99 protein-coding genes and 1 pseudogene (2 of these 100 running past the window's edge) are annotated in these 113,527 nt (G+C 63.7%); 47 read left to right on the forward strand and 53 right to left on the reverse strand.

All coding sequences use genetic code 11. The features are described from left to right. From AC522E_RS05135 to AC522E_RS05145, 3 genes and pseudogenes are all read right to left on the reverse strand, one after another. Positions 1 to 673, reverse strand: partial view of a DUF1254 domain-containing protein gene (locus AC522E_RS05135; protein ID WP_500750592.1) — the 5' end (the start) only. 767 nt of this gene lie to the left of the window's left edge; only the first 673 of its 1,440 coding nucleotides appear in the window; the start codon lies at positions 671 to 673; its stop codon lies off the left edge, out of view. Positions 674 to 810: 137 nt separating this feature from the next. Next, a pseudogene (locus AC522E_RS05140) lies at positions 811 to 990 on the reverse strand (DUF3604 domain-containing protein); the annotation flags it as partial. 262 nt (positions 991 to 1,252) lie between these two features. Continuing rightward, on the reverse strand, positions 1,253 to 3,088 hold the full coding sequence (locus tag AC522E_RS05145) for an adenylate cyclase (RefSeq protein WP_500749310.1): 1,836 nt from the start codon (positions 3,086 to 3,088) through the stop codon (positions 1,253 to 1,255). A 145-nt stretch (positions 3,089 to 3,233) separates the two neighbouring features. Between AC522E_RS05145 and AC522E_RS05150 the strand changes: the two genes are divergently transcribed. Next, entirely contained in the window at positions 3,234 to 3,476 is a 243-nt protein-coding gene (locus AC522E_RS05150; RefSeq protein ID WP_500749311.1) for a hypothetical protein, read from the forward strand. A gap of 361 nt (positions 3,477 to 3,837) precedes the next feature. On the opposite strand, the gene AC522E_RS05155 is transcribed toward AC522E_RS05150, so the two are convergent. Next, positions 3,838 to 3,993 carry a hypothetical protein gene (locus AC522E_RS05155; RefSeq protein WP_500749312.1) on the reverse strand — a complete coding sequence of 52 codons (156 nt, stop codon included), beginning with the start codon at positions 3,991 to 3,993 and terminating at the stop codon, positions 3,838 to 3,840. Positions 3,994 to 4,430: 437 nt separating this feature from the next. On the opposite strand from AC522E_RS05155, the gene AC522E_RS05160 reads away from it, so the two are divergent. From AC522E_RS05160 to AC522E_RS05185, 6 genes are all read left to right on the forward strand, one after another. After that, positions 4,431 to 4,610 carry a hypothetical protein gene (locus AC522E_RS05160; RefSeq protein ID WP_500749313.1) on the forward strand — a complete coding sequence of 60 codons (180 nt, stop codon included), beginning with the start codon at positions 4,431 to 4,433 and terminating at the stop codon, positions 4,608 to 4,610. Positions 4,611 to 5,756: 1,146 nt separating this feature from the next. After that, a complete protein-coding gene (proV, locus tag AC522E_RS05165) occupies positions 5,757 to 6,998 on the forward strand; it encodes a glycine betaine/L-proline ABC transporter ATP-binding protein ProV (protein ID WP_500749314.1) in 1,242 nt (413 codons plus the stop codon). 26 nt (positions 6,999 to 7,024) lie between these two features. Continuing rightward, positions 7,025 to 7,939, forward strand: a complete 915-nt coding sequence (locus AC522E_RS05170; protein ID WP_500749315.1) for an ABC transporter permease — start codon at positions 7,025 to 7,027, stop codon at positions 7,937 to 7,939. Between the two features lie 64 nt (positions 7,940 to 8,003). Next, positions 8,004 to 8,891, forward strand: coding sequence for a glycine betaine ABC transporter substrate-binding protein (locus tag AC522E_RS05175; protein WP_500749316.1), 888 nt, complete (start codon positions 8,004 to 8,006; stop codon positions 8,889 to 8,891). A gap of 542 nt (positions 8,892 to 9,433) precedes the next feature. Then, complete coding sequence (locus AC522E_RS05180; RefSeq protein ID WP_500749317.1) at positions 9,434 to 9,961, forward strand: BA14K family protein; 528 nt, start codon at positions 9,434 to 9,436, stop codon at positions 9,959 to 9,961. A gap of 804 nt (positions 9,962 to 10,765) precedes the next feature. After that, positions 10,766 to 12,724 carry a PAS domain-containing protein gene (locus AC522E_RS05185; RefSeq protein ID WP_500749318.1) on the forward strand — a complete coding sequence of 653 codons (1,959 nt, stop codon included), beginning with the start codon at positions 10,766 to 10,768 and terminating at the stop codon, positions 12,722 to 12,724. Between the two features lie 88 nt (positions 12,725 to 12,812). Here AC522E_RS05185 and AC522E_RS05190 read toward each other — a convergent pair whose 3' ends face one another. From AC522E_RS05190 to AC522E_RS05205, 4 genes are all read right to left on the reverse strand, one after another. Then, complete coding sequence (locus tag AC522E_RS05190) at positions 12,813 to 13,781, reverse strand: phasin family protein (protein ID WP_500749319.1); 969 nt, start codon at positions 13,779 to 13,781, stop codon at positions 12,813 to 12,815. A gap of 1,135 nt (positions 13,782 to 14,916) precedes the next feature. Next, positions 14,917 to 16,851, reverse strand: coding sequence for a DUF3604 domain-containing protein (locus tag AC522E_RS05195; protein ID WP_500749320.1), 1,935 nt, complete (start codon positions 16,849 to 16,851; stop codon positions 14,917 to 14,919). A gap of 64 nt (positions 16,852 to 16,915) precedes the next feature. Beyond that, the gene (locus AC522E_RS05200) at positions 16,916 to 17,899 is read right to left on the reverse strand and encodes a HupE/UreJ family protein (protein ID WP_500749321.1); all 984 of its coding nucleotides are present in this window, start codon (positions 17,897 to 17,899) and stop codon (positions 16,916 to 16,918) included. Continuing rightward, a complete protein-coding gene (locus tag AC522E_RS05205; protein WP_500749322.1) occupies positions 17,896 to 18,762 on the reverse strand; it encodes a peptidyl-prolyl cis-trans isomerase in 867 nt (288 codons plus the stop codon). The genes AC522E_RS05200 and AC522E_RS05205 overlap by 4 nt, the downstream gene beginning before the upstream one ends. Before the next feature lie 739 nt (positions 18,763 to 19,501). Between AC522E_RS05205 and AC522E_RS05210 the strand changes: the two genes are divergently transcribed. Then, complete coding sequence (locus tag AC522E_RS05210; RefSeq protein WP_500749323.1) at positions 19,502 to 19,876, forward strand: hypothetical protein; 375 nt, start codon at positions 19,502 to 19,504, stop codon at positions 19,874 to 19,876. Between the two features lie 61 nt (positions 19,877 to 19,937). On the opposite strand, the gene AC522E_RS05215 is transcribed toward AC522E_RS05210, so the two are convergent. Further along, positions 19,938 to 20,912 (reverse strand): sugar-binding transcriptional regulator, encoded by a 975-nt coding sequence (locus AC522E_RS05215; protein WP_500749324.1) that lies wholly within the window; start codon positions 20,910 to 20,912, stop codon positions 19,938 to 19,940. Between the two features lie 219 nt (positions 20,913 to 21,131). Between AC522E_RS05215 and AC522E_RS05220 the strand changes: the two genes are divergently transcribed. The 6 genes from AC522E_RS05220 to AC522E_RS05245 all read left to right on the forward strand — a co-directional run bounded on the left by AC522E_RS05220 (position 21,132) and on the right by AC522E_RS05245 (position 28,752). Further along, a complete protein-coding gene (locus AC522E_RS05220; RefSeq protein WP_500749325.1) occupies positions 21,132 to 22,118 on the forward strand; it encodes an ABC transporter substrate-binding protein in 987 nt (328 codons plus the stop codon). Positions 22,119 to 22,213: 95 nt separating this feature from the next. Beyond that, on the forward strand, positions 22,214 to 23,878 hold the full coding sequence (locus AC522E_RS05225) for an ABC transporter permease (RefSeq protein ID WP_500750593.1): 1,665 nt from the start codon (positions 22,214 to 22,216) through the stop codon (positions 23,876 to 23,878). Then, positions 23,866 to 24,948 carry an ABC transporter ATP-binding protein gene (locus AC522E_RS05230; protein ID WP_500749326.1) on the forward strand — a complete coding sequence of 361 codons (1,083 nt, stop codon included), beginning with the start codon at positions 23,866 to 23,868 and terminating at the stop codon, positions 24,946 to 24,948. Before AC522E_RS05225 ends, AC522E_RS05230 begins: the two co-directional genes overlap by 13 nt. After that, positions 24,945 to 26,114: an MBL fold metallo-hydrolase gene (locus AC522E_RS05235; protein WP_500749327.1), complete on the forward strand. Its 1,170-nt coding sequence runs from the start codon at positions 24,945 to 24,947 to the stop codon at positions 26,112 to 26,114. The genes AC522E_RS05230 and AC522E_RS05235 overlap by 4 nt, the downstream gene beginning before the upstream one ends. Beyond that, a complete protein-coding gene (surE, locus tag AC522E_RS05240; protein ID WP_500749328.1) occupies positions 26,111 to 26,911 on the forward strand; it encodes a 5'/3'-nucleotidase SurE in 801 nt (266 codons plus the stop codon). The genes AC522E_RS05235 and surE overlap by 4 nt, the downstream gene beginning before the upstream one ends. Positions 26,912 to 27,060: 149 nt before the next feature. Next, complete coding sequence (locus tag AC522E_RS05245; RefSeq protein ID WP_500749329.1) at positions 27,061 to 28,752, forward strand: Na/Pi cotransporter family protein; 1,692 nt, start codon at positions 27,061 to 27,063, stop codon at positions 28,750 to 28,752. 142 nt (positions 28,753 to 28,894) lie between these two features. Here AC522E_RS05245 and AC522E_RS05250 read toward each other — a convergent pair whose 3' ends face one another. From AC522E_RS05250 to AC522E_RS05265, 4 genes are all read right to left on the reverse strand, one after another. Continuing rightward, a complete protein-coding gene (locus AC522E_RS05250) occupies positions 28,895 to 30,268 on the reverse strand; it encodes an acetoin dehydrogenase dihydrolipoyllysine-residue acetyltransferase subunit (RefSeq protein ID WP_500749330.1) in 1,374 nt (457 codons plus the stop codon). A gap of 2 nt (positions 30,269 to 30,270) precedes the next feature. After that, on the reverse strand, positions 30,271 to 31,269 hold the full coding sequence (locus AC522E_RS05255) for an alpha-ketoacid dehydrogenase subunit beta (RefSeq protein ID WP_500749331.1): 999 nt from the start codon (positions 31,267 to 31,269) through the stop codon (positions 30,271 to 30,273). 7 nt (positions 31,270 to 31,276) lie between these two features. After that, positions 31,277 to 32,314 (reverse strand): thiamine pyrophosphate-dependent dehydrogenase E1 component subunit alpha, encoded by a 1,038-nt coding sequence (locus AC522E_RS05260; RefSeq protein ID WP_500749332.1) that lies wholly within the window; start codon positions 32,312 to 32,314, stop codon positions 31,277 to 31,279. Between the two features lie 65 nt (positions 32,315 to 32,379). Continuing rightward, complete coding sequence (locus AC522E_RS05265) at positions 32,380 to 33,699, reverse strand: NAD(P)H-dependent oxidoreductase (RefSeq protein ID WP_500749333.1); 1,320 nt, start codon at positions 33,697 to 33,699, stop codon at positions 32,380 to 32,382. A gap of 547 nt (positions 33,700 to 34,246) precedes the next feature. On the opposite strand from AC522E_RS05265, the gene AC522E_RS05270 reads away from it, so the two are divergent. From AC522E_RS05270 to ptsP, 5 genes are all read left to right on the forward strand, one after another. After that, the gene (locus AC522E_RS05270; RefSeq protein WP_500750594.1) at positions 34,247 to 34,672 is read left to right on the forward strand and encodes a transcriptional regulator GutM; all 426 of its coding nucleotides are present in this window, start codon (positions 34,247 to 34,249) and stop codon (positions 34,670 to 34,672) included. Between the two features lie 53 nt (positions 34,673 to 34,725). Then, positions 34,726 to 35,517, forward strand: a complete 792-nt coding sequence (srlA, locus tag AC522E_RS05275) for a PTS glucitol/sorbitol transporter subunit IIC (protein ID WP_500749334.1) — start codon at positions 34,726 to 34,728, stop codon at positions 35,515 to 35,517. A gap of 21 nt (positions 35,518 to 35,538) precedes the next feature. Next, a complete protein-coding gene (gene srlE / locus AC522E_RS05280) occupies positions 35,539 to 36,549 on the forward strand; it encodes a PTS glucitol/sorbitol transporter subunit IIB (protein ID WP_500750595.1) in 1,011 nt (336 codons plus the stop codon). A 15-nt stretch (positions 36,550 to 36,564) separates the two neighbouring features. Further along, on the forward strand, positions 36,565 to 36,951 hold the full coding sequence (locus AC522E_RS05285) for a PTS glucitol/sorbitol transporter subunit IIA (protein WP_500749335.1): 387 nt from the start codon (positions 36,565 to 36,567) through the stop codon (positions 36,949 to 36,951). Positions 36,952 to 37,022: 71 nt separating this feature from the next. Further along, a complete protein-coding gene (ptsP, locus tag AC522E_RS05290; RefSeq protein WP_500749336.1) occupies positions 37,023 to 38,996 on the forward strand; it encodes a phosphoenolpyruvate--protein phosphotransferase in 1,974 nt (657 codons plus the stop codon). A gap of 90 nt (positions 38,997 to 39,086) precedes the next feature. Here the strand turns inward: ptsP and AC522E_RS05295 are convergent, their stop codons facing one another. Both AC522E_RS05295 and AC522E_RS05300 read right to left on the reverse strand, forming a co-directional pair. Beyond that, positions 39,087 to 40,124 (reverse strand): sugar-binding transcriptional regulator, encoded by a 1,038-nt coding sequence (locus tag AC522E_RS05295; protein ID WP_500749337.1) that lies wholly within the window; start codon positions 40,122 to 40,124, stop codon positions 39,087 to 39,089. A gap of 299 nt (positions 40,125 to 40,423) precedes the next feature. Next, positions 40,424 to 40,858, reverse strand: coding sequence for a hypothetical protein (locus tag AC522E_RS05300; protein WP_500749338.1), 435 nt, complete (start codon positions 40,856 to 40,858; stop codon positions 40,424 to 40,426). A gap of 310 nt (positions 40,859 to 41,168) precedes the next feature. Between AC522E_RS05300 and AC522E_RS05305 the strand changes: the two genes are divergently transcribed. The 3 genes from AC522E_RS05305 to AC522E_RS05315 all read left to right on the forward strand — a co-directional run bounded on the left by AC522E_RS05305 (position 41,169) and on the right by AC522E_RS05315 (position 43,381). Then, the gene (locus tag AC522E_RS05305; protein WP_500749339.1) at positions 41,169 to 41,471 is read left to right on the forward strand and encodes an MliC family protein; all 303 of its coding nucleotides are present in this window, start codon (positions 41,169 to 41,171) and stop codon (positions 41,469 to 41,471) included. Positions 41,472 to 41,571: 100 nt separating this feature from the next. Continuing rightward, positions 41,572 to 41,835: a hypothetical protein gene (locus AC522E_RS05310; protein WP_500749340.1), complete on the forward strand. Its 264-nt coding sequence runs from the start codon at positions 41,572 to 41,574 to the stop codon at positions 41,833 to 41,835. A 4-nt stretch (positions 41,836 to 41,839) separates the two neighbouring features. Beyond that, positions 41,840 to 43,381: an alkaline phosphatase D family protein gene (locus AC522E_RS05315; protein ID WP_500749341.1), complete on the forward strand. Its 1,542-nt coding sequence runs from the start codon at positions 41,840 to 41,842 to the stop codon at positions 43,379 to 43,381. A gap of 13 nt (positions 43,382 to 43,394) precedes the next feature. On the opposite strand, the gene AC522E_RS05320 is transcribed toward AC522E_RS05315, so the two are convergent. The 9 genes from AC522E_RS05320 to ccoN form a co-directional block, all read right to left on the reverse strand. Continuing rightward, positions 43,395 to 44,507 (reverse strand): MFS transporter, encoded by a 1,113-nt coding sequence (locus AC522E_RS05320; protein WP_500749342.1) that lies wholly within the window; start codon positions 44,505 to 44,507, stop codon positions 43,395 to 43,397. After that, positions 44,504 to 44,653 (reverse strand): cbb3-type cytochrome oxidase assembly protein CcoS, encoded by a 150-nt coding sequence (gene ccoS / locus AC522E_RS05325; RefSeq protein WP_500749343.1) that lies wholly within the window; start codon positions 44,651 to 44,653, stop codon positions 44,504 to 44,506. The genes AC522E_RS05320 and ccoS overlap by 4 nt, the downstream gene beginning before the upstream one ends. Before the next feature lie 3 nt (positions 44,654 to 44,656). Next, positions 44,657 to 46,897, reverse strand: a complete 2,241-nt coding sequence (locus AC522E_RS05330; RefSeq protein WP_500749344.1) for a heavy metal translocating P-type ATPase — start codon at positions 46,895 to 46,897, stop codon at positions 44,657 to 44,659. Positions 46,898 to 46,908: 11 nt separating this feature from the next. Further along, complete coding sequence (locus AC522E_RS05335; RefSeq protein ID WP_500749345.1) at positions 46,909 to 47,400, reverse strand: FixH family protein; 492 nt, start codon at positions 47,398 to 47,400, stop codon at positions 46,909 to 46,911. A gap of 18 nt (positions 47,401 to 47,418) precedes the next feature. After that, a complete protein-coding gene (gene ccoG, locus AC522E_RS05340) occupies positions 47,419 to 48,888 on the reverse strand; it encodes a cytochrome c oxidase accessory protein CcoG (protein WP_500749346.1) in 1,470 nt (489 codons plus the stop codon). A 131-nt stretch (positions 48,889 to 49,019) separates the two neighbouring features. Beyond that, positions 49,020 to 49,904, reverse strand: a complete 885-nt coding sequence (ccoP, locus tag AC522E_RS05345) for a cytochrome-c oxidase, cbb3-type subunit III (RefSeq protein ID WP_500749347.1) — start codon at positions 49,902 to 49,904, stop codon at positions 49,020 to 49,022. Between the two features lie 3 nt (positions 49,905 to 49,907). Then, positions 49,908 to 50,063, reverse strand: a complete 156-nt coding sequence (locus AC522E_RS05350; protein ID WP_500749348.1) for a cbb3-type cytochrome c oxidase subunit 3 — start codon at positions 50,061 to 50,063, stop codon at positions 49,908 to 49,910. Positions 50,064 to 50,075: 12 nt separating this feature from the next. Continuing rightward, entirely contained in the window at positions 50,076 to 50,810 is a 735-nt protein-coding gene (gene ccoO / locus AC522E_RS05355; protein WP_500749349.1) for a cytochrome-c oxidase, cbb3-type subunit II, read from the reverse strand. Positions 50,811 to 50,821: 11 nt separating this feature from the next. Next, positions 50,822 to 52,456 carry a cytochrome-c oxidase, cbb3-type subunit I gene (gene ccoN / locus AC522E_RS05360; protein ID WP_500750596.1) on the reverse strand — a complete coding sequence of 545 codons (1,635 nt, stop codon included), beginning with the start codon at positions 52,454 to 52,456 and terminating at the stop codon, positions 50,822 to 50,824. A 424-nt stretch (positions 52,457 to 52,880) separates the two neighbouring features. On the opposite strand from ccoN, the gene AC522E_RS05365 reads away from it, so the two are divergent. Beyond that, positions 52,881 to 53,177, forward strand: coding sequence for a hypothetical protein (locus tag AC522E_RS05365; protein ID WP_500749350.1), 297 nt, complete (start codon positions 52,881 to 52,883; stop codon positions 53,175 to 53,177). A gap of 45 nt (positions 53,178 to 53,222) precedes the next feature. Here the strand turns inward: AC522E_RS05365 and AC522E_RS05370 are convergent, their stop codons facing one another. Further along, positions 53,223 to 53,684, reverse strand: a complete 462-nt coding sequence (locus AC522E_RS05370) for a hypothetical protein (protein ID WP_500749351.1) — start codon at positions 53,682 to 53,684, stop codon at positions 53,223 to 53,225. Positions 53,685 to 54,083: 399 nt separating this feature from the next. Here AC522E_RS05370 and AC522E_RS05375 point away from each other — a divergent pair, with 399 nt between their 5' ends. Then, positions 54,084 to 55,850 carry a mechanosensitive ion channel family protein gene (locus AC522E_RS05375; protein ID WP_500749352.1) on the forward strand — a complete coding sequence of 589 codons (1,767 nt, stop codon included), beginning with the start codon at positions 54,084 to 54,086 and terminating at the stop codon, positions 55,848 to 55,850. A 4-nt stretch (positions 55,851 to 55,854) separates the two neighbouring features. Here the strand turns inward: AC522E_RS05375 and greA are convergent, their stop codons facing one another. The 10 genes from greA to AC522E_RS05425 all read right to left on the reverse strand — a co-directional run bounded on the left by greA (position 55,855) and on the right by AC522E_RS05425 (position 65,259). Continuing rightward, on the reverse strand, positions 55,855 to 56,322 hold the full coding sequence (gene greA, locus AC522E_RS05380) for a transcription elongation factor GreA (RefSeq protein WP_500749353.1): 468 nt from the start codon (positions 56,320 to 56,322) through the stop codon (positions 55,855 to 55,857). Between the two features lie 144 nt (positions 56,323 to 56,466). Next, on the reverse strand, positions 56,467 to 57,543 hold the full coding sequence (locus AC522E_RS05385; RefSeq protein ID WP_500749354.1) for a branched-chain amino acid ABC transporter permease: 1,077 nt from the start codon (positions 57,541 to 57,543) through the stop codon (positions 56,467 to 56,469). 41 nt (positions 57,544 to 57,584) lie between these two features. Then, on the reverse strand, positions 57,585 to 58,607 hold the full coding sequence (locus AC522E_RS05390; RefSeq protein WP_500749355.1) for a branched-chain amino acid ABC transporter permease: 1,023 nt from the start codon (positions 58,605 to 58,607) through the stop codon (positions 57,585 to 57,587). Further along, positions 58,604 to 59,341, reverse strand: a complete 738-nt coding sequence (locus AC522E_RS05395; protein WP_500749356.1) for an ABC transporter ATP-binding protein — start codon at positions 59,339 to 59,341, stop codon at positions 58,604 to 58,606. Before AC522E_RS05395 ends, AC522E_RS05390 begins: the two co-directional genes overlap by 4 nt. Beyond that, positions 59,334 to 60,113 carry an ABC transporter ATP-binding protein gene (locus AC522E_RS05400; RefSeq protein ID WP_500749357.1) on the reverse strand — a complete coding sequence of 260 codons (780 nt, stop codon included), beginning with the start codon at positions 60,111 to 60,113 and terminating at the stop codon, positions 59,334 to 59,336. Before AC522E_RS05400 ends, AC522E_RS05395 begins: the two co-directional genes overlap by 8 nt. A 6-nt stretch (positions 60,114 to 60,119) precedes the next feature. Then, positions 60,120 to 61,310 carry a substrate-binding domain-containing protein gene (locus AC522E_RS05405; protein WP_500749358.1) on the reverse strand — a complete coding sequence of 397 codons (1,191 nt, stop codon included), beginning with the start codon at positions 61,308 to 61,310 and terminating at the stop codon, positions 60,120 to 60,122. A gap of 108 nt (positions 61,311 to 61,418) precedes the next feature. Next, positions 61,419 to 62,348 carry a DMT family transporter gene (locus AC522E_RS05410; RefSeq protein ID WP_500749359.1) on the reverse strand — a complete coding sequence of 310 codons (930 nt, stop codon included), beginning with the start codon at positions 62,346 to 62,348 and terminating at the stop codon, positions 61,419 to 61,421. Positions 62,349 to 62,576: 228 nt separating this feature from the next. Beyond that, complete coding sequence (locus AC522E_RS05415) at positions 62,577 to 63,497, reverse strand: SMP-30/gluconolactonase/LRE family protein (RefSeq protein WP_500749360.1); 921 nt, start codon at positions 63,495 to 63,497, stop codon at positions 62,577 to 62,579. A 32-nt stretch (positions 63,498 to 63,529) separates the two neighbouring features. Then, positions 63,530 to 64,366 (reverse strand): universal stress protein, encoded by an 837-nt coding sequence (locus tag AC522E_RS05420; protein ID WP_500749361.1) that lies wholly within the window; start codon positions 64,364 to 64,366, stop codon positions 63,530 to 63,532. Between the two features lie 68 nt (positions 64,367 to 64,434). Beyond that, positions 64,435 to 65,259, reverse strand: a complete 825-nt coding sequence (locus tag AC522E_RS05425) for a polyphosphate kinase 2 family protein (protein WP_500749362.1) — start codon at positions 65,257 to 65,259, stop codon at positions 64,435 to 64,437. A 146-nt stretch (positions 65,260 to 65,405) separates the two neighbouring features. On the opposite strand from AC522E_RS05425, the gene AC522E_RS05430 reads away from it, so the two are divergent. Both AC522E_RS05430 and AC522E_RS05435 read left to right on the forward strand, forming a co-directional pair. After that, a complete protein-coding gene (locus AC522E_RS05430) occupies positions 65,406 to 66,041 on the forward strand; it encodes a glutathione S-transferase family protein (protein ID WP_500749363.1) in 636 nt (211 codons plus the stop codon). 99 nt (positions 66,042 to 66,140) lie between these two features. Then, a complete protein-coding gene (locus AC522E_RS05435) occupies positions 66,141 to 66,476 on the forward strand; it encodes a GYD domain-containing protein (RefSeq protein ID WP_500749364.1) in 336 nt (111 codons plus the stop codon). A gap of 36 nt (positions 66,477 to 66,512) precedes the next feature. Here the strand turns inward: AC522E_RS05435 and ligD are convergent, their stop codons facing one another. The 7 genes from ligD to AC522E_RS05470 form a co-directional block, all read right to left on the reverse strand. Then, a complete protein-coding gene (ligD, locus tag AC522E_RS05440; protein ID WP_500749365.1) occupies positions 66,513 to 69,125 on the reverse strand; it encodes a DNA ligase D in 2,613 nt (870 codons plus the stop codon). A 41-nt stretch (positions 69,126 to 69,166) separates the two neighbouring features. Then, a complete protein-coding gene (locus tag AC522E_RS05445) occupies positions 69,167 to 70,813 on the reverse strand; it encodes an ABC transporter ATP-binding protein (protein WP_500749366.1) in 1,647 nt (548 codons plus the stop codon). Position 70,814: 1 nt separating this feature from the next. Next, entirely contained in the window at positions 70,815 to 71,951 is a 1,137-nt protein-coding gene (locus tag AC522E_RS05450; protein WP_500749367.1) for an ABC transporter permease, read from the reverse strand. A gap of 8 nt (positions 71,952 to 71,959) precedes the next feature. Next, positions 71,960 to 72,880, reverse strand: coding sequence for an ABC transporter permease subunit (locus AC522E_RS05455; RefSeq protein WP_500749368.1), 921 nt, complete (start codon positions 72,878 to 72,880; stop codon positions 71,960 to 71,962). 70 nt (positions 72,881 to 72,950) lie between these two features. Further along, a complete protein-coding gene (locus tag AC522E_RS05460; RefSeq protein ID WP_500749369.1) occupies positions 72,951 to 74,534 on the reverse strand; it encodes a peptide ABC transporter substrate-binding protein in 1,584 nt (527 codons plus the stop codon). 158 nt (positions 74,535 to 74,692) lie between these two features. Further along, positions 74,693 to 75,127, reverse strand: coding sequence for a GlcG/HbpS family heme-binding protein (locus AC522E_RS05465; RefSeq protein WP_500749370.1), 435 nt, complete (start codon positions 75,125 to 75,127; stop codon positions 74,693 to 74,695). Positions 75,128 to 75,220: 93 nt separating this feature from the next. Continuing rightward, a complete protein-coding gene (locus AC522E_RS05470) occupies positions 75,221 to 76,447 on the reverse strand; it encodes a urate hydroxylase PuuD (RefSeq protein ID WP_500749371.1) in 1,227 nt (408 codons plus the stop codon). Positions 76,448 to 76,664: 217 nt separating this feature from the next. Between AC522E_RS05470 and uraH the strand changes: the two genes are divergently transcribed. The 6 genes from uraH to AC522E_RS05500 all read left to right on the forward strand — a co-directional run bounded on the left by uraH (position 76,665) and on the right by AC522E_RS05500 (position 81,084). Next, complete coding sequence (gene uraH / locus AC522E_RS05475; RefSeq protein ID WP_500749372.1) at positions 76,665 to 77,018, forward strand: hydroxyisourate hydrolase; 354 nt, start codon at positions 76,665 to 76,667, stop codon at positions 77,016 to 77,018. A 2-nt stretch (positions 77,019 to 77,020) separates the two neighbouring features. Then, positions 77,021 to 78,463: an allantoinase PuuE gene (gene puuE, locus AC522E_RS05480; protein WP_500749373.1), complete on the forward strand. Its 1,443-nt coding sequence runs from the start codon at positions 77,021 to 77,023 to the stop codon at positions 78,461 to 78,463. Between the two features lie 78 nt (positions 78,464 to 78,541). Continuing rightward, positions 78,542 to 78,988, forward strand: coding sequence for a peptidoglycan-binding protein LysM (gene lysM / locus AC522E_RS05485; protein ID WP_500749374.1), 447 nt, complete (start codon positions 78,542 to 78,544; stop codon positions 78,986 to 78,988). Between the two features lie 69 nt (positions 78,989 to 79,057). Further along, the gene (locus AC522E_RS05490; RefSeq protein ID WP_500749375.1) at positions 79,058 to 79,375 is read left to right on the forward strand and encodes a rhodanese-like domain-containing protein; all 318 of its coding nucleotides are present in this window, start codon (positions 79,058 to 79,060) and stop codon (positions 79,373 to 79,375) included. 136 nt (positions 79,376 to 79,511) lie between these two features. Then, positions 79,512 to 79,946: a c-type cytochrome gene (locus AC522E_RS05495; RefSeq protein ID WP_500749376.1), complete on the forward strand. Its 435-nt coding sequence runs from the start codon at positions 79,512 to 79,514 to the stop codon at positions 79,944 to 79,946. Between the two features lie 190 nt (positions 79,947 to 80,136). Continuing rightward, the gene (locus AC522E_RS05500; protein ID WP_500749377.1) at positions 80,137 to 81,084 is read left to right on the forward strand and encodes a c-type cytochrome; all 948 of its coding nucleotides are present in this window, start codon (positions 80,137 to 80,139) and stop codon (positions 81,082 to 81,084) included. 37 nt (positions 81,085 to 81,121) lie between these two features. Here AC522E_RS05500 and AC522E_RS05505 read toward each other — a convergent pair whose 3' ends face one another. After that, positions 81,122 to 81,739, reverse strand: a complete 618-nt coding sequence (locus AC522E_RS05505; protein WP_500749378.1) for a helix-turn-helix domain-containing protein — start codon at positions 81,737 to 81,739, stop codon at positions 81,122 to 81,124. Positions 81,740 to 81,875: 136 nt separating this feature from the next. Then, entirely contained in the window at positions 81,876 to 82,808 is a 933-nt protein-coding gene (locus AC522E_RS05510) for a DMT family transporter (RefSeq protein ID WP_500749379.1), read from the reverse strand. A 211-nt stretch (positions 82,809 to 83,019) separates the two neighbouring features. Here AC522E_RS05510 and AC522E_RS05515 point away from each other — a divergent pair, with 211 nt between their 5' ends. Next, on the forward strand, positions 83,020 to 83,826 hold the full coding sequence (locus AC522E_RS05515) for a UDP-2,3-diacylglucosamine diphosphatase (protein WP_500749380.1): 807 nt from the start codon (positions 83,020 to 83,022) through the stop codon (positions 83,824 to 83,826). Next, positions 83,826 to 84,878: a glycosyltransferase family 4 protein gene (locus tag AC522E_RS05520; RefSeq protein WP_500750597.1), complete on the forward strand. Its 1,053-nt coding sequence runs from the start codon at positions 83,826 to 83,828 to the stop codon at positions 84,876 to 84,878. Before AC522E_RS05515 ends, AC522E_RS05520 begins: the two co-directional genes overlap by 1 nt. Here AC522E_RS05520 and AC522E_RS05525 read toward each other — a convergent pair. Beyond that, entirely contained in the window at positions 84,845 to 85,342 is a 498-nt protein-coding gene (locus tag AC522E_RS05525) for a hypothetical protein (RefSeq protein WP_500749381.1), read from the reverse strand. The two genes, AC522E_RS05520 and AC522E_RS05525, sit on opposite strands and share 34 nt — an antisense overlap. A gap of 159 nt (positions 85,343 to 85,501) precedes the next feature. Between AC522E_RS05525 and AC522E_RS05530 the strand changes: the two genes are divergently transcribed. After that, positions 85,502 to 86,680, forward strand: a complete 1,179-nt coding sequence (locus AC522E_RS05530; protein WP_500749382.1) for an MFS transporter — start codon at positions 85,502 to 85,504, stop codon at positions 86,678 to 86,680. Here AC522E_RS05530 and dgcA read toward each other — a convergent pair. Further along, positions 86,650 to 87,633, reverse strand: coding sequence for an N-acetyl-D-Glu racemase DgcA (gene dgcA, locus AC522E_RS05535; protein ID WP_500749383.1), 984 nt, complete (start codon positions 87,631 to 87,633; stop codon positions 86,650 to 86,652). The two genes, AC522E_RS05530 and dgcA, sit on opposite strands and share 31 nt — an antisense overlap. Positions 87,634 to 87,712: 79 nt before the next feature. Here dgcA and AC522E_RS05540 point away from each other — a divergent pair, with 79 nt between their 5' ends. Genes AC522E_RS05540 through AC522E_RS05555 form a run of 4 tightly spaced genes read left to right on the forward strand, consistent with a single transcriptional unit; the run spans position 87,713 to position 91,687 of the window. After that, positions 87,713 to 88,864, forward strand: a complete 1,152-nt coding sequence (locus tag AC522E_RS05540; RefSeq protein WP_500749384.1) for an ABC transporter permease — start codon at positions 87,713 to 87,715, stop codon at positions 88,862 to 88,864. Between the two features lie 3 nt (positions 88,865 to 88,867). Continuing rightward, entirely contained in the window at positions 88,868 to 89,668 is an 801-nt protein-coding gene (locus AC522E_RS05545) for an ABC transporter ATP-binding protein (RefSeq protein ID WP_500749385.1), read from the forward strand. Between the two features lie 8 nt (positions 89,669 to 89,676). Further along, positions 89,677 to 91,005: an MlaD family protein gene (locus AC522E_RS05550; protein ID WP_500749386.1), complete on the forward strand. Its 1,329-nt coding sequence runs from the start codon at positions 89,677 to 89,679 to the stop codon at positions 91,003 to 91,005. 13 nt (positions 91,006 to 91,018) lie between these two features. Next, on the forward strand, positions 91,019 to 91,687 hold the full coding sequence (locus tag AC522E_RS05555) for an ABC-type transport auxiliary lipoprotein family protein (protein ID WP_500749387.1): 669 nt from the start codon (positions 91,019 to 91,021) through the stop codon (positions 91,685 to 91,687). 49 nt (positions 91,688 to 91,736) lie between these two features. On the opposite strand, the gene AC522E_RS05560 is transcribed toward AC522E_RS05555, so the two are convergent. Together AC522E_RS05560 and AC522E_RS05565 are read right to left on the reverse strand one after the other, a co-directional pair. Next, positions 91,737 to 92,096 carry a nuclear transport factor 2 family protein gene (locus AC522E_RS05560; RefSeq protein ID WP_500749388.1) on the reverse strand — a complete coding sequence of 120 codons (360 nt, stop codon included), beginning with the start codon at positions 92,094 to 92,096 and terminating at the stop codon, positions 91,737 to 91,739. Between the two features lie 163 nt (positions 92,097 to 92,259). Beyond that, positions 92,260 to 96,867: an apolipoprotein A-IV repeat region-like domain-containing protein gene (locus tag AC522E_RS05565; protein ID WP_500749389.1), complete on the reverse strand. Its 4,608-nt coding sequence runs from the start codon at positions 96,865 to 96,867 to the stop codon at positions 92,260 to 92,262. Between the two features lie 318 nt (positions 96,868 to 97,185). On the opposite strand from AC522E_RS05565, the gene AC522E_RS05570 reads away from it, so the two are divergent. Both AC522E_RS05570 and AC522E_RS05575 read left to right on the forward strand, forming a co-directional pair. Next, positions 97,186 to 97,506, forward strand: coding sequence for a 2Fe-2S iron-sulfur cluster-binding protein (locus AC522E_RS05570; protein ID WP_500749390.1), 321 nt, complete (start codon positions 97,186 to 97,188; stop codon positions 97,504 to 97,506). Between the two features lie 134 nt (positions 97,507 to 97,640). Continuing rightward, complete coding sequence (locus AC522E_RS05575) at positions 97,641 to 98,066, forward strand: universal stress protein (protein ID WP_500749391.1); 426 nt, start codon at positions 97,641 to 97,643, stop codon at positions 98,064 to 98,066. Positions 98,067 to 98,162: 96 nt separating this feature from the next. On the opposite strand, the gene AC522E_RS05580 is transcribed toward AC522E_RS05575, so the two are convergent. The 4 genes from AC522E_RS05580 to AC522E_RS05595 all read right to left on the reverse strand — a co-directional run bounded on the left by AC522E_RS05580 (position 98,163) and on the right by AC522E_RS05595 (position 103,345). Next, complete coding sequence (locus AC522E_RS05580) at positions 98,163 to 98,732, reverse strand: hypothetical protein (protein WP_500749392.1); 570 nt, start codon at positions 98,730 to 98,732, stop codon at positions 98,163 to 98,165. 5 nt (positions 98,733 to 98,737) lie between these two features. Next, positions 98,738 to 99,913, reverse strand: coding sequence for a vWA domain-containing protein (locus AC522E_RS05585; protein ID WP_500749393.1), 1,176 nt, complete (start codon positions 99,911 to 99,913; stop codon positions 98,738 to 98,740). Positions 99,914 to 99,965: 52 nt separating this feature from the next. Next, positions 99,966 to 101,873, reverse strand: coding sequence for a cation:proton antiporter domain-containing protein (locus AC522E_RS05590; protein WP_500749394.1), 1,908 nt, complete (start codon positions 101,871 to 101,873; stop codon positions 99,966 to 99,968). 182 nt (positions 101,874 to 102,055) lie between these two features. Then, positions 102,056 to 103,345, reverse strand: a complete 1,290-nt coding sequence (locus tag AC522E_RS05595; protein ID WP_500749395.1) for a cystathionine gamma-synthase family protein — start codon at positions 103,343 to 103,345, stop codon at positions 102,056 to 102,058. Between the two features lie 136 nt (positions 103,346 to 103,481). Between AC522E_RS05595 and AC522E_RS05600 the strand changes: the two genes are divergently transcribed. From AC522E_RS05600 to AC522E_RS05625, 6 genes are all read left to right on the forward strand, one after another. Beyond that, positions 103,482 to 104,330, forward strand: coding sequence for an AAA family ATPase (locus AC522E_RS05600; RefSeq protein ID WP_500749396.1), 849 nt, complete (start codon positions 103,482 to 103,484; stop codon positions 104,328 to 104,330). A 6-nt stretch (positions 104,331 to 104,336) separates the two neighbouring features. Further along, on the forward strand, positions 104,337 to 104,861 hold the full coding sequence (locus AC522E_RS05605) for a SixA phosphatase family protein (RefSeq protein WP_500749397.1): 525 nt from the start codon (positions 104,337 to 104,339) through the stop codon (positions 104,859 to 104,861). 154 nt (positions 104,862 to 105,015) lie between these two features. Further along, positions 105,016 to 106,059 (forward strand): hypothetical protein, encoded by a 1,044-nt coding sequence (locus AC522E_RS05610; protein WP_500749398.1) that lies wholly within the window; start codon positions 105,016 to 105,018, stop codon positions 106,057 to 106,059. A 126-nt stretch (positions 106,060 to 106,185) separates the two neighbouring features. Next, positions 106,186 to 109,719, forward strand: coding sequence for a hypothetical protein (locus AC522E_RS05615; protein WP_500749399.1), 3,534 nt, complete (start codon positions 106,186 to 106,188; stop codon positions 109,717 to 109,719). A gap of 493 nt (positions 109,720 to 110,212) precedes the next feature. Beyond that, positions 110,213 to 111,661, forward strand: a complete 1,449-nt coding sequence (locus AC522E_RS05620) for a YcjX family GTP-binding protein (protein ID WP_500749400.1) — start codon at positions 110,213 to 110,215, stop codon at positions 111,659 to 111,661. After that, positions 111,658 to 112,644 (forward strand): YcjF family protein, encoded by a 987-nt coding sequence (locus tag AC522E_RS05625; RefSeq protein ID WP_500749401.1) that lies wholly within the window; start codon positions 111,658 to 111,660, stop codon positions 112,642 to 112,644. Before AC522E_RS05620 ends, AC522E_RS05625 begins: the two co-directional genes overlap by 4 nt. On the opposite strand, the gene AC522E_RS05630 is transcribed toward AC522E_RS05625, so the two are convergent. Next, positions 112,641 to 113,527, reverse strand: the 3' portion of a protein-coding gene (locus AC522E_RS05630) for an extracellular catalytic domain type 1 short-chain-length polyhydroxyalkanoate depolymerase (protein WP_500749402.1). 346 nt of this gene lie beyond the right edge of the window; only the last 887 of its 1,233 coding nucleotides appear in the window; its start codon lies beyond the right edge, outside the window; the stop codon is at positions 112,641 to 112,643. The two genes, AC522E_RS05625 and AC522E_RS05630, sit on opposite strands and share 4 nt — an antisense overlap.

Below are 113,527 nucleotides of genomic sequence, written 5' to 3' on the forward strand. Positions count from 1 at the left end.
CGACCTTGCCGGCAGGTGGCGTGTACGGCTTCCCGTAGGAGCTGAGCGGTACCAGCTTGACCTGATCCTGGAGCGCATGCACCTCGGCGTAATCCTCCGGCGTACCAGTGCAGTAGATGCGGCCGAGCAGCCAGACGATGTTGGTGGGGGACTTGTACTCCTTGACGCCCGCCGGCAGCGTGCCGCTCCAGCGGGGCCCGGTGATGGCATAGGTCTGGGCACCGGTGCCAGTGGTGCGCTTGCCGGGAACCTGGAATACCGTCGTCCAGCCGTCCAGCATCGGCATCAAGTAGTAGCGGTCCTTCATGTCCGGCAGGCTCAACACCCAGGGTTCCTGGCCGACGTCGAAGAACGCGGTCGTGTAAAGCGTATCCGCATTGGGCGCGGTCACGTCCCGGAACGTGGCATCCGGATAGTGCCGGAGCTTGATGACCTGGCCCATCGGCGCCCGGGTGCCCTCGGGGGCGGCCACATTGGTGATGATCCGGCGCGTCATCTCCATGGTGACCAGCGGGTAGCCGTAGATGTAGGCGTCGGTTGCCAGCCAGAAGTCCTCGAGCCCTTCGTCGATACCCAGCAGCTCGCCCAGATGGGCCTCGCTGACGGTGCTCATCGTGGTTCCGGCGAGCAGGCCCACGGCACCGATCGTCGCCTGGCGGCGGGTCAGATCCATTGTCATGACAAGTCTCCCTTGCGTTCCGGTTCCTGAATTCCGCGCAGCATCCGTCTTGCTCCACAGGGCAGACGACCATGGGTACTTACCGGCGCTGCGGCGCCACAGGCGGCCTGTGTCCCTATCGAAAGAGGCAAGTAGCCGAGCGGGTGCGGGATCGGCTCGCCGGTGGCGTAGGCGGAGGCCTCCGCCGGCCCGGTCACGGTGTTGCCGAAGATGTAGGCGTCGAAGGACCAGCTCGTGTGAACATGGGTCTCGCCGAAGATGGCCTTGCGTTCGGGATTGGCTTGGGCCTGGGCCAGCGCCGACGCCGTCATCAGGCCGAGGGTCGCGCGCCCGAGCTGCGCCTCACGAAGTCTCAGGTTGCGCGTCCGCATGTTCGTCCTCCATTGCCTTTCCGCGACTGGAGCCACCCCAGTGCCTGGACAGCCATGCCCCGCGCAGCATTCCTGTCCCGTCACGCTGGCATGCGGCGCAAGTTGCTTCGGGGGCGCTGTCGGTTGCAGACTGCCCGAACGCTAGCAACGGCGGAGGATTCACGCCTGTAGCATCCTGTAGTTTACGTGTTGGTCGTGGCGGTCAGCGCTTATGTGGGGCCGCCTGAAGAGCCCCTTCCGCAGCTGTCCGGGCCGGCACCGGGAAGCCGGCCTTGCGGGCGCCTTCGGCATAATGGGCCGCGTCCTCAGGCCGGTAGTTCCGCTTGGCCATCTCGTCATCCCAGTGCTCGAAGATGGTCGGGCGCATGCGCAGGAACGTGTCGCGCGCCTCGGCCGCCTCCGGCGCCTTGCCGAGCTGGGCGTAGATGACGGCGGCGACGAAATGGTAGAGCGGGAACTTCTCTAGCGCCGCCTGACGGATCAGGCCTTCGGCACGGGCATAGTCGTGCTGCATGTAGGCGTAGACCGCCAGAACCCCGCTGTAGTAGCCGGAATGGCCCGGGTTGCGGGTGAGCGCCTGCTCGATCAGCTCGGCGCCGCGGTGCCAGGCTCCCGCCTGGGCCAGACAGGTCCCGAACTCGCCGAGCAGCTCGGTGTCGTTCGGGTTCAGCGCCACCGCTCGCTCGCCGACCTCCAGCGCCTCGTCGGGCCGCCGGGAGAAGAACAACGCCATCATCAGGGCCTGGAGCGAGCGCACATTCTCCGGATCGAGGCGAATGGCGCGGCGGGCGGCCTCGAGCGAGCGCTCGATTGGGGTGCCGGGCCCCGCTCTCGGATTGAACCCGAACCGGTCCTCGTCGAGATATAGGACGGACAGCATCGCCCAGGCGGTCGCATAATCCGGATGGAGCGCCACGGCCCGCTCCAGGCAGGCGCGGTTCGCGGCATGGCTCTCCTCCGTCAGCGCGGCCCGGTAATCGTAGAACCGCAGCGTACACGCATAGGCCTCGAGGTCGTCGGGCGGGCGGATGCCGGTCCGGGTCTGGTCGGCCCGCTGGATGATACCGTAGGGCTGTGCCACGGCGGTCGCGACCCTGCGGGCGACGTCGTCCTGGATCGTGAAGAGATCACGGACATGCAAGTCCTCGTCGTAGGTCTGCGACCACAGGACGGCGCCGGTTTGTGCATCCAAGAGCCGGCCCGCGATGCGCAGGCGGCTCTCTGCGGCCCGGACGCTGCCCTCGAGCACGTAGCGGACGCCGAAGTCACGGCGGATGCGGGCAGTATCCGTTCCCGGCGGAATGCTGCGCGACGTCTCCCGGCCGAGGACGGTGATCTCCTTGAAGCGGGCGAACTGGCTCAGGATCTCCTCGGTCAGGCCGTCCGCGTAGGTCCTGGCCGACGAAGGCTCGCCCAGAGCTGCGAACGGCAGCACGAAGAGGGTCGGCCCGCCGGGCGGCAAAGGAGCCGAGGCCCGCGGTGTGCGGGAGGTGCCGTCGCCCCACGGGCCCCACAGGACAAGCCCGCCAAGGGTGGCAAGGAAGGCGATCAAGATGGCCGCTGCACCGAACCGAAGGGCCCAGCGCCGCTGGAGAGGTTCAGCGGCACTCCTGGCTGGTGGAGCGACGGGGGGCGCGCCATCATCCAGGACGTTCGGCGAGCGCCAGGTAAAGTGCGGGACATACCCGCCCTTGGGGATTGTGATAATAACCGGGTCCAACCGGCCGCCCGAGAGATAGTAGCGCTCCAGCACCCGGCGCAGCCGTCCGGCCTCGATGCGCACGACTGGGTCCCCCTGGGCATCGAAGTCGGCATCGCGCTCGAACACCTCGGTGCCGATGGCATAGGCCTTGATGCGGTCGGCGCGGCCGGCCAGCGTCTCCTCGACGACATAGCGCAGGAACCGGCGGGCTCGCGCCGACGCGTCGAGATCGGGACTGGCGAGAAGGATGTCGAGCTGGGCGCGCACGTCCTCTGCCGCAGGTGGCGACTGCGCCTGCGACGAGGCACCGACAGTGCCGTCGCCTCCACCGAGCATGAATCGGTCCGTTGTCCGCGGGCGTACGAGGCGCCTCATTCCGTAAGCTACAGTAACATACTCCCCGCGCGGGCGGTATGGGTCGATGCTGGGGACCATGGGGCGGCGGATCCGCGCCGCCCGAATCCGGCACCGGGGTTGCGCCATGCAGCACGCCGTCCAGGCCGCCATCGCCTACTTCCCGGACCGGGGACATGCTATCGACGAGTTGTCCCGGACGGATGACAGCTTTCGGTCGCTGTGCGAGGATTTCGCCACGGCGCAGGCAGCCCTCATCCAATGGGAACGGTCGTCCTCTCCTGTGAGGGGGGCGCGCTGCACCGAGTACCGAGAGCTGGTGCGGGACCTCGCGGCCGAGATCGAGGTCGAGCTGGACCGCAACAGGTAGGAGGCCCACGTCCCCGGCAAGGGCCATCGGTCGAAGCAGGGTTACGGGCACTGGACGGGACGGCTGGCGAGGTTAAAAAGTGCGGGCATTTGCCCACCTGAGGGTCATCGGTCGACACTTTTCCACCCGTGGTCAGGACGGTACGGGTAGGCGCAATGAGGCGGTGCGTATGGATGGTAACAGCCATGGGCACCAGCCGCTCCAGCGTAGAGCGCGCCCGGCATGCGGTTCGGCGGGCCACCCCGGCAAACGACATCTGCGTGAATGGCATGCCGATGATGTCGATGAACACCGAGGGAGGCCCGTCGGCATTGCCAAGATCGCCTTCCAGCACCGCCACGTCAAAGGTAAGTGGGCTGCCTTACATCTTCGGGTTCTTCAAGGTGACGACAGCATCCTTCACCGAGGATCCGGCCTTGTCGGACATCGACATGGTCGCGTTCGGCGGGTCCTTGGCGAAACTGTCGGAACCGACCGCCCACGCCGCGATGAGGTGGGCCGTCAGGGCGTGGCCCACACGCGGGACGGTCGGCGAAGACGATGGAATTCGCAGCGACGCCGGTGAGAACGAGCTTGCGGCCCTCGAGCCTCGCTCCTGCGAAGCTCATGACGATCAGCGCCGACTCGACCTCCGGCTTCACCTTGCCGATCTGCTTCTGACCCGGTTACCGGATTGCGTCTGGACGATGCCGCGCAGGGGTGTTCCGCCTGCACCTACAGTAAATTACTTCCATTCCACGCCCTCTTTCCCGATGATGTCCATTGCGGGACGGTGTCCCTGCGCCGTCCGAACCCGGCACATGCTGCGTCGAATGTCGGGGCCTGCCGCAGGAGCAAAGATCGGGACGGAAAGCGGTGGCGCTCATGGCTAACTTCGTCAGGCCCGCGCTTCCCGGCATCGATCGCTTGGCGCGCTGTCACCCGTTCCGCCGTGAATCCGCAAAGGAAAAGTCGATGCTCGTCAGACTGCCATTCTTCCTGATCCTGTCGGTCATTGTCGCTGGCTGTGTGTCTGGCACGTCAGCCCGCCAACCGCCCAACTACGTCGAGGCCGAGCTCACCGACAGCCCGATCCCGCGCGGATCAATGGTCGCGGTGCCGGATCTGCCCGGTGCTGTGGGCGGTCCTGAATAGACTGCACGTTCGTAAAGGCGGTTGGGCTTAGTGCCAATCGGCCTCAAGACGCCCATGCACTGATGTGCAGCGCCATAAAGGCTGGGACGGTCCGGCGGGCAAGCCAAGATCGGCAGGAGAGCGCGGGAGCCGCCGCCAAGCGCCATGGCATCAACCCGACCGCCATGCGCGAGGGCTATATGGGAGAGTGGTCTTCGGCCGGGGGCGCCACTACGCCTCACCCGAGTGCTTCCGGAAGGATGTGTCTTGCGCTCCGTGCGCACTCTTATGCGAATGGGATGAGAGCGGAGTTTCGGCGTGCGGCCCGTCCGAAAGTCCGGTGGCCGCTGGCGAGCAGCCGTGCCGGCGGCACTAAACGTAGGTCCGGATGTGGCACTTCCCGGAAGTGACGCTTTGGTCAGCTCACGAGGCGGTAAGCAAACTATCGTTTCGTTCGCAGTTCGTTACACTTTGACCCGATGCAGAGGTTCGGCTTCGCACCATGAGGCAGGGTTGCTGCTCTCTATGCAATTTGAACTGTGCTCGTTCGTCCTTGCTGGTGAACGAGAGGTGCGACCATCGGCGCAGTCTGTGGCGGCATTGGATAGGACCTTGCTGATCAGTCGATGACCACGGGCGAGAGCGTTGCACCAAAGATCGAAGGTGAATGTAAGCCCGCTCGTCATGATGGTGGATACGAACAGGTTTCACGCTCCCAGTGAGCATCATTTTACCTGATGTGAGAGGCCAGAGCTAAGGTACGGCGTTTTTCTCGATGTCCTTTGTGTAAGCTACTTGAGTTCAGCAATTGCGAGCAGGGGATACTGCTCTGGGACATTTTCCGGCGTCTGAGTTCACCCTCTCGCGGCATCCTCTAAGCTACTGTTCTCAAACCAAAAGACGATGGCTGCGGCAACGAAAGTCGGCGGGCCATAAACAAGGAATGCAGCCAATTCATGTCGGCGGGGTTGGCAATTCGGTTGGAACGGTTTAGACAATTGGCGTCAGCGGCAGTGATATTCGCTGCCGGCTTCGGCAGATCAAGGCAATTGCGTGCATTGTTGTGTGAATGGAAACTGCCTAATCTAATCGTTCACCTGTTCTCGTAATAATCATTACGTAATGGAGGGTGCCCCTAATCTTTAGACAGGGGAAAACGGGGGTTTGATGACTGATAATGACGCTACCGCGTGCAGGGGCGCTGCTGCGACCCTATCGGCCGACAAGATCGTCCTTCGCAACATATTCAAAGTCTTTGGTTCGGATGCTCCGCAAGCCATCGAAATGATTCATGCCGGACAGAGCAAGGAAGCTGTCCAATCCGAGACCCGCTGTACCATTGGCGTGAGCAACGCGAGCTTCAGCATCAAGGAAGGTGAAATCTTCGTTGTTATGGGGCTTTCCGGGTCCGGGAAATCGACGCTTCTGCGTCTGCTCAATCGGTTGATCGAACCCACTTTAGGTTCCATTCTGGTGGATGGCCACGATGTGACGACCATGAGCAAGCGCGATCTGATCGAGTTGCGCCGGCGGGACATGAGCATGGTCTTCCAGAGTTTTGCGCTTCTGCCCAATCGCACAGTTCTGGCCAATACCGCCTTCGGCCTAGAGATTGCGGGGGTTTCCGAGGAGGAGCGCAACCGAAAGGCACTCCGTGCCCTCGAAGCCGTTGGGCTTGAGCGCTATGCCGCAAGCCGCCCGGACGAACTCTCCGGCGGCATGAAGCAGCGTGTCGGTCTTGCTCGCGCGCTCGCCAACGAACCAACCATCCTCCTCATGGACGAAGCCTTCTCGGCTCTTGACCCACTGATCCGGACCGAGATGCAGGACGAGCTTCTCCGTCTTCAGGCCGAACGGAGCCGTACGATCGTGTTCGTCAGCCACGATCTCGACGAGGCCATGCGGATCGGTGATCGGATCGCCATCATGCAGGACGGCGTTGTGGTGCAAGTGGGCACGCCCGAAGAGATCGTCATGAATCCGGCAAATGACTACGTCCGCTCCTTCTTCCGCAACGTGGACGTTACCCACGTGTTCCGTGCGGGCGATATTGCCCGTCACAGCCAAATCACATTGATTGATCGCGTGGGGCTTAGCGTCAACGCTGCGCTCGAGCGTATGCGCGCCCATGATCGGGATGTCGCTATCGTCGTCGCTCGTGACAAGCGCTATCAGGGCATGGTTAGTGCCGAGTCCCTCAACGAGGCCGTTCGCACCGGCAGCCCGGATCCTTATCGGCGGGCGTTCCTGCCCGAGATGGTGCCCATCGAGGCCGATGCGTCGGTGGCGCAGGTCATGGGCCGGGTTGCCGAAAGCCGGTGGCCTGTGCCGGTCGTGGACGCCGGCGGCCGCTACGTTGGCACCATTTCCAAGTCGTCCCTTCTCATGACGCTCGACCGCGCAGCCTGAACATCGGTAGCGCGAAGGATATACCCATGGATTTCGATCTCAGCATCGGTGCTGCTGCCAGCGCCGCTGTCGAGTATACGCTCGACAATTTTTCTCCCACGCTCGACGCCGTCGCGGATGTCATCGGCTTCTTTGCCAACGGCATCAGGGATACCCTGTCCTGGCTTCCGCCGGGGGCCTTCATCGGGATAGTCGCACTCTTCGCCCTCTGGCGGATCGGTTGGAAATTCGCCATTCTCTGCGGAGCGGCGCTTCTTCTCATCGTCGGGATAGGCTTGTGGAAGGAGACTATCGAGACGCTTGCTCTCGTCATTGCGGCCACTGCGATCGCAATCACGATTGGTATCCCTCTCGGTATCCTCATGGCCCGCAGTCCTCTGACGGCGGCTGGAACGCGCCCGTTGCTCGATCTGATGCAGACGATGCCAGCCTTCGTCTACCTCATTCCGGCTGCAATGTTCTTCGGTCTCGGGGCAGTACCCGGCACCATCGCGACCGTGATCTTTTCCATGCCGCCGGTCGTGCGACTGACGGCGTTGGGTCTGACGCAGGTGAATCGCGAATTTGTCGAGGCCGGCCTCGCCTTCGGTTGCACCGACCGTCAGCTTTTGTTCAAGGTGCAGTTCCCGCTTGCCCTGCCATCCATCATGGCCGGTGTGAACCAGACCATCATGCTCGGGCTTTCGATGGTGGTGATCGCGTCCATGATCGGCGCGGGAGGTCTCGGCAACACGGTCCTGACAGGCATTCAGCGCCTCGATGTCGGCATTGGTTTCGAGGGTGGTCTTGCCGTCGTCATCCTCGCCATCATCCTTGATCGTCTGACGCAAAGCCTCTCGCGACCGGCAGCCCTAAAGATCCCGCTCCTTGCGCCCCGGCGTGCCGGAGTAAAGCAGGACGCTGCCGGAATGGAGACCGCGCCTGTCAAGGCAGGTGCGTGACAATGAGCGCCGGATCGGACTCCTGATCTGGCACTCGCCCCCCAGGAGCTGAAAGGAGAACCCTATGCTCAAGACCTTCGCCCGGATCGCCCTCGCGGCGGCCCTGACTACAGGCCTTGCGGGCACGCTACAGGCACAGGAGGAAAAGAAACCGGTCAAGATCGGCTGGACCGCCTGGGCTGATGCGGAGTTCGTCACCAAGCTCGCCAAGAAGCTCATTGAAGACAACTATTCTCAGACGGTTGAGCTTCTTCAGACTGATATCGCGCCGCAGTACCAGGGCGTGGCCAAGGGCGACATCGATGCCATGATGATGGCATGGCTGCCTGAGACCCACAAGGACTACTGGAAGCGCGTGGGCGACAAGGCCGTGACCCTTGGCGTCCTCTACACCGATGCCAGGCTCGGGTGGGTCGTTCCGAGCTATGTTCCGGAGGATCAAGTCGCATCCATCACCGACCTTACCAAGCCAGAGGTGAAGGAGAAGCTCGACGGTAAGGTGCAGGGCATCGATCCAGGCGCCGGGCTGACTCGCCTATCGAAGGAAGCAATCAAGACTTACGACCTGAGCGGGTACGATCTGACAACGGCCAGCGATGCTGCCATGGTGTCGGCCTTGGATCGTGCGATCCGCCGGAAGGAGTGGATCGTGGTGACGGGCTGGAGCCCGCACTGGATGTTTGGCAAATACGAATTGCGCTACCTCGACGATCCGAAGAAAGCGCTCGGTGGCGTCGAGCGGGTCTACGCTATCGCCCGTCAGGGCTTCCAGAGCGACTACCCGGAGATTGCCCAATTCCTGATGCGCATGCACCTTCCTCTCAACGAGCTCGAATCCGCAATGTCCGATGCGAACGAGACTTCGGTCGACAAAGCGGTTGAGAACTACATCAGCGAACACCCGGCCCGGGTGAAGTACTGGCTGACAGGTGAGATGACCTCCGCATCGTAACAGGCGAGGAACCGCCGCAACGTCTTCCGGAGTTGCGTACGTGACGACAAGCCGCCGGGGCCTCCCGGCGGCTTGCTGCTGGAACTAGTTCCCTACAATGCCCCGACGCAGCTTCGATACAATCGACCAGAATGCAGAGTCAGAGCCGCAACGAACCCTTGGCTTAGGCTGCTGACGGTCTCTCAACGGATGCCGGCATGTCTCACTAGGCTGAGAGGGAGACTCGACGCCCATCCTAACGTTCGACGTGGACAGTCGTCTCTTGGCGCGCCTGAGACGTACGGGCTTGGTCCGCTTTGGCGCGCAGGATGCGACATCTGTTGCGTCGTTGGAGGGTGAGCGATTGACCCGATGCGGACATTTCGACTTGCCGAAACACAGCCTGAGGGAAGGAGCCTCGGGCGCGGCGCTTGCAAGCGTCCAATGATCAGAAGGCTTTCGAACATTACCAAAGCTTAATGCCAGCATTCAGTCCTCATTCACCGACGGAGACCAAAATCTTACCCAGGCAACGAGTTTACCATCTGCCTGCGGAGATAGTTATGAAGAGAATAGTGTCTGGTATTGTTGCGACTTGTTTGACCGCTGCTGTTCTTGGCTCTGCGACGTCCGCTGCGAACGCGGCTACTTTACCTTTCGTGAAGCCTGACGCCGCAAATATCAACTTGCAGCAAGTGCAGTTCCGTCGTGATGACGATCGGGACAGGTTTGAACGCCGCCGCTTCGAGCGTCCGCGCCAGGAGCGCCGTGTTGAGCGTCCCCGTTTCGAACGGCGTGGCGACTGGGGCTACTACAATGGACATCGAGGACATCGGGAGTATCGTCGCGGCTATCGCCAGTACAATGGGTGGTGGTTCCCGCCAGCGGCCTTCGTTGCGGGGGCGATCATCGGGGGCGCTATCGCCAATCAGCCGACTGTTGCTGCTCCACCCGTGTATGCTCCGGGTCGCTTGAGCGCTGCCCATGTCAACTGGTGCGAGAACCGCTGGAAGTCCTATCGCGTATCGGACAACAGCTACCAGCCCCTGAGCGGGCCAAGGCAGGCCTGCGCGTCGCCCTACGGCAGTTAAGCGCAACATCAGATAGATCCAGGAAGGCGGTTCTTCGGAGCCGCCTTTCTCATGAATTCCTGAGTGCTCTCGGGCTCTCGTGTTGGATCCTTGACGGAATGGGGCCAACCGGTCCGCTCAAAGGACGAATTTCACCATCCGGCGGAAGCATTTGTACACCGCCATCGATCCGGCATGTGAGAAACTATGGAATGAAGGTCTCCCAAGGGCACGAGGCCGACCTTAGCCGTTTTTCCGCAATGGGGCTGCAAGGCGACTTTCACAAGACCTCCGTTGAGGGCTCAGGTTGACCCAGAGCTGCCCTTCCGACGCACAAAATCTGGAAGAGGGCACGTCGATGCGCTGGCTACGCCAGTTCGGCATGAACCCTTGCTCTCTGACGATAGCCGTGATGGGCAGAGAGCGGCAATGCTGCTTGGACTGAAGGCTTACCTCTGAGACCCGTTCGTAGCGGAGTTTGGCGATCCGCGAGACAAGTTTCCTGGCCTTGGTACGACTTCAAAAAGAAAGCGCCTCTCTTCCCAAGGGGCGCTCCAAAGTCCGGCCCATAGGGGGCAATAGTAATGGTGCCGGTAAGGCTCATCTATTCGGGCGCATGCGCGTTGTCATGTCGGCATACTACGAGGGATTAGTACCTTCCAGCCGATCGATGCGATCCTGCGTCATGACAGTATGGAATCCTCGAACGAGCAGAATGGTCGATGAGCGCGGCTGATGCCCTTGGTCGAGGTGCAGACCTTTCATTGCCAAGATTGGTCTGTGGCGATCGATGGCCATCGACGGAGATATGGAAGCTTGCACACGATGCAGTTTTTGACGGGCAGCACCATGGGGCCTCGAATCCAGGCATATGACTGGTCAGGCTCGCCGCTCGGGCCCATGGACACTTGGCCAGAAGCACTCCGTGTCACCCTCGGCAACATGCTCCACTCCGCATTCGCGACCTATCTCGCATGGGGGGCGGACCTCATCACCTTCTACAATGACCCCGCCCTCAAACTACGCGGGAAAAGGCCGGAGGCACTCGGGCAACCTCTGCGGCAGGCTTGGTCTGAGATCTGGGACACCGTTTCGCCGATGGTTACGCGAGCCCTTCGTGGCGAAACGACCTATGTTCAAGACGTGCCCATCGACATCGTGCAGCGACGAGGCTACCCCGAGGAGACTTGGTGGACCGGCTCAATCAGCCCTGTCATGGACGGCGCTGGCCAGCTTTGTGGTGTTCTGATTATCTTGCAGGAGACGACCGAGCGCGTGCTCACTGAGCAGAGGCTTCGGTTTCTGGTCGATCTGAGCACACGCTTGCGCGGGGTGGCAGAGGCGCGCGAGGTCACGACCACTGCCGCGGAGATGCTGGGGCGCCACCTGAGGGCGAACCGCGCCGGGTACTATGAGCTGAAGGAGAGTGGCGAATCCTTTGCCGTTGAGCGTGACTGGGCCGATGCCGCGACTCCAAGCTTTGCTGGCGAGTACCGGACCAGTAACTTTGGCCCCCTGATCGATCGCGAGTTGAGGACGGGTCGCACAGTGTGCATCGACGATGCCTTGGCGCATCCGCTCACCGCAGAAGATCCGGTCGCTGCCGAGTTCCTCCGGGCGGGAAAGCGCTCAACCATCATTGCACCCCTGGTCAGGGACGGCCGGCTGGTCGCAGCTCTCTATGTTCATCAGACCGAGCCGCGCCATTGGCGCGATGACGAAGTATCGCTGGTTCAGGAAGTGGCCGAACGCACCTGGACCTCGATCCTACGGGTCCGGGCCGAGACGGCCCTCCGGGGCAGTGAGGAGCGTTTCCGGCAGTTTGCCGAGCACTCTTCTACGGTGCTGTGGATCCAGGATCTCGAAACCCATGAGATGGAATACGTTAGCCCGGCTTACGAGGCGATCTGGGGCGAGCCTGTGGAGGCCGCGTTACGCGATCCGGGTCACTGGGCCAAGGCTCTTCACCCGGACGACCGCGAGCGCGCTAGCACCACTCTCGAGCGCGTCCAACGCGGGGAGGAAGGCACACACGAGTACCACATCATCCGGCCTGACGGTGGCGTGCGCTGGATCCGCGACACGTTCTTCCCGATCCGAGATGAGCAGGGCCGGATCCGTCGGGTTGGCGGCATCGCCCAGGACCTCACCCAACACGAGGGCTCCATCGTCTATGTGGTGGATGGCGACGAGGCCTCGCGTCGGGACCTGTGCCTTCTGCTCCAAGGCGCCGGCTACGAGGCGAAATCCTTTGTGTCGGCCCGCTCTTTCCTCGAGGTCTTGCCAGTGTTGGTGCCTGGCTGCGTGGTGCTCGATACTCGCAGCCCCGAAGCCGGTGGGCTGACGATCCCCAGGGAGTTGAAGACGCGCCGGGCCGAGTTGCCGGTCATTGTGCTCGGAGAGGCCGGTCGGAATGTTGCGGTTGGGGTTCAGGCGATGAAGGCCGGAGCCGTGGATTTCCTCGACGTCCCGTACCAACCTGAACAGGTGCTCGATGCGCTCGCCTCGGCCCAAGCCACCATCCGCGAAAGGGTCGAGCAGGATCAGGCGACTGAACGTGTGAAGGCGCTCCTTGCAGCGTTGCCACCCCGCGAGCGGGATGTGCTGGATGGGCTGCTGGCTGGTGGCACTAACAAGACGATTGCACGGGACCTGGGGCTCAGCCCGCGCACGGTCGAAGCGCATCGGGCACGCATCATGGAGCGGCTAGGGGCCCAAAGTCTACCCGAACTGGTACAGATTACTGTCATGGCAGGTCTACAAGCCAAACTGCCAGTGCGCTGAACTGGTGCTGAAACAAAAGCAGTAAGCTGCGTGATGTTGTACTCCTGGCTCGTGGCCAGGAGTACAACACAATTACGGCTGTCGAGATTTACGCCACGCGGTTAAAGCGCTGAGCCTGCACAGTCGCGCCTCGGGTCGCCTCATCGGCCACCTGTATCGTGAGCTCTGCAATCCGGCGGCTGTTGTCGAGGGTCTGTTGCAGGTTGTCGCGAAGGAGGGAGCTCTGAGTCGCCACCAGATCAGCGATTGATCGGCAGCGGGCAAGCTGGTTGAGACCATCAAGGTTCCGTTGCAGGCGCTTCTGGCTCAGTTCGAAGACCTCGCGAGATACGTCCTGAACACCACGCGCCAGAGCGGTGCCGGACTGCGTCACGGCGCGGAGGCTCTCCGATGTCTTTCCGGTTGGATCCTCTGCATTCCCGGAGGGAAATCCAAAGAGCCGTACAGCGTGCTCGGTGGAGCGCCGGGCTATCTCCGAGACGGCACCGAGGCTGTTTTCCATGGTCTCCTGCATGGCCCGTGCCATAGTCAGAGCGCCTTCCACTCCCGCCTTCATGGTGTCCGCGACGCCCTCCGTTTCGCCCTGCTCGCGGGTATGTCGGGCATCGGCTCGCCTGGTCTCGTCAATGGTTGCCATCTCGTCCTCCACTTTTTCAATGACTGCGGTAACTTCCTCGTCGCTCAGGACCTTGAGCACAGCGGGAAGCAACTCCTTCTTGTCGTCGCGGATGTGTTGTTGGAACGTTCGCCTAAGCTCGGTCACTTGGCCGATGAACTCGGCGGCATTCTTCGGCATGCGCTCCAATTCCATCAGGAGCGCTCTCGTTTCCTGGTTGTCGCGGGTGGCGTCCCGCACAAGTTCCTGCATCCCGTGCCTTGTCAGGATCGGAAAGAGGTGCTGCTCTTGAAGACCGGCCAGGAGCTCCAACTCCTCTTTCAGGTCGGCCAACAGCCGCTCGCGGGTTCTGACGGCATTGTCTGAGGTGGCGAGGAGCCTCTCGAAAAGCTCGTTCGCCTTGTCCGGTGGCGTTTGGTTGAATCGCCTGTTGGTTGCCATTGTTCCTCGCAATTCATCAAAAAGGCGCCCCAATGCAGGGCGTCGGTCACAATCGGAACTGAGAACTGGTGATGCCGGAGATAACTCGATCCGATTAACCTGTGTTAACGACTACGATGGGACAAGGGCACCGGTTTTCTACGTAGGGATGTTCCGCCATGACACCTCGCCGGAGCCGTGCATGTTGGTCAGTATCAGTTTGCTAAGTTTAAGAGCATCAGCCACGGGGAAGCACCTTGACAGTGATGCAGGAGCCGGGCGGCGCCAAGCGCGGGTGTACCTATCACCTTTACCGCACCAAGCAGCGACCTCAACTGATCTGTGCCGTGGCTGCAGATCGTCCTCTGCCCGGGTTTCTGCTTCCGGAGCTGTGGGCGCGTGAAGCCCCCCTTGGTCCGTCAAATGCCGCGCCGCCGGGTTTCCGTGAGTGCGCTGCCGTCGCCGGTGTACGGTTGAACGGCTTTTACCTGTTCCACAAGCTGTACACGGGGCGTGGACTCGGACAGACCCTCAACACCACCAGGAACAGGGCCGCATGACCGAGGAGGAGGTAGAAGTTGTTGCTGAGGAACTGGCGAAGATTGGTGGGACAGCTTGGTATCCAGGACGCCAGCAGGGGCCCCTCCTGAGGGCGGTGACAGAGCGTTATCGGGAGCAGGCCCGCGTTGTCATTGCTGCCCTTGCGCGCATGAGAGGATGCAACGGGGCCGCGGCCCATCCCGATCCCATGAAGGGTGGGGATTGCAAGGTTGAAACTTCCTCTCGGGCCCACGCGAGCCACGGCATCCGACTCGGAGCGACAGTGATTTACCGACCTGTAGGCGACCGCAGAGCCTATCCGTGCCGTGTGGTGGAAATCAGAGGCAGCCAAGCCTACCTGGCGCCCATCCTGAGGAACTGTATCGGGTGGACTTCAATCGAGACCCTTCATGTGCCACCAGAGTATAAGGCCCCTGGAAATAGATGACGTCGTTGGGAACGTCATAGGATGCCTGGGTAACCGCAGCGAACGACCGAAATTGGCACGACTGAGACCTAAGCTCGCAGGCAGCAATCCTTAGCGAACCGGATATTCTGAACCCTGTGCAGATGCGACCCTGCCTTGCCCGCTGCCCGAATTCACCATGCCGCTGCCTCATTGCGGCGCGTACCAGATTGGCGAGCTGTAGGCGCGCTCGGTGATGGTCATCGGCGTACCCGGCAGGGGCTGCGTCCCGAACCGCTTCGTGTCGTAGGCAGTCCAGCGCGGCGTCGGGATCTCGATCACCCGGCCGTAGTAGAAGGCGGGCTGGCTCGGATCGAAGTCGGGGTCCGTCCAGACCGTCGCGAGCTCAGGTGCACCTATCGTGTTCGTCCAGGTGGCGTTCGCCTCGTCGACCGTGCTGCCGACCGGCGGCAGCTTCCCGTCCGCGCCGGGCTTGCGCCGCTCCGGATCGGCCCAGGCGACGTCATAGACCTTCTCTTCGAGCTGGCCGTCCTTCGTCAGCCAGCCCTTGACGATCTGGTAGCGGTCAAGGTTCGCCCCAAGCGGATCCTTCAGCGCGGCCACCAGGAAGGTGGGCGACTTGCCTTGTGGCGCGGCCCGCAGGTCGCCGCCCATGGGCACGCCCTTGGTGTAGCCGGTGTAGGCGGGAAGGCGGCTCTCCGCGTCCTGCGGGACGAAGTCCCAGCCGCCGAAGAAGCGCACGATCATCCGCGGCCCGGTCGTGCCGTAGGTCTCCCGGCGTTGCATCGCGTCCCACAGGGCAGCGCGGGTGTTCTCCTTCGCCCACACGGCGGCATAGCCTGAGGAGGAGACCTGCCAGTCCATCACCTTGATGTGGGTCTGCGGGTTATCGAAGAAGGTGGCGCGCATGCGCTCCGGGCTGGGCTCCTGGGGTGTTGTCTTGCCGAAAAAGTTGTCCTCCTCCATGGCGGTGAGGCCCGTATGCGCGTCGCTGCTGCCGATGAGGCCGAACTTGTACGGGTTCACCCCGAGCGTCTGCCCGAGCTTGAGGCCGTTCTTCAGCGCTGAGCGGGCATACTCGAACTCCAGCATCTCCTTGGTCTTGGCGACACTGCCATCGAGATTGCCGAAATCCCAGCGCTCGAAGTTGGCGAACTCGTCGTTGGGCGACAGGAAGGGATGGGTCTCGCTGTCACCCTTGGTCTGAGTGGCCTCGTAGAGCCGCTCCCATTTCGCTCGTGTCTCCGCATATTCGCGATCGAGTTTCTTGCCGAAGGCCTCGACGGTAGGGAACATCAGGCCGTTGCTGAGATTGCCGTTGTGAGAGATGGCCAACACGCTGCCGCCGGTCTTGTCCTGGTAGGCCCCCATCCACTTCCAAAGTTCCGTCGGGTTATCGCTCCCGGGCGGATACACCGTGAACGGCTCGACTTGGCTCGCCCGATCGCCGTTGTCGCGGAAGATGACGTTGCGGTGCAGGTTGTTGCCGCCCGTGTTTGAGGTCCATTCGTGGCCGATGAAGGCGGTGAAGCGGCCCGGCTCGTTGTACTGCTCGGCGGCCGCAATCGTTTCCTGCCAGGCGCCGCGGTAGGGCCGCGTGCCGGGGGCATAGATGAGGTCCTTCGGGAAAGTCCCCTTTGAGAAGGCCTGGATGATCTCGATGGCCGCATCCGCGCCCCTGCCGGACTGGATCATGTCGTACCAGCGCCGGCCTGTCGGATCGGCCAGCACCTCGGGCTTTCCGGCGTACAGGTCGGGGAAGAAGCCCATGTTGTCGGAATGGTCTGAGACCACGAGGAAGTCGAGTGGACGGGAGAGCTTCACCGGTTGGCCGGAGGAGGCCGTCACCTGCTCGCCCCGGGCGAAGCGGTAGGCGTCCCGTGGCGCCAGCCGCGCCCCGAAGGCGCCCGCGTCGAAGGAGAACGCCGTATGGAGGTGGGTGTCGCCGAAGTACGGCCGGGTGGGAAAGTCGCGGTTGGCATAGGGAGAGTAAGGCGGCTTCGGCAGCACCTTCTCGATCTGCTCCCGGGTTGGCGTGCCAACGTCCTGAGCTCCGGCCGACGAGAGCAGGCCAAGCGTCATCAGGACCGTCAGAGCCGAACGCTCGAATGTCGCCCTCACCATGTCGTCCTCCCTTGCTCAGCTCCACCGACCCGATCTCTGCCGCGCGCCAAACGCAGTTTTGGGCTCAGAGCAATGCCACGCGCTGGATTACCCAGAACATCGCCACGGTCCCGATGGCGTAGAGCGGCACCAGCTCCGCCCAGGCGGGCCACGCCACCCGGACGCGCTTCGCGACGGTGACGAGGGCCAGCATGCCCGCAATGAACAGCAACTGGCCGGCCTCGACACCGAGGTTAAAGAACAGGAGCGCCGCGGGAATTTGCCCCTTCGGCAGACCGATCTCGCTTAGCGCGCCAGCGAAGCCGAACCCGTGCAGCAGTCCGAAAGTGAAGGCGACGATCCACGGCAGGCGTACCGCCAGTCCGAGCTGTCCCCGGCGGGCGTGCAGGATCTCAGTCGCCACAAACACGATGCTGAGTGCGATCACCGCCTCGACAGGCTTGGGCGGCACGTGGACGATACCGAGCGTCGCCACCCCGAGCGTGATGCTGTGCGCCACGGTGAAGGCGGTCACGGTCTTCACCAGCCGCCATGTTCCGGTCGTGAGCAGCAACAGGGCCAGCACGAACAGCAGATGGTCGACGCCCATGAGGATGTGATCGATCCCGAGGCCGAGATAGGTTCCCGCCACGCTCCAGGCGCCTGGGCGGGCTGGGATCAGGGCCTCCGGCCGCTGCGGCGTGAGGCGCTCGACCCAGGTGCTGCCATCGGCGAATGCAGCGCGGACGAGCACGTCCGTGAGCGTCGCGTCCAAGCCCTCGATGCGCAGGTTGTGCCCGCGCAGGTTGTCTGCCCGCAGGCGCCAGGTCTGCACGACAGCATCCCCCGTTCTGCGAGCCGCAACCGGGGTCAGGACCTCGACCAGGCCCGAGAAGGCAGGGTCCAGGGCAAGGCGCATCTCGCCCGCCATCGGCGTCTTCCACAACACGCTGAACTCGCCGGGCCGATCCTCATTCAGGCCGAGGTAGGCAGGCCGGACCTCGTGCGCCCGCCCGGCGAGCGGGAACAGGAAAGTAGCCAGGGCAGCAAGGACCGGAAGCCATCTCATGGCCGGACCTCCACCTGATCGGCGAGAGAGCCCAGGAACGGTCGTACGGACGGGTCAACAGAGACCCGGTACTTTTGCAGCAGTCCCCGGAGAAGCTGGGCCTGGGCCGCTTCCTGTCTGTCACGGCGCCACTCCCCGGCGAGCCGCTCGCGGACCTCGGCAAAGGGACGCGCCTCGGAAGGCGACACCCCTGTGACCTTGATCAGGTGCAGCCCGTAGCTGGACTCGACAGGCCCCGACCAGCGCCCGAGCGGGAGACCGAGGACGCTTCGCGCGAACGAGAGGCCGAACAGGTTGCCGAGCGTCTGCTCGTCCTGGTCCGCGAAGCTGTCGCCGAGCAGGAGGCCGTCTCCCTGGTCCTCCGGAACCGCGGACCCCGCTGACAGGGCGGCGAGGGTTGCGCCGACGCGGCCGTCGCCGTGCTCACGGCGGAAGAACACCTGGGTGAACGACACCCGTGGCGGAGTGCGCACGAGATCCGGGCGCCGCTCGTAGAGAGTGCGCAGCTCGGCTTCGGGAGGCTCAGCCACCTGAATGGTGCCGTCGAGGAGGAAGGCCATCTTCTGTGCCAGCCGGCGACGGATCACGGTGTCACCGACATCGAGCTCTAGCGCCTTCGCCTCGCGGGCGAGCACCTCCTCCCGGAGATGGTCTGCGACGAGACGCGCGAGCTCCTCATCCGTCGGCGGGCGGCGCCACTGGCGTGTCCACATCTCCGTCAACCACTCGGCATCGGCTGCGGTGATCCTAACGGCCGTCGTTGCAGCGGCTTTGTCCTCCCTCGGGCCGAACGCATTATAGGCGGCAAACAGCAGACCGCCGAGGACAAGGAAGTGCAGCAGCGGTTCCTTCAGCAGCCTCATGCCGCAGCCTCGTGGCTTCCGTCTTGGTCGCTGTGAATCTTGGCGCGAATTGCGGGCCGTTGCTTGACCGGTTCGGCCACCTGCATGGCAATTACGGATATGAGTGATGCGCCGTGTCCTGTCCGAGCCGCTCACGCCGCCTATGCGCCCTCGGCACCTGCAACACCGTTCCTGTCCATCCTGATTGCTGGCCCGAGACATAGAACGATGTTGGGTCCGGAGTTGGCACTTTGCGGAAGTGCTGAAGGTCCGCATATCGATCTAAAGCAGCCCATCATTGATAATTTTGCTCGCTGGAATGCTTCAGGAAGCAACGCTTCTACTATCGCGCCCAAACTAGTCAGGATTTTCCCAATGAGTAATGTATTTCCAGGAATTGCGCGATGACAGTTGTCCTTCCTCAGCGCCTAAACTTGAATGTGTTTGTTTCCGCAAGCCTACTTCTATAGTTGGCCCAGGTCTTCATGGCGTCTCGCCGCTCCGCGGCAAAGTCATGTCTTTGGTAGGCGCCAACAATCCCACTGAAGGTGCCAGAGGTGTGATTGAGAGCCTTCTCTACGACATGGATAGGAATGCCGAGGCGGGCACAGCCGCTGGCGAAGGTTCGGCGGAGATCGTCGGGGCCGTGGCCTTCCCGGCCCGACGGAGCAGGTGTCGCAGCTAGCGGCGCGGACCCCTTTACGCTACTGTTTTCTCCATCTCATTGTACGATGTCGCCTTTACAACTTGCGAGGGAAAATTGAGTACCCACAATCAGAGTGATATAAGGCAGGTTCTTGCGAAGGCTATTCACACTCTCCCGTCCCCGAACGACCTGCGCCTCGTGGCCCAGCGCTTTGTCGACCATGCGGTCGAGCCTCGCCTGTCGCCCTCGGACGTCGACGTCGTCGTGCAGGAGTTGGGCTATTCGGACCTCGAAAACTTCTGCCGCGATGTCGGGCTGCCGGAGCACATTGCCGAGCGCTGGAAACGCTTTGGCGTCTCGTCCGAGATGGGACAGGTCTTTGCTTTCCTCGCCCTGCAGCGCAAGAGAGTGCGGGACGCGGTGAACGAGTTCGAGTCGACGAGGCATGTCGGATTGGACGACTTCTTTCAGGACCGTGGACTCATCTGAAGGGCTGCGGAAGCCACGTCTGCGCGCGGTGACCGTCGTGGACTGCCGAGACTGCTGACGCTCAGGCCTCTTCGAGGAGCGACGTCGCCGTTTCGCTGTCCGTGATCAGCACGCGAACCGAAACGGCCTTCAAGGCGGCTCGGATCGCCTCCACCTTATGCTTTCCACCGGCAGCCAGGACGACATTCGGGATCTTGCCGACCGCATCGAGGTCGATCGCCATGATCCGGCGATTGATCTCGTGGTCGACCAGCTGTCCGTCCGACGTGACGAAGAAGCAGAGAATATTGGCGACGGCGCCCTTGGCTCTCAATGGCTTGATGAAGTCCGAAGGGACAATGCCGTGTCGGAAGATGGTGGCGTCCGGTGAAACATCGCCGACGGTGAGCAAGGCGATATCCGCGGCTTCAGCGCGAGTCCTTGCAAACTGCAGAGTTGGCTGTGCCCATAGGCGGTCTCGCAGATCCGAGTCGTCGACGATGACCGGTGCCGTAATCTGGTAGCTGTCCGCTCCGAGCGCCTCGGCCACTTTCACGGCGACGATCGAGGGATTGATCCATTGCGAGTGCGGCAGGCTTCCGACAAGTGCCGCGACCGTCGCGTCTTTGAGCTGGCGCCGTGGCAGAAATGCCAGGCTGGCATAGAGCGTGGCGCCGCCGCCGATGGCGAGGGTCGCGCCATCGTGCATCTGCTCGCCGACATACATGGCGATGGCATGGCCGATCGCCTTCTCGAGACTCCTCTCGTCGCTGGGGGTCGGTACGACGACGGTCGCGGCAAGGTTCCAGCGCTTCTCAAGTTCCCGCTCGAGCCGAATCTGGCCCGCGGTCGGCGTGTTGATGGTTGTCGTGACAACGCCGTTGGCCGTGCAGGCTGCGAGCGTCCGCATGACCTTGATCCGTGTGACACCGAGCTTCTCGGCGATCTGCTCCTGCGTGAATCCCTCCACATAGTAGAGCCAGGCGGTCTTCACTTCGAGGTCGGATGAGACCAGGGGAAGCCCGGTCTCGCGGCCCTTCTTCTTGGATGTCGGCATCCCTCTTCATCCCTTAGCGGCGCCTTCAAGGAGGCTGAATCTCCCCGTCTCGCGCTGGCCTCAATCGACGATTTGGAACATTTGTCCTTGACAGTGAACAAATGAACAATATCGTCTCCGCGTGACGTCATCAATCGGTGACAAACCAAAAGAATAAGAAACGACGGATCGGCGATATGCTCTGATATGCCGGTATCGTGTAACACTAGGAGGAAAACTATGAAGCACTTTCTGAAGGGGTTGACGCTTGCGCCGTTTGCTTTCGCCGCAAGCCTGATCGTCTCCGCCGCCCAGGCGGACACGTTGACGCTTTACACGTCGCAGCCCGAGGCCGATGCCTCCAAGACCGTCGAGGAATTCCGCAAGGCGAATCCTGGCGTGGACGTTCAGGTCTACCGCTCGGGAACCAGCGACATTCTCAGCAAGCTCGCAGCGGAGTTCGCCGCCGGAGCGCCGCAGCCCGACGTTCTGTTCATCGCTGATGCCGTCAGCATGGAGATCCTGAAGAAGGATGGTCGTCTCGCGGCCTACAAGGAAGCGAACACCGCCGGATTCTCGCCGGAATCCTTCGATGCCGACAAGACCTATTTCGGCAGCAAGCTGATCACCACCGGCATTGCCTACAATACCGGCGCCGACAAGAAGCCGAAGCATTGGTCGGACCTAGCGGATCCTTCCTACAAGGGCATGATCGTCATGCCGAGCCCGCTCTATTCCGGCGCCGCGGCGTACCTGCTGTCGGGCTTTGCTGAAAAGCCCGATCTGGGCTGGGGCTACTTCGAGAAGCTGAAGGCCAACGACACGATTGCGGTTCGCGGCAACGGCGCCGTTCTGAAGTCCGTCGCGAGCGGCGAGAAGCCTTACGGAATCCTCGTCGACTTCATGGCGCTTAACGCCAAGGCGAAAGGTTCGCCGATCGACTTCGTATTCCCGGACGAGGGCGTTCCCGCTGTCACGGAGCCGGTGGCTATTCTCTCCACGGCGAAGAATCCTGCCGCGGCGAAGAAGTTCATCGACTTCATCCTGTCCGACGCCGGTCAGAAACTTGCTCTCTCGCAAGGCTATCTCCCGGCCAAGGAAAGCGTCGGTCGCCCGGCATGGCTGCCAGAGAATGCAAAGATCAAGATCATGCCGATCGACATCAAGCCCGTCCTCGGACGGATTGAAGACGACAAGAACAAGTTCTCCAAGCTTTTCGGCGGCTAAGGAGCCTTTCGATGGCCGTATCGATCAGCCGCACGCAGGCATCTTCGGCGTTGCCGATGCCTGCCTCGCTGAAAAGAACCTTTTCGACGGAATGGATGCTGACGGGGATCGTCGTTGCGATCGTCGCTCTCCTGTCGGTCCTTCCCATGCTGCGCCTGTTGCAAGAAATCATTGCACCGGGCGGAAGGTTTTCGATCGCGGCCGTTGAGGCCGGGCTCGCCAATCCTGCGACATGGACCGCGACCTGGCACTCGCTTGTCGTCGGTTTCGGAGGCACCGCTCTGGCGGTGCTCTTCGGAACCGCCGTCGCGACCCTCGTATCCCTTACCGACGTTCGCGGACGCAGCGCATTCGTGCTCTGCTTCGTGACGCCGTTGATGATCGCGCCTCAGGTGACGGCACTCGCATGGCTGCAATTGTTCGGCCCGGCGAGCCCGCTCCTGAAGCTGCTCGGCATCGCTCCCCCCTTGGGAAGCCGCAATCCATTGTACTCCGTGCAGGGCATCATTCTTCTGCTCGGCGTACAGTACGGACCGCTGGTCTTCCTCATGGTCCGCGCCGGGCTGCGCAAGCTCCCGCGCGAGCTGATCGAGGCAGGACTGGCAGGCGGTGCCGGCCGCTGGACGGTGCTGAGGACGATCATCCTTCCGCTGATGACGCCCTCAATCATCGGCGCCTCCGCCCTGGTCTTCGTCTCGTGCGTCGGCAACTTCGGCATTCCGGCCTTCCTTGGAATTCCCGCCAACTATCTCGTTCTGCCAACGCTCATCTACCAGCGGCTTGCCGGGGCGGGGCCATCCGTTCTTGGGGAGGTTGCGTTCCTGTCAGTGCTGATCGGCGTGATCGCAATGGCAGGAATCGTGGCGCAGGACATCATCAGCCGCCGCCGCGACTACCGCATCACATCCACCTCGCTTCCCGCCGATCCGTTCGAGCTCGGACGCTTTCGCGTGCTTACCGAGGCGATCATGTGGACGATCATCCTGGTTATCCTGGTGCTGCCGCTGCTCGGGCTCCTGTTGAGCTCCCTGGTTCCCGGCTACGGCATCCCGCTGTCGCTCAAGACGGCGACCCTCGCCAACTATTCCTTCGTGCTGTTCGACCATGCAGCCGCCAAGAGCGCCTTCGTCAACAGTTCCATCCTCTCTGTCACGGCCGCGGTCTTCGCCGTGCTCGTTGCGGTGCCGCTCGCCTACTTCATCGCCTGGCGCATGTCCTGGTGGACCAAGTTTCTGAATCTCACGGTCGAACTGCCCTATGCGCTTCCCGGCGTCGTGCTGGCCATCGCGGCGCTGCTGCTGTTCCTGAAGCCGATCCCGGTGATCGATCTCCAGATCTACAATACCGTCTGGATCATCCTGTACGCCTATCTCGCCCGCTTCATGGTCCTGGCGCTGCGCCCGACCGTGAGCGGCTTCCATCAGATGGATCGCTCGCTGGAGGAGGCAGCGCAGGTTGCTGGGGCCGGGTTCCTCATGCGGCTGCGTACGATCATCTTTCCGCTCATCGCACCGGTGGCTGTCGCCGGAGGGCTTCTGATCTTCATGACCGCACTGAGCGAGCTGACGGTTTCCGCGCTCCTGTGGTCCTCCGGATCGGAGACCATCGGCGTCGTGATCTTCTCCTTCGAGCAGGGTGGCGACTCGAGCTACGCAGCGGCGATCTCGATGATGACGGTCGCCCTGACTTTCCTCCTGATGCTCGCTTCCAATTTGCTTGCACCTCATCTGCCGAACGGAGTCCTCCCATGGCGGGATTAACGATCGACCAAGTCAGTAAACGTTTCGGCGATTTTGATGCGTTGTCCAACGTATCGATCGATGTTGCTGATGGGGAATTTCTTGCGGTCCTGGGACCGTCGGGATGCGGTAAGACGACTCTGCTCCGAATGGTGGCCGGTTTCGAGAAGGTCACGGGCGGTCGTATCGTCATCGGAGGCCAGACGATGTCGGCGCCCGAGCACAGCGTACCGCCTGAGAAGCGTCGTGTCGGAATCGTGTTCCAGAACTATGCACTCTGGCCGCATATGACAGTTGCCGAGAATGTGGGATACAGCCTGAAGGTGGCGAAGGTCGCCCGCGCCGAGCGCGACAGACGGGTCGCCGAGGCGCTTTCCCTCGTCAACCTTACGGGTTTCGGCGACCGGCGTCCTGCCAATCTCTCGGGAGGCCAGCGCCAGCGCGTGGCCCTGGCGCGCTGCCTCGTCGCAGCACCGTCCCTGGTCCTGTTCGACGAACCGCTTGCCAACCTGGACGTCCATTTGCGCGCCGCAATGGAAGACGAATTCGCAGATTTCCATGCGCGCACGGGCACCACCATCGTCTACATTACGCACGATCAGGCAGAGGCCATGGCGCTCGCGGACCGGATCGCGGTCATGGACAAGGGCCGTCTCGCCCAGCTTGCGCCTCCGCGCGAGCTCTATCGGGAGCCGGCAAATGAAATGGTCGCATCCTTTATTTCGCAAGGTATCATTCTTCCGGCAGACGTGCTGACGGCTGCTGATTCCGGGCATTGCCGGGTTCGCGTCCTCGGATACGAAGTCGTCGTGCGCTGTCGTCCCGACGAGCGTCCGCGTCCCGACGCAAAGCTTTGCTGCCGCTCCCCAGAGCTCGAAGCAGTCGGGCCCGGTGAGGACGGGATTCCGGTGGCGATCAAGCGGGTCGTCTATCAGGGTGGCCGTGCCCGGGTCGAACTGTCGCCCGTCGAGCGTCCCGATCTCAACCTCCACATCGAGCAGTCGGATCCCGTAACGCTGGAAGCGGGCGTGGAAGCACGTGTGCGCATCCGTTCCGGCTGGGTTATTCCCGAAGCGAGGACTGCTCCATGATGCAGGTCGATCTGCATGGCGGCTTCGGCGAGAAAGGGCGCACGAGCATCGCGGTCCGCAGCGCGGACAGTCACATTCTTCTCGATGCCGGGATCAAGGTCGGCGCGACCGGGCGTGAGTACTATCCGGCCATTGACTCCGATATCGGAAGCATCCAGGCGCTTCTCCTGTCTCATGCGCATGAGGACCATGTCGGCGCTCTTTCCTGGCTCCTGGCTGAGGGGTATCGCGGTCCCATCTTCATGACCGAGGAGACCTGCGACGAGGCGCCGGCGACCCTCGAACACTATGCCGATCCGGAACAATTGAAGCACTTTCCGTTCCCGCGCGATCAGGTCAAGCAATTCAAGCCCGGCGACACATTGACGATCGGGGATCTGACCATTCGGACCGGTCGCTCGGGGCACGTGGTTGGTGGCGTGTGGTTCGCCGTCGGCAACGGCGAGGACACGATCGTCTATTCCGGCGATGTCCTGCCCGACAGCAAGGTCTTCGTGATGGATCCTGTGCCGTCATGCAACCTGCTGATCCTCGACGCTTCCTATGGTGCGGATCCGGTCTCGGGTAAGACTCGAGCGGACGAAATCGCCGCCTGGATTGCCGCGCACCCGCAAGGATGCCTGCTTCCGACGCCCTTGTTCGGCCGATCGCTGGAATTGCTGGCAGTGATGCCGGAACGCTTCTCGATCCATGCCGGTATGCGCGAGGCGCTGGCGTGCCAGATCGCAGCCACGGACGCGCTGCAGGCCAATGTGGTGGAAAAGCTGACGCAGAAACTCGCTGCAGCTCTGGACTGGCATGATGGCGAGCCACTTCCTGACTGTCCGTTGCTGGCGGACGACGGCATGGGAACGGCGGGCCCGTCCGCAACGCTGATTCCCATGGCCGATGCCTGCGGCTATCCGGTGCTTCTGACGGGTCACCTGCCGGCCTCTTCCCCCGGCGACCTGCTCCATCGCAGTGGCCGCGCGTCCTGGATTCGCATGCCCACCCATCCGACCTTGTCCGGCAACATCGAGATCTGGCGCGCGGCCGGCGGTCCGCCGACCCTTGGCCATTCCTGCACGCCTGCCACTCTCGAAGAACTCGGCCGGCACATCCCTTCGCTCCACACCGAATTCCGGACGGGCCAAAGCCTCAGGCTATGCAAAGGAAAGTTCGCATGAGAATCCTGGTCTGCAACGATGATGGGGTCGATGCACCCGGTCTCGCCATCCTCACCGAGGTTGCCAGAACCCTCTCCGAGGACGTGTGGGTCGTCGCTCCGGACGGCAAGCGCACCGCCAACGGTCCGTCGCTGACCATTGCTCGGCCGCTGACGATGACGCGCCTGTCGGAACGGAGGTATTCGTGCTCCGGTACCCCAGCGGACTGTGTCGTGACGGCCATGGCCTGGCTCTTCAAGGACGATCGACGTCCTGATCTGGTCCTCTCCGGAATCAATGACGGCCGCAACGTCGCTGAGGATCTTGCCTATTCGGGCACTCTTGGCATCGCCCGCGAGGCGAGCTTCTGGGGCATTCCGGCCATCGGCTTTTCCCGCGTGAAGAACCCCAGGGCGACGGACATGGATGTGCCGTGGCTCGGCGACCTGATCGGCGGACTTTGGCAACGGCGCGACGACTGGGCGATCGAAGGCCATTATCTGAGCGTCAACCTGCCCACGGCGCTGCCGGCACCGATTCGACAACCGAGAATCGGCCGCGATAAGATCGGACTATCTGCCGAAGTCGTTTCGTCCCAGGGCAATACCGTCGTGATCACGGTCCCGCGCGGCCGGGCCCACAGCTCAACCCCAGGGGACGAGAACGAGGCCATCGACGGCGGCTGCGTCACAGTCAACCGGCTGAACTGGTTCGGCGAAACACCTCTCCAGGCAGAGCTCCTTTCGGAGCTCGCCCCGCCATCCGAGGTCGGAGAAGCGTTGCAGGCCAGGGAGAACCCGGTCTCCAAACGTGCATGAGGGGCAGCGGGCGCCAGATCTCCGATCCGGGGATAGCCCGTCCCAGGCGGAGCTTGTGCCGGTAATTTGTCCTTGCGGATCCTGAAAGGACTTGCATCGGGGTGATATTGGCACTCAGTTAAGTCGGCAAAATAAATTGGGCTCTCACAATGGACGCAACCCGGACACTCATCCAGTTGATTGGCAGCGTCGCCCTCATGCTATGGGGCGTGCGCATGGTGCGTACCGGCGTGAGCCAGGCCCTCGGGGCCGAGTTGCGCCGTCTTGTCGCCGCATCGTCCCGGAACCGCCTCACGGCCTTCGCGAGCGGATTGATCGGGACCACGCTGCTGCAGTCGAGCACCGCCATGGCTCTCATCATCGGCTCCTTTGCCGGGAGAGGCCTCATCGGCCTGTCGGCCGCGCTGGCGGTGATGCTCGGTGCCGACGTGGGCTCGACGGTTGCAGCGCAGCTTCTCGCCTTCGATATCAAGTGGCTTTGGGCGATCCTTGTCGCCGGCGGATTCGGGCTGTACAGCGCCCGTGAGAGTGCCCAAGGTGCGGCGCGCGCCCTGATTGGCCTCGGCCTGCTTCTCCTGGCCCTTCAGGAATTGGGCTTGGCCGCCGCGGCGCTGCGCGAGTCGCCTACGGTGCGGGTGGTTCTTGCGGCAGTAGGCGGCGAGCCGATCATCGCGCTCGGGATCGCTGCACTGCTGACCTGGGCGGCTCATTCCAGCCTCGCCATTGTTCTCTTCGTGATGTCCCTCGCCGGAGGCGGTGTCATTCCGGTGCCGGTGGCGCTGACCCTCGTGCTCGGGGCCAATATCGGCGGCGCGTTCGCTCCCTGGGTGGCACTTTCCGGCTCACCGCCGGCAGCGAGGCGCGTGCCGTTGGGTAACCTCCTCATGCGCGGAGTTGTCGGCCTCGTTGCCTTGCCATTCGTGGGTTTCATGGCCGAGGAACTGACCACCTTCGTCCATGATCCTGCCCGCAGCGTGGTGCTGTTCCACACGGCCTTCAACCTTGGCGTCGCAATTCTCGGGCTTCCGTTCGTCGGCGCTCTCGCTGTCCTCCTCCAAAGATGGGGCAACGAGACCACGAGCATCGTCGACGAGGGACGGCCGCGCCATCTCGAAGCAAGCGTCCTCGACACGCCGTCCGAGGCCCTGGCCTGTGCCATGCGCGAGTCCCTGCGCATGGGGGACCTGGTCGATGCCATGCTGAACAACGTCCTGGCTGCGATCGAGGGCAACGACCAGAAGCTGGTGAAGGATATCGAGAAGGCGGACGATACCGTCGATCGCCTGCACGAGGCCATCAAGCTCTACCTCGTGGAGGCGTCCAAGGCGCCCATGTCCGAAGAGGAAAGCCGCCGTCTGCTCGAAATCCTGGCGTTCACGACCAATCTTGAGCATATCGGTGACATCATCGACAAGAATCTCGTCGAACTCGCCGCCAAGAAGGTCAGGCGTCAGCTCTCGTTCTCGGCTGAAGGACTCGAGGAGATCCGTGCCTTCCACGGCCGGGTCACGGAGACGATGCGCCTTGCCGCCAACGTCTTCGCGACCCGGGATGTCGGCCTGGCACGCAGGCTGTTCGCCGACAAGAGCGCCATGCGAATTGCCGAGCGCAATGCAACCGAGAGCCATTTCGTGCGCCTGAAGGATGGCAGGCCGGAATCGATCGAGACGAGTTCCATCCACATCGACATCATCCGGGACCTGAAGCGTATCCACGGTCACCTCACGGCCACGGCCTATCTGCTCCTCGAGGCTCAGGGGGATCTGGCGGAATCGCGGCTCCGGCAGAAGAGTGCCAAGGAACACCAGGGACTGTCACTTCCGTTGGGAGACCGCGCCTAAATCGTCGTGCCCGAACCGAGGGTGTAACCGTCCGAAACTTTAGTGAGGGCTGATCAGGCGCTAGCCGAAAGAGCGGCCCTCATTTCTTCAGTGGCGGATTTTCCGCACGATGCGCGACCGGGGTCCAGCTCGCCGGATATGCTCATCCAAGGCGAATGAGTTCTCCTACGAGCCTGCTGATCGCGTGGCGCTGCTCGATCTGGGGCATGTGTCCGGTGGCAGGGAACAGATGGACGGCAACGGTGCCCGGCAATCCCGTCGCGTGACGGGCGGGAATGATTCGGTCTTCTGTGCCGAAGACGACCTTCACGGGCCAGTCGAACTTCTCCAGAAGCGGGCGGATACTGAAGGCCTGCGTGCCGTCGGGGAAGAGATGGGCGGCGACCTGCTCCTGAGACCTGACGATCTCAGCATTGCGAAGTCGCAAGGTGCTGCTCACGAAGGAGGCGCCCAGGGAGCCCTCTTCGAAGACGAGTTCGCGAGCCCAGGGAGCAAGGCTCTCCTCGCTGGTCGCGCGCAGGAAGCCGGAGACGAAAGCTCCATTCATGTCGGGCCCAAGTCCGGCAGGCGAGAGCAGCATCAGCGAGCGGACATCCAGCTGCGCCTGGGCCGCGGCCCTGGCCGCAACGGCAGCGCCGAGGGAGTGGCCGACCAAGTGGGTGCTGTTGACGCCCAGAGCTGAAAGCGTCTCGAGCACCGCCGCCGCAAAGCCGTCGAGCGTGACTGGGCCAGCGAGGGGCGAGCGCCCATGCCCGGGCAGATCGATGCCGAGGATGGATCGGCCGGAGGGCAGGGCAGGGATCAGAGGCCGCCAACTGTTCAGATCCGATCCGAATCCATGGACCAGAACGAGCGGAGCGCCATGTCCTTCGCGGAACCAGACATGGTGCAGGGGCGCGGCCTGTTGCCCCGACCGCTGGCCATGCGCGGAGTGGATGGGGCGCAAGGAGCGTGCCTCGGCGACCGCGTTCGTCTCGTCGGAGACTGCGATGGACGCGAGGACGTCGCCGTGCTGGATGCGTCCACGGGGACCCGATCCGCGCAACTCGCCCAATTCGATGCCGTGCTCCCGGGCCAGACGCCTCGCCAGCGGGGTCGCTCGCACGTTCCCCGGTTCGATTACGTCTGCACGCTGAACGGAGGCGGGTGCAAGGACCGGGGATGTCGGAGCCTGGGTGGCGGGCTCCGCGGATGCATCGGCGGCGGTCGGGATGTCGATGGGAGCTCCCGGCGCGACCTGGACCGGTGCGGGCCGGGAGGGTGCGTCGTAAGCTTCGTCCACGCCGTAGATTCGAGCCACGACGCTGCCGACCGGTACCTCCTTGCCTTCCTCGCTGAGCATGTCCCGTATGATGCCGGACACCGGAGCTTCGATCTCCATCGCGGCCTTGTCGGTCTCGATCTCGAAGATCGCCTGGCCCTTCTGGACCACGGTACCCTCTTCGACAAACCATTGGGAGACCTTGCCGGTCTCCATGCCCATGTCGACGCGTGGAAGGATGACCTCGCTCGGCATCGTCAGACCTCCCTGCGAACCAGCTTGCGTGCCGCGGTAAAGATATCGGGAACCTGCGGAACGGCAGCCTTCTCGAGCTCTGGATTATAGGGAAGGGGGGACTCGGCGCCGCCCAGGCGCATGACCGGCGCATCGAGATAATCAAACGCCTCGCTTTCGACGATGGCGGCGCTGATCTCGGCGCCGATGCCCAAAGTCTTCACGCCCTCGTAGACGCAAAGAAGGCGGGATGTCTTCTTCACGCTTTCGATGATGGCGGGCGTGTCCATGGGGCGAAGCGAGCGCAGGTCGATCACCTCCGCGTCGATGCCGTCCTCCGCCAGCTGTGCTGCCGCGTCCATCGCCTTATGGACCATGATCGAGGTTGCGACGATGGTGACATGGCGGCCATGGCGGCGCGTCTCCGCCTTGCCGATCGGCACTGTGTAATAGCCCTCGGGGACGGGGCCTTTCATCTTGTAAAGGAGCTTATGCTCGAAGATCATGACCGGGTCGGGATCGGCCACGGCAGCGAGCAGCATTCCCTTGGCGTCGTGCGGGGTCGAAGGCTGCAGCACCTTCAACCCGGGCACGTGAGCGAGCCACGCTTCCAGGCTCTGGCTGTGCTGGGCCGCCGCTCCGGTCCCGGAGCCTGCCGGGAATCGCATCACGAGGGGAACCGACACGTTGCCGCCGAGCATATAGCGCATCTTGGCGGCCTGGTTGACGATCTGCTCCATCGCCAGCGTTGCGAAGTCGGAGAACTGGAACTCGAAGATCGGACGCATGCCGGTCACGGCGGCGCCGACGGCCACACCGGCGCCGCCAAGCTCGGAGATGGGGGTATCCATGACCCGTTCTTCGCCGAAGCGGTGAACCAGATCGCCGGTGACCTGAAAGGCGCCGCCATAGACCCCGATGTCCTCGCCCATGAGGAAGACACGTTCATCGGCCTCCATGGCGAGGGCCATCGCCTCCTGGATCGCCTGGGCATAGCTGAGTTCACGCACATTCGCATCCATGACAGGCTCAATCCGTATAGACATAACGAGTGACGTCGGCAGGCAACGGCGAGGGGCTCGCCTGGGCGAAATCGAGACCGGCGGCGATCTCAGCCTCCACCTCGGCGCGGACCTTCTCGATCTCGTCGGGCGCGATTAGGCCAAGCTCGATGAGTTCCTTCTCGAAAATGCCGATTGGGTCCCGGGCCTGCCAGGATTCAATCTCTTCCTTGGTCCTGTAGCGGTTTCGATCCGAGCGCGAATGGCCGCGGATCCGATAGGTCTTGCTCTCGATCAGAGACGGACCCTCGCCGCGTCGGGCGCGGTCGGCGGCTTCGAACGAGGCCGCGGCCACCGCACCGAAGTTGTTGCCGTCGACGATGACACCCGGCATCGCGTAGGCGCTGGCCCTGTCGGCGATATTCGGCACAGCCGTCGAGCGCTTGGTCGAGGTGGACATGCCATAACCGTTGTTCTCGCACACGAAGATCACCGGCAGCTTCCAGACGGAGGCCATGTTGAGGGCCTCGTGGAAGGCGCCTTCGTTGTTGGCCCCGTCACCAAAGAAGGAGACGACGACGGAATCCTTGCCTTGCTTCTTGACGGACAGCGCAGCGCCGACGGCGATGGGAATTCCGCCGCCCACGATGCCGTTTGCTCCGAGGTTGCCTGCCGCGACATCGGCAATGTGCATGGATCCGCCGCGCCCGCGGCAATAACCGTCCTCCTTGCCGAAGAACTCGGCAAACATGCGCTTCACCTCCGCGCCCTTGCCGATGCAGTGGCCATGGCCGCGGTGGGTGGAGGTAATGAAGTCGGCATCTGTAAGTGGCGCGCAGATACCGACCGCGCTGGCTTCCTGGCCGATGGACAGGTGCATCGTGCCATGGATCAGGCCGCGCATATAGGCCTCTTCCGCACTCTCCTCGAACCGTCGGATGAGATGCATCTTGCGAAGCGCCTCTCGCAGATCGGCGGTGGAAAGGCGCCTGTAGATGTCCGGCAGATTGGCAGCATGGGCTGCATGGGCTGCAGCGGCTGCCTTCTCGGTCGTGGATTCAGCCATGACTACTCTCGCGGCAGGTGGAATGGCGGACGGATCAGAAGGCTGTCCGGTGGGGCGCTCGGTCCTTATGCGAACCGCGCGTCGGTCTCGTCGAGGCGGCGGCGGATCTGCGTGACGACGAAGGAGTCGTCAGGCTGACAATTGTCGTAGGTCAAGCGGTCGCCTGCCTTGATCGGCTTGAGGACTTTGGCGCGCTCGGATAGGCCGATGGGGAGAGCGCGGCCCTTGCGGGCTTCGGACCAGGTCATGGCGAAGCCGCGGTAATCGGTCTCGCCGATCTTGCCGAGCGTTTCACCGACCTGCAGGTCGCGCTTGGCGACCGCGACGCATTCGGCGACGGGTCGGTCGAGCGGCTGCATGTCGGCGCGGCCATATGCGACGGCCCGGACCGCCGAGAGGGGAGTCTCCAAGCTCGTGAGGTGATAGGGACGGAGGATGGAGAAGCACGGACCGGGGCCGACCTTCAGGTCGATCATGCGCTCCAGGACGCGGGGGTGCTTCGGCTTCACGATGCAGAACACGCCGGGAGCCACACCCTTGCCGATGGAATAGTCCACCACGCCCGAACGATGGAGGATTCCGCCATCCTCCTTGGTGCACAGCACTTGGGCCAGTTCCTCGCGGGTGGCCTTCGGGCCGTGCATGCCGGGCACGTCCGGCACAAGGCCGGTGGCGTTGGCGACAGCCACCATTTCGACCATAGTCTTGGTGCCGTCCACGAACTCGACCAGCATGCGGGCATTCATGTTGCGCGCACGGGCCTCCTCTTCATACTCGGCCGGTACCGCGTCGAATTTGAGCGGGTTGTTCTTGCCCTTGCCGGCGGCGACGATCTCGAATCCGAGACTCTGGGCAAAGGTGATGAGTTCCAGGGTGCAGGCAGGCTCGTCACCCGCGGCGCCCGTATAGACGACGCCCGCCTTGCGCGCTTCCTCCTTGAGAAAGCGGCCGACGGTGATATCCGCCTCGACGTTCAGCATCACGACGTGCTTGCCGTTCTTCATCGCCTCGAGGGCGAAGAGGGTGCCGATGTTCGGGTTGCCGGTGGCATCGATCACCACGTCGATGCGACCAGCGGCGCAGAGCGCATTGATGTCGTCTGTAATGGCGATCTTTCCGGCCTCGATGGCGCGGTCGATGTCGGAGGCGGAGGAGGCGTTAACGACGTCGCCCGTGGCGTGCCCTGCCAGCAATGCGGCATCGCGGGCCGCCTGCGCGCGAACCTCGGAAATGGCACCGATACGTACGCCGGGCATAAGGGCAACCTCGACGACGATATCCGTGCCCATCTGACCTGCACCGGCAAGCCCGATGGTGATGGGACCCGCCTTCTCCGCCCGCGCCGCAAGTTCGGCCGCCAATCCTAGTTCTGCGATGCGTGACATGGGATCCGCCTCCGGTGGTCGAGAATGGTTCTGAGTTAATGAACTTTTGAATTATCGTCAAACACTTTGTTCACTCGGGTGGCTCGGAATCTGCACTTCATCCCCTGCTCCGGTGATCGGGCAAGAACTTGCACAAGCTTAGGAAATCATCCTGCTACGCGCCCGAGTTCCAAATTGCCGTGGGATAAATCCACTCACGGACGCCACCGTAGGACGCCAGAGGAGTCGGCTCCCATTGGGGTTCCAGGCAAAGCCTTGGCTGTCCCGTGTGCAAAGCCTAGCGATGATCGTCGAGCGACCAGGGAGCGGGTTGGACTCAGCGTTTCATATCCGGATGGAACAATGAACTGCGCGGGCCCATGGCGCGAATCCGGAAGTTCAGTATGGTTGTGCAGCAAAGCTTTTGCACAAGTTGCTGTCTGCTTCGTGTACACGTTGACATTGCAAATAACAAATGTTCTCATCTTGTCCTTGCGCGTAACGGACTCAGAAGCCCGCCGCTCAGAGGAAACGCAGTCTTGGCTCGGCGTTCGAGCCGGAGGTGGCCATGCCGATTTGGCAAATCTGTCTGATCCTGCTCGTCGTCATGTGGGTCCTGCAGGCTGTGGGGACATGGCTACAGATGCGCCATTACCGCGGTGTCATGCGCTCGATCGAGGGGCGATGGAACGATGGCTATCTCGGCATCGGCAATGCTCGCTCCAGCTTCGGTCGCGGCGTCATCCTCATGGTGGTGGTGGGACCGGACGATATGGTCCGTGAAATGCTCACCATGGAAGGGCGCAGCGTGCTGGCCAAATTCAAGCCGCTCGAAGACTTCCGGGGGCGCAGCCTCGCCAGTCTTCGTGAGGATGAGGCATTCAACAAGGTCCGCGGCAGGGCCAAGGCTCTGGATCAGGCGATACAGCAGATCGAAAAAGCTAAGTCCAAGCAACTTGAGACTTCGACCACGCTGTCTGAGCGCACCGCTTGAGAAAGCAGTGACAACAATGGGCACAAGGAGCCCGGGAGCGAGAGGGAGGAACCATGACAATCTTTGCCACAATGGCACAGCATGCGGATCTCATCGGCGATAGTCTTCACTATGCGTCGCTGAGTGCCAGCCATGCCGTCCAAAGCGTCGGATCGGCGACAGCCACGGGAGCTGGAGGTTCTATCCACGGGGCCAACGACCTTATCATCCTGGCGCAGAACGCGCCTCCGCCCGCTCCCGCCGGAACGGGGGCCGATTTCGCTGCACGTGTGAAGAACGTGGTGCAGGAGGAGCAACTCGGCTGGCTCACCACCATCGGGCGCCATTTCATCGGCGTCTTCCAGAAGGGCGGCGAAGTCTTCACCGCTTTCGTGACCGGCATCATTCCGACGCTCATCGTTCTGATGACGGCATTCTATGCAGTGACGGAAATCATCGGCGAACAGCGCGTTCATGGACTGGCCCGGGCAGCCGGACGCATTGCGCTGACCCGCTACACGATCCTGCCCGTGTTGGCGATGTTCTTCCTTACCAATCCGATGGCGTACACCTTCGGTACGTTCCTGGAAGAGAAGCATAAGCCGGCGTTCTACGACTCGGCCGTGTCCTTCTGCCATCCCATTACCGGCCTCTTCCCCCACGCCAATGCGGGCGAATACTTCGTCTGGGGCGGCGTGCTCGTGGCACTCCAGCAGCTCGAGTCCGCCGGTAAGCTGCCGGTCGGCTGGCACGTGAATCTGGCCATCTGGTACTTCATCGTCGGCGTTGTCGTGATCCTGCTCAGGGGCATCGTCACCGAAAAGATCACGCAGATCATGGCCCGCCGCGAAGGCGTGACGCTCTAAAGAACGACGGGGGAGGGAATGATGATGAAGACCTTCAAGGCCGTTCGTGTGGATCGCGGCTCCGGTGGCTGGGGCGGACCTCTGGTCATCGCGCCGACCGCTCAAAAGGACAAGATCGTGGCCGTGACGGGCGGCGGGATTCCGCCCGTGGCACAGAAACTTGCGGAAATGACAGGTGCCACCGTCGTCGACGGCTTCCGCTCGCCGCCCGCCGAGGGCGAAATCGCGGCAGTGGTGATCGATTGCGGCGGCACTGCTCGATGCGGCGTGTATCCGCGGAAGCGAATCCCGACCGTCAACCTGACGCCGGTCGGCCAGTCCGGCCCGCTTGCCCAGTTCATTACGGAGGACATCTATGTGTCGGGCGTGAAGGAGGGCAACCTGTCCTACGCGGACGACGTGTCGATCCCGTCGGCGGCCGGAGACAGCGACCTCTCGCCGTCCGTGGGAGCGGCTGCAGCCGAAGCCCGCCAGGAGATGAAGGAGCCTGTGCCGGGGGGTGGGTTCATCGGCATCGTGACAAGTGTGGGCCGCGTCATGGGACGCGCCGTCGCGATCTTCTTCAATGCCGGTCGGCGGACGATCGATCAGGTCGTGCGCAATGTCCTGCCGTTTATGGCCTTCGTGACCATGCTGATCGGCCTCATCCTCTATACCGGCATCGGCGATATCCTGGCAAAGCCCATGGGGCCCCTCGCCAACAACATCGTCGGGCTGATTGTGCTCTCCGCCATCTGCGGGTTGCCGTTCCTGTCTCCGATTCTGGGGCCGGGAGCCGTGATCGCGCAGGTGATCGGCGTGGCGATCATCGGGCCTCAGATCGCCAACGGCACCATCGCCCCTGCAATGGCTCTTCCGGCCCTGTTCGCCTACGATACGCAGGTCGGCGCCGATTTCGTGCCGGTCGGATTGGCGCTCGGCGAGGCTAAGCCCAAGACCATCGAGATCGGTGTCCCCGCCGTTCTGATCAGTCGTCAGATCACGGGGCCGGTGTCGGTCGTCATCGCCTATGCGGCGAGTTACTTCCTCTAAGGTGAACAGGGATCCATGGCAGTTTTCTACCGGACAAGAATCACGGATGTCGGCCCCGAAGTCGCCGAACTGCTCGAAGGTGGCATCCTGATCCTCTATGCAGCCGGCGCGCCGCCGGAGCTTGCCGAGGTTTCGGTCCTGCATACGGTCCAGTCCGGCCCGACACCGGACGCTCCTCCGGTTGGAGCCGAACTCCGCATCGGGGACGTCTCAGCGGTCCTGACGGCGATTGGCGAACTGTCATGGAAGAAAGTCGCGGATATCGGCCATGTCGTCATCAATTTCGACGGGGCCGATACCGCAGGGCGGCCGGGGGAGCTTTGCGCCTCCCCGGTCGATCCCAGTCTTCTGCACGGCGCTCTGGTTTCAGGCGCCGAGATCGTGATCCGAACCGCCGGATAAGCTGCGGGCCATTGATTGTTTATTGAATATGGCGGTGTCGCGACGCCGCCCCAACCGATTGGAGACGTGCGATGCAAGTCGAGCGCATGGTGTCTGTCCGGGTCCGCGAGGGCCTTCATGCGCGGCCCGCAACCCAGTTCGTGAAGCTCGCGAAGAGCTTCCACTCCACGATCGAAATCGTACACGACGGGCGGGGCGCCAATGCGAAAAGCTCCGTCAAACTCATGCTCCTCGGCATCAAGGAGGACGACGAGGTCGTCCTTCGTGCGGACGGAGACGATGCGGCCGTCGCACTCGACGCCCTGGCCCGCTTCATGGAAACACCGGAAGCCGGTCTTGACCTAAGCTCCGGTCATGCCGAGGCTGAATCAGCTGGCGAGCAGCGCGACCAAACCGCTTCCGCGGAGCCCATGCGGGCGGCACACCCCATCGCAGGCGACAGGGGCATTCCCGCGAGCGAAGGTGCTGCCCTGGGACCGGTCCATTCCTTCTTTCGAGAGCCCCTGACCTCGGAGCCGCAGCGTGTTCCCGTCGAGAAGATCGACGCGGAGGTTCTGAGATACGAGAGAGCTCTCGCAAAGACCGTCGATGTTCTCCTCGAAGGGCGCGATCAGGCCGGACTGGAGCCGGAGGATCTTCAGATCATCGATGCCTTGGTCGATGTGGCGCGCGACGCCGAACTGGTCGACCAGGTGAAAGCGCGAATTAAGAACGGCGACGATGCGGTCTTCGCTACGCTTGCCGCCGGCGAGGACGTCGCCCGCAGCTTCGAAACGATGGCAGATCCCTATATCCGCGCGCGCGCAGAGGATATTCGCGGCGTCACACGCAATGTCGCCCTGGCACTTCTCGGCCGCAAGGATGCGACCCTGGCCGATGTGCCAGCCGGAGCAATCATCATCTCAGACGAAATCAGCGCGTGGGACTTCGCGAAGGCACCCATTGCACGGATCGCCGGCATTCTCTGCACGAAAGGCTCATCGACCTCGCATGTCGCCATCATGGCGCGGACCCACGGACTTCCGGCGGTGCTCGGATATCAGGGCTCCATCACAGCGCTCCGGCAGGCGAAGGTCGTTGCCATCGATGGACGGACGGGCGAAGTGGTGCTCGATCCCTCGGAGGACGTCGCTGCCATGTATCGGGAGCGCATCGCCGGGGAGGCGGAGGAACGCACACAACTAGCTTCCTATGCCCACGTGGAGCCCAGGACCTCCAACGGCCAGCTGATCGAAGTCGCTGCCAATCTGGGTTCGCTGAGCGAGGTCGAGGCGGCGTTGAAGGCCGGCGCCATGGGCGTCGGGCTGTTCCGCACCGAACTCCTTTTCATGGAGCGCAAGTCGCTGCCGTCGGAAGACGAGCAGGCCGCCATCTACACAGAGTTGGCCGAGGCTTTCGCTCCACGCCCCGTGATCGTCCGCACCCTCGATATAGGGGGTGACAAGCCGGTGGCCGGCATCGAATTCCCGGAAGAGGAAAATCCTTTTCTCGGCTGGCGCGGCATCCGCATGTGCCTTGACCGGCCAGACATCTTCCGCCCGCAGCTCAAGGCGCTGCTGCGGGCCGCCGTCGTCGGGAATGTCAAGGTCATGGTGCCGATGATCGCAGATGTTGCCGAACTTAAGGCCGTAAAGGCTCTGGTGGAAGAATGCCGCTCCGAACTGCGAGCCGCCGGCACTCCGTTCGGACAGATAGATCTTGGTGTGATGATGGAAACACCGGCCGCAGCGTTGGGCGCCGAGGCGCTGGCGGAGGAGGCCGATTTCTTTTCCATCGGCACCAATGATCTGACTCAGTACATCATGGCCGCCGACCGGCTGAATCCGCGCCTCGTCAACCTGAACCGGGCCGATCATCCGGCCGTGTTGAAGGCAGTCGATCTCATCTGTCAGGCAGCCCGGGCCGCGGGAATCTGGGTCGGTGTCTGCGGCGAGGCGGCAGCCCGCGAGGACCTGATTTCGGAGTTCATCCGCATGGGCGTGACGGAACTGAGCATGAGCCCGGCCTCCATCGCACGCGCCAAGAAACGCATCTTGGAGATGTAGGTCTCCCGGTCGCAGCAGCGGCGATGTCCCTAAGCGCTATGGCGCGTCGTGAGCCCAGCGTCCACGTAATGGGGGCATCAGGCCGATCCTTCAGGATGACGATTGAGGCGTTGGGATGCCGACGGCGGAGAGCACGGCGCCCGCGGTGACTTCGTCGGTGATGAACACGGTGGGTTTGATCATGCGGATCGCGCCGATGATCGCCTCTGTCTTGTTGTGTCCACCAGACGTGAGGATTCGGTTGGTCGCCAGGGCGAGGCTGTCGACCGGGATCGCCATCACCCGATCGTTGACCGAGTGATCCACGAGACGCCCGTCGATCCGGTAGAAATAATACAAGAGATCCCCAACGGCGCCTTCCCTGATGAGCGACAGGCGGTCCTGCTCCGAGAAGTATCCAAAGCGATAGGCGGTGGCATCCGGCGTCATGCCACCGACACTGAGCAGAACGGCATCGAGAGAACGGCCGACCTCGAAGATTTCCGCCAGTCCGCAGCGCTCCACCAGGGCGCGCTTCGTCTCCACGCTGTCGACCAGGGCAGGGGCGGGCAGAAGAAAGCACTCGGCCTGCAGGAGCCTGGCAAATTGCCAGGCGAATTCGGCCGGGTTGTACTGCTTGGCGCGGGCGATGCCGCCGAGGAGCGACACAACCGATACATCGGGAATCTGGCGGTCGCTGACGAAGTCGAGCGACTGCAGGAGGGTCCTGCCCCATCCGACGCCGATCTTCATCCCGGGATTCAGAAATTCGGACAGGTATTGTCCAGTCGCGGCAGCGATCGGCCGTGTCGGATCTGCGTCGCTTGCGGACAGGGGAGCCACGATTGCCTCGCCGATGCCGAACGCGCGTTCGAGGGCCATTTCAAGGGCTGTCAGCTCTGAAACGGATCTGCTGAGAGAAATGCGCACTTCATGCAGATTTCGTGCGTCGGACAAAAGCCGCGTGACAGTGATGCGGCCGACTCCCAAAGCATCCGCAATCGCGCTCTGGGTCATTTCCTCAACATGATACATCCACGCGGCTCGAAGTCTCAGGCGGTCCGAGCGGCGTCCAACAAGATTTGGACGGACATCGGCTTCCACCGGTACTTCTACGGATGCTCTCTTGCGAGACTTATTCTGGGCCATGGTGGGTATGTACTGTACTGCCTGTCGACAGACAATGTGATCCTGCCAGTCTTAGAACAAATTGCACTTGGGATAAACAAGTGATCTGGCCAAGACGGAGCGGCTCGCGGTCAGTTCAGCGCGCTGCTTCCCGTCATTCAGGCCTCAGCAGGTCGGGACCGCCGCCGATGACGAGAAAGTATTCTACGAAACAGGGGCTTTCATTGATCGGAGCAGAATGCGGCATGCTGCAGTGGTGGCGCGCATGTCTGTCGACCAAAGTTGCTCAATTCAGTCGAGACCATGTCGCCCGGCATCGGTCAGGAGCTTCCTGACTGCACCGTCCATTCCTCGCCCGAGGGTGTCAGCGTAATGGTGTCGCCGCAGGAAACTTCGTCCGGGAATCGCTGGCCCGTTACAGTCCCGTTTGTTCGAAGTGCAACGATTTTCTTGGCCTTCGAGGCAATAGCCAGCGTCCAACTGCCCACCCCCTCGGCGAGGGAGTCCCTAGCAAACGGCTCGATCCAGTAGTTCGGGAACCTGGCTCTTGCCGTGGAAACCGGAAATGCCTGCGGGCCGATATAACAATATGTCGTTTCGCCGGACTTGTCCCGGACAATCGTGTCGCTTTTGTCGACCAGGGCCCTATCGACCCAATCATATTCCTTCTTGAGCTGCGAGTATGGGAATTGGACGAGTACGCCCATCACCCCCAGGGCAGCTACGAACAATACGCAAAGAGTTACCAGTCTCATGTCAACGGCCCAGCCTCTGTGACAGGGCCGGCAAGATACATAACATCGATGCGCAATGCTACTGTCTAGCTTACCCGTTCACCGGTAAAGGTTTTAGCCCGTCATGACGAGTGACGGCCGAGCGATAGAAGGCGGCGGCAGGTCCGTCTTGCACGTGTCCGTGGGTGTGGATACTATTCCCTTTGCGAATGGAAGCGAGGCATGAATGCTGGAACGGAGAGCTTCTGCGGCAGCAGAGCGATCATTCCGATCCTGTCCGAGAATCCACAGGACGCGACATCCGTGATTCTCACGGACAGGATATTTACAGATGCTTCGATTGATCATCGCCGCCGCGAGCGCTGCCATGTTGACAGGCTGTGTTTCGCTCTCCGCACCCAAGGTTCCCACCGCGCATTTTCGCTGTGAAAGCGGCGCTGACCTCAACGTCCAGTTTCCTGAAGGCCGGGCCGTGGTGACATTGCCCGATGCCTCTTCGCTGGTATTGCCTCAGCAGGTGTCCGGCTCGGGTTTTCGCTATGGGGATGGACGATACGAACTCCGCGGGAAGGGAGCTGACGCGACATGGTCCGTCATGGGGCAAGATCCCACTCGCTGTCACGCGGACAAGTGATTGAGCTGGAAGTCGGCTGTTCCAATAAGCATCGGACAAGCAGACAGGGCTGGCGGCCGCCAGGACAGTCATGCGATGGGGACCGGAAGGTAGGTTGCATATGACGACGTGGCTCCCGCTTTATCTGGCAGGGGTTTCCCATATCGCGGGTCTGTTCTCTGCCTATTATTGGTGGGCATCGAGCCGGATGACCTTCGGGCTCCCCCCCGGGTCCACGCATGCTGGCGAGGTGACGGCCAGCGTCGTGGAGGTCGAGGCCTACCTCAATCGCGTGGGTGCGCTGAATGCGCGGGCAGCGTTGGGAGCAGCCGTCGCCGTTGTCTTTATCACGACAGCGGCCGTTTTAAGTACCTGGCCGGGCTGAATCCATGAGCGGACTCGCCCTGCCGCGACGGCGTTTTCTTCTCGCGTCTCTCGGTGGCATCTCCGGGTTACGTCCCTTCGGCATCCTCCAGGCTGCACCGCGGATCCCGGATGATCCGTTCGCGCTCGGCGTTGCATCGGGATCTCCGCGACCTGAAAGTGTCGTCATCTGGACCCGGCTCGCGCCGAAGCCGCTCGAGGGGGGCGGCATGCCGGAACACACGGTTGAGGTAGATTGGCAGGTCGCCGAAGACGACCGTTTCCGCCAGATCGTTCGCAAGGGCAGGGCACTGGCTGAGCCGGCCTCCGCTCATGCTGTCCATGTCACCGTTGCAGGGCTTCGGCCGGGCCGGTGGTACTGGTATCGGTTCCGGGTGGGGCTGGCGGTGAGCCCGGTCGGCCGGACGCGCACGGCTGCGGCGCCCGGCACCTGGACAGATCTCCGCTTCGCCTATGCCTCCTGCCAGCAGTACGAGCAGGGTTTCTTCTCGGCCTATGCCGAATTGGCCAGCCGCGATCTGGATTTCATCGCCCATCTCGGGGACTACATATACGAATCGTCCTGGGGATCCCGACATGTGCGCAAGCATACGGGGGGCATTCCGACGACCTTGCCCGAGTTTCGCGAGCGTTACGCCCTCTACAAGATGGATCCCGATTTGCAGGCCGCGCACGCGGCGTTTCCCTGGCTCTCGATCTGGGACGATCACGAGGTCGCTAACGATTACACGGATGACCGCTCGCCCGCGATGAGCGACCGCGATCAGTTCCTCAAGGTCCGTGCCGCGGCCTATCAGGCATATTACGAGCACATGCCGCTGCCCGACTCCGCCCGGCCCCGTGGTCCCCAGGCGGTGATATACGATCAGTACCGGTTCGGCGACATGGCGAACATCATCCTGCTCGACGATCGGCAGTATCGCTCCCATCACGCGTGTCTGCCCGGACGCAGCGCATCGCCACGCGTCGATTGTCCCGACCGAGCCGCCGAGGACCGTACCATGTTGGGCATTGTCCAGGAGGAGTGGGTCGACCGCGCCCTTGCGGAGACGACGGCACATTGGACCGTTGTCGCACAGCAGACGCTGATGGCCGAGCGCGACCTCGATCCCGGCGATGGGCATGGCTACTGGATGGATGGATGGGACGGCTATGCCGCTGGCCGCCGCCGTCTCCTCGACGGCATCGCCACCCACAGGACGCCGAATCCGGTCGTGATCGGAGGCGATGTCCATGCCTTCTTCGCGGCAGATCTCAAGCGCGATTTCAGGGACGAAAGGGCCGAGATTCTCGCCACGGAGTTCTGTGGTACGTCGATCACATCGGAAGGGCCCAGCGCCAAAGGCATCGCGACTGTCCGCGCCAAGAACCCGCACATCAGATATGCCCGCGGCGACAAGCGAGGTTTCGCCGTCGTGTCCATGACGAAGGAACACTGCGAGGTCGGCTTCGAGGCTGTCGCCGACGAGAAGGTGCGCGCCTCGCCTGTTTCCCGCATCGCAAGCTTCGTGTGCCTCGATGGTCTGCCCGGGGTACAGGCAGGCTGACGCGGCCTGCCTGTCAGGCGATAACGGTCGTCGCGAGCGCTCCCAGAAGAGCGCCCGCCAGCAGGCCCCCGTCGTGGAACCCTAGTGCCCAGCGCGAGGGCTGACCATCCTGGTAGATCCACAAGGTGGCCCCCAGGGTCACGAGCGACCAGCCGATTCCGAGAAGACCTGCGGAGATCGAGAACATGGTGGCGCTGCCCGAGAGCGCAAAGGAAAGGATCGCGCCGGCAAGCGCCAGGCAACCCCCGGCGACAATCCATGCGGGTCGGAATGCCGCCGGGAGCGCGGCGAGACCTAATGACGGCGCATACATGGCGATCACATGCCACGCGACGACGCCGGACACGGCGCCGGACAATCCGCATCCCACCATGGCGATGGGGGTCGCGCCCATCAAGGCCGTCATCAGAAACCAAGCGGCGGCGCCGATCAGCGTCGGAAGAAGGATCGCTCGCCAAGGCTTGGTCTCGACTGACTCATCCAGGACAGTGCGCGGACGTCGATAGGGCAGGGCTGCCGTCGCGCCGAGGGCCCCGATATGGGCGATGGCTGCCGCGGCTCCCATCCCGACGAAGGTGCGCGGGGACGCAAGCGTTTCGGCAACGTTCGCAATCGTCGGCGCCACGAGGCCGGCGAGCGAGGCTGCGCCGAAGACGAGAAGCAGGGCAGTTGTGCCCTTGCCGCCGAAACCTGCCGCCGCGTGTCGATAGAACAGGCTGAATCCACCGGCGACACCAAGCCAGAACGAGCCGAGCACGAGACCGCCGAAATGCCACTGGGTGAGAGACCAGACAAGCACGAGGCCGCCGGCCGTTCCGAGACTGGCACCGAGCGAGAAAGCGGCGCGCCGGCCGAGCGTATCAAGAAGCAGCGAGGCTGGCAGTCCTGCGACGGCTGCTCCGGCATAAAAGGCTGTATAGGGCAGCGCGCCCCAGGCACGACTCGGTGCGAGAGACAGGCCTGCGAGCGGCAGGATGCCGATGATGAGCACCTGCGACAGCACCGACAGCGAAAATGCTGCGGCAAGAAAAATCGTTCCGCGGCCATCGGTGGCCTCATCGGAGGGAGCGATGGCGCAGACACAATCGAGTTGCCCTGCGCGCGGGAGGCCCGGTGATGCGGTCATGGTGTCATGTCGTCGTCATTGAGGACGCGCAGGGCAGCGCCCTGGACGTCGTCGTACTGGCCGTTTCTAAGCGACCACAGGAAGGCTCCAAGTCCGCACAGGCCGAGCATCAGCGCCATAGGCACAAGAAAGAGCAGTACGTCCATTACTCAAGCTCCTTGCAAGGCTGGGACAGCCGGTACCGTCTCGGAAACGTCGTCCGCGCCCCGTGTGGAAGTTTGCCTGCTTGCCCGCAATGCGTTGAGCGTGACGAGGCTCGACGAGCCGGACATGGCGAGCGCCGCGATGAGGGGCGTGACATAGCCGAGAAAAGCGAGCGGAACTGCGAACAGGTTGTAGATCAGGGCAAGCATGAGGTTCTGCCGCATGAGGGCATGCGCCCGCCGCGAAATTGTCACCGCGTCGAGCACCGGAGCCAGCCTGTCGCCGAGAAAGACCGCATCCGCGTGAGCCTGTGTCAGGTCCGCGGCGGTGATCGGCGAGATCGAAATGTCGGCCGCAGCCAGGGCCGGCGCGTCATTGAGGCCGTCTCCGACCATGAGGATTTTGCGGCCCTGGGCCTTGAGCCTCTTCAGCTCGGCGATCTTGTCCGCCGGCTTGGCGCCGGCGCGCCAGTCCGAAATGCCGAGCGCCTCCGCGACAGGCCCCACGGCTTCAGGCCGGTCACCCGACAGGATGCGGCATTCGAGGCCAAGCGCCCGCAGAGACTTCACTGTCCTGGCCGCATCCGGGCGCAGTGCTTGGCGGACGAGGAGAAGCGCGCGTTCGCGGCCATGGGCAAAGGCGATCATGGAAGCTTGTGCATCGTCTCCCGCCATAGCCGATGCCAAATCCTCCGCACCGCAGAAGGCCGGACTTCCCAGGCGGATCTCGGTTCCATCGACAGTGACGCGGACGCCTTGTCCCGGCTCCTCGACCGCATTCTCGAACGGGCGGGGATTCCTGGCTTCCCGTGCGGCGGCCATCGCGAGCGGATGATGGCTGGACAGGGCGAGGCGGGCGGCGGCTTCGAGGAGGTCTGGGCGGATGACGGTCGTATTGGCGATCTGCATCTCCGGCAAGGTGAGGGTGCCGGTCTTGTCGAAAACGATGGTATCCACCGTCGCAAGACGCTCCAGGGCATCCCCGGAATTGAGCAGTACGTTCGATTTGAACAGCGCTCCCGAAGCAACGACCTGCACCACCGGAATGGCGAGGGCAAGCGCGCAGGGGCAGGTGATGATGAGAACGGCAACGGCTGTAATCACCGCGTCGTGCACTGAGGAACCGCCCGCGATCCAGAGGACGGCGGTGAGCGCGGCGGCGACATGCACCACGGGTGCATAGGCCCGTGCGACCCGGTCGGCAAGCTGCCGGTATCGGGATTTGGCCGCCGAAGCATTGTCGAGCAGGCGCTCGACCTCGTCGAGGAGAGTCCCGCGCCCGGCCGCGGTTACGCGCAGGGTCAACGATCCCGCATGGTTCAGGCTGCCCGCATAGACCACGTCGCCCTCGCGCAGGGCGCGCAGTGCCGTTTCGCCCGTCACGAGGCTTTCGTCGACCTCGGATGATCCGGAGAGCACGATTCCATCGACGGGGATGCGCTCGCCCGTGCGGACGAGCACCCGGTCGTCCGGAGCCAGCGCGGCTGTGGGAACAAGCGTCGATTCCCCTGCGCCGTCGAGCCGGTGAGCGACCTCGGCCTTGAGCGAGGCGAGATTTCCCGCGACAGCCCGCGTCCTGCGCCGCATGGACTGGTCGAGATAGCGCCCGCAGAGCAGAAAGAAAAGCAGCATGACCACGGAGTCAAAATAGGTGTGCTCCGCGTGGTTGATCGTTTCGATCACCGACATGATGAGCGCCAGCAGGATCCCGATGGTGATCGGGACATCCATGTTTGTGCGTCCGCTCCTGAGGGCGTTGATGGCGCTGCGGAAGAACGGCTGTCCGGCATAGGCGACGGCGGGCAGGGAAATGAGTGCGGCAAGCCAGTGAAAGAAATCGCGCGTTTCCGGCGAGATGTCGCTGACATTGCCCGACCATACCGAGACGGCAAGCAGCATGATGTTCATCGACGCGAACCCTGCGACCGCAAGACACTTGAGGAGCCATTGCGCGCGGCGTGCTTCGTCCTCCTCCACGGCGCGGGCCTGGAAGGGGTGGGCGCGGTAGCCGAGCCGCCGCAACTCTTCCACGCACAGGGCAGGGTCGAGCGCACCCTGCCAGTGCAGGGCAAGCCGGTGAGTGGTGTAGTTGAGGCGGGCCTCAAGAAGCCCGGGCAGGTGCTGAAGGCCGCCCTCGATCTCGTTGATGCACGCGGCGCAATCGATCCCCTCGATGGCAAGGTCGAGATGGAACGTGCCGTCGTCCTGGCGCTTCACATAAACGGAAAGATCGAGTGTCTCGGCCATGAGGCCATCCCTCAAAGGCTGATGCGGCTCTTCGACCGGAAGACCGTGTCGGTGTCGCGCCTGAACGTGATCATCAGATCCCACTGCCCGTGGCGCAAGGGCGTCTCGGTCTGAAAGCGTCCCGTTGCGACCTCGACTGCATCGAGCAGAACGTCACGACGGCGGTCCGTCGGGTGTGCGAGGCGAATCTCCGGGACCAGGCCAGCGAGTTCGCGGGCCCCGCCGTCGCGGGCCGTGATCGTGATGCGGGTGGTTTCCGCTCCCGGCTGCAGCTGGGCATCGACCTTCCAGTGGCGGGCATCCTGCGCCTGGGCGGCGGCGACATCGTTCTTGAAGGCGAGCCCGGCCTTGTAGGAACTCTCCGTCTCGACTCCGCTGAAGCTCGACACTGCAACGCGTGCCATCACGATGTTCACGGCGAAAACGACGGCGAAGAAGCCGACGAGATAGAGCAGAACCATGCGTCCGGTCAGCGGGCGGGGGGAGCGATGAGCTTTTGCCATGGGCATGCCGGATCCTTCTCAAGGCGCCATGAAGTGGTCGCTGGCGCGGGCCGTTTCGCCGCTCGCGATGTCGGTCAGGGTGAAGTGGAGATTCATCGACGATGGGCGCATCTCATCGCCTGCCGTCACGAGAATGCGGGCCTCGAGCGTCTGGTCCGGCCCGACGACCACGACAGGACGGTTCTGCTGGTCGATCTGGCCGCCGACGATGTCGAGCTTCGCACCCGGCACGCCATCGACGCCGAGAGCATAGCGGCGCTCCTCGAGGTTCTTGTTGGCGATTCGGATCGTGAAGGCGTTGCGGATCGAGCCGTCTGAGAGGCGTACGAAGAGCGGATTCCGGTCGTGCATGACGCTGAGGTCGATGGTATGGCGCGTCGCGAGAGCCACCGCCATGATGGCCCCTACCAGGATGATGAGGCCGGCATAGAGGATCGTTCGCGGGCGGACGATGCGACGCACCTCGGGCCGACCTTCGATCCGCGCCTGGACATTCATGTCGGTGTCATAGGCAATGAGATTTGCCGGGCGACCAATCTTCGCCATGACCGTGTTGCAGGCGTCGATGCACAGGCCGCATTGGATACAATCGAGCTGAAGACCCTCGCGGATATCGACCCCGGTTGGGCAGACGGCGACGCACTGGTCGCAGTCGATGCAATCGCCGGCAGGCATGCCCTGGCGCTTGAGGACATCGTTCTTCTTCATCGAGCCACGAGGCTCGCCGCGGTCGTAGCGATAGGTGACGTTGAGGGCATATTCGTCGGTCAGCGCGGCCTGGATTCGCGGCCATGGGCACATGTAGGTGCAGACCTGCTCGCGCATGAATCCTGCGAGCGTATAGGTCGTAAAGGTCAGGATGCCGATCCAGATATAGGCGATGGCGGGAGCCTGGAACGTGAGCAACTGACCGACGAGGGTCGGCGCATCGGCGAAATAGAGCACCCAGGCGCCGCCGGTCCACCAGGCGATCAGCAACCAGATCGAATGTTTCAGGATTTTCAGAGTGACGATTTCGAGCCTGGCCTTCTCCTTCTCACGCTTCGCCCGGTCGCGGCGCTCGCCTTCGATCAGCCGCTCGACCGCGTAGAACAGGTCGGTCCAGACCGTCTGGGGACAGAGATAGCCGCACCAGAGGCGACCGGCGACCGCGTTCATGAGAAACAGAGTCAGGGCCGCAAGGATTAGCAGGCCGGTGAGATAATAGACCTCCTGCGGCCAGATCTCGATGAAGAAGAAATAGAATCGCCGGTTCGGCAGATCGACCAGAATGGCCTGGCTCGGAGCGTTCGGTCCCCTGTCCCAGCGGATGAAGGGGAGGAAGTAGTAGATGCCGAGAGTGACGAGGAGGACCACCCACTTGATAGCCCGGAAGCGCCCCTTGACCGCTTGCGGATAGATCTTCTTGCGCGGGGCATAAAGCGGCTGCTCGTCGGCCTGATCCGGCGTCTTGGGAGTGATGTGTCCGGCAAGGGGAGCGTCAGCCATGAAATCCGCCGCAGGTGGTCATTTGAAATCGCACCCTTCATAGGCTCGCATCGGGCGGGTCGCTTTGATTTCGGTCAAAGAAACAGGCCGGCGGATGTCCGCCGGCCTGCCACAATCGACAGCAACCCTCTTTATTGCGGCCGGCCGCCACCAAGGGAGTGGACGTAGAGGGTCAGGGCCTTGATGGTGGTGTCGTCGAGCCGTCCATGCCATGCCGGCATGACACCTCCGCGGCCATTGGTCAGCCCTTCCACGATGGTGGCCTTGGCCGAGCCGAACAGCCAGATCTTGTCGGAGAGATTCGGAGCGCCGAGTTCCTGGCTGCCCTGTCCCTTGTCGCCATGACACGCGGCGCAATTGTCGGCGAAGATCTTGGCTCCCGCCGTGAGATCCGCACCCTGGTCAACCGGAAGGCCAGACAGGGACCGCACGAAATCGGCCACCTGCGAGATCTCCTGGCGCTTGAGCATGCCGTCGCGTCCGAAGGCCGGCATGGAGCCCTGGTGGCCCTGGTCGCTCGTGGAGCGGGCACCGAACTGGATCGTCTGCTCCACCTGGGCCAGGGTTCCGCCCCAGAGCCAGTCGTCGTCATTCAGGTTGGGATAGCCCACGGCGCCGGCACCGCCAGCACCATGGCAGGGCGCGCAGTTGTCGCCGAAGGCTGCCTTGCCCTGGGCGCGGGCGAAAGCGAAAAGTTCCGGGTTGGCAGAAACCTGCTCGAGCGGTGTCTCGGCCAGCTTCGCATTCATTCCGGCACGCTGGTTCTTGAGAGACGCAAGATCGACCTCGATCGCATCCCGCGACTGCCATCCGAGAGCGCCCTTGGTGTACGACGAAACGAGTGGCCAGGCCGGGTAGGCGATGCAATAGGCGATGGCCCACACGATGGTGGCGTAGAAGGTCCACAGCCACCAGCGCGGAAGCGGCGTGTTGAGTTCCTGGATATCGTCCCAGCTATGTCCCGTCGTCGTGATTCCGGTGACGGAATCGACGGGTCCCTGTGTTTCGTGGGCCATGGATCAATCCTCCTGGAGAGGCATACGGGCGGCCGCATCGAAGCGGTCTTTCCGCGAAGGGGCGAGGGCATAGATCAGCACCACCGCGAAGACCGCGACGAAGTAGGCGAGCCCCCAGGTCTGGGCGAATTCGGCAAGAAATTTATAGGTCGCTGGCATGATGTTTCGTCCTCAGCGCACGTTGGCCTTGTTGTCGTAGAGCTTGAAGTCGACCTGCGTGCCGAGCATCTGGAGATAGGCGATCAGCGCATCCGCTTCCGTAACCTTCTGCTGGGTGACATCGAAGTTGCGCACCTGTGCTCCCGGATAGCGTTTGACGAGATCGTCCGCATTCGGTGCATCGGTCGTCGCCTGCGTACGGACGTCGCTGGTCGCCTTCGCGATCATCTCCGGCGTGTAGGGAACGCCGAGCAGTGCCTGCACCTTCATGTCTTCCGCCACATTTTCGGCATCGAGTTCGTTCTGCGCCAGCCAGGGGTAGGAGGGCATGATCGAGCCCGGCACGACGGCACGGGGATTCAGCAGGTGGTCCCGGTGCCAATCGTCGGAATACTTGTTGCCGACACGGGCGAGGTCGGGACCGGTGCGCTTCGATCCCCACTGGAAGGGACGGTCGTACATGCTTTCCGCCGCAAGGGAGTAATGGCCATAACGCTCCACCTCGTCGCGCAAGGGACGGACCATCTGGCTGTGGCAGTTGTAGCAGCCCTCGCGGACATAGATGTTGCGGCCGGCGAGTTCGAGCGGGGTGTAGGGCCTGACGCCCTCCACCTTCTCGATGGTGCTCTTGAGGTAGAAGAGCGGGACGATCTCGACGAGACCGCCGATGGCGATGACGATCAATACGCCGATGACAAGAATGATCGAGTTGGTCTCGAAGATTTTGTGACGAGCCCAAAGGGACATGATCGGTTCCTTTATTCCGCTGCGACCAGGACCGGTTGGGAGGCGTGCGGTGCTTCCGCGACTGCCTTCCCGACGGTGATGGTCTTCCAGACGTTCCACGCCATGATCAGGCTGCCGGCAACGAAGAGGGCACCGCCGAGCGCACGGATGACATAGAAGGGTTGCATCGCCTCCACGACCTCGATGAACGAGTATTCAAGGAAGCCGAGGCTGGTATAGGCGCGCCACATGAGGCCCTGAAGAATGCCTGCAACCCACATCGACGAGATGTAAAGGACGATGCCGAGCGTCGAGATCCAGAAGTGCCACGACACGGCCTTCATGGAGTAGAGGCGCTCCTTCTTCCAGAGCCACGGCACGAGGCAGTAGATCGCGCCGAACGAGACATAGGCCACCCAGCCGAGCGCGCCGGAATGGACGTGCCCAATGGTCCAGTCGGTATAGTGCGAGAGGGAATTCACCGCCTTCACCGACATCAGCGGTCCTTCGAAGGTCGACATGCCGTAGAACGCGACCGACACCACCATCATGCGCAGCACCGGATCGGTGCGGAGCTTGTCCCATGCGCCGGACAGGGTCATGAGGCCGTTGATCATGCCGCCCCAGGAGGGCATCCACAAGATGATCGAGAACACCATGCCGAGTGTCTGCGCCCAGTCGGGAAGGGCGGTGTAGTGGAGGTGGTGCGGACCTGCCCAGATGTAGATGAAGATCAGGGCCCAGAAGTGGATGATCGAGAGCCGATAGGAATAGACCGGCCGCTCAGCCCGCTTCGGGATGAAGTAGTACATGATGGCGAGGAAGCCGGCAGTGAGGAAGAAGCCGACGGCATTGTGCCCGTACCACCACTGGACCATCGCATCCTGAACGCCCGACCATACGATGTAGCTCTTGGGCGAGAACAGCGAGACCGGGATCGCCGCGTTGTTGCCGAGATGGAGGACGGCGATCGTCAGGATGAAGGCGATATAGAACCAGTTTGCGACGTAGATGTGCGGTTCCTTGCGGCGCATGATCGTGCCGAGGAAAACCAGGAAGTAGGTGACCCACACCACCGTCAGCCACAGGTCAGCGTACCATTCGGGCTCGGCATATTCCTTGCTCTGCGTGATCCCGAGCAGGTAGCCGGTTCCGGCGATGACGATGAAGAAGTTGTATCCCAGCACCACGAACCACGGAGCGATGTCACCCGCGAGGCGCGCGCGGCAGGTGCGCTGCACGACGTAGAAGGATGTTCCGATCAGGATGTTGCCGCCGAAAGCGAAAATCACCGCGGACGTATGCAGGGGCCGCATCCGCCCGAAGGAGAGCCAGGCGGTGTCGAAATTGAGAGCCGGGAAGGCCAGCTGCAACGCAATCAGAAGCCCGATGGTAAACCCGGCGATTCCCCAGAACACCCCAGCAATCGTGGCGAACTTCACAGGACCCATATTGTAGTTGGGTTTGCCGTTGATCGTGAGCGGTGGCGCCTCCGCGGGCCGCTCGTAGTAGCGGTCAATGATCTTGAAGGCGGCAGCGCCCGCCGCCGCAGCAAAAAGATAGGCGTGGAATGCGTATTCCGGCGTGTAGGCTTTCGCTGCGATGATAATGCTCAGGAAGGACAGGACAGCGAAGGCAAGCGCAGAGCCTGCTTCGCCAAAGGTCATTCCCTTGGGAGATGTTGCCGTATGAGCCATGGCCTCGACCGTTCTGAAGGGAGGCGAGCACAGAGCTTCGCCTTCTGCTTCACCCTTTAGGGATCGAGGTGGAAGGGCACATTGATTCAGATCAATCGCCCCCGTCCGGTCCGGCGCACGGATTCCGTATGCTGTGGCCATCCGGAGCTGGGGCAATCAGGATGCGGCCGACGACCGCTTTTTGCGGGGTCGTCCACGATGAGCACTTCCGGGCGGCGCCATGTGTTGGCGACAAGCCGGTCCGGCGCGGGATTTGCGCCATCGACCTGGCTCCATACCAGTTATCTACGGCTCATCGGCTCTTTGCAGTGCCTCATCTTCATTCTTTTAGGAAAAACTTTACCTTACGGAACGATTGCTTGAGATAGACCAAGATGTTTCCAGGAGAATGGCTATGCGCCGCGCCGCCCTTGCCGCAGCTCTCATGCTGGGTGCCGTCACTCAGGCTTCCGCCCAGTCGACAGGTGTCCGAACCGACGAAAACGCCCCTGTCACCCGGGCCGAAATCCGGGAACTGATCGAGGCGGCCCAGGCGACAGCCAAGGCATCCCGGGAGAATGTCGAGTATGCCCGCGTCGTCCCGGATCTGCTGTTTCAGATCCTGACGAAGCTCGATAAGCTCGAGGACAAGCTCGACAAGGTCGAGACGTCGATCAAGTCCGATCGCGCTTCGACACCCAAAAAGCGCTGATCACGGCGCTTCTTGAAGCTCTTCGGGCGAAAAGGGGGCGGCCGTTCAGGGCTGGCGAGGTTTCTCGTCGCCCTCCCTTTCTTCGCTCTGAAGGTCGTTAAGGAAATTTGGGTTTGTCCAGATATCCGCTGCGGGAATCCAGCCGACCGGATCCTTCACCTGCGGTACGAGATAAACAAAATCGTCGGTGATCTTTTCAATGGTGCATGGATAGGTCCGCCGGTCTCCCGGGGGCCTGTACACGACCGTTGCGCCCTTCCGGATACGCCCGGTCGCGGCGAAGAAGGGGGTCCATGAGGGCCCATCCGTTCCAGGAGCGTCCGGCTGCTGCGTGTTGCTCTTGTCGGCTCGGTGCCTGTCGAGTGCGGCGATCGCTGCCCGGGCCCGATCACGATACCGCTCCGTAATGACCCGCAATATGGGACCCTTCTCGCGCCCCGGATACCAGGATGTCCCGCCGATCTTGGCGAGTTCCGCGGCAACGATTTCGACCTCTTGATCGTTCATGGCGTCTGCTCCTGGCTGAGCCGACGAGCCTGCCGCTTCGCGTTGCCCATCGGCCGTAGAATTGCGGTCTGGAGAATTGCTGAGATGGGGCTGGGGCGATATTCCTGATGTCGGGGTTGGACAGGCTGAGCCGTTATATTGCGGTAAATTGCCGGAATCGTAAATAGGAGGGCATTGTTACTTCATCTGATACATTAGTTGCTGTCAGTCTATCGGATCGTGGTGGTTCTTTACTCCGTTTGACGGGATGATTTTTCGGGGAGCTGATCAGATTCAATACCTATCAACTGCCGGGGATAAGGTGCCGGCGGTCCCAGGTGGATGGAATGATGACGTCGGGGGAGCTAGTATGCTCTATCAAGAGTCACCTAGAGCCCAATATCGGAAAGACGAGAGAGAATGTCCCGAAGATCGCGATTTCGGGAGGCAGCGGTTCCGCTGATCTGCCTCCTGCTCTCCGTCATATTCGTCGCCGTCCAGTTCTTGGCGACACCGCCGGCGCTCGGAGACCTTCGGCTGCTTGCGCCAGCGGAAACCTCCAGTCCTCGAGCAACCCTGGAAGATTTCCGCAACAATGCCCGGCGCGCGACCAGCCTTCTGATGGATGCCTACCGGGAAAACGCTTCAGAGCCGGGCCTGTTCTGGAGCAAGAGCGTCAAGGACAAGGTCAAGGAGGCCGAGTCCTTGCTGGCGCGCGCAGCCCGGGCGCTTGATCTCCGGGATATCCCTCCCGTAGAACTCGAACATAGGCGTCTTGAGGCGACGTTGTTGCTCAAGGAGGTCCTGGACCGGGTGCCCCTGCCGGATGCGAATGCCGTTCCTGGCAACGGCGAGGCTGGAAAGAGCCCGATTTCAGGCTGGAACATTCCGGGGACCGAAATCCGGATTGCTCGCGTCGCAGATGGGCCCCGCGCTGGGGAATACCTTTTTTCCCGCGAAACCGTGCAGCAGTTGAACGATTTCTACCGATTGGTTCGCGATCAGCCCGATACGAGCGGTGCGACTGCCGACTTCTACGATTTCTTCAGCCAGTCGCCGGGTCATCTTCTCCCGCCGAAATGGTACAGCCTGATCGAAAGCTTGCCGCCGTTCTTCCGAATCGACATCGAAGGCCAGGCGATCTGGCAATGGATCGGGTTTTTTCTGCTTGTCGGGCTCGCGACATGGTCCGTTCTCGCCGTGCGTCGTCTTGTCCGAAAGGTCAGTCGGAGCAGCGGAACGCTCACGTCGCTGATGGCGACCCTGCTGGTCCCGGCAACGATGGCGGTCGCCTGCCTCTTCCTCGTCTACGCCACCGACTATCAGATCAACCTGACCGGCCGGGTCAACGACGTCGTCAGCGAGGTCGCGCAGGGCCTTGCCTATCTGTCGCTCATCTGGGCCGTGTTGAAATTCTCCAACGGACTTGCCACGCAACTGTCATTCTCCCGTTCAGAGAGCATCGATGCCCATCTTGCCCGCGCCGCCGTGCGGATCGGCGGGATCGCCGTTGCGCTGGCCCTCCTGATTTATGGGGCGTCCTATCTCGGCATCCCGCTCGCCGGCCTCCTTGCGGGTCTCGGTGTCGGCGGTCTTGCGGTCGCGCTCGCTGCCAAACCGACTTTGGAAAACTTCATCGGCGGCCTGATCTTGTATGCCGACAGGCCGGTGCGGGTGGGGGATCTCTGCCGCTTCGGCAATCTGGAGGGGCGCGTTCAGGAGATCGGCATCCGCTCGACACGCATCCGTGGCCTCGACCGCTCGCTGATCACGATCCCGAACGCGACCTTCGTCAACATGAACATCATCAACCTGACGAACCGGGACCGCATGCCGTATGTCAGGACCGTCAGCCTGCAGTCGACCGACAGCACGGCCATCCGCCAGGAGGTGGAGAAGATCACCGCCCTCGTGGCCGGGCATCCGAAGATCGAGGCCAAATCCGTCGAGGTCCGCCTGCGTGACGTGCACGAGGAGAAGCCGAAGGCGGAGATCCATGCCCTCATCATGACCGCGCGATGGGAGGATTTCCTGGCCATCCAGCAGGACATCGATCTCAGGCTAAGGGACTCGGCCCTGGTTGCCATCAATGCCGATGGTGCGGACGAATCGATGGGGACTTCGAACGTGGTTCCGCTGAAGGAGACCGGCGAGCCCGACGGTCCAAAGGCTTCAAACGCGGTCTGACCGCCTACTCGATCCGGGTGATCTCCGCCTCCGTCTGCGCCACGGCGATCGTGTCGCCAACCTGTTTGCCCAGCAGCGCCTGCGCCAGGGGGGAGACATAGGAGATGCTGCCCTGGGCCGGATCGGCTTCGTCCTCACCGACGATGCGGTAGGTCTTGACCCGTCCATCCTCGCGCTCGAAGGTGACCCGCGACCCGAAGCGGACATGGGACATGTCAGTCGGCACCGGGACCAGTTCCGCCGTGGACTTGCGATGAGACCAGTAGCGCAGGTCGCGGGACACTCGTGCGACTTCGCCTTTGTCCTCCGATTCCTGCGCCCGTGCGAGGCGCCCGCGCAAGTCCTCGATCATGGCGTCGATCTGCGCCAGCCCGCTCGGCGTGACGAGGTTCTGGTGATGGCTGAGAGCGCGATCGGGCAGATCCTCGAAAGCCTCTCCGCCATCGCTCTCCCGTACAAAGGCCCGGCTCATCGCTGCAACCCTCCAAGCACACGGATAAAACGATCCTGTGCCGGCTTTGTTCAGCCAAGCTCGCAGAGCATCGAGCCGAAGGTGGATTCCACTCCAGGATCCCCCTCGTTTCGCTGACGCGGACCTCCGGCACCGTGCGTCGCGCTAGGAACTGCGTCCTCGGCGCAGATGCCCGACGATTCCACCCGGAAAGGCATAAACACTCAGGATGAAGAGCACTCCGAGCCACAGGAGCCAGCGGTCGGGATGAATCAAGTCCGGCAGGACAGGGATGCCCGCCAGGGCAGCGCTACCTATGCCCATCAGGACCTGGAGGTAGCTCTGGGCGAGCACGAACAGGGTCGCGCCGATGATGGCGCCATAGAGGGTGCCCATGCCTCCGATCACGACCATCAGCAGGATGTCGATCATGATCGAGAAGGAGAGGGTCGTGTCGGGACCGTTGTAGCGCAGCCAGAGTGCGATCAGCGCTCCGGCGATCGTGGCGGCCAGGGCCGAGATGACCGACGCAGCGGTCCGATAGGCTACGACGCGATAGCCCAAGGCTTCGGCCCGGAACTCGTTCTCGCGGATTGCCTGCAGCACGCGCCCGAAAGGCGAGTTCACGATACGCAGGAGCAGGAGGAAGACGAAAGCCGTCACGACCACGATGAGGTAGTACGCCAGGATGCGTCCGTTTACGGTGATTCCGAAAACAGGTTCGGCAAAGGGGCGGAAGGCGGGGCGAAGTTCCGCCGGAAGCTGGAACGACAGCCCGTCCTCGCCTCCGGTGATCGTCGACATCTGGGAGGCCAGAACCGCGGCGGCGGAGGCAACCGCGAGGGTAATCATCGAGAAGAAGATCGCCCGGACACGCAGCGACAGGAGGCCGATGACGGCGGCGAGGACGGCGGAGAGGGCCAGCGCCAGCGCGACGCCGATCATCACCGATTCCCAGGATGGGCCGAGCCTCTCGAGAGCGATGGCGATCCCGTAGCCGCCAATCCCGAAGAACATCGTATGGGCGAAGGAGACGATCCCCGTATATCCCAGAAGCAGATCGTAGCTCGCGACCAGGAGAATGAAGACACAGATCTTCGCCGCTGTGCTCAGGGGCTGGCTTCCCGGGAACAGAAAGGGAGCCGCCAGAAGGCAGGCGACGATCCCTGTCAGGATCAGGGACAACGCCCAGGAGCGCGGAGTATCCCGGGACAGCAGCCAGGCAAGGGGACCGCGGCGCATGCGGACGTCGTCCAAGGCGGCTTGAGGGTGGGAGATGCTGCTCATCGGCGTGCCACCGGAAACAGGCCCTGCGGGCGCCAGACCAGCACCAGGGCCATCACCAGGATATTGGAGATGAGCGCCAGCTTGGGAGCGAGGAAGCCGACATAGTTGGCAACCAATGCGACGAGGATCGACCCGATGAAGCAGCCGCCGACCGATCCGAGCCCGCCGACAATGATGACGATGAAGACCAGCACCATCACTTCCATGCCCATACCCGCAGTCAGGGTTTGCCGATAGAAGGCCCACATGACTCCCCCGAGCCCGGCAAGCGCGGAGCCGGCGATGAACACGGTCACGAAAAGGCGGCGGATTCGGTAGCCGAGGGCCTCGACCATTTCCGGATTTTCGACACCGGCGCGGATCAGAAGGCCGATGCGGGTGCGGTTGAGAAGGAGCTGCATCGCCAGAAAGACGAAGAGCCCGATGCCGACCGCGACGACACGGTAGCGCTCCATGACAATGTCGCCGATCACAAAGGCGCCGCGGAGCGTCTCGGGCAACGGGATGGGGATCGGCGATGCCCCCCAGATCGCATGGATCGCCTGCTCGGTCACGATGAGCCCACCCATGGTGACCAGGATCTGCTTGAGATGGCTGCCATAAACCGGGCGCACGATCACGCGCTCGAATACCGCGCCGACAATCGCGGTCAGGCCCATGGCGACGCCGATGCACAGGAGAAGCAGGGCGAGATTGAGAGCCACGGAATCGGCGCTGGCCCAGCCGGCCAGCGGGCCGAGGACGATGAGAGTCGCGTATGCGCCAAGCGAAATGAACACTCCGTGGCCGAAATTGATGATGTCCATGAGGCCGAAGACGAGGGTCAGACCTGAGGCCATCAGGAAGATCATCATTCCCATGGCGAGGCCTGCGACGGTCAGCGTCACCCAGGACGACATATCACCGACCAGAGGCAGGGCGGCCAATGCGAGCAGAGGGACGAGCACCAGCGGCAGCCAGTCGGTCCTGGCGCGGGGGAGTTCGGCGGTGACGGAGGTTTCAGCGGCCATGTCGCTCATTGATGGGCATCCAGGCTGAGGCCAAGGAGGCGCTGCTGCAAGGCTCTGTCGGCCACGAGATCCCCCATGGCGCCAGAATGCACGATGAGCCCGTCATCCATGACGATCACATTGTCTCCGAGTTGCGAGGCCGCGTGGAAATTCTGCTCTACGAGGAGGATGGTCTCGCCTGCGGCCTTGAGAGCGCGGAATGCCTCGATCATGCTGCGGACCATGACGGGCGCGAGCCCTTTCGTCGGCTCGTCCACGAGCAGGAGACGCCGTGGCTCGGCGATGGCGCGGGCGATGGCGAGCATCTGCTTCTGGCCACCCGAGAGGTAACCCGCTGGCAGGTTCCAGAAACGTCTGAGTGCTGGAAACAGCCCCAGCATCCAGTCGAGGCGGGAACTGTCGACGGGCCCGTTCCGGGCGGCGAGAACGATGTTCTCGCGCACGGTGAGGTCGGTGAAGATGCCCATGGATTCGGGCACGTAGGCTATCCCCGAGCGCGCGATATCCGGCGTGGGAAGAGCAGTGATGTCCCGGCCGTCGAAGCGGATGCTGCCGTCGGATGCGTGCCACAGGCCCATGATCGTGCGCAGAGTCGTCGTCTTGCCGGCACCGTTGCGGCCGAGCAGCACGGTCAGTTCACCCGCAGGGACCTCGCAATAGACGCCGTGAAGAATGTGGTACGGGCCAATATGGGTGTGTACTCCTTCGAGCCGGAGCAGCGGTTCGGCGGGAGCGTCAGCCATGGGACGCCTCCAGGCCAAGATAGGCCTCCTGCACCACGGGGGACGCGATCACCGCTCCGGGCTCCCCGTCGGCGACGAGCGTTCCGTTATGGAGGACGACGATACGGTCGGCGAGGGATCGCACCACGTCCATCTTGTGCTCCACGAGGAGCACTGTCGCGTCACCGCGCTCCTTGATGCCGTGGATGAGCTCGAGAACGGTCGGCACCTCGTCGACACTCATGCCGGCGGTCGGCTCGTCGAACATGAATACCTTGGGCTCCATGGCCATCAGGAGCGCCACCTCGAGCTTCCGCTGGTCGCCGTGGGAGAGGGCGCTCGGCGGCACGTGCCGTTTGTCGGCGAGACGGACGCGCTCGAGGATGGTTTCCGCCTTCGCGATGAGGTCCCGGTGGCTGCTCCACATGGAGAAGAGCGACCATCCGGCATGCGCACGGCTCTGCACGGCGAGGCGCACATTCTCCAGGGCACTGAGGTTCGGGAACAGGTTGGTCAGCTGGAAGGCCCGGCCGAGCCCACGTTTCGCCCGTGCCGAGGGCGAGAGGCCGGTCACGTCCTCTCCGTCCACCCGCACCTGTCCGGCGCTGGCGCGCAGCTGGCCGGAGATGAGGTTGAAATAGGTGGTCTTGCCTGCCCCATTCGGCCCGACGATGGCGGTCAGGGTCCCGGCGCTGAACCGGCACGAGACATCGTTGACCGCCACATGGCCGCCGAACCGAATGGTGAGCCCGCGCGTTTCGAGCGCGGGTGCTGACAGGATCGTCGGAGACACGGACGATCAGCGCTTGTTACGGACCGGAATCGGCAGCTTGTCGGCCGGAATCGTATCGACCAGGTCGAGCAGGTCGTTCTGGTCCTTGCCGCTCGCCTTAACCTTGAAGTGGTACATGACCTGGAGCGCCTGATGATCCTCCTTGCGGAAAGTCATGGGTCCCTTCGGAGTTTCGAAGGTCATTCCTTCCATGGCCTTAATCAGTTTTTCCGTATCCGTGCCGCCGGCCTTTTCGATGGCAGTCAGGGCGGCGGAGGCGGCGGCGAACCCACCGGCGGTGAAGAAGTCCGGAGGCGCGCCGTAGCGCTTCTGATGCTCGGTCACGAGCCAGTCATTCATCGGGTTCTTCGGAAACGCGTAGTAGTAATAGATCGCGCCTTCCATCCCGGGATAGTTCTTGTAGATCTGCATGGCCGGCAGGATGTTGCCCCCTGGTGCGATCTCGATGCCGTAGCGCTCCGGCTTCAGGTCGGCGATCTTCGGCAGCGGGTGCTGGCCCGCCCAGATGATCTCGATGATCTTCCGGCCGGGCTTGTCCTTCAGGGCATCGAAGAGACGCTGGGCCGAGGCGGTGAAATCAGTGGCGTTCTGCGGTGCATATTCCTCGAACACGACCTTGGCGTTCGGGCGGATCGCGGCCAGCGCGCTCTTGAGTGCCGCGACGCCGTCGCGACCGAAGGCATAATCCTGCGCCAGGGTGGCAATGGTCACGTCGCCGGTCGAAGGTACGGCGGCTGCGGCGCCATAGGCGTCCTGTGTGGAATTGCGGGCCGTACGGAAGATGAAACGGTTCCATTTTTCGCCGGTGATCGCATCGGCGACAGCCGGCTCGACGATCAGGATCTTGCCGTTCTCTTCCGCGACCGGGAGCATGGCGAGCGCCGCCGCAGAGGAGGTCGTGCCGATGGCGAGATCGACCTTGTCGTCGTTATAGGCCTGTTCCAGCAGGGTCTTGGATAGATCGGCCTTGAGCTGGTCATCTTTGACGATGACGTCGATCTTGCGGCCCTGCCAGCTCATCGAGCCCTTGGTCAGGTATTCGAGACCCATCATGAAACCCGCTTCCGTCTGCTTGGCATAAGCTTCCAGCGGTCCGGTCTTTCCAGCGATGAGCGCAATTTTGATGTCCTGCGCCATGGCGGAGGATGCCAGGAGCAAACCTGCCGTTGCGGCAGCGAGTTTGAATGTCAGGCGCATGCGTTTCCCCTCTTGGTTTCAACCATTGACGGTGGCTCGTCGGGCCATGTCAAGCAGGACACGAGGACGAGCCGCAGGCTGGAGTTGGGGATCGCCCGATTGGCCACGTCAGGCTTCGGGCAGAATCGGCGCTTCCGTCCTCCGTTCGACCCGTCCGCGCCGAGCGGCTTGATGTTCCAGGACCAGGAGAACGAGGCCCGCGCCGCAGATGATGGCGGCTCCGACGAGCGTCCAAGAACCTACGATATCGCCGAAGAACAGATAGCCGAGCACGATGGCCCAGACGATCAGCGTGTACTGGTAGGGGGCGACGACGGAGGCCGGTGCGAGCTTCAGCGAGCGGTTGACGCAGGCATGTCCGCCCATGGACACGATGCCGAGAAGGAACAGGGCCGCGAATTCGAGCGGGCTGGGCGTGACCCAGGAGAAAGGCACGGCGAAGCAGCCGAACACGAGTGCCCCGAGGATCTGGCCCAGGACCAGGGTGGCATCGTGGGTCTCCCGCAGCCTCCGGGTCGTGATCATGAGGAGGGAGTAGAAGATGCTGCCCGATAGCGCAATCAGGGCGGGAAGGGACAGGGTGGCCGGCGACGGGCGGAGCGCGATGAGAACGCCGACGAAGCCGACGGCGATGGCGACGATCCGGGGAGGATCGAGCCTCTCGCCGAGCAGAAATACCGCAAAGGCCGCCACATAGATGGGACCCGCGAGGTAGTAGGTCATGACGTCCGCGAGCGGCAGGTAGGTCACGGCCCAGTAGAAGCATGCGACCTCGAGAGTCGAGAAGACGATGCGGACGAGATGGAGGCCAGGCTGCGGCGGAAGCCGGAGGGGGACCTTCTGCCGGCGCATGAGGGGCAGCAGCACCGCGAGGGCCGCGAGACTGCGCAGGAAGAGGACCTGGCCGACGGAAAAGGTCGCGACCAGCCATTTCCCCATGACGTCGTTCATGGCGAAGAGGAAGACGCCGAGCAGCATCAGGCCGATGCCGAAAAGGGCGCCCGAGCGGACCTTCGTGGGTGACGGAAGGCGGCTCATCGGCCGTGGCCGGAAAGGCGGTGGGAGCCGATACGGTCGGAATCGGTCCGGCCGGGGAAAGAATGTGGCATTCGCGGTATCTCGACGAAGGCTCCGGTCGGCATGATCGCGCGTGCGCGGCGCCGCCGGCCGTTGCAGACCGCCTTCATGAGCGAACCGGTGCAACTTCACAAGGGCCTGGCCTGCATCGGACGCCGGCGCGTACACGGCAGGCTCTCGGAGGGTCGTTCAGAAGGTCTTGGCGCCATTCACGCGAAGCATGATCGCGTAAAGGGAGGTGGTAGCGCAGATATACAGCCGATTGCGCTTGGGGCCGCCGAAGACCACGTTCGCCACGACCTCCGGCAGAAGAATCTTGCCGATCAGGGTGCCGTCGGGATCGTAGCAATGGACCCCGTCGCCTGCGCTGGTCCAGATGCGTCCGGCGTCGTCGAGCCGGAACCCGTCGAAAAGTCCCTCGGTACAGGTCGCAAAGATTCGCCCGTTCTTCAGTCCTCCGGCCGGGTCGACGTCGAAGACGCGGATATGCCGCGGTCCGTCCTCCGCATGCGTCGCGCCGGTATCCGCTACGTAAAGGCGGGTCTCGTCGAGCGAGAAGGCGAGGCCGTTGGGCCGCATGAAGTCGTTGGCGACGATGCTGGTCCTGCCGCTTTGCGGGTCGACGCGGTACACGTGCGAGGCGCCGATTTCGCTCTCCGCCTTGTGGCCCTCGTAGTCGGAATCGATCCCGTAGGTCGGGTCGGTAAACCAGATCGAACCGTCCGACTTCACCACCAGATCGTTGGGACTGTTGAAGCGTTTGCCATCGTGGTGGCTCGCGATCACCGTCACGCTGCCGTCATGTTCCGTGCGGGTCAGGCGGCGGTTGCCATGCTCGCAGGTGACGAGGCGCCCCTGACGGTCGACCGTGTTGCCATTGGAATACCCGGACGGATGCCGGAAGACGCTGACATGACCGGAGGTCTCGTCGTAGCGCATCATCCGGTCGTTGGGGATGTCGCTCCAGATGAGATAGCGTCCGGCCGGAAAATAGGCCGGGCCCTCGGCCCACCGGCACCCCTCCGCGAGTTTTTCGAGCCGGGCGGAGGAAATGGCGAGGCGGCGGAAGCGTTCGTCGAGTTCAAGGATGATGGCTGAGTTCGCGGTCATGGCTCCTCGCACAGAGGGTGGCGCCTTTCCCGTCAATGCGCCATCAGAACGGGAATGGTCGTGTTGCCGAGAATATGGCTTGTGGCGCCACCGAAGAACATCTGCCTCAGGCGGCTTTGGGTATAGGCCCCTTTCACAAGCAGATCGCAGCCGAGCGCGCCTGCTTCGGCGAGAATGACTTCGCCCGGCCGGTTGGACGGGTCGACCGCGACGATGGCATCCGCGTTGATGCTGTGCATGCGCAAAGCCCGCACCAGTTCGGAGCCGGATGGGCCGGGAACGCCCCAATCCTCCAGTTCGAGCACAACGGTGCGGCGCGCTCTTGCGAGGAGCGGCATGGCGCCCATGACGGCCCGCGCCGTTTCCGTGCTGCGGTTCCATGCGATGACAACCGTGTTGCCGAACGTCGCCGGGGCCACCGGCGGCGCGATGAGCACGGGCCGCCCGGTTTCGAAGAGAGCGGCCTCCACGGTCGAGAGGCGCGTATGGCCGTCGATGCCGTCGGGACGGCCAACGACGGTGACGTCGAAGACCCGCCCGTAGGCTCCGAGGAATGCGTCCTCCATCAGCCCGTCCTGCCGCCATCCATAGCTTAGCCCCGCAAGGACCGATGACGAGCGCTGGATCTGCTTCTTGATCATGAACGCCTCGAAACGCTCCCGACAGGATTTCGCCATCTCCGCCCGGTTCTCCGGGGTGATGGGCGAGGGGACGCCGATGGCGATATCCACGGGCAGCACCACCGGGTAATCGGGGGTGATGGCCAGGCCTTCCATGTAGCTGTCGAAAATCTGTCCGAGATGCAGGGCCGTCTCGAGAACGGGCTCGACGACACCGTGGTCTTCGATGGGGACGAGGATGCTTTTCATGAAGGATATTGTCGCGCTCAACCTGCTCCTCGGCAAGCCCCTCCGGTCAAGCTTGCCGAAATCTCCTGCTAGACGATGGTGAAATCGCTCGGCTTCCAGGCCGGCTGGGGATATTTCGGGTCGATATCTTCCAGGGTTTCCTTGACGATCCGGGCGATGATGGCGTTGCGGACCCATTTGCGATCGGCGGGGATCACATACCAGGGCGCCCAGGAGGTGGAGCAGTTGTTCAGCATGGCCTCGTAGGCCTCCTGAAAGTCGTCCCACCTCTCGCGGTCCTGGAGATCGCCGGGATTGAACTTCCAGTGCTTCTTGGGATCGTCGAGGCGCTCCCGCAGGCGCTCCTTCTGCTCCTCCTTCGAGATGTGAAGCATGAACTTGAGGACGACCGTGCCGTTTTCCGTCAGCATCCTCTCGAAGGCGTTGATCTGATCGTAACGTTGCTCGATGGCTTTCCTGGTCGTGAGCTCACGCACTTTCGCAACCAGCACGTCCTCGTAGTGGGAGCGGTTGAAGATGCCGATCATCCCGCGTTTCGGGGCAGCGAGATGGGCGCGCCAGAGATAGTCGTGCGCCAACTCGTTCTCAGTAGGGCGCCGGAAGGCCGTCACGGACACGCCGATCGGCCCGGTGGCGTTGAAGACTCCGCGGATGGTGCCGTCTTTGCCCGCCGTATCCGTACCCTGCAGAATCACGAGAAGCGCGCGCTGTCCCTCGGCATAGAGGCGGTCCTGCAGCGCATCGATGTCGCGGGCGATCTCTACCGTCTCCGCCTTCGTCGCCTCTTCATCATCGAAGAGGGATTTTTCACGCGGGTCGTAATCCTTGAGCTTGATGGTATCTCCAGGTTTGACCAGGAACTTCTCGGTGAAGGCGTGGACTCGGTCCGACATTGAGGCTTCTTCTCCACAGGGCAGGGCAACGACAGCACACGAAACCATAGGGCAGGCGGTGGTGATGGAAAGGTTGCATCTTTACATCCGAGAGGCGCAATCATAAGCAGAATAACGCTAAGCTCGGCCATCGGAAGGCATTCGCAATGCTCGCCCTCTATTACTTTCCCGGCAATGCCAGCCTGCTCCCGCACATGATGCTGCGGGAAGTCGGTGCCGAGTTCGAGTTGAGGCTCGTGAACCGGGACCAGAATGCGCAGAGGAGCCCGGACTATCTCAAGCTCAATCCCAATGGCCGCATTCCCGTTCTGGTCGACGGTGACCTCGTCCTGTTCGAGACGGCGGCGATTGCGCTGCATCTGGTCGACAAGTTTCCGCAGGCGGGTCTCGCCCCAGCCATCGGAACCAGCGAGCGGGCCGAATTCTACAAGTGGATGGTCCATCTCACCAACACGCCGCAGGCGGAATACAGGGCCTGGTTCTATCCCTATGAACATGTGGACGACGAATCGGCGGCCCCCCACGTGAAGCATGCTGCGGAGCGGCGTCTCAATCGCATGTTCGATGTCATTTCGGAGCAGCTCGGCGACAGGACATGGCTCCTCGGGGACCGGTTCTCGGCGGCCGATCTCTTCCTGCTCATGCTGATCCGGTGGGGTCGTGGCATGCCGCGTCCGCCGCGCACGCTTCCCAATCTCGGCGCTCTCGCCGAGCGGGTTCTCGCCCGTCCGGCCGTGCAGAAAACCTTCGAGGTTGAGGGCCTCAAGGCTCCGCTGATCTAGTCTTCTGTCGGATGAGGTTCCAAAGCCGTACTGACGATGAGCAATTGAAAGGTCTCGTCCCTGTGCGACATTGGCATCGATGCGACAGAGGAGCAAACCATGCCACTTTTCATCACGCAGGGACGCTTTACTCCCGACGCCATGAAGGGAATGCTCGCAAAGCCGGAAGACAGGACCGAAATGGTCAGCAAGCTCTTCGAGAAATCGGGCGGAAAGCTGCTCAACTATTACTTCACCTTCGGTGAATACGACTTCCTCATCGTGTCCGAAGGCCCTCTCGAGGGAGCCGCGTCCGCCCTCATCGTCGCTGCCGCGGGTGGTGGCGTAACGGATATGAGGACCACGGTCGCCATGACCGCCGCCGAGATGAAGGGGGCCTTCGCCAAGGCGGGAGACATGGCGGGAGGGTTCAGGTCCGCTGGTGCGCCGAAATGACGCCAGGGCAGGCTCGCCAGCCCCAGGTCGCCGCGGTTATCCTTTGCGCCCTTTCCGTGCCCGGGCGGGTTCCGGAAGCACCTGTTTCACGGCAGCGATCTCAGCCCAGGGATCCTTGCGCAAGCCGGCAAGGCGCTTGCTCAGGTTCAGGACCGTGAAACCGTTGGGCTTGAGCTTCGTCGAAAGCTCGCTCCACGCCACGGGCGTCGACACGGGAGCGCCTGGCCGGGCGCGGGTCGAGTAGGGCGCAACCGATGTCGCCTCACGGTTGTTTCGAAGGTAATCGATGAAGATGCGGCCTTCGCGCTCCCGCTTCACGGAGGTGGTCGTATAGCGATCCGGCTCATCGGCCTCCATGGCCCGAGCCATGTCGCGCGCAAAAGCGAGGGCGTCGGGCCATGCCGCCTTTGGCGTCAGCGGAACGACGACATGGATGCCTTTGCCGCCCGTGGTCTTGACGAAACTTTCGAGGCCGATGGCTTTCAAGCGCTCGCGAATGGCACGGGCTCCTTCGATCACCAGGGGCCAGGCGACGCCTTCTCCCGGATCGAGATCGAAGTTGAGACGATCCGGGCGTTCCAGATCGGCCAGGGTGGCGCCCCAGACATGCATCTCCAGAACCCCGGCCTGAACGAGCGCGACAACGCCCTGGATATCCCGGACCGTCAGAACCTCCGTCTCTCCGGTCTCGTCGCGCACGGTTTCGCGGCGGATGAAATCCGAGAGCCCGGCCCAGGAATGGCGCTGGACGAAGCAACTCTTTCGTGCACCGGAAGGGCAGCGGATAAGGGTAAGGGGACGATCGACCAGGTGTGGCAGGAGCCAGTCCGAAATGCCGACATAGAACTCGGCGAGCTGCTGCTTGGTCAGCCCCTGCTCTTCCCAGAGAACACGGTCGGGATGCGAGAGAGGGACCCCGGCGACTTCGGTTCCTTCGGCGGACATGGACTTGCCTGCTGATTTTGATGACGTTGCGCCGCTATCCTTGCCTCTGCCGCCCGATCTCGCACGGGACGGGGGAAGCGAACGGCGCTTTTCCTGGATCACCTCGCGCGGGCTCTTGTCCTCTCGCAAGCCCTTGAACGCTGCGTGACGCACGATCCTGTCCGCCGTCCAACCGCGGAACTCCACTTTGCCGATCAGCCGGGGCTCTACCCAGACGACACCCCGCCGCTGTTGCGCAGCGAGTTTGTCCTGGAAGGGCGCAGCCTTCGCCTCGATCTTGGTGAGGCGCTTGAAGAGGTCGCGTGCGACGTCGGCCGTAAAGCCGGTCCCGGTTCGACCCGCATAAACGAGCCTGTCCTTGTCGAAATAGCCCAGAACCAATGATCCGATCGCATTCCTGAGAGCGGTTGATGGGACGAAGCCGGCAATGACGAATTCCTGCTCGTCCGTGCACTTGGTCTTGACCCAGTCTTCGTTCCGTCCGCCTCGGTACGGCAGGTCAGCGCGTTTCGAGATGACGCCTTCGAGACCTTTCCGGCAGACGTTGCGGACCATGGCAGTGCCGTCGGTCTTGTGATCGCTGTAGCGGACCGGACCCGCCTCCTTTGCGAGCAGTTTCGCAAGTCCCTGCTTGCGCTCGATCAGCGGCGCATCCCTCCGATCGGTTCCGTCGCGATAAAGCAGATCGAAGGCATAGAACACGGCCTCGGAGGCGACGCCGTTCGTTTTTCGCGAGAGGGCCTGCTGCAGGTCGGCGAAGTTCGAAATTCCATCTTCGTCGAGCATCACCGCCTCGCCATCGAGAATCGCAGACTCGACCGGGAGGCCTGCCAGAGCTTTGGCGATGCCGGGAAACCGTTTTGTCCAATCCTTTCCATTCCGCGTGACGAGGCGAACCTTTCCGTGATCGATGAAGGCGACGAGGCGGTAGCCGTCCCATTTCACCTCATGGATCCAGTTCCGTCCGGTAGGGACTTGGTCCACCAGGGTCGCGAGGCAGATCTCGATCTCATCCGGCATCCTGGCCATGGCGGGAGATTGTCTCGACTTAGCCCGCGACTTGGCTGTGGTGGCGATCTTCTTCGCGGAACGGACCGCCTTTTTGGACCTGGTCCCGCTGCCGGGTTTGGTTGCTTTTCCGCCCGCGATCCCTTGAATGGAACGTCCGGTTTTGACGGAGTCGGGCACTTCTTCGAGGATATCCGGGTCATCTTCGGAGCGCGCGGCTTCGTCATCGCCTTTGATCAGGAGCCAGGACGGCTTTTTCTCCCTTGGGCGCTTGCCCATGCGGATCAGGTGCCACGTGCCGTGCAGTTTCTCGCCCTCGAGGCGGAAGCTCAGGCGCCCCTTCTTGTAGGAGTCCTGCGGGTTGCCCTCGGGCTCCCATGTACCGCGATCCCACACCATGACAGTGCCGCCGCCATACTGGCCCTCGGGGATCGTGCCCTCGAAGTCGCCATAGCCGAGGGGATGATCCTCGACCTCGACGGCGAGACGCTTGTCGCCCGGCACGAGACTCGGGCCCTTGGTCACGGCCCAGCTCTTCAGGACCCCGTCCATCTCGAGGCGGAAGTCGTAATGCAGGCGCGAAGCGTCATGCTTCTGAATGACGAAGGACGATCCTGCCCGACGGGGCCGAGATCCCTTCGGCTCTGTGGTCTTGGTGAAGTCGCGCTTGGCGCGATAGGTCGCGAGCTTTGCCATGGCGCGGATTCAATTCGCGCCATGGCCTCCAGGTTCCGGTGTCAGGATGCCAGCGATGCGTTCGACGTCGGCGTTTCGCGCTCCTTCAGGAAGGCGGCCGCGATCAGATCGCGGGTGTATTCCTCCCGGGGGCGCTCGAAAATGGCCTCGGCGGCGCCTTGCTCCACTACCTTGCCGCTCTTCATGACCATGATCTCGTCGGAAAGCGCGCGGACCACGGCGAGGTCGTGGCTGATGAAGACATAGGCCAGGCCGTGCGCCTTCTGGAGGTCGCGCAGAAGCTCGACGATCTCTTTTTGTACGGAGCGATCGAGGGCGGAAGTCGGCTCGTCGAGCACCACGAGCTTGGGATGCAGGATCATGGCGCGGGCGATCGCGATGCGCTGGCGCTGGCCACCCGAGAATTCGTGAGGGAACCGATTGCGCCAGCCGGGCTCAAGCCGCACTTCCTCGAAGGCCTGAGCAGCGCGCCGGTCACGCTCCTTGCGGGAGATGCTGGACTCGTGAACGAGCAGCCCTTCCGTGACGATCTCGCCGGCCGTCATGCGCGGCGAGAGGGACCCGAAGGGATCCTGGAAGACGAGTTGCAGGTGGCGGCGCAGGGGACGCATCCCGGCCCGGTCGAGCGGCATGAGGTTGCGGTCCTCGAAGCGGACGAGGCCGCTGGCCGGTAGCAGCCGGAGGACGGCGCGGCCGAGAGTCGACTTTCCCGAACCCGATTCGCCGACGACGCCGACCGTTTCCCCGGCGCGGACGGACAGGCTCACCCCATCGACGGCATGGAGCACATGGGTCGGCTTGCCGAACAGAGACGATTGCAGCACGAACGAGACCCTGACGTCCCTGGCGTCGAGCACCAGGGGGGCGCCGGCGGGTGCCAGCTCCTTGGTCCCGGTCGGCTCCGCGTCTATCAGCATCCGTGTATAGGGATGCTTCGGTGCGGCGAAAATCTCCTCGGTCGTTCCGCTCTCCACGACCTCGCCGCGTTTCATCACATAGGTCCGGTCGGCGAAACGGCGCACGATGCCGAGATCGTGGGTGATGAACACGATGGACATGCCGAGCCGCTTCTGGAGGTCGGCCAGCAGCTCGAGGATTCTCGCCTGAACCGTCACGTCGAGAGCCGTGGTCGGCTCGTCGGCGATCAGCACGTCCGGATTGTTGGCCAATGCCATCGCGATCATCACCCGCTGGCGCTGGCCGCCGGACATCTCGTGCGGGTAGGAGTCGATGCGCCGCTGCGGGTCGGGGATCCGTACGAGCTCCAGAAGCTCGATGGCCCGGCGGCGCGCCTCGGCCTTGCCCATGCCCCCGTGCGTCGTCAGCGGCAGGGCGAGTTGCTCGCCGATCCGGTAGAGCGGATCGAGGGAGGTCATCGGTTCCTGGAAGATCATGGTGAGCTTCGAGCCGCGGTAGCGGTTGAGCCTGTCGGGCGGCAGTCCCACGATCTCCTCGCCGCGATACTTGACGGAGCCTTCGGCCCATCCGTTCGAGGCGAGCAGACCCATGACGGACATCATGGTCTGGCTCTTGCCGGACCCGGACTCGCCGACGATGGCGACGGTCTCGCCCGCGTTCACGTCGAGGTCGATGCCCTTGACCGCGTGGAGGATGCCATCCCCCGTGCGGAAGCGGACATTGAGGTTTCGGACCGTCAGAACGGGTTCGGTCGGGAGAACGTTGGCCATGTCAGCGATCCTTCGGATCGAGGGCGTCGCGCAAGCCGTCACCGATGAAGTTAAGGCAGAAAAGGATCGCGATCAGGGTGAGGGAGGGGTAGAGCAGCATCCAGGTGGCACCCTGGATGTTCTTGGCGCCTTCCGAGATCAGCACGCCAAGGCTGGTATTGGGCTCCTGGACGCCCAGCCCGAGGAAGGAGAGGAAGCTCTCGAGCAGGATCACCTTGGGCACGAGCAGGGTCATGTAGACCACGACCGGTCCGAGGGTGTTGGGGATCACGTGGCGACGGATGATGCCCTTGGTCTCGACGCCCAGCGCCTCGGCTGCCTGCACGTATTCCTGGCGCTTGATGGACAGGGTCTGCCCGCGGACGATGCGCGCCATGTCGAGCCACTCCACGGCACCGACCGCGATGAACATCAGGATGAAGTTGCGGCCGAAGAACACCACCAGCATGATCACGAAGAAGATGAAGGGCAGCGAATAGATGACATCGACGATGCGCATCATGATCAGATCGGCACGGCCGCCGAGATAGCCGGAGGTGGCGCCGTAGACCACGCCGATCAGGATCGCGACGAAGGTGGCGAGCAGGCCGATGGCCAGCGAGATCTGGCCGGCCTTCATCGTACGGGTGAGAAGGTCGCGGCCGTTGGTGTCGGTGCCGAAGAGAAAATACTTCCTCTTCAGGGGGACGTCGACCACGAGGCGCTTGCCCTCGTCGGTCTTCTCGACGACCTTGGCGACGCCGAACATGTCCGAACGGTCGAAATAGGCGAGAAGCCGCTCGTCGATGGGCCGCTGGCCCACCAGCGTCATGCTGACATGATCGCCCTTCACCTGGATATTCTCAGGCTTCGCGCGGACTCGCGCCCCGATGCGCTCGATCTGCGGCGTGATCTGGTCCGGCTTGGGATAGGCTTCCAGGCTTGCCGGAACCTTCACATAGTCCGGATAAACCTGATCGAACGGATGCCCTGTGAAAAGCGGCCCGAACACGCAGGCGACGGCGATAAAGGCCAGCAGGACGATGCTGGCGACGGCCGCCTTGTTGTTCAGGAGGCGGCCCCGGGCCTCGACCCAGAGGGAGCGTCCGACGACAGGATCGGCAAGGGTTTCGATGGGAAGTGCAGCGCCTTCAGCCATGACAGCCCTCAATCGAAGCGGATGCGTGGATCGACGACAGCGTAGAGGATGTCGACCACGAGGTTGAAGATGAGAACGAACACAGCCACGACGACGACCGTGCCCATGACGAGGGTGTAGTCGCGGTTGAGGGCGCCCTCGACGAAGTAGCGTCCGATCCCGGGCAGGCCGAAAATCGTCTCGACGACGACCGAGCCCGTCAGGAGGGCCGCGGCGGCCGGGCCGAGATACGAGATCACCGGCAGCGATGCCCCGCGCAGGGCATGCTTCACGATCGTATGCCAGGGCAGGCCAAGGGAGCGCAGGGTCCGAATATGGTTCGACCGCAGGTTTTCGATCATCGCGGCGCGGGTCATGCGGGCCACGACCGCGATCTGCGGCAGCGCGAGGACGATGACCGGCATGACAAGATTGCGCGGCGAGCCGTTGGCCCAGCCCGCAATGGGCAGCCACGCAAGGGTCAGGCCCAGGACGATCTGCAGCACGGGCGCCACGACAAAGTTCGGAATCGTCAGTCCCATGGCGCCGAGCCCGGTGACGATGTAGTCGGCGAGGCTGTTCTGGCGCAGGGCCGCGACTGTGCCGAGGGTGCCGCCGACGAGGACCGCCAGGGTAATAGCGAGGGCACCGAGGGTCATCGAGATCGGCAGGCCACGGGCGAAGAGCTCACCGACGGTAAAGTCGCGCAGGATGAACGATGGGCCGAAATCGCCGTGCAGGACGGCGGAAAGATAGAGCCAATACTGCTGAATCAGCGGCTTATCGAGCTGATAGATGCGATTGAGGTTCTCCATCACCTTCGCCTCGAGGGGGCGTTCCAGGTCGAACGGGCCGCCGGGCGCCAGCCGGATCAGGAAGAACGAGATCGTCACGATGACCAACAAGGTCGGAATGGCCGTCAGAAAGCGGCGCAAAATAAAGGAGAGCAAGATGCTTTCTCCCGCTGGGTACCTGAAAAGAGAAGGGGCGGCCCTCATTGGACCGCCCCCTTCGCCTTAACTATTGGTCCTTGGACAAGAAACGCGACGGATAGACGCCCCGCGTGTTCTGAACGAAACCATGAATTTTCGGCGAGATCAGGTTGCTCTTGCCGTAATACATGATCGGGATCCAGGGCATGTCCTTCATGAGGATTCCCTCGGCCTTCTTGAAGATCTCCGCGCGCTTCTTGAGATCCAGCTCGCCGGCGGCCTGATCCAGGAGCTTGTCGAACTCCGGGTTGTTGTACTTGCCGTAGTTGAAGCCCTTGTTGTCGCTCTTGAGCAGGAACAGGAAGTTGTTGGGATCCGAGTAGTCGGCGATCCAGCCATAGCGGGCGAGGTCGAAATCGCCGCCATCACGCAGATAGGCGAAGTGTGTCTTGCCGTCCGTGTTGATGAAGGAGGTCTCGATGCCGGCCGGCTTGAACTGCTCGGCGATGGCCACAACCGTGTTGCGGTTGTTGTCCGTTGTATTGTACCGGATCTCGACCTTCAGCGGCTTGCCAGGGCCGAAGCCCGCTTCCTTGAGAAGGGCCTTGGCCTTTTCCTCGCGGTCGATCGGCGACATGTCCTTGTAGTCCATGTAGGCCGGTTCCCCGTAATTGCCGACGCCCGGAGGCATGAACGAATAGCCCGGCTGCATCGTCTGGCCCCAGATCTGCTCGGCCACGAATTCGCGGTCGACCATCATGGAGAGAGCCTGACGCACGCGCACGTCGTTGAAGGGCGCCTTAGAGCTGTTCACGACCAGGAACCACGTGCCGAGGTAGGGTCCGAGCCGGACCTGATCCTTGAAGCGCTCCTTGAGGGATTTCATCTGGTCGGCAGGCACGTCGTCGGTGGTATCGAGCTCGCCCGCCTCGTAGCGACGCACCATGGCGGCGAAATCCGGCGTTGGATAGTACATCACCGTGTCGATCTTGACGTTCTTGGCGTCGTAGTAGTTCTCGTTCTTGACGAGCTTGATGTGCGAATTCGGAACGAACTCGGCGAGCTTGTAGGCGCCGTTCGTCACCATGTTGCCCGGCTTCACGAAGTCCTTGCCGAACTTCTCCACCGATGCCTGATGGACGGGAAGGCTCGTCTGGTGGGTCAGAAGCTCGATGAAATAAGGAGTCGGCTGCTCCAGCTTGATCTCGAGGGTCTTGTCGTCGATCGCCTTGACGCCGAGCTCTTCGACCTTCGCCTGGCCCTTGTTGACCTTCTCGGCGTTCAGGATCGGGTAGAGGATATTGGCGTATTTCGCGCCCGTTTCCGGATTCATGATCCGGCGGTAGGAGAATACGAAGTCCGAGGCCTTCACGGAGTCTCCGTTCGACCACTTGATGCCGTCGCGCAGCGTGAACCGGTAGGTCTTGCCGTCGTCGCCGACCTCCCACTTCACGGCCTGGCCGGGAATGGCCTTGCCTTCGGCGCTGTAGGTCACCAGACCTTCCAGCATGTCGCGCAGGATGTGGGATTCCTGAACCGTGGAGGTCTTGTGCGTATCGAGGGTTTCCGGCTCGCCGGAATTGGCGCGGTTGTAAACGACCTCGGCCGAGGCCGGCCCGAGGAGGGCGACGGTGGCGACGGCAGCGAGCGCCGCTTGTTTGATCCAGGACATAGATGCGTTCCCTTCTGGTGTTTCCAGAGTTTTTGAATGCTTCGGTCACGATCATTTAGGACAGTGACCTTGACTCATTTGTTATTCAATCCACCGTTTCTGTCCAGTGGGCATCGGAGAGCCGGACTGGACAGGGGTCTGCGGGCAGGACCCCGCCCTCAGGCCCCGGCGTCGAACGTCAGTCCCGCCGCCTCGATCCCGACCGCGGCGGCGATTTCGTCATTGTCGGAGGTATCTCCGGACACCCCGACCGCTCCCAGAATCTGCCCGCGACCGTCCTTGATCAAGACCCCGCCCGGCACGGGGACGAGTTGGCCACCGACCGCGTGGCTCGCCGCGGCCACGAAGTAGGGGCGGTCGGTCGCCATCTTGTGCAGGGCGCGGGATCCCATCCCCATCGCCAGGGCGCCATAGGCCTTGCCCATGGCGATCTCGGCGCGCTTGAGGCTGGTGCCGTCCTCGGAGGCGAGTGCCTTCAAGGCTCCGCGGTCATCATAAACGACGATGGAGAGAGGCTTGAAGGATCGGTCCCGGGCGGCCTTGAGGGCGGCGGAGATGATGGCTTGAGCTGTGTCGAGGGTGAGGTCGGTCACGTTCGCGCCCTTTCTGAAACGGTTATAGAACTGTATTGCCACGGGGCTAGGCCCGGCCTGCCCGGTTGCTCAGGAAACTGCGGTGGGAAAGCCTCAGCGAAGGACGGCATCCTTCCGGGCGAGCCAGGTTGCCACTGCCTTGCGTTCATCCAGGGTCATTTCGGTGATGTTGTTCGGCGGCATGGCGTGGGTCAGAACGGCCTGGACGCGGACCAGCTCAGCGTGGCGGGCGATGCTTTCCGGAGTATCGAGATGGATTCCCTTCGGCGCGATGGGGATGCCCTCCCAGACCGGCTCCGCCGCATGGCACATGGAGCATCGCGACTGGATCACGGGAACCGCCTCGTCGAAGGCGGCGGCGACGGCGGCCGGCGTCACGCCGGGCTGGACGTCCGCCATGTTCGCATTGCCGGGCTTGCCGATGATCGACAGCCAGATGGCCAGCGCGATCGCCGCAGCGGCCACGCCCCACGTCCACCAGGGCGAGCCCTTGCCCGCGTGCTGGGAATTGAAGAAGTGCCGCACGATCGCGCCAGCGACGAGGATGCACGCCACGATCCCGACCGCATATTTCGAGGACCATGCCAGCGGGTAGTGGTTCGACAGCATCAGGAACAGTACCGGCAGGGTGAGGTAATTGTTGTGCGTGGAACGCTGCTTGGCCTGTTTGCCGAGAGAGGGATCGGGCGAACGGCCGGCGAGCAGGTCCGCCACCACCTTCTTCTGGTTGGGAATGATGACGACGAAGACGCTCGCCGACATCCAGGTGGCGATCATCGCGCCTGTATGAAGAAACGCGGCGCGTCCGCTGAACAAATGCGTGAAAACGAAGGCTGCGGCGAGGATATAGGCGAACAGCACGCAGCCGAGGGCGACGTCGTTCTTCCCCAGCGGCGAACGACACAGGCCCTCATAGACGATCCAGCTTACCGCGATACCGCCGATGCCGACGAGAGGCACCTGCCAAGGCGCCAGCGCCTCTACCGCCGGATCAACCGTATAGAGGTCGGCATGGAGATAATAGACCCAGACGATCAGGAAGAAGCCCGTGATCCACGTGGAATAGCTCTCCCATTTGAACCAGGCGAGTTTCTTCGGCATTTCCGGCGGCGCGACGAGATACTTGCGCATGTTGTAGAAGCCGCCGCCATGGACCTGCCACGCTTCGCCGCCGACGCCCTGCGGCAGACCCTCGCGCTTCTTCAGGCTGAGGTCGAGATGGATGAAGTAGAAGGACGAGCCGATCCAGGCGATGGCCGTGATGACGTGGACCCAGCGCAGGAGCTGGCTGATCCATTCGGAGATCTGCGGGTCGATCATGCGGCCCCTTAACAAACAAACGGGAACGCAGCCTAGGGCGGCAGCATCCGATGCGATAGGCCCGTCCTTCCGGTTTTTCAACAGGAACCGCTGTCCGGAAAGCCCGGTCGCGCGGGCCGGCGTGCGATGGCCGCTTGACGTTGCGACCCGCTGTCCGACAATCCGTCGTTCCCACCCCAAGCCGTCGCGGCGGCTTCCCGAGTGATGTGAGGGTCCGATGGGTCGCCTGTCCACCCACGTTCTGGATACCGCCAACGGTCGCCCGGCGCAGGGTATCGCCGTCGAACTCTTCGCCCTGGACGGCGAGGGGCGCCGATCCGTCGTGCGGACGCGTACCAATGCGGACGGCCGCACGGACGCGCCGCTTCTGGCGGCCGAGACGTTCCGGACAGGGACCTATGAGCTCGTCTTCCATGTCGGCGCCTATTTCCGCGCCGTGGCAACCGCGACCGCGGACCCGCCGTTTCTGGACGTCGTCCCGATCCGCTTCGCCATCGCAGAGCCGGACGGGCACTATCACGTACCGCTCCTCGTATCGCCCTGGAGCTATTCCACCTATCGAGGCAGCTGATTATGGCCGAGACGTCCTATCCCCGCGACCTCGTCGGCTACGGCCGCAACCCGCCGCTTCCCCGCTGGCCGGACGGCGCGCGCATCGCCGTCCAGTTCGTCGTCAACTACGAGGAAGGCGGCGAAAACAGCATTCTCCACGGCGACCGGGCGTCCGAGGCCTTCCTGTCGGAGATCGTCGGCGCCGCGCCTTGGCCGGGACAGCGGCACATGAGCATGGAGTCCATCTATGAATATGGCTCCCGAGCCGGCTTCTGGCGTCTCTGGCGCCTGTTCACCGATCGGGAAATGCCGGTCACCGTCTATGGCGTCGCGACCGCGCTCATGCGCAATCCCGATGCGGTCGCCGCCATGAAGGAGGCGGATTGGGAGATCGCGAGCCACGGATTGAAGTGGATCGACTACAAGGATTTCTCCTCCGACGAGGAGCGGGCGCATCTGCGCGAGGCCATCCGAATCCATACGGAGGTCACGGGAAGCCGGCCCCTGGGATGGTATACCGGCCGCACCTCGGAGCACACCAATCGCCTCGTGGCTGAGGAGGGCGGCTTCCTCTACAGTGCCGATTCCTATGCCGACGACCTGCCTTACTGGGAGGAGGGCGCGAAGGGCCCCCTCCTGATCGTTCCCTATACCCTCGACGCCAACGACATGCGTTTCGCCACGCCACAGGGCTTCAATGCGGGGGATCAGTTCTTCGCCTATCTGAAGGACAGTTTCGACATGCTCTATGCGGAGGGCGAGAGCACCCCCAAGATGATGTCGATCGGCCTCCATTGCCGGCTTGCGGGGCGTCCGGGCCGCGCCGCGGCCCTGGCGCGCTTCCTCGACTACGTCGCTTCCCACGACGACGTCTGGATCGCGCGGCGCATCGAAATCGCACGGCACTGGATCCGGCACCATCGACCGGTCGGGCTCAAGCCGAGCACCATGAGCAAGGGCGTCTTCGTGGAGCTTTTCGGTGACGTGTTCGAGCATTCGCCATGGATTGCCGAGCGCGCCTACGACGAGAACTTCACCGCGGCCCAGGATACGGCGGAGGGGCTGCACGCGGCCATGGTGCATGTCCTCTCGCAGGCAACGCACGAGCAGAAACTCGCGCTCATCCGGGCTCATCCCGATCTGGCGGGCCGCCTGAAACTCGCCGATCTCACCTCCGATTCCCGCAGCGAGCAATCGTCCGCTGGCCTCGACAGCCTGAGCGAGGAGGAGCGTGACCAGTTTCTCGCCCTCAACGAGGCCTACCGGCAGAGGTTCGGGTTTCCTTTCATCATGGCGGTGAAGGGCCGCTCGAAGGACGAGATCCTGGCGGCCTTCGAAGAGCGCCTGCAGCACGACGCGGATCACGAGTTCGATACGGCCGTCGTCGAGATCGAGCTGATCGCGCTTCTGCGCCTCAAGGATCGCCTTCCGTCCCTTGCCGATGTGTTCTCGGCGCTGGCCTAAGCGGAACCGTAAGCGGCAAATCGGCGTCTTTTCCTGGGAGCGGCACGTTTCGTGCCGGCCAGCGGAGGAGAAATGGCCATGGGTTTGTTCAAATTCATCAAGGATGCGGGAGCGAAGCTGTTCGGCGGAAGCGCGGAGGCCGCCACTCCGGATAAGCTGAAGCAGGAGGTTCAGAGCCACGGCTTCGACGCCAACAAGCTAGGCATCGACGTGCAGGGCGACAAGGTGAAGCTCTCGGGGCAGGCGGTCAGCCAGGAGGAGGCGGAGAGGATCATTCTCTCCCTCGGCAACACCTTTGGGGTCGCCGAAGTCGACACCTCGGACCTCAAGGTGGACCAGCCGGCGAAGCAGTCGGTCATGTACACGGTCCAGAAGGGCGACACTCTCTGGGCCATTGCCGAGAAGCACTACGGCAAGGGGAAGGGGGCGAAATACACCGAGATCGTGAAGGCGAATTCGCCTCCGGTGAAGAACCCGGACATGATCCAGCCGGGCTGGGTGCTGCGCATTCCCGAGCTTCCGTGACGACGGTCCGGATTGCCTGCCTCCGTGCCGTGCCGGTATGATCCGGGAGATGCACGGAGGCACTTGTTCATGAACGGCCCGACACCGGTTGTCGATCTTCATCGCGACGATATCAAGAGGGGGCTGAGCGACGGCTCGATCCTGCTCGTGGATGTGCGCGAGCCCCAGGAATTCGCCGCGGGCCACATCCCGGGTGCGGTTTCCCATCCGCTCTCGACCTTCGATCCTTCCGCCCTTCCGACGGACAAGAGGATCGTCTTCTCCTGCGCGGCGGGCGTTCGCTCGCTCAGGGCGCTCGAGTTCGCACAGGCGGCGGGCCGCGATTTTCGCGAGCATTACAAGGGCGGCTTCAAGGATTGGATCAATGCGGGCGAGCCGGTGGAGTAGATCGCGCCGTGCATTTCCTCACAGAGTTGTGTTTTCCCGCCTGATTGCCCGACCTGTCGAAAGCATGCGCTAATGCCGCAGGGCCGGTGGTGAATCAGAAGAACCGGCTGTTGGGCTCAAGAGGGGAAACCATATTATGAAGCGTAGTGTTATCGCTGCCGGTATTCTGGCGCTTGGGGTGACGGCGGCGCTTGCGCAGGCCGATGTCATCGCGCAACGCCAGAAGCTGATGAAGGATAACGGCGAACAGTCGAAGGTGATCGGTGCCATGCTCAAGGGCCAGGCGCCGTTCGATCTCGCCCAGGTTCAGACCGCCCTCAAGACATACTCCCGGAGCGCCAAGGGAGAGCCCGATCTCTTCCCGGCCAATTCGAAGGACGGCAACACCAAGGCCCTGCCGGTCGTCTGGGAGAAGAAGGCCGATTTCAACGCGCTCTTCGCCAAGTTCGATCAGGATGCCCAGGCCGCCCTCACAGCCATCAAGGACGAGGCCAGCTTCAAGGCGGAGATGCCGAAGGTGCTTCAGAATTGCGGCACCTGCCACAAGACCTTCCGCCAGCCGGTCGGCTAGCGCCTCGTGCGGAGCCGGAGATCCGCGTCGGTGACCAGAAGGGCCGCGCCGCTAAAATGAGGATCCGGCTTTCTGCGCCAAGCGATGCGCCACTCAAGGCAATAGGCATCGGACCGGGCCCTGAACAGCGGTTGAGCACTCGGCGCGGGCAGCCTCCAGGGCTGCCCGTTCTATCGGAAGGTTGAGTGGAATGCGCAGAGCTTTCGTCGTGCTGCTCGGGCTGATCGTGCTCGGGGTCGTCGTGTTCATGGCCCTGACCTCTCCGACCGCATGGCAGGTGGTCCATGGCGAGACCGGGGCTATCCAGATGGCCTCCGCAACGCCCATGCGCAGTCCTGACCCGGAAAAGGGCCGCATCGTTTTCCTGGCAGGAGGATGCTCCTCCTGCCATGCGACGCCGGGCCAGGACGACAAGACGCGGCTGGGCGGCGGCTACGCCCTGAAATCTCCGTTCGGGACGTTCCACGTCCCCAACATCTCGCCCCACAAACAGGATGGCATCGGTGCCTGGAGCCAGGAGGATTTCGTGCGCGCCGTGCGTGAGGGCCTCTCACCGGACAGCCAGCACTACTATCCGTCATTTCCCTATACGTCCTACCAGCGCATGACGCTTCCCGATCTCAGGGATCTGTTCGCCTACCTGATGACGCTTCCCGCGGTCGAGGGCCGGGCGCCGCCCCATGAGTTGCCGTTCCCGTTCAACATCCGTCGCGGGGTGGGACTCTGGAAGCTGGCATTCCTCGATGGGCGAGGCTTCATGTCGGATCCTGACCGGCCGGCGACCTGGAACCGGGGCGCGTACCTGGTCGAAGGCCCGGGGCATTGCGCCGAATGCCATAGCGAGCGCAACTTTGCCGGCGCCATCATCCCGGAGCGGCGCTTCGCCGGCGGGCCCAATCCGGAGGGGCGGGGCATCGCTCCCAACATCACGCCGAGCCCGAGCGGCATCGGAGGCTGGTCGGTCGAAGAGGTGACGACGCTTCTTACGACAGGGGAAACCCCGACCTTCGACACCGTCACCGGGCCGATGGGATCGGTCGTGCGCAACACCGCCCAGTTGCCGGAGGCCGATCGACGGGCCATCGCGGAGTACATCCTCTCGCTGCCGCCGAAGGTGGGGTACAAGAAGCCCAAATGAGCCAGGCGGGTCGCCGCCCCGACCAAGCGTCTCCAGGTCAGTCCATCACTGCCGCCTTGAGGATGCAGACCATGGTCGCGTGACCCGGCGTGTCGCCGACGGCGCGAACCGTGTGGCGGCGGTCGCAGCGATAGCGCAGGGTCTCGCCGGCCTTGGCGCGCTGGATCACGTCGCCGACCTCGACCTCGAATTCGCCGTCGAGGACGGACAGGCACTCGATGGAGCCGCGCTGGTGACCGTCCGAGTCCAGTACGCCACCCGGCTCGGCCTGGACGTCGTACCATTGCAGCCATTCGATCGTCTTGAGCCAGCCGATAATCGCGAGCCGCACCTTGCCGTCTTCCGAGACCAGGATGGGTGTGTCGGCGCGCGTGGACTTTTCGATGAAAGGCTCCTCGTCGCTGCTGGCGAGCACCCGCTCGATGGAGACATCGAGGGCCTGGCTCAGGCGCCAGATGGTCGCCAGTGTCGGGTTCGTTTCATTGCGCTCGATCTGGCTGATGATCGATTTCGCCACTCCGGACTGCTCGGCCAGTTCGGAGAGCGAAAGATTGTAGGCCTTGCGCAGGCGCTGGATCGTCTTGCCCAGATGGCCCGAAATGACCTGCGCGCCGGATTCCAGCTCCCGGTGACGCTCCTTGCCTTCGACGCCCATTTGCCTCGCCTCTGTTCTGAAAGACCGAACGTTCGTTCCTCAAAACGGTTTTGGGGTAACAGACGGGGCGGGTCAAGCGCGTGCGGGTCAAAGCCCTGTTTTCCCTGCTCACGGCCAAGGTCTCGGGCCGTCGGGTTCAGCCCCCGGGCCGCTGGGCCGCGGTCTCGAGTTCCTTGGCCCGTTCGAGGCCGAGCTGGCGCTCCCGCCAGACGATGAAGAGCCCGGTTGCGGCGACGATGGCGGCACCGATCATGACGGCGGCGGTGGGAAGATCCCCGAAGACGAACCATCCGAGCAGGATCGCCCAGATCATCGTGGTGTATTCGAACGGCGCCAGGATCGAGGTGTCCGCATAGCGGTAGCTCTGGGTGAGGAGGATCTGGCCGATGCCCCCGAGCGTGCCCACGAGGACGAAGAACAGGAGGTCCGACAGGGGAGGGATCGTCCATCCCAGCGGGATGGTCAGGAGGGAAAGCCCCGAGGCGAGGACGAAGAAGTAGAAGACGATGGCGCCTGTCCGTTCCGTCATGGTCAGGCGCCGAACCTGGATCGTAGCGCCGGCGGAGCAGAAAGCGCCGACCAGGGCAAACAGGGCGCCGATGCTCGGCCCCCCATTCAGGCCGCCCGCAAACGGATTGAGCTTGAGAAAGGGCGACAGCATGATCAGCACGCCGATGAACCCGATCCCGACGGCGGTCCAGCGGTAGGTGCGCACCTTTTCCTTGAGGAGGATCGCCGCCAGGATCACCACCATCAGAGGTGATGCGTATCCGATGGCGATGGTGTCGTGCAGGGGCAGATATGCGAGGGCCGCGAAACCGAGATACATGCCCGACGTGCCGATGAGTCCGCGCAGGAAGTGGCCGGGGACGTTGTCGGTCCTGATCGCGTTGATCAGGTCGCCCTGCCAGGCCAGCCAGGTGAGGAGAGGAATCATCGCGAAGATCGAACGGAAGAACACGATCTCGCCGACGGGGTAGGAAGCCGTCAGCGTCTTCAATCCGGCGGACATGAGCGTGAAGACGAGGGCGGAGAGGACTTTGAGGGAAATCCCCAGAAGAGGTTTCACGGGAGGAGAATTTTCACAGGTTCGAGTCGCGCGCGGGATGAATGGACAGCCAAGCACGGGCGGTGGATTCCGTGAACCCCTCTTTTGCTGAAAGCCCCTGCGCCGCGCGCATGGTTCCTGGCTCCGCTGTCACAAATTTGCAAGCGGAGCGTCACGGAGGTGAGACGCGAATCCGTTCATCTGCGGGCGATATTCCAGGAAAGGGTGCTGCATGGCCCAGGACCTTGGTCTCGTTCGCGTGCGGACGCTGTTCTTGTCGGACCTTCACCTCGGCACGAAGGGCTGCCAAGCGAACCAACTGCTCAGCTTCCTGAGGACATACGACGCAGACACGATTTATCTTGTCGGCGACATCCTCGATGGCTGGCGCTTGAAGTCCGGCTGGTATTGGCCGCAGGCCCATAACGACGTGGTCCAGAAGCTCCTGCGCAAGGTGCGCAAGGGCACACGCCTGATCTATATCCCGGGCAATCACGATGAGTTTCTGCGCGATTATCTCGGGGTGCATCTCGGAGGTATCGAGCTCGCTGATTCCGCGATGCATGAAACGGCCGACGGCAAGCGCTACCTCGTCATCCACGGCGACCAGTTCGATCTCGTGGTGCGCCATGCCCGCTGGCTCGCGCTCCTCGGAGACGGGGCCTATACCTGCGCCCTCACCGTCAATACCTACCTCAACATCGTGCGTCGCAGGCTCGGGCTGACCTATTGGTCGCTGTCCTCCTGGGCGAAGCTGAAGGTCAAGAATGCGGTGAACTACATCAGCCGGTTCGAGCAGCTCCTTGCCGCGGAGGCGCGGCGGCACGAGGCGGACGGCATCATCTGCGGCCATATCCACCACGCCGCCATGCAGGATCTCGACGGCGTACGCTATGTGAATACCGGCGACTGGGTCGAATCCTGCACGGCCATCGTCGAGCACTACGACGGTACCCTGCAGATGATCCGCTGGGCCGAGATGCAGAGTCAGGGCCTCCCGCAGCCGGCCGGCGCGTCGCTCCGCGTCAGAGCCGCATGATGCGCCTCCTGATTGCCACCGATGCCTGGCGGCCCCAGATCAACGGGGTCGTGCGCTCCCTCGAGCATATGGCCGCCGAGGCATCGGCTCACGGAGCCGAGGTGACGTTCCTGACACCCGAGCACTTCCGCTCCTTTCCCATGCCGACCTATCCGGAGATCCGCCTTTCGCTGGCGTGGCGGCACACGGTCGCCATGGTCATGGCGCGGACGAGGCCGACCCATGTCCACATCGCCACCGAAGGGCCCATCGGCCTCGCCGTGCGGAGTCTTTGCCGGCGGGAGGGCAAGGCCTTTACCACGAGCTACCACACGCGGTTTCCGGAATACGTTTCCGCCCGCTTTCCCATCCCTCAGGCCTCGGTCTACGGGGTGCTGCGCAGGTTCCATAACGGCGGGAGGGCTGTGATGGTCAGCACGCCCTCCCTCGAGCACGAGCTGAAGGCGCGGGGCTTCCTGAACGTCATGCGCTGGACGCGGGGCGTCGATACGGAGCTCTTCAGGCCGAGGGACCGGCGGATCCTCGATGTCCCACCACCGGTGTTCCTGTTCGTCGGCCGCATCGCCGTCGAAAAGAACATAGCGGCCTTCCTGTCCCTCGACCTTCCGGGCACCAAAGTCGTGGTCGGCGATGGGCCCTCCCGGGCGGAGCTGGAGCGGGTCTATCCCGAGACCGTCTTCCTGGGTCCTCTCACGGGAGAGCCTCTGGCCCGGGTCTATGCCTCGGCGGATGTGTTCGTCTTTCCCAGTCTCACCGACACTTTCGGCATTGTCCTGCTGGAGGCGCTCGCCTCGGGGCTTCCCATCGCGGCCTATCCGGTGACCGGGCCCCTCGACGTGGTGGGCATGTCCGGATGCGGGGTTCTGAGCGAAGACCTGCGGGAGGCGGCCCTCGCCGCCCTCGACATCCCAAGGGACTGCTGCCGGGCTTATGGTGCGACCTTCACCTGGCAGGAAAGCGCACGCCAGTTCTTCTCGAATATTGAAGCGGCCTGCGGCGAACCTGAGCCGGCGAACGCTCAGTTCAAGGTCAGCGAGATGGGTTCCGCCTGAGCAAGACCAGCCTGCGGGCCGGGATAGGGTACGCCGCTCCCGGAGGCGGGCTCGGGCTCGCAAAGGCCCATCATGGCCTGGATTCGCTCCTCCAGATAGCGCAAGGTCTCGAGAATGCGTGCGATGCGGCGGTCGGCCTCGTCGCGCGCCGCATCGTTTCCGATGGCGGATCGTGCGGACTCTTCCGCGCGAGCCGGGGCGAGTTCGGCCTTGGTCTCCTCGATGGCTCCCGCCATATCGAGGAGGCTCGTCCGGATCTGGTCCATGGTCCGGGCGGTGTTTTCGTCAGCGATCTTCTTTTCCAAACCGGCCACGGCGGCCAGGACCGCCTCCGTGTCGGCATTGCGGTTCCGGCGCGCATATTCGCGCAGGAACCAGCGGCCCCGCGTCGTTTCCATGACGGCGGCCTCGATGGTATCGTAATCCCCGGGACTGAGCGTGACGAGCGTCTCTTCATCGGTCATGGTGGGTTTCATCGCTGCCTGGGTCTCCTGATTCCCGACCGGACAAGTGTTTCGAATGCTGGAGACAGCTCAAGGCCTTCCCTAACGTTATCAACGACCTTACGCCGTGACCTCGTCCTTTTTCGCCGCATCCGGCCGCAGCAGCAGGCCTTTCCGCTGATGTCTCCTTCGAGGGCCAGCTCCGTCCGCCTCTCGGCGCTGCATGCCGCGAGCTTCTTCAGCCACGGCTTCTACCTGCCGTTCTTTCCGATCTGGCTGAAGAGCAAGGCGCTCGACCCGACGCTCATCGGCGTCGTCGTCGCCATTCCCATCATCGTGAGAATTCTGGCCACGGCGCCCCTGCTCAGTCTTGCCGATCGTGCCTTCGGTCCGCGGCGCCTGCTCCTCGCGAGCCATGCGGGGCAGATGATCGGCTTTCCGCTGCTGATGTTCGCGCAGGACAGCATCACCATCGTCGCCCTGGTGGCCCTCGTCGCCATCGCCCAGGCGGCGGTGATCCCCGGCAATGATCTGGTGACGACCGCGGCGGTGCAGCGCGACCCGCATCTGCACTATGGCCGGATCCGGGGCTGGGGCTCGATCTCCTTCTTCGTCGCCAATATCGTCGCCGGCTACCTCGTCGGCGGTTTCGGTGCGGGCATCGTCCTGGTCGCCCTGACCCTGATCCCTCTGCTCGGCGTCACGGCGACCCTGGCCGCCGTCCCGCGGCATCCGCCGGATGGTGTGGCGAGGGCCGGCGGCAGCGCGCTCCAGCCCAAGGGCCTGCCGACCGCGCTCTGGGTCGTGCTGATCGCCGCCGCCATGACACAGGGGACCCACGGGGCCCTCAACGCCTTCGCAAGCATCTACTGGCAATCCCAGGGCTTCGCGGATTCGGTCATCGGCTATTTCTGGGCCTCGGGAGTCATTGCCGAGATCATGGTGTTCATGTTCCTCGGCAACGTGGTCGGCCGCAGTTCCGGCCTCGGCCTTATCCTGCTTGGCTCATCGGCCGCCGTGTTCCGGTTCACCATGATGTCCCTGCATCCCGGGGCGGCACTCACCATAGGGCTCCAGACCCTCCACAGCCTGACCTTCGGCGCTTCGCATATCGGCGCCATGGCGGCTCTGACAGCTCTGTCCCCGCCTCATGCCAGAGGACGGGCGCAGGGGATCTATGGCTCGCTCGCAGCCCTCTTCACGGCGGCCTCCACCATCGTCAGCGGTATGATCTACAAGGAAGCCGGGGCAGCCGTCTTCGTCGCCATGGCGCCCCTCGGCGCCGTCGGCTTCCTCCTGACCCTGGTTGCGGCGGGGATGCTGAAAGCTCAGCCCCAGAGGGCAGGCTCCGGCGGATAGACGATGCTGCCCTCATAGGTGAGGCCGGGCTCACGGTCCCTCGCCAGCAGCAACGGCCCGTCGAGATCGACGAAACGGGCCCGTGGCGCGAGCACCATGGCGGGCGCCATGGCCAGCGAGGTCCCGACCATGCAGCCGATCATGAGCGAAAAGCCGCGCTCCTGAGCCGCGTCCGCGAGCGCCAGGGCCTCGGTCAGGCCGCCGGTCTTGTCGAGCTTGATGTTCACCGCGTCATACAGGCCCACGAGCCGGTCGAGGCTCGCCCGGTCGTGAACGCTCTCATCGGCGCAGATGGCGACAGGGCGGGCGATTGTCGCGAGATAAGAATCGGCCTTGGCGGGCAGGGGCTGCTCCACCAGGGCGAAGCCCGCCTCGGCACAGGCCGCGAAATGCTCGGCGAGGTTGTCCTCCGTCCAGCCTTCATTGGCGTCGGCAATCAGGGTTGCATCGGGAGCCGCCTTGCGGACTGCGGCGATCCGTTCGAGATCGCCGCCCTGTCCGCCGAATTTCACCTTCAGGATCGGCCTGTCCGCCGCTTTCGCCGCCGCTTCCGCCATCGCTGCGGGGGTGTCGAGGCTGATGGTGTAGGCAGTCGTCGCCGGCGGCCACCGGTTCACTCCGGCGGTCACGTGGGCACGGATGCCGGACCGCTTGGCGTCCAGGTCCCAGAGGGCGCAATCGAGGGCATTGCGCGCTGCTCCCGGCGGCATGGCGGCCTGAAGGGCCTCCCGGGTCAGCCCGGCCTCGACCTGCGGGCAAAGCGCCTCGATGGCGGCCGCCACGCCCTCGACCGTTTCCCCATAGCGGGCATAGGGGACGCATTCCCCATGGCCCGTTGCGCCGTTGTCCCGGATCGTCGCGGTGACGACGACGGCCTCCGTGCGCGATCCCCGGGCTATCGTGAACTTTCCAGCGATGGGAAACCTGTCGATCGTGACGGACAACTGACGCATTCTGGTCCTCTTCCTGTAACTTCGGCTCGACTTGTGCCTTAGCGACACGCTATCACCAAGCGGAATCAATGCCGGAAGGATGATCGTGGCGCAGAGCATCTTGGCTCAAGAGCCGCAAGTCGAGATCGACGAAGCCGGGGACAAGGTGACGGCAAAGCTTGCCGGGCACTGGGTCGCCATGAATTCCGCGTCCGTGGAATCGCTCGCGCACGAGATCATGGCTGCCGCCGACCATCACCGCATGATCATCGATCTCGGCAGGGTCGAGCGCCTCGACACCCTCGGCGCATGGGTGCTCGACCGCACCCGGCACGAGCTCGGCGAGCGGGGTCTCTCGGCGGATTTCGCCAATGCCTCCCCCGAGCAGCAGATCCTTCTGGACGAGGTCGCCTACCGCGGCTTCCAGGAGAAGAAGGTCGTCAAGCGCTCGAAAGTCATGGACTTCCTGGTCGACGTGGGCAAGACGGTCCACGGCGCCGGGCGCGATCTGGTGGACGGCGTGGCGTTCCTGGGCGAACTCGTTGCCGCCCTCATCCGGGTGATCGCCCGTCCAAGGCGCTTTCGCGGCACGGCCATCGTCAACCAGATGGAGCAGATCGCCTATCGCGGCGTGCCCATCATCGTCCTGATCTCGTTTCTGGTCGGCTGCATCATCGCGCAGCAGGGAATCTTCCAGCTTCAGCGCTTCGGCGCGACTCCCTTCGTCGTCGATCTGACCGGCATCCTGGTCCTGCGCGAATTGGGGGTTCTGCTCACTTCGATCATGGTGGCCGGCCGCTCCGGCTCGGCCTTCACGGCGGAAATCGGCTCCATGAAGATGCGCGAGGAAATCGATGCGCTTCGGGTCATGGGCCTCGATCCGATGGAAGTTCTGATCATCCCGCGCATTCTGGCCCTGATCATCGGATTGCCGCTCCTCACCTTCCTCGCCAACATGGCAGCTCTTGCCGGCGGCGGCATCACGGCGTGGCTCTACGGCGACATCAGCCCCGACGTCTTTCTGTCCCGCCTGAAGGCGGCTGTCGCGATGAACACGTTTCTCGTCGGTCTCATCAAGGCGCCGTTCATGGCCCTCGTGATCGGCATCATCGCCACCCTCGAGGGCTTGGCCGTGGCGGGTTCCGCCGAATCGCTCGGTCGGCATGTGACGTCCTCGGTGGTGAAGGCGATTTTCATGGTCATCGTGCTCGACGGCCTCTTTGCCATGTTCTTTGCGGCGATTAAGTACTGACCGATGCTCGACAGAAGCCGCCCCGCCTCGACAGAAAACCGTGAAGCGGTCATCCGCGTGCGCGGCATCGAGGTCGGATTCGGCGAGAAAACCATCCTCAAGGACCTGGATCTCGACGTTTACCGCGGCGAGATCCTCGGCTTCGTCGGCGCCTCGGGCGGAGGCAAGTCGGTCCTGACCCGGGCGATCCTCGGCCTCGTTCCCAAGCGGGCCGGCACGATCGAAGTGCTCGGGCAGAATCTCGACGAGCTCTCCCCCTCGGAACGGCGGCTCCTGGAGCGGCGCTGGGGTGTGCTGTTCCAGCAGGGCGCCCTGTTCTCCGCGCTGACGGTGAAGCAGAACGTCCAGGTGCCGATGCGGGAATACCTGGACCTGTCGGACCGGCTCCTCGACGAACTGGCCATGCTCAAGATCGAGATGGTCGGCCTCAACCCCGATGCGGCGGACAAACTGCCATCCGAGCTGTCCGGAGGCATGATCAAGCGCGCGTCCCTCGCCCGCGCCCTGGCTCTCGACCCGGACATCGTCTTCCTCGACGAGCCGACCTCCGGCCTCGACCCCATCGGCGCAGGAGAATTCGACGAGCTGATTGCGACCCTGCAGCGGACTTTGGGGCTTACCGTATTCATGGTAACCCATGACTTGGACAGCCTTTACACGGTGTGCGATCGAATCGCTGCCCTTGGTGAGGGCAAGATACTGGCGGAAGGGCCTATCGAAACGATGCTTGCATCGGATCACCCTTGGCTCCGCGCCTATTTTCATGGGAAACGAGCTCGCGCGGTCATGGCCGGCGACACCTAGGGTTTGTGATGGAAACGCGTGCGAATTACGCCCTGATCGGATTGTTCACGCTGGCGGTGATCGCAGCGGGGTTCGGCTTCGTCTACTGGTTTTCCGGGGGCGACCGCGGGCAGACGCGCCAGGCTGTCCGCATCGTGTTTTCCGGCTCGGTTTCCGGCCTTTCCAAGGGTTCCACCGTATCCTTCAACGGCCTTCGGGTCGGTGAGGTCACCGACATCAGCCTGCTGCCGGAGGATCCGCGCCGGGTCGTCGCCATCGCCCAGGTCGACAATAGCACCCCCGTCCGCACCGACACCCGGGCCCGCCTGGAATATCAGGGCCTGACCGGCGTCGCGACCATTGCCCTGTCCGGTGGGGAACCGAACTCGCCGAAGCTGGTGGCCGGGCCTGGCCAGCCTCTGCCGACAATCTTCGCCGACCGGTCGGATTTCCAGGACCTCATCGAAACGGCACGCAACATTGCCCGGCGGGCCGATGACGTGCTCGAGCGCGTCGGGCGGGTCATCTCTGACAATGAGGGCTCTATCAACCGCACGGTCCAGAACGTGGAACGGTTCTCGCAGGCGCTCGGCGAGAATGCCGACGGCATCGACCGCTTCCTTGCCCAGGTCGGGCAGGCAGCCGAAAAGGTCGGCCCGCTCGCCGAAAAACTCGAAACCCTTTCCACCAATCTCGACGAGGTGGTCCGCTCCGTGGACCGTCAGCGTGTCGCCCGCATCGTCGAGAACGTGGACAATTTCACGCAAACGTTGAGCGACAGCCGCAAGGATCTCAACGACGCCCTGCACGTTGCCGCGAGTCTCATTGCCCGGCTCAACGATGCGGCACCCAAGCTCGATTCGACGCTCGAGGAGATCAACAAGGTCGCCAAGGCGGTGGATCCGGTCAAGATCGGGCGCACGGTGGACAATGTCGACGTCTTCACCCAGACGCTCAGCCGCCGCAGCCCCGACGTGGACAAGGCGATCCAGGAAGCCCGCTCCATCACCGAGAAGCTCAACAAGTCCGCGGACCGCATCGACGTGGTGCTGGCCGGGGCCGAGAAGTTCCTCGGCTCGGCTTCAGGCGAGGAGGGCAAGAGCGCTTTCGAGACGATCAAGGAAGCGGCGAACTCGGTGCGCGCCCTTGCGGACAACCTGAACGAAAGGACCACCGGCATCCTGACCGGCGTCGGACGGTTCACGGATTCCGGCCTGCGCGAATACGAGGCGCTGGCCGTCGAGGGGCGCAAGGCCATCAACGACATCAGCCGCGCGGTCCGGAGCATCGAACGTAATCCACAGCAGTTTATTTTCGGTGGCCGTCCTGGGCTCCCCGAATACAATGGCCGCCGGTAAAGCTTGAACCAGTATGTGTAGGTCCTCTGTGTTTCCCATCTCCATCGATCGGGTCCGACCGCTCCTGCGCCTCTCGCCGGTGCTGGCTCTTGCCATGCTGGCGGGCGCCTGCTCGTCGGGTCCCGCGCCGACGACCTATGACCTTTCCGCTCCGACCTCCCGTATCCGGGGCGCCTCGGGCGTGCAGGTGCTCGTCAATGAACCCGCGGCGCTCCAGGTGCTCTCGACCCAGCAGATCATCGTGAAGGACGCTTCGGGCACCATCACGTTCGTCGGGGGAGGGCAATGGGCCGACAATCTGCCCCGGCTCATCCAGACACGCCTGATCAACACCTTCGAAAACGCCTCGCAGATCCGCGGCGTATCGCGGCCGAGCAGCGGCGCTGTCGCCGATGTGCAACTCGTCTCCGAGCTCCGCCGGTTCGAGATCGCGACCCCCGGCAACGAGGCGGTGGTGGAGGTCGCGGTCAAGATCGTGAATGACTCGAACGGGCGCATCGTCAACGGCCGAATTTTCCGGGCACAGGTCCCGGCTGCCGCCGTGGACGCGCCGAACGCGGCGCGGGCTCTCGACGAGGCCCTCTCCGTGGTCATGCTCGACATCGTGCGCTGGGTCAGCGGCAGCCGGCTCCCCCGGCGCGAAGAGGTCATCAGTCAGGCCGGCAATCCGCCGCCGGCCTGATCCCGCACCATGGAAACCCATGTCAGCCAAGGCGTGACGCGGTTTCAGCCTACATGGGCACCTGATCGAGAAAGCCGATCACGTTCTTCAGACGCCCCTGCTCGAGAATGGCGAAGTCGGTGCCCTTGACGATCCCTTCGGCGCCTTCCGGTCCGAGTTCCCAGGAGAAGCGGATCTGGTCGCCGTATCCGTCCGGCCGGCCGGTCAACCCGAACCGAAAACCCGGGAACCGCTCGTGCACGGCTGCGATCAGGGCATCGATCTGGTCATGGCCCGCGCCGGCCATGAGGGGATCCTGATAGGCGCCGTCTTCGGTCCAGACCCGCACGAGGAGCTTGCGCCGTTCCGCCCGGTCGGTCTCGTTCCAGAGTGCGATGTAGGTCTCGGCAATGGTGGCGGCGTCGGTCATGGGAGGTCTCCTTTGTCGTTCGCCCGGTCGATCCAGGCACAGCGACGATGGAGGAGGGGACTGCCGGGGTCGATTACCTGAGAGGTCATCGAACCGGAGAGAGCCAACAAAAACGCGGCCTCGTGGGCCGCGTTTTCATGAAAGCGTCTCGATCGAAGCCGGCTCAGCCGAACCGGCCGCTGGCATGGGCCAGCATCGTATAGACCTTGCCGGTTTCCGAGGTCAGGTAGGTCTTGGTCAGCATGGAGTCGCGGTCATCGCGGGAGACTTCCGCGAGCAGGCGCTCGAACTCCTCGACGTAGCGGTCGACCGTCTGCTTGAATTCCGGGTCGCGCTGATATTTGCGGCGGATTTCGTCGAACGTCTGCTGGCCCTGGATCGTATAGAGCCTGCGGGTGAACACGTTGTGCTCGCCGCGCCGATAGCGGTCCCACAATTCCACGGCTGCATCGTGATCGATCATCCGGGCGATGTCGACCGAGATCGAGTCGAGGGATTCGAGGCTGTTGAGCCGGGAGCGGTCAGGGCGGGCGCCGCGGGCCGTTCCGCCTTCCTCGTCCCGGGAAGCCCGGTTCAGGAGATCGGACAGCCAACCACCGCCACGGCCGGCTTCGCGGGCCTGTTCCTCGCGCCGCGGCGCGGGACGCTCGGCGGCAGGCGCGGCCTGACGGGCGGGAGCGGACGGGGCCGGTGCGGGGGCCGCCGCAGCGGGAGCCGGTTTCGGCTCGGCCTGACGGGCCACCGCCGGAGCCGGAGCCGGCGCGGGTGCCGGCGTCGGGGCAGGGCGCTGCTCGACCGCTGCCGCCATGGCCGCGACCGAGGCTTCGTTGACGCGCCGGGCCTGGGCCGCCGGGGCGGCATCGACCACCCGGTTCGAGCGGGAGACGAGAGCCGAGAGTTCGTTCAGCGCCTTGATCTGGTCGGCGACGACCCGGCGCATCTGCGCCGTGCTCTCCTGGGTCTCCTGGGGCAGTTCGACGACCCCGCGGCGCAGTTCCGCCCGGGTGGTCTCGAGTTCGCGCTGGATCTCGCCGGTCATGCCGCGCAATTCACCCATGGTGTCGCGGAACTTCGCTGTGGCAGCGTTGAGCGCCTCGGCCATTTCCGCTGCGGCCTGCTCGTAAGCGGAACGGAGCGAGGCCGCCGTGCGCTCGCCCTCGATCCCTGTCGAGGTACGGATGCGCTCGAACTGCTCGCCGATGGCCTGGCTCGTGCTCTGGGCCGTATCGGCAAGGACGGTACCGATCTGGCGAGCCCGGTTCTCCGCATTCTGGAGCGAACCTTCGACCAGGGTCGAGAAGGAGCGGGTCACCGCTTCTAGTTCCTCGGAACGGGTATTGATCCGCGCGAGGAGGTCGTTGAGGGCTTCCTCTCGGCCGGCAAGAGCGGAGTTGATGCGGGTTTCCGCGAGTTCCAGGGAGGAAGTCGCGTCGGAGATGGTCTGAAGCTGCTCGCGGACCCCGTCGGTCAGGGCGCGGCCCCGGTCCTCGAGCGCATGGGCCAGTTCCGTCGCCTGCTGCATCGCGCCGGACGAGACCGAACGCAGGGCCTCGACCTGATCGGCCACCTGATCGGAGGCACGGCCGGTCTGCGTCGCGATCTCCGACAGCAGCCCTTCGATCTGCTGGATGCGGCCGGCCAGTCCGTCCTCGATGGCGCCGAGATTGCCGCTGGCGCTGGCAGAGACCTGCTGGAGCAGGCTGTTGGTGTCCTGGAGGCGGCCGAGAACCTCGGAAAGTTCGCCGCGCAGGCGCTCGTTGGTCTCGACGAGTGTCGAGACGGCGCGCTGCGTCCCCTCGTCCATGGCGACGCGCAGCGCCTCCGTGGACTGGGTATAGGCAGAGGTCAGTTCCATGCTGCGCTCCTGAAGGGTCGCAAGCATGCTGCTGCTGCGGTCCTGCAGGCTGTCGATCACCGCATTGCTGCGCTCCTCGAGGTCGCGCAGGGCCGTCTGGCTGACTGCGGCGATCTCGCTGCCGATCGCGCCGCCGCGCTCACCAAGGCTCTCGACCAGGGAATTGCCCTGAGTGTCGAAGATGCCGCGGATCTCGTCGATCCGGTTGCCGAGCGATCCGAGTACGGTCTGGCCCTTGTCCTCGATGGCTTCGGCAACGCCCGAAAGGCGGTTGACGACGCGTTCCTCGAAGACGGAGACGCGCTCGTCGAGGGTGGTAGCGATCTCAGCGGCGCGGGCGCCGAGGGTTTCATTGATGTGGTCGGCCTTGGTCGTGAGAGTTTCGGCGATGGTCCCGCTGCGGGCGGCGATGGCCTGGCCGATCTCGTCCATGCGGGCCTGCAGGGCGTTGGCCACGTCGCGGCCGCCCTCGGCCATGACGCGGGCCATCTCGCCCGTCCTGACGACGAGCGCCTCGTTGAGTGCGGAGGAGCGCGCGCTGAGCGTCTGATCGACGCGCTCGACGATGGTGTCGAAGTTCGCGCTGATCTCGGATGTGCGGCGGAGAGCCTGCTCTTCCAGAGCTGTCAACTGCGTCTCGATGGTGCCTGTTGCCTCACGGGCGCGCTCGGAGAAGGATTCCGCAAGGGCGCGGCCCTGCACCGTGATCAGGCGATCCATCTCCTCGAACCGGCCGCCGATCGTTTCCGTAATGCTGCCGACATCGCGCGAAATACGCTCGGCCACCTCGCCGCCGCGGTTCATCACCTCCTCGAACGCGGTCAGGCGGGAACCGAGGGTCTCCTCCATCTCGCGTCCCCGGGTGTCGACCGTCTGAGACAGGGTCTCGGCCGTGCGGTTCAGGGCTTCGTTGACCCGCGCGCCCTGAGTGGCGATGGCGAGAACGATATCCTTGCCGGTGCCGGCGAGGCGGGCCTGTGCATCATCCGCGTGGCGGGTGAGAATGTCGGAGAACTGCTGGCCGCGGGTCTCGAACTCGGTCTCGAAGGCCTCGACCTTCGAACCCATAAGTGCAGCGATCCGCTCGCCCGTGGCCGACAGCGTCGTCTCGAGGGCTTCGCCTTGGACGGTGACGGACTCGCTGACGCGCTGGCTTGCGGCCTCCAGGCGGGTAGCCAGGTCCTCGACCCGGGTGCCGATGGTCTCGTCCGCGAGCCGGACGGCGCCTTCGAGCTGTTCGCGGACTTCGCCGCCGCGCAGGGAGATCTGGCTGGCAACGTCCGCCGCAGTCGTGGCAAGGCGCTCCCGGAACTCGTTGCCGCGGACGACGATTTCGTCCACCACCTCGGTGCCCGTGGAGGCGAGCTGCTCGCGCAGGGTGTGCCCTCGCGAGGCCATGTCTTCGAGGAAGGTCGTGGCGGTGCTGGCGAATTCGTCGCGCAGGGCCGTGCTGTTCCGAGTGAGCTCCTCGCTGACGGAGGCGCCGGCGGCGGCGATCTGGTCGCGCATTTCCGTGGTACGGGCCGAGATGTCGTCGGCGACGACACCCCCGGTGGCGGCCAGCTTCTCGGTGATCTCGCTGCCGCGCTGGACGAAGCTGTCCTCGAGGCTGCGGGCCGTATGTTCGAACGCTTCGCGGACGTCGTTCCCCTGCTGAGCGAGGGCTTCGATGACGCCGCGACCGGTCTCGGCCAGGGTGCGCGTGACCTGGCTGGCGCCGTCCTGGAGATGGCGGGTGAGGACGTCGCCGGTGCGCTCGAACGCTCCAGTGATGTCCTGTGCCTTGGTCTCGAGCGCGCCGGTAATGCGGATGCCGACATCGGCGATGCCGGTCTTGATGTCCTCGCTCGTGCCGGACAGGCGGTCGACCAACTCGACGCCGCGGCTCGCCATTTCCTCGACCACATGCTCGCCGGCGCGGCCGAGAGCCTGCGTGATCTGTTCGCCGCGTTCCTGGAGCGAGGTGCTGACGCGGTCTCCGGCATTGTGGAAAGAGGCGACGATCCGCTCGCCCGCCGTATCGAGATCCTGGATGAGGTTCTGATGGGATCCGGCGATGGCACCACGGACACGCTCGGCATTGGTGACGATCGCCTCACGTTGCGTCACAAGCTCGTCGATGAGAGAGCGGATGCGGATCTCGTTGTCGGAATAGGCACGCTCCAGGGTCGAGATCTCGCTGCGCACGAGCGTTTCCAGCTCGCCGGCGCGGGCGAGGGCGCGCTCGACACCGTCGCCCACCGCGGCGACTTCGCGACGGACGGCCTGGGAAACGGAGAGCACCGCATCCGTCGAGAAACTTTCGGGTTGCGCTAGGCGAACGGCGACCTCGCCGACCGCGCGGGCGACCTGCTTCATCTCCTGCGAGCGGACGGTCAGCATGGCCGCGATGAAGAAAAGGATGACCGGAACGGCCAGCACCATGCCGGCGACGGAGAGCTGCGCCACGCTGTAGCTTGTCAGCAGCTGTTCCGGTGTGGTGATGCCTTGCGAATAGACCAGGAAGGCCGCTCCGCCGAGCCAGAGAAGGGACGCAAGCGTCGCAATCACATAGGCGCGCCGGGACGGGCGCACCTGGAGAGCCTGGAGCATCACGCCGACATTCTGCCGGTCATCGTTGGCGACGGCGTTCCGGTCGGGCGCGATGAAACCGGCGCGGGAGGCATCCTCCAGTTTCAGGTCGCGTGCATCCCCGCGGTCCGTGGACACATCCGTGTCGAGGCTGGCGAAGGGCCCCTTGGTGAAGTCGTGATCGTCGATATCGGGAAGGCGCGGTTCCTCGTGAGCCAAGGTGTCTTCCAACCGCTCAGGCGTCGATGAGATCGACGGCAGTGCGTCGTCCAGGTTCAATGCCTGTTCAACAGCGGACAGGGCCGCCTCTGCCGGATCTTTCATCTTCTTCTTTTCGGTCGCCATGATCGCCCTCGTGACGCAACAGATGGTGGTTGAAGCCGCCGGAATACGCGGATGACAACGCTTACGCGCGGACTTCGTCCAACCGCAGGACCCCGCTTCGGGGCTTACGTTTGGTAACCTGCCATTTACCAAGTAAGTCTAGCCGCCGGACGGAGGGAATGAAACCCGATATCCCCCACCTCTTGCGAACGTCGTTAACGGCTCAGTAACCAGCAGTGCCGGGCAAAATGCGGCAGGAAAACGGCAGGGCGCTTGCTCTGGACTCTCGTTTTTTCGCCCGCACTCGATTAAGTATGCGCCGTCAGTCAGAGGTCTGCAATGGTGAAGATCACGTTCATCGACCCGGAGGGCACGGCCCGCACCGTCGAGGCCGAGGAGGGCTCCACGGTGATGGAAACGGCCGTCCGGAACGGTATCCCGGGCATCGAGGCCGAGTGTGGCGGAGCCTGTTCCTGTGCCACCTGCCATGTCTACGTGGACGAGGAATGGGAGGATGTGACGGGCACGCCGCAGCCGATGGAAGAGGACATGCTCGACTTCGCCTATGACGTGCGTCCGAATTCCCGCCTCTCGTGTCAGATCCGGGTGAAGCCCGAGCTCGATGGTCTCGTGGTCCGCACGCCGACCCGGCAGGGCTGAGCCGGCAATCGCGTTTCGGTTGGCACGTTTCGGTTGGGCCCGGCCGAAAGCTGCGCTAAACATTCCTAACCAACCGCGCTGTCCGAAAAGCCGAGCAGGGCCTTTCGCAGGACGGTGCGCGACAGGGGGTATCCATGTTCAAGACGATCCTCGTTCCCGTCGACCTCGCAGAGATCGCCGCCGCCAAGCCTGCCATCGCCAAGGCGGTGGAACTGGCGCAGTTCTCCGACGGCACCATTCGCCTCATCTATGTGCGCTCCCTCGTGCCCGTCACCTACATGGAGTTCGTGCCCCCGACCTTCGACGAGGAGCAGCAGAGCGATGCGGAGCAGAAGCTCGCGGACGTCGCCGCGACGGTGAAGTTGCCCGCGGACCGTGTCTCGGCGGTGGTCCGCCTCGGCTCTACCTATGGCGAAGTGCTCGGCGAGGCGGAGAAGACCGGCGCCGACCTGATCGTCGTCGGTTCGCACCGGCCGAGCATGGCGACCTACCTTCTCGGCTCCAATGCCTCGACCATCGTGCGCCACGCCAAATGCTCGGTGCTGGTGGTGCGCGCGTAGGGCGTTCGCTGGATTTCCAAAAGCACTCTCATATTGCCATTTCGTCATTCCGTGCCCGCGCGGCGGGGCGGGAATGACAATATGCGTCTGGAATGGCTAGGGAATCTTCGGCAGAAGCTCCTCGGGCGGGCTTGCCGGGTCGAAGGGACGGGGCTTGTTGAGCCTGACCATCGGCTCGAGCTGCCAGATTCCCACGAGGGCGAACAGGGCGCCCAGCAGGGCAATGCCGGTCGCGTGCATCTGGAAGGCCCGCCAGATGAGAAAGGCCATGGCCAGGAGCGACGCGAGCGTCAGCGCGGAGGTCGCGAGCCAGACGGGCATGCTCTTGCCCGCAAGGAATTGCGCCTGCGGGTTGGCACGGGTGATGGCCGAAAAGAGAGACCGCGCAAATGCCCCGTATTGCTCGGACTGGACGTTCGCCTCCACCAGGCTCCGCCACGTCAAGGACGTGAAGGTGAAGGTCTTGCCGTCCTTCATTCGGATGCGTGTCCGAAAGACCTTTTGTGCAAACCGCCCGGGCTCGTAGGTCATCCGCACAGCCTCGACGGCGCCGAGGCGGACCTCATGGACCTTGCGGCCGGAATCGACGACCAGCCGGTCGCCCTTGAGGGTAAAGCTCACCGGTCCGCCGACCGGGCGGGGATTGTGCTCGTAGGTGATGGTCATGCGGTTCAGCGTACCAGTTCCCGCATCGCCTGGTCGATGCCTTCGAGCGTCAGCGGGTACATGCGGTCGGTAAAGATCCGGCGAAGGAGGGTTGTCGATTGGGTATAGTCCCAGCGCTCCCGCGGCACCGGGTTCAGCCAGACCGCGTGGGGGAAATGATGCAGGATCCGTTCCAGCCAGACCTGGCCGGGCTCCTCGTTCCAGTGTTCCACGGAGCCGCCTGACACCGAAATTTCATAGGGACTCATGGAGGCATCGCCGACGAAGACGACGCGATAGTCCGGCGGATAGGTGCGGATGATGTCGAGGGTCGCAATGGTCTCATCGAAACGGCGCCGGTTCTCCTTCCACAGCCTCTCATAGACGCAGTTGTGGAAATAGAAGTGCTCGAAATGCTTGAACTCGAGCCGCGCGGCCGAAAACAGTTCCTCCGCGGCCTCGATGTGCCAGTCCATGGATCCGCCCACATCGAGGAAGAGAAGGACCTTCACGGCGTTCCGGCGCTCCGGCCGCAGATGCACGTCGAGATAACCCTTGTGCGCCGTCTCGTGGATGGTCTCGTCGAGGTCGAGCTCCTCCAGTGCCCCGGTGCGGGCGAAACGGCGCAGACGTCGCAGTGCCAGGCGCATGTTGCGCACACCGAGCTCGACGCTGTCGTCGAAATCCTTGAACTCGCGGCGGTCCCAGACCTTCACCGCCCGGAAATTGCGGTTCTTATCCTGGCCGATCCGGATTCCCTCGGGGTTGTAGCCATAGGCCCCATAGGGTGACGTACCCGCGGTGCCAATCCATTTGTTGCCGCCCTGGTGGCGCCCATGCTGTTCCTTCAGGCGTTCCCTGAGTGTCTCCCAGAGCTTGTCCCATCCCAGGGCCTCGATCTGGCGCTTCTCCTCCTCGGTCAGGTAGCGCTCCGCGAGCTTGCGCAGCCATTCTTCCGGGATCTCCGCCTGCTCTATCCCCTGGCCCAGGGTCTCCAGCCCTTTGAAGACCTGGCCGAAGACCTGATCGAAGCGGTCGAAATGGCGCTCGTCCTTCACGAGGCAGGCCCGCGACAGGTAGTAGAACTCCTCCACCTTCTTGTCGGCGAGATCCCGGTCGAGCGCTTCCAGGAACGACAGGTATTCCCGCAGCGAGACGGGGATCCTGGCGGCACGCAGCTCGGTGAAGAACGTCAGAAACATCGGCCCAGTGTCCGGCAACCTCGGCGGAGGTCAAGCGCAATCGCGCACGGTCTCATGAGCCGGCGCGCGTGACCCGCTCGATCGTCGGCGGCTCCTTTTCCGGCATGCCCACCTTCTCGGGAGAAACAGGCTTCTCCGGGGACGGCGCCTTCTCGGGAGGAAGTGTCTTGCCGACCCTTCGGCGGGCGCGGAACTCTGTCCTGTCCGGACCGCTCCGGGTGGTGCTTTCCTTGAGAAGGGCGCGGAACTCGTCGCGACGTTCATGGATCGAGGCAATGACGAGGCCCATGGGAACGCCGATATCGGTCAGCACGGCCTCGCTCAATTGCAGCGAGGCTTCGATCGTCTCGGGAACGGCATCGTCGACGCCGAGCTTGTAGAGTTCGGCTGCGTGCTTGGCGTCGCGCGCGCGGGACACGATGCTGATGTCCGGGCGCTCCTTGCGGGCGGAGGTCACTACGCTTTCGATCGAACTCGGCGTATCGAGGGTAATGACCAGAGCGAGGGCACGCTCGATGCCGCAGGCCTGGAGAAGCTCGGGATAGGATCCATCGCCGAAATAGACCGGCCTGCCCGCCCGTCGCTCGGCGGCGACGCGCACGGGGTCCATGTCGATGGCGAGATAGGGCACCTTGTGCCGCTCCAGCATGTCGCCGACCAGCCGGCCGACCCGGCCATAGCCCGCGACGATCACATGGCCGGCCTCGTCGGACGGCGGCATCACTGCCAGTGCCGGATCCTGCGGCTCGCGGCGCTCCAGGCGGCGGCTCAAGCGGCGACCGAGGCGGGCGAAAAGGGGAATGGCAACCATGGTCAGGGTGGTCGCGACGAGGAGGTTCTGGCCGATTCCGGCCGGAAGCAGTCCTGCGCCCACGGCGCTTCCGAGGATCACAAGTCCGAACTCGCCGCTCGGTCCCAGCAGAAGTCCCGCCTCGGCTGCATCGGGAGCGCGCAGGCCGAAGGGCCGACCGAGACCTGCAATGATGAGGCTCTTGACGACGATGGTCGCCGCGGCGGCAGCGAAGATCAGGGCGGGCGCCTCGAGCAGACGCAGCGGATCGAGGCTCATGCCGACGGAGACGAAGAAGACGCCGAGCAAAAGCCCCTTGAAAGGCTGGATGGTCACATCGACGGCGCGGCGGTACTCGGTCTCCGACAGCAACACGCCCGCGATGAACGCGCCGAGAGCCATGGACAATCCGCTCGCCGCCGCGAACAGGCTTGTGACCAGTACGACCAGGAGACAGGCGGCCATGAACAATTCGGGGCTCTTGGTGGCGGAGACGAGCTGGAAGAACGGGCGCAGCACGATGCGCCCGAGACCGACGATGGCGCCGAGCGCCAGGATCGTCTGCAGCATCGCCCAGGCGAAGGAGGCCATGGTGACCTCGGGCTTGCCCGTGTCGAGAACGGCGATGGTGAACAGGATCGGGGCCACGGCCAGATCCTGGAACAGCAGCGCCGAGAAGCTCGCGCGGCCGACGGGGGTCGTCAGCCGCTTCTGCTCGGCGAGCACCGGAATGACAATGGCGGTCGAGGACAGGGCGAAGGCGAGGCCGACGATAGCCGCCCCGGTAATCGTGCCGACGAGATGGAGGGCCAGAATGCCGAGCGCCACGGTGCAGAGAAGCACCTGGAGGGAACCGAACCCGAAGACCAGCCGTCTCAAGGTGCGCAGGCGCTGCCACGACAGTTCGATGCCGATGGTGAAGAGCAGGAACACCACGCCGAATTCGGCGATATGCGACGTGCCTTCCGGGTTGGTGAAGGTGATCCAGTTGACCCAGGGATTGCCGGGCACGAGCCTGCCCAGCCCGAACGGTCCGAGCAGGGCCCCCGCTGCCAGGTAGCCGAGGACCGGGCTGATCCTCAGTCGGTGGAAGAGAGGAACGACGATGCCTGCCGTTGCGAGAAAAAGAATAGGTTCCTGATAGGCCTGCAGGTTGATCGAGGCTGCCATTATCTCCGTCCGATTCCTCTCATCATGGGGGGAACGGGAACATGAGCGCAAGGGATAGATGCGCGCATCCTGATGCGCTTCGCTCAAAGAGCGGGCAATTGCCCTTTGGGCACGCCGTCATTCCGGGGCCGCGAAAGCGGAGCCCGGAATGACAGGGTGGGTCCGGAACGACCGCGTGCGCTCTATCGCAGCGTCGCCAGGGCCTGTGCCAGATCGGCCACCAGGTCGTCCGGGTGCTCGATGCCGATCGAGACGCGGATCGTGGCGTCGCTGACGCCGAGACGGTCGCGGGTTTCTTTCGGCACGCCGGAATGGGTCGTCGAGGCGGGATGCGAAATGAGCGATTCCGTCCCGCCCAGGCTCACCGCCAGCTTGAAGACCTGCAGCGCGTTGAGCACCTTGAAGGCCTCCGCCTCGCCGCCCTTCACGTCGAAGGAGAAGGTCGAGCCCGGGGCGGTGCATTGCGCTTCGTAGACCCTCCTCGCAGGAGACCCGTCCGGCAGGTAGGCGAGGTGGTGGACCTTCGCGACCTTGGGATGTTCGCTCAGGAACTTGGCGACGATCTCGCCGTTGCGGTTGGCCGCGCTCATGCGCAGAGCCAACGTCTCCAGCGAGCGGCCGAGCATCCAGCAGGAGTGCGGATCGAGCTGGGTGCCGATGGCCGAGCGCAGCAACCTGACCGGCTTCATCAGCTCCTTCGAGCCCAGCGCCGCGCCGGCGATGAGGTCGGAATGCCCGCCGACATACTTCGTCAGTGAGTAGAGCGAAATGTCCGCCCCATGCTGGATCGGCTTCTGGAAGAGCGGGCCGAGAAGGGTGTTATCGCAGAGGATGACCGGACGGTGGCCGTCCTGGGCGGTCGCGATCTCGTCCGCGACGCGGCGGATCAGGGCGACATCGACGAGGGTGTTGAGCGGATTGGAGGGCGATTCGATGAGGATGACCGAGACGCGGCCCTTGCCCTGGGCCTCCTTGGCGGCGGCGCGGACGCTCGCCTCGTCGACCCCGTCGCCGAAGCCGGCGGAGTGGATGCCCAGATTGGCAAGCGTCTTGGAGATCAGGGTTTCCGTGCCGCCATAGAGCGGCTGCGAATGGAGGATCACGTCGCCCGGCCTGGCGAAGGCGAGGATCGTGGTCGAGATCGCCGACATGCCCGAGGAAAAGAGCAGGCCCGCCTCCGTCTCCTCGAAGATCGCGAGACGGTCCTCGACGATTTCCGCATTGGGATGGTTGAAGCGGGAATAGACCAGCCCGGCGGCCTCGCCCTTGGGCGGTTCGCGGCGTCCGGCGACGTAGTCGAAGAATTCCTTGCCGTGCTCGGCGCTCGTGAACACGAAGGTCGAGGTCAGGAAGACCGGGGGCTTTACCGCTCCTTCGGAGAGGCTCGGATCGTAGCCGTAACCGAGCATGAGGGTTTCGGGCTTCAGCTTGTGATTGCCGATGCGGTCCTTGTGGTAGCGGTTATAGGCCATGTTGTGAGTCCTCTCCTTTGAGACCGACTTACCCTATGCGAGCGGTTGCCGAAAGGTGACGTCACGACATAGGCTGGGCGGTGCGACCGATCCAGAGCCGAGCCGGCGGCTCCAGGCGTCCGAAAAGGGGAGGAACATGGCGCGTTTTTCAGGCACCGACACCTACGTGGCGACGGAGGATCTGACGGTTGCGGTCAATGCCGCCATCGTCCTTGAACGGCCGCTCCTGGTGAAGGGTGAGCCCGGAACGGGAAAATCGGTCCTGGCCGAGGAGGTCGCCAAGGCGCTCGGCGCGCCGCTCCTGACCTGGCACATCAAGTCGACCACCAAGGCCCAGCAGGGCCTGTATGAGTACGATGCGGTCTCGCGCCTCCGGGACAGCCAGCTCGGTGACCCACGTGTTTCGGATATCCGGCACTACATCAAGCGCGGCAGGCTCTGGGAGGCCTTCGCCTCCGATGTGCGGCCCGTTCTGCTCATCGACGAGATCGACAAGGCTGACATCGAGTTCCCGAACGATCTCCTGCTCGAGCTCGACCGCATGGAGTTCCATGTCTACGAGACCGGCGAGACGGTGCGGGCGGAGCGGCGTCCCGTCGTCATCATCACCTCCAACAACGAGAAGGAGCTGCCGGACGCCTTCCTGCGCCGCTGCTTCTTCCATTACATCCGGTTTCCCGACGCCGAGACGATGGCCAGGATCGTGGAGGTCCACTATCCGGGCATGAAGCGCCGCCTCATCGAGGAGGCGATGAGAATCTTCTTCGACGTGCGCGAGATGCCCGGCCTGCGGAAAAAGCCGTCCACCTCCGAATTGCTCGACTGGCTGAAGCTTCTCGTCTCCGAGGATATCGGCCCCGAGCAGCTGCGTGAGCGCGACACCCGCAAACTCATTCCGCCGCTCCATGGAGCGCTTCTGAAAAACGAGCAGGATGTGAGCCTCTTCGAGAAGCTCGCCTTCCTGACCCGACGGGAAGGGCGCTGAGCGATCATGCTTCGCCTCCTGCTTCTCCGACACGGCAAGTCGTCCTGGCCCTCCGGCATCCTCGATATCGAGCGCCCCCTGTCGCCACGCGGGCGCAAGGCCGCGGTTCTGATGGGGGACTACCTTAGGGAGGAAGGGCTCCTGCCCGATCTCGTGCTGATTTCCCCTGCGCGCCGGACGGAGGAGACCTGGGATCTCGTCCAGCCTGCCCTCGGTGACGTCGATCATCGCCGCGAACCCAGGATCTACGGAGCGCCGGCCCAGCGCCTGCTGAGCCTCGTCCAGGAGGTGAGTCCGGAAAGGCGTGCCGTACTCATGGTCGGCCATAATCCCGGCTTCGAGGACCTGGCGAAGATACTCATCGGCGATGGAACGCCCGAGGATTGCAACCGGCTTGCCAGAAAATACCCTACGGCCGGACTTGTGGTGATCGACTTTTCCGAGACGGACTGGGAGCGGGTCAAGGCGAGAGGAGGGCGCCTCGAGCGCTTCGTCACGCCCAAATTCCTCGGTGCGGGCGAAGACGACTAGCGTGTCGAAACCCGGGATGGACCCCTTCGTCGGGACCGGACCCAGGCTCCCTCCTTCGAACGGCCATAGTCCGAGGTGAACCTTCGGGGGATCCTGTCGTTGAGGACATTGAACCGTCACGGCGATTCGACGTCCCTGAAGGCCCATTCGGACCATGTTGCCTCACACCCTCGTCGCCCTGTTCCTGGCAGGCAGCGCCCTTACGACGAACAAGCTCGATCTCGGCCGGGAGGTGCTGGCCGACATGGTCGGCAGCCGTCCGGACGCGGGCGCGCAGTACCTGTCCGAGGCCCGCGAGGTCACGAACTGGCGGATGGAGACGGTGGACGCCCTGGAACCGAAGCCCGTCGCCCTGCTTGCGGCCCTGTTCCGGGCCGACCGACCGATCGTCACCCGCTGCGTGAAGCTGAACAATTACTGGTGCATCAAGAGCGCCCGGTGGAACGGCGAAATCGGCAAGGATGGCGAGGGCCATGTGGGCTTTGCCTCCGCCGAACACGGAGCCGACGCGGCGGCCCTGCTCCTGAAGCGCTACTACCTGGAATTCAACCGCAAATCGGCCCTCGACATCGTCCGGCGCTGGGCCCCGGCCGAGTGCAACGTTGCTACCGGGATCGGCGGCCTCGCCGTTCTCGCCGTGAGGGGCATCGGCGGTACCGTGCGAGCCCGCTGGCTTGCGTCGCATCGGGGCGTGAAGCTCACGGCCACGGGCAAGTCCGGCAAGCCCGGGCGGGTTTCGATCGTGATTCCCTTGAAGACCCGGCCGTCCCGCGTGCCCGAATACCGGGTGCCGGATATCGCCGCGGGAATGGGGGAAAAGGCCAAGCCCACGCGGAAGGCCGAGCCTCTCGTCCGAACTGCGAAGCCGACATCCGCTCCCCGGAAGACGGCCTCCGTTCCCGTCGCGCCCAAGGCGGCTCCCGCGAAACCCGCCGCGACGGTCTGTGCTCCAGATGAGCAGCGGCTGCGGAACTATGCGGCCCGAATGGTGGAGGACCTGGGAATCGGGCCGACTGACGACCTCAAGCTCTTCGCCCCGGACGGAACGCCCTCGCCAAACCTTGCCTCCGTGATGCTGGCCATGTCGGCCGTGGAGCTCGGCATGTTGCGGGCCAGCCCGGACCTGGTGGAGGAAGCCGTGCGCCGCATGGGAGAGCGTGTGGCGAAACGGGCGGAGCTCTCAGAGCCCAAACCTTAGATCGACCGCGCAAAGTGCCGCAAATTCCTTGACAGGCAAGGGGTCCCGCGGCAGAAAGATTATCGTAACGATGTAATATTTAAGAGACTTGGCTGCCATTCGCGGCTATTGCCTTTGGATCCTGACATGGCCTCGACCCTCGATCTCCAATCCTTCCGCGTCCTGACCGAGCAGGACCTGGTCACCCGTATCTCCACGGCCGCCGATGGAGCGGAAGCGGACGCGGCCAGCCAATCACCGTCGTCAAGCGGAAACGGCCGCTACGTGGTGTTTCAAAGTGGCGCCGGGAACCTCGTGGACGGCGACACCAATGGAGACGACGACATTTTCCGCAAGGATCTCCTCACCGGAGCGATCGTGCGCGTCTCGACGACCACGAACGGTGCCGAGGCCGATGACCACAGCAGCGATGCCCGGATCAGCGCCGGTGGCCGCTACGTGGTGTTCACGAGCGACGCAACCAATCTCGTGGACGGCGATACCAACGGCAGGGCGGACATCTTCCGGAAGGACCTTCTTACGGGCCAGATCGACTGCGTTTCCACGAATGCGCAGGGCGAGATTGGAGACAGCAGCAGCGACTACGCGCAGATCAGCGCCGACGGCCGCTACGTGGTGTTCCAAAGCGATGCCTCGAACCTGGTCGCGGGCGACACGAACAACAGGACCGACATCTTCCGCAGGGATCTCGTCACCGGGGAGATCCGCCGTGTCTCGGTCACGGCCGCGGGCGGGCAACTGGATGGCCACAGCAGAGCCGCTCAGGTCAGCGCCGATGGCCGGTTCGTCCTCTTCGAAAGTGCTGGGGCGAACGGCATCGCGCAAATCCATGTGAAGGACATGCTCACGGGATCGCTGACCATCGTCTCCACAGCGCTCGACGGCGCGGCGGGCGACAAATCGAGCGCCAATGCCCAGCTGAGCGCCAATGGCCGCTACGTGGCGTTCGAGAGCGACGCGACGAATCTCGTGGCGGGAGATACCAACGGCGCCAGGGACATCTTCCGCAAGGACCTGACCACGGGTGAAATTCTCCGCGTCTCCGTCGCCACGGATGGAACGCAGGGCAAGGCGAACAGCGTCGTTGCCTCGATCAGCGACGACGGGCGTTATGTGACGTTCCAGAGCGCTGCCAACAACCTGGTCCCCAGCGACACCAACAACTCGAACGACGTCTTCCGCAAGGACCTCGCGACGGGCGAACTCGTCCGCGTCTCGACGACGGCACACCCGGCGCAGGGACATGAGCAGGCCAACGCGCTCAGCGGGGCACCTGTCCTCAGCGTCGACGGCCGGTATGTCATGTTCCAGAGCGAGGCGGACAATCTCGTTTCGGGCGATGCGGGTTCCTATCCAAAAGTATTCGTCAAGGACCTGGAGAATGGGACCTTCATACAGGTCTCCACCGACAGCAACGGAGTGGCGGGGAACCTGTCTTCGGAAAGCGGCGGTTTCAGCGGCGACGGGCATTTCGCGGTCTTCACCAGCGCGGCGACCAATCTGGTGGCGGGCGACACCAATGGTGCAGGAGACATCTTCCGCAAGGACCTGACCACGGGAGCCGTCGTCCGTGTCTCCGAGGCGGCCGACGGATCGCAGGCCAATGGGGGAAGTGATTGGGCCTATGCAAATGCCGATGGACGCTATGTGGCCTTCCAGAGTTATGCCAGCAATCTCGTGGCCGGCGACACCAACCAGCGCCGGGACGTTTTCTGGAAGGATCTCGATACCGGGGCGCTCCGGCGAGTCTCCGTCTCGACCAGTGGCGTCGAGGGGAATGGCGACAGCTTTACGGCCGGAGTGAGCCCGGACGGCAAGACGGTGCTGTTCACGAGCGACGCCAGCAATCTCGTGCCCAACGACACCAATGGACAAAAAGATATTTTCGCCAAGGACATGGTGACCGGAACCGTGACCCGCCTCTCGGTGAGCGAGGCCGGCGTGCAGGCCAACGGGTTCAGCGGCGAGGCACATCTTGCAGCCGACGGCAGGCACCTTGTCTTCCAAAGCTCCGCCACGAATTTGGTCGCCGGAGATGCCAACGGAGCAGGCGACATCTTCGTGAAGGATCTCACCGACGGCACGATCGTTCGCGCGTCCACGTCGACGACAGGCGCGGAAGCGAACAGCACGAGCTCCGGTCCCCAGATCAGTGCCGACGGCCGCTATGTGGTGTTCCGGAGCAATGCCAGCAATCTGGTGGACGGCGACACCAATAACCGGGCTGACATCTTCCGGAAGGATCTCGTTTCCGGGGACGTGACCCGCGTCTCGACGGCGAGCGACGGCGCTCAGGCGAACGATGGCAGTTCGAACGCACAGATCAGCGCCGATGGCCGCTACGTGGTGTTCGAAAGCGACGCTACCAACCTGGTACCGGGAGACACGAACAACTCCAGCGATCTGTTCCGGAAGGATCTGGTCACCGGCGAACTCGTTCGCCTGAGCGAGACAGGTGCGGATGCGCAGGGCAACGAGCAGGGAAACGGAGGTAGCGACGATCCCTGGATGCAGGTCGACGGCAGCGGCGTGGTGTTCAGCAGCGATGCCGACAATCTGATCCAGGGGGATACAAACGGATTCCCCGATATCTTTCTCGTGGACGCCGCCATGTCCCAGACGCAGGCGGTCGCCGAGGGACGCTTCGTGGATTTCTGGCTCTCGGTCGGCGCGGCTTCCTCCGTCACCGTCGCGTGGGGTGACGGCGCGAACGACACTCTGAGCTTGTGGGACCGCCAGGTTCATGCCCGCCATGCCTACGCCACCAAGGGCCTCAAGGCCGCGACGGTGAGCGTCCACGAGGGAAGCCAGACCTGGGCGGTGCCTTACAAACTCGACGTGACGGCCGGGACGATGACCCGCGACACCTCGATCGCCGATACACTCTCCGGCGGGTCCGGGGCCGACACGCTGACGGGCGATCAGTACAACAACATCCTCATAGGCGGCGGTGGCGACGATGTGCTGTCTGGCGGCGGAGGCTTCGACACGGCGGTCTTCGCCGGCGCGAAAGCAGCCTACACGGCCACGCGGAATGCCGACGGCAGCGTCACGGTCGTCGGGCCCGACGGTACGGATCTGCTCCTGAACGTTGCATCGGTCCGCTTCGCCGATGCCAGTTTGGACACGAGCATGCTGCCCCGCGGTTCCCAGCTTCTTCGTGGGACGTCACGGGCGGATCGGCTGACCGGCGCGGACGGGAACGACAGGCTCTACGGCCTGGCCAACAACGACGTGCTCAAGGGCGTGGCCGGCGATGACAAGCTCTACGGCGGCGCAGGCCGGGACGTGCTCTATGGTGGCACGGGGAAGGACATCTTCGTGTTCAACACCGGGCTCAGCCGCAAGACCAATTTCGACAAGATCGCGGACTTCAACGTCAAGGACGACACGATCTGGCTCGACAATGCCCTGTTCAAGGCGAACAAGTCCTTCTATGCCGCGATCAAGAAGGGCACGGAAGCCAAGCCCATGGCGCTCAAGAGCGCCTTCTTCAGGGTCGCCGACAAGGCCAGGGATGGCAACGACTACCTGGTCTACGACAAGAAGACGGGCGTGCTCTCTTACGACGCCGACGGCTCGGGCGAGAAGGCGGCCGTGGAGATCGCCCTTCTCAAGAAGGGCCTCAAGCTCACCTATCACGATTTCTTCGTCATCTGAGGTCGGCAAAACGGCTGTCTCCCAGTCTGTCGAAGCGAGGAATGCGCTGACAGCGCAGAATGAAGGGCCATGGTTGCCGCTGCGCCTGATCCTGCATCGCGGGTGTTTATGGGTTCCGGACTTGCCTGACGGCAATCCGGAATGACAGCGTGAGGAGTATCAACCTCCGTCATTCCGGGGCGAGCGAAGCGAGAGCCCGGAACCCATAAACACCAACCTCTCGGAAGAGAGACTACGTTAGCCGCTGCGCATTATCCTGGACCGATCGAGCTTATTGGTTCCTCGCTGCGCGTGGCCCTTCCGGTCGGGCTCAGCCGACGCGGCCCGAAATGACGGTGAATATCCGGGAAGAGATCCGGTAGTGGCTTCGCTCACCGCGGAAGCTTCTGCCTGGGGCACGCTCGAACCTGTCGGAAAAAAATCCCTCGGTGCTTTGCATTCGGCTCGCCAACGCCCATTTCATAGGCGTCCAAAGCAAAGGTCGGGGCTCCTCTTGTCAGTGCTTACCAACATCGCCTCGCGGGCCGGCTCGGCCGCGCAGTCGCTCCGGGAGGCCTCGAGCCAGCTCGTCCAGCCCTCGCTGCGCCTGGGTGTCACGGGACTCGCCCGGTCCGGCAAGACGGTATTTACGACTGCGCTCGTGCATCACCTCACACGCGGAACATCGCTTCCGGCCTTTCGGGCCTCCGCCGAAGGACGCATCAGGCGGGCGCATCTGGCCCACCAGCCGGACGACACGATTCCCCGTTTTCCCTTCGAGGAGCACATGGCGGCCCTGACGGACGAGCGCCGCTGGCCGCAATCCACCAACCGCATCAGCGAACTGCGCATCGATGTCGCGTACGAGCGCAGATCCGGGTGGCGGACCGGACCGGGATCGCTCGCTCTCGACATCGTCGACTATCCCGGCGAGTGGCTGCTCGACCTTGCGCTGCTCGAGACCGGTTTCGGAGAGTGGTCGCGCCAGACTGTCGAAGCCAGCCGCAGGCGGGACAGGGCCGCTCTCGCCGCTCCCTGGCACGCGGCGCTCAAGACCTTCGATCCCGATGGTCCCGCAGACGAGATGCTGGCCGCGCAGGCGAGCGAAGCCTTCAAGGCTTATCTTCTGGCTCTGCGGTCCAGCGAGGAGGCGGTGGCGACGACCCCGCCGGGGCGTTTCCTGATGCCCGGGGACCTTGCGGGCTCGCCCGCGCTTACCTTCGCGCCGCTGGACCTGCCGGCCGGGCGGCCGGTCGCGGCGGGGAGTTTCGCGGCGCTGATGGAGCGTCGCTTCGAGGCCTACAAGGCCCGGGTGGTGAAACCCTTCTTCCGCGACCATTTCCAGCGCATCGACCGCCAGATCGTCCTCGTCGACGTGCTCGCCGCCATCGATGCCGGTCCGGCGGCTCTCGCCGAACTCGAGGAAGCGCTCGATCAGGTCCTGATGGCCTTCCGGATCGGCCGCAACACCTTCCTGTCCCGTCTCTTCTCACCCCGGGCCGACCGGGTGCTCTTCGCCGCCACCAAGGCGGACCATATCCACCATACGGATCACGACCGGCTGGATGCTATCCTGCGCCTGCTCGTCAACCGCGCCGCGAGACGTACGGAGGCGGCGGGCGCGCGGGTCGGGACGGTGGCCCTCGCCTCCGTCCGCGCCACGCGGGAGACGACGATCCGCGAAGGACGGGACACGCTGCGCGCCGTCGCGGGCGTTCCCGAGGCTGGCGAACGGGTCGGCAACGAGATCTTCGATGGCGAGACCGAGGCCGCGATCTTCCCGGGCGAGCTGCCGGAGACCGCGGAGGCGGTGTTCCAGGGAGCGGTGCCGCCGGGCTCGTTCCGTTTCCCGCGCTTCCGGCCTCCAAAGCTGCCCGTCGATGCCGCGGGACGGATGGCGAAGATGCCTCATATCCGCCTCGACCGCGCTCTTGAATTCCTGCTGGGGGACCGTTTCGCATGAGCCGCCAACCTCGCGCCTTCCGCCTCGACGATCCCAGCCTTTCCAACGGCTCCGTCGTCGTGACCGAGGAACCGTTCGATGCCATCGAGGCCGCCGACGGGACGATCGTCCCCATGGGCGAGAAGCGCCGGGCGCCCTGGCTCGGGATCCTTCTCTCCGCCTTGTCGGGCCTCCTCGTCCTCGCCCTCGGGCTCGCGGTCGAAAATCTCATCGTCGATCTCTACGCCGTCGCACCCTGGCTCGGCTGGGTCGCGCTCGTCCTCGCCGTCCTGGCGGTGCTCGCCTTTCTTGCCCTGATCGGGCGGGAGGTGAGGGGGATCTGGCGCGAGCAGAAGATCGAGCGCCTCCGCGAGGCTGCGGTCGACGCCCTCGCCGTGAAGGACCACAAGGGCGCCAAGACCATCGTGTCCAACCTCCTGGACCTCTACGGCTCGCGGGCGAGCGCGGTTCAGAGCAGCGCCCGCCTGATGAACGTGATGGACGAGATCATCGATGCGGACGACCGCCTCGCCATGGCCGAGCGCGAACTGCTCGCCCCCCTCGATGCGCAGGCCAAGCGCGCCATTGCCGGCGCGGCCAAGCAGGTGTCCCTGGTTACAGCGGTGAGCCCCCGGGCGATCGTTGATGTGGCCTTCGTCATCTTCGCGGCGGTGCGCCTTCTGCGCACCCTGGCGCGAATCTATGGCGGAAGACCGGGGTTCTTCGGATTCCTGCGGCTCGCCAAGGCGGCCTTCAACCATCTTGCTGTGACTGGAGGCATGGCGGTAGGCGACAGCCTCATGCAGCAGGTTCTCGGCCTCGGCCTCGCGGCGCGGATATCGGCAAAGCTGGGAGAGGGCGTTTTGAACGGGCTCATGACCGCCCGATTTGGCCTCGCGGCCCTGTCCGTCTGCCGCCCTCTGCCCTTCATCCGCGAGGAGACGCCGAAGATCGGCGATGTGGCGGGCGAACTGATCACCCGCACGGAGGCGGCAGCGACCTAGGCGCGGCCGCTCCCTTGCCCCTTGGGGTGTTGCATGAAAAAGCGGATCATCTCCCGGCTCGCATCGGGGCCGTTCGGCTCTGTGTAGGAACCTGACGGGCTGCCGCCCGACCAGGCATGGCCGACGCCGTGCAGCAGCCAGTGTTCGAGCATGGGATGTCCGCCCTCATCGGTCTGGACGGTGCGCGTGAACCGTATCCCGCCCGGCGCCTCGCCGCGGACCGCACGCGCTTCGAAACGCGCCGCAGCCTTCGACTGGACAATGACATGTTCGCCATTGACGGGATTGACCGTCGTGTCGCGGTCGCCATGGAAGACGATCGTCGGAACGTGCTGACGTGACGGGCCGCCGGGCACGGGCCCGCCCTGGCGCATGGCTGCAAACGCCGAGGGCATGTCCCGGGCCGCCCCGCATGCCAGCCCGGAATGCACCCCGACGGCAGCATAGAGATCCGGATAGGTCGCGCCCATGATGGCTGCGAAGGCCCCGCCCGCCGAGAGGCCTGCGACGTAGACGCGGCCGGGCGCGACGGCGAAGTCACGCATGATCTCGCGGGTGATCCCCGCGATCAGGGACGGTTCTCCCCGGTCGCGCCGCTGGTCGCCGGCATTGAACCAGTTCCAGCATTTGGAGACATTCGCCGATTGCGTCTGCGCCGGATAGGCGACGAGAAAAGCGTGCTCCTCGGCCAGGTCGTTCATGCGCGTGCCGGCAGCGAAGTCGTCCGGCGACTGGGTGCAGCCGTGGAGCATGACGATGAGGGGAACGGGCTGGCCGTCATAGCAGCTCGGGACATAAAGCTTGTACGGACGGCTTCCGGCCGCATCGGCATAGACGCGATCCTCGAAACGGGCGCCGTCGAACGGTTCAGGCCGGACGGGCT

It is taken from the genome of Microvirga sp. BF8, from assembly GCF_059888585.1.

What these genes read in the sequence shown, in the direction of transcription:
- AC522E_RS05145 (WP_500749310.1), bottom strand. Translation starts at nt 3,088, where the DNA reads ATGCTCGGTGGAGGCGACGGCACTGTCGGTGCCTCGTCGCAGGCGCAG.
- AC522E_RS05150 (WP_500749311.1), top strand. Translation starts at nt 3,234, where the DNA reads ATGCAGCACGCCGTCCAGGCCGCCATCGCCTACTTCCCGGACCGGGGA.
- AC522E_RS05160 (WP_500749313.1), top strand. Translation starts at nt 4,431, where the DNA reads ATGCTCGTCAGACTGCCATTCTTCCTGATCCTGTCGGTCATTGTCGCT.
- proV (WP_500749314.1), top strand. Translation starts at nt 5,757, where the DNA reads ATGACTGATAATGACGCTACCGCGTGCAGGGGCGCTGCTGCGACCCTA.
- AC522E_RS05170 (WP_500749315.1), top strand. Translation starts at nt 7,025, where the DNA reads ATGGATTTCGATCTCAGCATCGGTGCTGCTGCCAGCGCCGCTGTCGAG.
- AC522E_RS05175 (WP_500749316.1), top strand. Translation starts at nt 8,004, where the DNA reads ATGCTCAAGACCTTCGCCCGGATCGCCCTCGCGGCGGCCCTGACTACA.
- AC522E_RS05180 (WP_500749317.1), top strand. Translation starts at nt 9,434, where the DNA reads ATGAAGAGAATAGTGTCTGGTATTGTTGCGACTTGTTTGACCGCTGCT.
- AC522E_RS05185 (WP_500749318.1), top strand. Translation starts at nt 10,766, where the DNA reads ATGCAGTTTTTGACGGGCAGCACCATGGGGCCTCGAATCCAGGCATAT.
- AC522E_RS05190 (WP_500749319.1), bottom strand. Translation starts at nt 13,781, where the DNA reads ATGGCAACCAACAGGCGATTCAACCAAACGCCACCGGACAAGGCGAAC.
- AC522E_RS05195 (WP_500749320.1), bottom strand. Translation starts at nt 16,851, where the DNA reads ATGGTGAGGGCGACATTCGAGCGTTCGGCTCTGACGGTCCTGATGACG.
- AC522E_RS05200 (WP_500749321.1), bottom strand. Translation starts at nt 17,899, where the DNA reads ATGAGATGGCTTCCGGTCCTTGCTGCCCTGGCTACTTTCCTGTTCCCG.
- AC522E_RS05205 (WP_500749322.1), bottom strand. Translation starts at nt 18,762, where the DNA reads ATGAGGCTGCTGAAGGAACCGCTGCTGCACTTCCTTGTCCTCGGCGGT.
- AC522E_RS05215 (WP_500749324.1), bottom strand. Translation starts at nt 20,912, where the DNA reads ATGCCGACATCCAAGAAGAAGGGCCGCGAGACCGGGCTTCCCCTGGTC.
- AC522E_RS05220 (WP_500749325.1), top strand. Translation starts at nt 21,132, where the DNA reads ATGAAGCACTTTCTGAAGGGGTTGACGCTTGCGCCGTTTGCTTTCGCC.
- AC522E_RS05225 (WP_500750593.1), top strand. Translation starts at nt 22,214, where the DNA reads ATGCTGACGGGGATCGTCGTTGCGATCGTCGCTCTCCTGTCGGTCCTT.
- AC522E_RS05230 (WP_500749326.1), top strand. Translation starts at nt 23,866, where the DNA reads ATGGCGGGATTAACGATCGACCAAGTCAGTAAACGTTTCGGCGATTTT.
- AC522E_RS05235 (WP_500749327.1), top strand. Translation starts at nt 24,945, where the DNA reads ATGATGCAGGTCGATCTGCATGGCGGCTTCGGCGAGAAAGGGCGCACG.
- surE (WP_500749328.1), top strand. Translation starts at nt 26,111, where the DNA reads ATGAGAATCCTGGTCTGCAACGATGATGGGGTCGATGCACCCGGTCTC.
- AC522E_RS05245 (WP_500749329.1), top strand. Translation starts at nt 27,061, where the DNA reads ATGGACGCAACCCGGACACTCATCCAGTTGATTGGCAGCGTCGCCCTC.
- AC522E_RS05250 (WP_500749330.1), bottom strand. Translation starts at nt 30,268, where the DNA reads ATGCCGAGCGAGGTCATCCTTCCACGCGTCGACATGGGCATGGAGACC.
- AC522E_RS05255 (WP_500749331.1), bottom strand. Translation starts at nt 31,269, where the DNA reads ATGGATGCGAATGTGCGTGAACTCAGCTATGCCCAGGCGATCCAGGAG.
- AC522E_RS05260 (WP_500749332.1), bottom strand. Translation starts at nt 32,314, where the DNA reads ATGGCTGAATCCACGACCGAGAAGGCAGCCGCTGCAGCCCATGCAGCC.
- AC522E_RS05265 (WP_500749333.1), bottom strand. Translation starts at nt 33,699, where the DNA reads ATGTCACGCATCGCAGAACTAGGATTGGCGGCCGAACTTGCGGCGCGG.
- AC522E_RS05270 (WP_500750594.1), top strand. Translation starts at nt 34,247, where the DNA reads ATGCCGATTTGGCAAATCTGTCTGATCCTGCTCGTCGTCATGTGGGTC.
- srlA (WP_500749334.1), top strand. Translation starts at nt 34,726, where the DNA reads ATGACAATCTTTGCCACAATGGCACAGCATGCGGATCTCATCGGCGAT.
- srlE (WP_500750595.1), top strand. Translation starts at nt 35,539, where the DNA reads ATGATGAAGACCTTCAAGGCCGTTCGTGTGGATCGCGGCTCCGGTGGC.
- AC522E_RS05285 (WP_500749335.1), top strand. Translation starts at nt 36,565, where the DNA reads ATGGCAGTTTTCTACCGGACAAGAATCACGGATGTCGGCCCCGAAGTC.
- ptsP (WP_500749336.1), top strand. Translation starts at nt 37,023, where the DNA reads ATGCAAGTCGAGCGCATGGTGTCTGTCCGGGTCCGCGAGGGCCTTCAT.
- AC522E_RS05295 (WP_500749337.1), bottom strand. Translation starts at nt 40,124, where the DNA reads ATGGCCCAGAATAAGTCTCGCAAGAGAGCATCCGTAGAAGTACCGGTG.
- AC522E_RS05300 (WP_500749338.1), bottom strand. Translation starts at nt 40,858, where the DNA reads ATGAGACTGGTAACTCTTTGCGTATTGTTCGTAGCTGCCCTGGGGGTG.
- AC522E_RS05305 (WP_500749339.1), top strand. Translation starts at nt 41,169, where the DNA reads ATGCTTCGATTGATCATCGCCGCCGCGAGCGCTGCCATGTTGACAGGC.
- AC522E_RS05310 (WP_500749340.1), top strand. Translation starts at nt 41,572, where the DNA reads ATGACGACGTGGCTCCCGCTTTATCTGGCAGGGGTTTCCCATATCGCG.
- AC522E_RS05315 (WP_500749341.1), top strand. Translation starts at nt 41,840, where the DNA reads ATGAGCGGACTCGCCCTGCCGCGACGGCGTTTTCTTCTCGCGTCTCTC.
- AC522E_RS05320 (WP_500749342.1), bottom strand. Translation starts at nt 44,507, where the DNA reads ATGACCGCATCACCGGGCCTCCCGCGCGCAGGGCAACTCGATTGTGTC.
- ccoS (WP_500749343.1), bottom strand. Translation starts at nt 44,653, where the DNA reads ATGGACGTACTGCTCTTTCTTGTGCCTATGGCGCTGATGCTCGGCCTG.
- AC522E_RS05330 (WP_500749344.1), bottom strand. Translation starts at nt 46,897, where the DNA reads ATGGCCGAGACACTCGATCTTTCCGTTTATGTGAAGCGCCAGGACGAC.
- AC522E_RS05335 (WP_500749345.1), bottom strand. Translation starts at nt 47,400, where the DNA reads ATGGCAAAAGCTCATCGCTCCCCCCGCCCGCTGACCGGACGCATGGTT.
- ccoG (WP_500749346.1), bottom strand. Translation starts at nt 48,888, where the DNA reads ATGGCTGACGCTCCCCTTGCCGGACACATCACTCCCAAGACGCCGGAT.
- ccoP (WP_500749347.1), bottom strand. Translation starts at nt 49,904, where the DNA reads ATGGCCCACGAAACACAGGGACCCGTCGATTCCGTCACCGGAATCACG.
- AC522E_RS05350 (WP_500749348.1), bottom strand. Translation starts at nt 50,063, where the DNA reads ATGCCAGCGACCTATAAATTTCTTGCCGAATTCGCCCAGACCTGGGGG.
- ccoO (WP_500749349.1), bottom strand. Translation starts at nt 50,810, where the DNA reads ATGTCCCTTTGGGCTCGTCACAAAATCTTCGAGACCAACTCGATCATT.
- ccoN (WP_500750596.1), bottom strand. Translation starts at nt 52,456, where the DNA reads ATGACCTTTGGCGAAGCAGGCTCTGCGCTTGCCTTCGCTGTCCTGTCC.
- AC522E_RS05365 (WP_500749350.1), top strand. Translation starts at nt 52,881, where the DNA reads ATGCGCCGCGCCGCCCTTGCCGCAGCTCTCATGCTGGGTGCCGTCACT.
- AC522E_RS05370 (WP_500749351.1), bottom strand. Translation starts at nt 53,684, where the DNA reads ATGAACGATCAAGAGGTCGAAATCGTTGCCGCGGAACTCGCCAAGATC.
- AC522E_RS05375 (WP_500749352.1), top strand. Translation starts at nt 54,084, where the DNA reads ATGTCCCGAAGATCGCGATTTCGGGAGGCAGCGGTTCCGCTGATCTGC.
- greA (WP_500749353.1), bottom strand. Translation starts at nt 56,322, where the DNA reads ATGAGCCGGGCCTTTGTACGGGAGAGCGATGGCGGAGAGGCTTTCGAG.
- AC522E_RS05385 (WP_500749354.1), bottom strand. Translation starts at nt 57,543, where the DNA reads ATGCGCCGCGGTCCCCTTGCCTGGCTGCTGTCCCGGGATACTCCGCGC.
- AC522E_RS05390 (WP_500749355.1), bottom strand. Translation starts at nt 58,607, where the DNA reads ATGAGCGACATGGCCGCTGAAACCTCCGTCACCGCCGAACTCCCCCGC.
- AC522E_RS05395 (WP_500749356.1), bottom strand. Translation starts at nt 59,341, where the DNA reads ATGGCTGACGCTCCCGCCGAACCGCTGCTCCGGCTCGAAGGAGTACAC.
- AC522E_RS05405 (WP_500749358.1), bottom strand. Translation starts at nt 61,310, where the DNA reads ATGCGCCTGACATTCAAACTCGCTGCCGCAACGGCAGGTTTGCTCCTG.
- AC522E_RS05410 (WP_500749359.1), bottom strand. Translation starts at nt 62,348, where the DNA reads ATGAGCCGCCTTCCGTCACCCACGAAGGTCCGCTCGGGCGCCCTTTTC.
- AC522E_RS05415 (WP_500749360.1), bottom strand. Translation starts at nt 63,497, where the DNA reads ATGACCGCGAACTCAGCCATCATCCTTGAACTCGACGAACGCTTCCGC.
- AC522E_RS05420 (WP_500749361.1), bottom strand. Translation starts at nt 64,366, where the DNA reads ATGAAAAGCATCCTCGTCCCCATCGAAGACCACGGTGTCGTCGAGCCC.
- AC522E_RS05425 (WP_500749362.1), bottom strand. Translation starts at nt 65,259, where the DNA reads ATGTCGGACCGAGTCCACGCCTTCACCGAGAAGTTCCTGGTCAAACCT.
- AC522E_RS05430 (WP_500749363.1), top strand. Translation starts at nt 65,406, where the DNA reads ATGCTCGCCCTCTATTACTTTCCCGGCAATGCCAGCCTGCTCCCGCAC.
- AC522E_RS05435 (WP_500749364.1), top strand. Translation starts at nt 66,141, where the DNA reads ATGCCACTTTTCATCACGCAGGGACGCTTTACTCCCGACGCCATGAAG.
- ligD (WP_500749365.1), bottom strand. Translation starts at nt 69,125, where the DNA reads ATGGCAAAGCTCGCGACCTATCGCGCCAAGCGCGACTTCACCAAGACC.
- AC522E_RS05445 (WP_500749366.1), bottom strand. Translation starts at nt 70,813, where the DNA reads ATGGCCAACGTTCTCCCGACCGAACCCGTTCTGACGGTCCGAAACCTC.
- AC522E_RS05450 (WP_500749367.1), bottom strand. Translation starts at nt 71,951, where the DNA reads ATGGCTGAAGGCGCTGCACTTCCCATCGAAACCCTTGCCGATCCTGTC.
- AC522E_RS05460 (WP_500749369.1), bottom strand. Translation starts at nt 74,534, where the DNA reads ATGTCCTGGATCAAACAAGCGGCGCTCGCTGCCGTCGCCACCGTCGCC.
- AC522E_RS05470 (WP_500749371.1), bottom strand. Translation starts at nt 76,447, where the DNA reads ATGATCGACCCGCAGATCTCCGAATGGATCAGCCAGCTCCTGCGCTGG.
- uraH (WP_500749372.1), top strand. Translation starts at nt 76,665, where the DNA reads ATGGGTCGCCTGTCCACCCACGTTCTGGATACCGCCAACGGTCGCCCG.
- puuE (WP_500749373.1), top strand. Translation starts at nt 77,021, where the DNA reads ATGGCCGAGACGTCCTATCCCCGCGACCTCGTCGGCTACGGCCGCAAC.
- lysM (WP_500749374.1), top strand. Translation starts at nt 78,542, where the DNA reads ATGGGTTTGTTCAAATTCATCAAGGATGCGGGAGCGAAGCTGTTCGGC.
- AC522E_RS05490 (WP_500749375.1), top strand. Translation starts at nt 79,058, where the DNA reads ATGAACGGCCCGACACCGGTTGTCGATCTTCATCGCGACGATATCAAG.
- AC522E_RS05495 (WP_500749376.1), top strand. Translation starts at nt 79,512, where the DNA reads ATGAAGCGTAGTGTTATCGCTGCCGGTATTCTGGCGCTTGGGGTGACG.
- AC522E_RS05500 (WP_500749377.1), top strand. Translation starts at nt 80,137, where the DNA reads ATGCGCAGAGCTTTCGTCGTGCTGCTCGGGCTGATCGTGCTCGGGGTC.
- AC522E_RS05505 (WP_500749378.1), bottom strand. Translation starts at nt 81,739, where the DNA reads ATGGGCGTCGAAGGCAAGGAGCGTCACCGGGAGCTGGAATCCGGCGCG.
- AC522E_RS05515 (WP_500749380.1), top strand. Translation starts at nt 83,020, where the DNA reads ATGGCCCAGGACCTTGGTCTCGTTCGCGTGCGGACGCTGTTCTTGTCG.
- AC522E_RS05520 (WP_500750597.1), top strand. Translation starts at nt 83,826, where the DNA reads ATGCGCCTCCTGATTGCCACCGATGCCTGGCGGCCCCAGATCAACGGG.
- AC522E_RS05525 (WP_500749381.1), bottom strand. Translation starts at nt 85,342, where the DNA reads ATGACCGATGAAGAGACGCTCGTCACGCTCAGTCCCGGGGATTACGAT.
- AC522E_RS05530 (WP_500749382.1), top strand. Translation starts at nt 85,502, where the DNA reads ATGTCTCCTTCGAGGGCCAGCTCCGTCCGCCTCTCGGCGCTGCATGCC.
- dgcA (WP_500749383.1), bottom strand. Translation starts at nt 87,633, where the DNA reads ATGCGTCAGTTGTCCGTCACGATCGACAGGTTTCCCATCGCTGGAAAG.
- AC522E_RS05540 (WP_500749384.1), top strand. Translation starts at nt 87,713, where the DNA reads ATGATCGTGGCGCAGAGCATCTTGGCTCAAGAGCCGCAAGTCGAGATC.
- AC522E_RS05545 (WP_500749385.1), top strand. Translation starts at nt 88,868, where the DNA reads ATGCTCGACAGAAGCCGCCCCGCCTCGACAGAAAACCGTGAAGCGGTC.
- AC522E_RS05550 (WP_500749386.1), top strand. Translation starts at nt 89,677, where the DNA reads ATGGAAACGCGTGCGAATTACGCCCTGATCGGATTGTTCACGCTGGCG.
- AC522E_RS05555 (WP_500749387.1), top strand. Translation starts at nt 91,019, where the DNA reads ATGTGTAGGTCCTCTGTGTTTCCCATCTCCATCGATCGGGTCCGACCG.
- AC522E_RS05560 (WP_500749388.1), bottom strand. Translation starts at nt 92,096, where the DNA reads ATGACCGACGCCGCCACCATTGCCGAGACCTACATCGCACTCTGGAAC.
- AC522E_RS05565 (WP_500749389.1), bottom strand. Translation starts at nt 96,867, where the DNA reads ATGGCGACCGAAAAGAAGAAGATGAAAGATCCGGCAGAGGCGGCCCTG.
- AC522E_RS05570 (WP_500749390.1), top strand. Translation starts at nt 97,186, where the DNA reads ATGGTGAAGATCACGTTCATCGACCCGGAGGGCACGGCCCGCACCGTC.
- AC522E_RS05575 (WP_500749391.1), top strand. Translation starts at nt 97,641, where the DNA reads ATGTTCAAGACGATCCTCGTTCCCGTCGACCTCGCAGAGATCGCCGCC.
- AC522E_RS05580 (WP_500749392.1), bottom strand. Translation starts at nt 98,732, where the DNA reads ATGACCATCACCTACGAGCACAATCCCCGCCCGGTCGGCGGACCGGTG.
- AC522E_RS05585 (WP_500749393.1), bottom strand. Translation starts at nt 99,913, where the DNA reads ATGTTTCTGACGTTCTTCACCGAGCTGCGTGCCGCCAGGATCCCCGTC.
- AC522E_RS05590 (WP_500749394.1), bottom strand. Translation starts at nt 101,873, where the DNA reads ATGGCAGCCTCGATCAACCTGCAGGCCTATCAGGAACCTATTCTTTTT.
- AC522E_RS05595 (WP_500749395.1), bottom strand. Translation starts at nt 103,345, where the DNA reads ATGGCCTATAACCGCTACCACAAGGACCGCATCGGCAATCACAAGCTG.
- AC522E_RS05600 (WP_500749396.1), top strand. Translation starts at nt 103,482, where the DNA reads ATGGCGCGTTTTTCAGGCACCGACACCTACGTGGCGACGGAGGATCTG.
- AC522E_RS05605 (WP_500749397.1), top strand. Translation starts at nt 104,337, where the DNA reads ATGCTTCGCCTCCTGCTTCTCCGACACGGCAAGTCGTCCTGGCCCTCC.
- AC522E_RS05610 (WP_500749398.1), top strand. Translation starts at nt 105,016, where the DNA reads ATGTTGCCTCACACCCTCGTCGCCCTGTTCCTGGCAGGCAGCGCCCTT.
- AC522E_RS05615 (WP_500749399.1), top strand. Translation starts at nt 106,186, where the DNA reads ATGGCCTCGACCCTCGATCTCCAATCCTTCCGCGTCCTGACCGAGCAG.
- AC522E_RS05625 (WP_500749401.1), top strand. Translation starts at nt 111,658, where the DNA reads ATGAGCCGCCAACCTCGCGCCTTCCGCCTCGACGATCCCAGCCTTTCC.